This window comes from Sphingobacterium sp. MAE (assembly GCF_056711605.1).
In genome coordinates this window covers 807,402-922,744 of the sequence record NZ_CM160044.1, presented here as the reverse complement: position 1 = coordinate 922,744, position 115,343 = coordinate 807,402, and the positions used below count along the sequence as shown (strand labels likewise).

The window sequence follows — 115,343 nt, the reverse complement described above, 5'->3', positions numbered from 1 at the left end:
ACTTTTTTGGAGCATGTGAATCTTTAATCGTGTGACGATAGATAGGCCAATTACCATTTCCAACATTTACATGAGTACTTGAATCAATCACACCGTCATCAATAGCAGCAAGATAAGAAGCCAATTTAAACGTCGAACCTGGTTCAGCACTTTGTGCAATCGCAATATTCATCTTTTCACGATAGACACCATCTTTGTCTTTCGTAAAATTGGCCACCGCACGAACCTCTCCAGTCTTTACCTCCATCATCACCACACAGCCCTCATCAGCATTACTCGCTATCATCTGCTTTTCCAAGGCTCTTTGTGCCATATCTTGCATATTGATATCAATCGTCGAAATAATATCTGCACCATCAACAGGAGCCACTTCAATATCACGGTTTACTGGAATCCATACACCACCCGCAATACGCTGCATCAAACGTTTACCGCTTTTACCGTCAATATATTCACCATACGCACCTTCCAACCCGACATGAATATTCTCCTTAACATTCTTATATCCTATTGTACGAGCCGCCAAATTGACAAATGGAAGAATACGTTTATTCTGACGTTCTGTAATCAAACCTCCAGGATAACGCTCTTTCCCCACACGCACCGATTTAAACAAAGGGTAATTTTTAAGCACCTTTAAATCTTGATGCGAGACTGCTCGCTTAATCAAAACATAACGTTGCTTTTTATTTCTAGCCTGTTTCAATAATGTCAAATACTGTCTGGAAGATTTATCTTTAAAAAATCCAGACAATTTAATTGCTAAAGAATCGACCTTTAAATTGAAATAATCGTTTTCTTCCTCAGGAATAGCCATTGCATCGAATCGCAATTCATATTCAGGAACCGAAGTTGCCAATAAACTGCCATCATTAGAATAAATATTACCCCGAGCAGCTTCAACTTCACGCTCTTGAATAGACAAACTATCCGACAGTGCGCGCCATTTATCTCCATCGACATATTGTAAATGAAAAAGCTTCGCAAATACAGCAAACGCCACAAGGACGATTAAACCGAATGCGATATAAACACGAAATAGAATGGTAGTTCTGATATTCATAAACGTCTCTCCTATTTCTTTTGTTCTTTTACAATTTCAATCTTGATTGGTGGCTCCACCCGCTCTTTCAGACCTAAAGAGTCGACACGCTTCGCAATCTCCGTTTGAGTAGACATCTTCATGAGCTCTGCCGAGAGCGATTTATGATCCCAGCTCAACTCTTTAACTTCTTTACCCAACTTATCGATATTACGAATCGTACGTTCTGCAAAATGCCTATTTGTAATATAAAGCAACATCAATAAAGTAACAAAACCAATAAAAGGCAAGTAATTCACAATGGAGTAAATCGACAAATTACCAGCAGTAAGTAAAGTCCTAAGAAACTTTTGCGTTTCCTCCGCTTTTTCCTCAACTGCTTCCTGTAGTTCCTCTTGAACCTCCTCGCTTAACCCCTGCTGTTTTATTGTATTTTTACCCATATCGATACTTCGATTAAAGCATTAAGCTATATCCAACTTTTCAGCAATACGCAGTTTCGCACTGCGCGATCTATTATTATCAACCAATTCTTGATCGTCAGCAGTAATTGCCTTACGACTGATCACATGAAATGGCTTAATTTCATTTCCAAAAAAATCTTTCTCTACATCACCCCTAAACTTACCTTTAGCCAAGAAATTCTTGACCAAACGATCCTCTAAAGAATGATAAGACATCACGACCAAACGACCTTCCGCCTTCAAAACATCTACCGTTTGTAGCAAAAACTCTTGCAAAGCTTCCAATTCCTTATTAACCTCAATACGCAAAGCTTGAAAAACTTGCGCATGGTATTTATGCTCTTTACCCCTAGGAACCATCTTCTTGATAACCTCTTTCAATTCAGCTACCGTATTGATAGGCGCTGTCAAGCGAGCAGTCACAATTGTTTTAGCCAAAGTTTTGGCATTCACAATTTCTCCGTACATACCAAAAATACGATGAAGTTCCTCCTCCGAATAAGTTGACAACACCTTGCGGGCATCAACATCCGAAATCTGATCCATTCGCATATCCAAGTCTGCATCAAAACGTATAGAGAAACCACGATCAGCAGCATCAAACTGATGAGATGAAACACCCAAATCAGCCAAAATACCATCCACCTGTTTCACACCATTCAGACGAAGATTATTTTTTAAAAAACGAAAATTTTGATGAATCAACGTAAACCTCGAATCATCAATCACATTATTCAACGCATCTGGATCTTGATCAAAAGCAAACAACTTGCCTTCAGGACCCAAGTGTTTCAAAATCTCCCTCGAGTGTCCTCCTCCACCAAAAGTAACATCCACGTAAATACCATTTGGCTTAATCGCCAAAGCATCCATGCATTCTTTCAACATTACTGGTACGTGGTAAACATTATCCATTCGCTAATCCTCCTAAATCAAAACCTCCCATAACCTGTTCAGCCAAAGCAGAGAAATCCTCTCCCAAATCACCATTCATAAAATCATCATACCCATCTTTGGACCAAACTTCAATTTTATTAACCTGACAAGCCAAAACAACTTCTCCTGTGATACCCGAATAATCCAACAAACCCTTCGGCAATAAAACACGACCCGCAGCATCCAAACTCAACTCCGTTGCTCCCCTTGTAAAACTTCGAATAAACATTCTGTTTTTCTCAACGTACTGATTCAACTGAGCCAAGCGTGCCGTTATCGCATTCCATTCCTCGCGCGTATAGATCACCAAATGTTTTTCAAATCCACGATTGATTACAAGTCCCTCACGCTCAACATCAGGCAATTGCCTTTTGAGCGCAGCAGGCAACACCATTCTTCCTTTGGTGTCTAACTTGCATTCATATTCGCCAATTAAAAAACTCATTTTGTACACATTGGTTTCAAATTCAATGTAAAAGTATACACTTTCACCCACTTTTACCCACTTTTACCCACAAAAAAGTTTTCCACATAGTGGAAGCGCTACATTTAATTGACCAAAGCTTGACATAATAGCAAACAAAAAGCTATATATCAGCGGTTAAATTAGGTTTTTGAACCGATTTTCAAAATGGTTCAACACGAAATAAATCACGAGTTTAGGGTTGCTTTTTTTCTTCAAACAGGAAGATAAATACGCTAAAAAACAAATTTTTTACAAAAATATGATCAAATAGGGGAGAAAGTGGGGCGTCCACCCATCAAAAAAAGTAAGTATAAATGAAGATTAAATTTCTGGATTTATGACCAAAATTGGATCTCTAAAAAGACCTAAAATCGGCGAATATTTTGAGCAAGAATTTCAAAATTTGACCATGGGTCATCCAAAACTAATTCACATTTAAAAATTAATCGATAAGTCCATTCAAAGCAAATCCAAAAATGAGCATTCGCTTTTCTTTTAATAAAACAAAATTGCCATTCGTTATTCTCCCTAAAAACAGATAATTTTGTACAAAATTAAAATTAAGCGTATGCATAGAACAAACACGTGCGGAGAATTAACAATAGCTGACTTAGGTAAAACAGTTACACTAAGCGGTTGGGTTCAAAAATCTCGCGATTTAGGCGGAATGACTTTCATAGATGTAAGAGATCGCTATGGCATTACACAATTAACTTTTAATTCGGATGACGATGATTCTTTACGCGCTAGTGCACGTGAATTAGGTCGTGAATATGTGATTAAAGTAACTGGAACAGTAATTGAACGTTCTAGTAAAAATCTAAAAATTCCAACTGGAGAAATTGAAATCAAAGTTTCTTCTTTAGAAATATTAAATTCGGCAAATACGCCACCATTTACCATTGAAGATGAAACGGACGGTGGCGAAGATATCAGAATGAAATTCAGATATTTAGATTTACGCCGAAATCCTGTTCGTGAAAACTTAATATTACGTCACAAAACAGCACAGGAAGTGCGTCGTTTTCTAGACGAGCAAAATTTTATCGAAGTAGAAACTCCAGTATTAATCAAATCTACGCCCGAAGGTGCACGCGATTTTGTTGTTCCCTCACGTATGAATGCCGGAGAATTTTATGCATTACCACAATCACCCCAAACCTTCAAACAACTATTGATGGTATCCGGTTTCGACCGTTATTTTCAAATTGTAAAATGTTTCCGTGATGAGGATTTACGTGCAGATCGTCAACCCGAATTTACGCAGATTGACTGTGAAATGTCTTTTGTTGAACAAGAAGATGTATTGAATATATTTGAAGGTCTAGCAAAGCATATCTTCAAAAAAATCAAGAATATTGAATTGGGAGAAGTACCGCGTATGACCTACGCTGATGCGATGCGCTTATACGGATCCGACAAACCAGATATTCGTTTCGGAATGCAATTCGTAGAATTAAATGAAGTAGCTAAAGATAAAGGATTCCCGGTATTTGATGCAGCAGAATTAGTTGTTGGTATCAATGTTGAAGGTTGTGCGCATTACACCCGTAAACAATTAGATGCGTTGACCGATTTTGTAAAACGTCCTCAAGTAGGTGCCACAGGTCTTGTCTATGCACGCTATAACGAAGATGGTACAGTAAAATCTTCTGTAGATAAATTCTACACGCCAGAGCAATTATTGGACTTCGCAAAATTATTTAATGCTAAGCCCGGCGATTTATTTTTAATCATGGCTGGCCCAACAGATAAAGTACGTAAACAATTAAATGAACTTCGTCTCGAAGTAGCCAATCAATTAGGGCTACGTGACAAGAACAAGTTTGCCCCTCTTTGGGTGTTAGACTTTCCTTTATTAGAATGGGATGAAGAATCTGAACGTTACCATGCGATGCACCACCCTTTTACTTCTCCAAAACCTGAAGATATCGCATTATTGGATACAAACCCAGGTGAGGTAAGAGCAAACGCATACGATTTTGTCCTTAATGGTACTGAAGTCGGCGGAGGTTCCATCCGTATTCATGATCGTGAATTACAATCGCTCATGTTCAAACACTTAGGATTCACTCCAGAAGAAGCCCAAAAACAATTTGGCTTTTTAATGGAAGCATTCACCTATGGAGCTCCTCCACATGGCGGACTGGCATTTGGTTTTGACCGCTTAGTAGCGTTATTAGCAGGCATAGATTCCATTCGTGATGTCATCGCCTTCCCTAAAAACAATTCAGGAAGAGATGTGATGATCGATGCCCCTTCCACTATCCACCAAGATCAACTGGATGAACTAAGCTTAAATTTGAATTTAAAAGTTAAATAATTCGATCGCATCATGCGATAAATAATTTATAAGCGTTATCTTTAAAAGTTGGTAATTTATTACCAACTTTTTTTGTAAAATTAAAAGAATTAGATGTCAGTAAGCTCTGCAGATAAATTTTTAAAAGAAAGTGCGACAAAATCTTTCGACAGTAAACATCGCGATATTATCAATTATAATATCGACAAGTATACGCTTGCTTTCGAAAAAGGCAAGAGTAAATTTGTGGATCTGGAGAACTCGCGTTTAGAAGCCAATCTAACAAAATGGAGAGCTATTGAAAACTTAGATCAATATCTATTAGAATTCGAAAGCAAATTTATAGCGCGAGGCGGTAAAGTAATTTGGGCGAATGATGCTGCTGAGGCACGTCAAGAAATCTGGAAGATCATGGAACGGAATAACGCCAAGAGCGTTATCAAATCCAAATCTATGGCCACAGAAGAAATAGAGCTCAACCATTTTTTGGAAAATAAGGGAATCGAAGCATTAGAAAGTGACTTAGGCGAGTTTATTATCCAGTTATTAGATCAAAAACCGTATCACATCGTAACACCTGCGATGCATCTAAGCCTCGCAGATATCGCTCAGTTATTCAACGAGCGATTTGGCACACCCCTAGAAGCGACTGCTGAAGAGTTGACGATGAAAGCCCGTGAATTATTGCGTGAAAAATATAAAACTGCAGATATCGGCATTTCAGGAGCCAACTTTTTAATAGCTGACACCGGCAGCATTGCCATTACTGAAAATGAAGGAAATGCACGTTTAACCACAGCCTTCCCAAAAATTCATATTGCTGTCGTAGGTATTGAAAAAATCCTCCCATCGATCAATGACCTTGATCTATTTTGGCCATTACTTGCTACTCACGGAACAGGTCAAAATCTGACTGTTTACAATACATTACTCAGCGGACCAAGACAAGCCTACGAGTCTGATGGACCCGAAGAGATGTATGTCGTTTTATTAGATAATGGCCGCACCAACCTATTGGCTCAAAAAGAACAGCGCCAAGGACTTTATTGCATCCGCTGTGGAGCTTGCCTGAATGTTTGTCCTATTTATCAAAATATTGGAGGACATACTTATGAAACCACCTATCAAGGCCCCATTGGTTCCTTGATATCCCCGCACCTAAGTGGTATGAAAGAGTTCAAGCACTTAAGCTATGCCTCATCGCTCTGCGGTAAATGTACAGAAGTATGCCCTGTTGGCATAGATATTCAGCGCATGCTTTTGTTAAACAGAAGAGATGCTGTGGCAGAAGACTTAGCACCCTCAATGGAGAAAAAGGCCTGGAAAGGATTTACCTATCTCATACAAAGAAGAAAATTGATCGATTTATTCGGAGGAAAGATCAAAAACTTCTTTCTTGGAAAATTTTTCAAAAAGACTTGGGGAAGTAATCGACAATTGCCCAAACTCGCAGATAAATCATTTTCCAAACAGTGGAAAGAGCAACAAAAAAACAAAGATTAATGCAACTTTTGTCGATTCATGACATTGATACGAAGATTTAATCAAAAAAAGATGGTCCGCTTTCACAAGCGGACCACCAAAAGACCAAAAACTAAAATTAAAACTAAAACCTAAAAAACACGTTAACTATTTTTCAAAGACACTTCCTTACTCACTTCTATATTATTTTTACCATCTTTATGATTTCTATCGCTGCGATCACGACGCATTGGGCGATCATCTGATCTACGCATACGATGTTGTTTACGATTCTCAGCAAAAGATTCTTTATACAGTTTTTGTTGGTCAGGACTCAAATTTTTCATCAACTTTTCACGTTGAGCCATACGTTCTTTTTTCATACGCTCCATGGATTCCTTGCGATCCGCGGCGTGCATTTTATCTTTTTTAGCTTGATCCAATTGCAGAGCATAAATTTCCTTCCGCTGTTTATCCGTTAATTTTAATTTTTGATCCATACGATCAGTGCGCAACTGTGCAATTTCTTCTGCGGATTTTTTATCTAACTTAAATTCCTTTTTAGCAGAACGACGACCATCTCGGTTTACGCCCTCTTTAACATTTGATTTTTCTTGTGCAAAACCAGCAAACATAATTCCTGACAGCAACAAACTTAACACTAGCTTTTTCATGATATTTTTCCTTTTAGTACGATAAACATTTATTTCAGTCTGTTTCATTTTTAATATATGATTTTACAGACATTTGTTAAGTAAGATGCCAAAACCACATTAAAGTTTAAATCACCCACTGTTAAATAAAGTTAAACTATCAAGAGCGATCCAATTTATTGTGAGATTGTATTCAAACGAATAGGCAATGTATAAGCAACACGGACCGGACGGCCATTTTGAATTCCAGGTTTCCACTTTTTTGCTTTGCCGAGCAATTCTACAGCAGCCTTTCCTGTTCCATGGGAAACATCACGTTTGATATTGATATCCGTCAACGTACCATCCTTTTCTACAACAAATGAAACTTCCACTACACCGTTTACCCCCTGTTGCAATGCCGCTTCAGGATATTGATAATTTTCACCTACCCATTTCATAAAAGCCTTAATACCACCTTGTGGTTGAGGCTGTATTTCTATCGCTTCAAAATCAACTATCTCATCTGAATTTCCATGTATGGCACCCTCTTTATTAGTACCAGTAATACCACCATCACGTTTTACGGTGCCAAACTCCCCTCGAGCAACAGAAGTGCCATTTGCGTTAGCTTTCAAGCTCATCCGTCCAGCCAATTTATGCGTTTTATTAAGCTCGTCTTGCGTCACAACATCTTCAGTCACCATTTGCTTAGGAGCCACTTTAGGCTCAACAAAGCGGACCACTTCCTGCTTAGGTAAATCCAGAGCAACCTGTTGTGGCGCTTTTTCCTGAACAGGAATTGGTTCCTCAACTTTCTCTGGCTCTTGATGTTTCTTTTCTAATTCCTCTAGTACTGACATATCATATTCATTGATGTACTGAGCAACAGGAAGCTCAGCCTTTTTAAAATACCGATTATAGATCCCATTACTACCAACACCAATCGTAACCACAGCTAGGACAATCACTATAGACCAGTTGGTCGCTTTAGTAGATAAATTACGCAATTCAAAAGCGCCATAAGATTGGTTACGTCCTGCAAAAACAACCTCTAACCATTCTCTTTTGTAAATATTCAATTTGGAGTTTAGCATAGCTTTAAAAATTAAGTTTATATTTTAAAGTATGATGCACAACAATTAAAATTCCACAAAAATGAAAATTTAATTTTCACAAAATTTACCGTATTTTTAAAAAACAGATAACAAGAAAAATATGATAATAAGAATGAGAACAGCCTTTAATACAGTATTTTTAATAGGTGTAATCACCTTAATATTAACAAGTTGCACACAAGAAAAACCAAAACAAAGCAAGCAAGAAAAAAAACAAAGCAATCTCAAAATAGATACTAATCAAGCTTTCATAACTTTTGCTTTTCTCAATGAAACTAAAGATTCTTTAGTTAGTTTGCCCGTCGAAGATGAAAAAATAAAACCAGAACTAGCGACGCATGCGATTATTGAAAATAGGGTCATTCCCATTATTTTTTCGAATACAAAACTAGAAAGTCAAACATCCAATGGAAGACAAACAAGTCATAATTTCGCAAATAATGGCGGTTCATTTTTCACATTTAAAGAGCCCGTAAAACAAGGAGATTTTGCATTATTAGTCAATCATGACTTTATTGATCACAACAAAGTCATGCCTTTCATCGAGAAAGACAAAAAGACCGAGGAACCGACAATATCCATATTATCAAAAAAATATAATCGAAAAATAGCAAAAAGTGCTACTATCGCTGAATTAGAGGATCAAGCACAAATCATCTTAACATTATTTGAGGTTAAAAACGATTCAGCACTTGCTGTACTATCTTATCTACATCATGATCAGTTAATCACATTAGATTTTCCAGCGAAATATGATGAGATGAGTACTTGGCGCGTAGATGATGGTGGCATATTTGACTTCGAAAATCTGCAGGTATTATCTGTTTTTCAATCTGATAAATCCATCAAAATAGCAAAGGTATTTTGGGGAGCCGAAGGATACAACCTCAATTTGTACGAATCAACAGACGGAGTTTTTAAAAGTATTGCAGAGGCATATGGTTACAGTGCTCCATTATAAAACAGAAAAGACAAGTTAGTTAACTTGTCTTTTCTGTTTTATAGCATTTGTCCCTATTTTACATGTGCATACGCGCCAATGGACCTACATCTTGTCCAACAAAATCTTGAACCAAATATTTTTGATATCCCGCAATAGCAATCATGGCCGCATTATCGGTACAATATTCAAATTTAGGGATAAATACATTCCAACTGTAACGTTCCCCCATTGCAATCAATTCCTTACGCAAACCAGAGTTTGCAGAAACTCCACCAGCAATAGCAATATCCTTGATACCGGTTTCCTTGGCAGCTTTCTTTAACTTATTGAGCAATATAGACACAATACGTGATTGAACAGAGGCACAGACATCATCCATATTATTTTTCAAAAAATCAGGATCTGATTTCTCTTCTTTTTGCACCATGTAAAGAATTGCAGTCTTTAATCCTGAAAAACTAAAATCCAAGCCCTGAATTTGAGGTTCAGGAAGTTTATAAGCATCTGGATTACCTAACTGCGCATGTTTATCAATGAGTGGTCCACCAGGATAGGGCAAGTTCAAGATTTTTGCCGTTTTATCAAAAGCCTCTCCCGCTGCATCATCCAGAGTTTGTCCTAAAATTTCCATTTCAAAATAATCTTTGACCAATACAATCTGTGTATGACCTCCAGATACTGTAAGGCATAAAAATGGAAAACTTGGTTTTGGATCTTCAATAAAATGAGCTAAAATATGCGCTTGCATATGATTGACATCAATCAAAGGTATATTTCTGGCCATTGCAAAAGACTTGGCAAATGAAGTTCCGACCAGTAAAGCACCTAATAATCCTGGCCCACGCGTAAAAGCTACTGCATCTATTTGATTTTTATGTATTTTTGCAATGCGAATGGCTTCTTCAACTGTTGGTATAATATTTTGTTGATGTGCACGCGACGCTAGTTCTGGAACGACACCTCCATATTTAGCATGAATCGCCTGAGTAGCAATAACATTAGAAAATATTTCACCGTCGATACAAATTGAAGCAGATGTTTCATCACAAGATGATTCAATACCTAAAATAACAGCCATAGCTTTGGGGTAATTAATATTGTACAAAAGTATCAAAAAAATAATTAAAATAGCACTCATTACATTGGCTAGCATACTCGTTTTGCTAGGTGCATTGATGCTATCGTTACAATTAGAGCCTGTTCAAAATTTTATTTCCAAAAGAGTAGTTTCTTACCTCTCGAAAGAATTAAATACAAAAATTGCTTTAAAAAGAATTTATTTCAAACCTTTCCAATCATTAGTCCTAGAAGGTTTTGAATTATACGACACCAAAGGCGATACCATTCTGATTGCTGAAAAATTAAATGCAACCGTCAATCTAAATCAATATTGGGATCAAAATAAAATAGTAATCAATAAACTGAGCTTAGAAAATACAACAGCCTATTATCAGGTATATAAAGATAGCTCCAATATTAAATTTTTATTAAATTACTTTAGCTCTCCTAAAAAAAACGATCAAAAATCAAGTAAAAAACTAGATATTGATTTAAAACAATTGAAATTGGTCAATAATCAATTTCGCTATATCGATCATACCAAGAAGCATTACGCAAAAGTGGTCGATTTTGGAGATCTGGACGTTAAACAATTGCATGCTGATTTTCAAAATATAAAGCTTTCAGACAATTCGATCCAAGTTGATATTAAGCAATTACATCTACGTGAAAAAAAAGGATTACAGATTAAAGGATTAGTTGCAAACGCATTGGTAAGCAACAAGAAAATTGAATTGAACAAGCTTCTATTAATCACGAATAGATCCACTATAAAAGACTATGTAAAGTTAGAGTTTAATAGTTTCGAGGACTTTTCAGATTTTAACAATCGTGTTGATGTCAGTCTAAGGATAAAAAATTCAGTACTACATTCAGAAGATATCGCCTTCTTTTCTTCTACCATGCATCGTGTCAAGTTTAATTTAAAAATAAAGCAGGCGATCGCACAAGGAAAAGTAAATCATATTGACGCTCAAAATGTACATATTGAAACTGAAAAATCAACCCAATTAAAAGGAAATATTAAGATTTTGGGACTTCCCGATATCGATCGGACAGATTTTAAACTCACGAATCTCAAAGTACGATCTACCTTCGAGGACTTACAAAAGATTCTTCCCAATCTCAGTAATGACAGGAGCTTCAAACTTCCACCACTGGTAAAATCATTAACTACAATAGCATACCAAGGAGATTTGAATGGATTATACAACCATTTCCACATTCAAGGAGAAGTAAAAACAGATTTAGGTACCATAAACACAAAATCTACCTTAAATTTTCAAAAAGAAATTGAATTTTCAGGACTTTATCAGTCCAAATCTTTTGATTTTGGAAAATTATTGAACAATACTCTTTTAAAAACAACTGGATTTAATCTGGATTTAAAAGGCAAAGGCAGCAGCTCAAAAACACTATCATTAGCAGTCGATGGAAAACTAGAAAATTTCGATTTCCGAAATTATCGCTATCAATCCATCCCTGTTAAAGGATCAATCGTCAACGAAAAGTTTACAGGATCAGGTGCTATCAATGATCCCAATGCTAAAATTAATTTCCAAACAGATATAGACTGGTCCAACCCTGCCATTCAATATAATCTGGATGCTACTATACACGAGACAGACCTCTACGCACTACATCTGGTACAACAACAAGGCATCGTTATACACAACACAGCAGTCCAAACTAATCTAACCGGCACTTCTGTCAATAATCTGGTCGGAGATTTATATGCTAATAATCTCCAATTCAGTACCAAAAAAGGAAATTTTGATGTAAAAGAAATTATATTTAAAGCTGTGGGAGATGAGCGGGACAGAGCATTGACTTTATCCTCAGACGTTGTGGACGCCTCTCTTAATGGTCAGATCGATCTCAATACAATAGCACCTTACTTTAAAATGCTTGCCATGCGCTATGCTCCAGCAATTGGTTTTGAAACAGAATCTTACAACAATCAGAATTTTGAGCTGAACCTCAACATCAAATCTTTTCAGCCTATCGCTACCTTCTTTAAAAAAGAAATCAGTCTAGATAGCGGTGCCACCCTTCATGCCAGATTCTCCAGTGAAGAGCATCATGCGCAATTTAATTTATATAGTCCTGTATTCAAGTATAGCGGAATAAAGATTTCTAACCTGATTATAGATCAAATTTCAAATACGGAATCTATGGCAGTGTCAGCATCCGCAGACCGTATCAATCTAACCGATAGTACGTATATCAACAATATCAATATTGCAAATATACTTTCCAGCGATAGCTTACGTTTCAACGTCAAATTATCAGAACTCGATGCGAGTAATAATTTAGATCTCAATGGTGTAATTCGTTTTGCACATCAAAAACCGGCGTTCATAAACTTTGATCCATCGACCATTATTATTAATAAAAACAAATGGGCGCTCACACAAGGATCCGAGCTCAAAGTATCCAAAGGAAAATGGTTTCTTCAAAATTTAACCTTAAAACATGATGAACAAACCGTACTACTGAATGGTGTACTGTCCAATGAAGAAAGTGATCAGTTAAATATTTTATTCAAAGATTTTAATCTCAGTTCTTTAAATGGAATCACAAAACCACTTGGTATTAATATGCTTGGTGAGATGAATGGTCATCTTGAAATTAATTCGCTATTCAAATCACCGTATTTTATTGCCAACCTGCAGACTAGCCCTATTATTTACAATCAACTGCCAATAGGTCAATTGAGTTTAAAAGCTAATTATGACCAAAATGCCAATGTAGTTCATCTTGACAGTAAAATTGAAGATGGTAACAAGCAGATAACACTGGCTGGAACATATAATATCAAAGAAGAAAATGATAAAATAAATCTAAAGGCTTCTTTACAAAATACAGATCTCATTCTTTTTCAACCATTTCTCAAATCACTGGTTTCAAATTTACATGGAAAAGCGAATGCCGAACTCGAGATTAAAGGCGATATCAATAAACCTAAAATAAGCGGAAATGCCAGTTTTAATGATGCCACATTTGTCATTAATTATTTAAAAACGCCCTATCACCTCACCGATAAGGTAATTGTAGTTTCCAATGGTATTTTTCTTAAGAACCTAAAAATTCTAGATCCGAAAAACAATGAGGCGATCGTAAATGGAATGGTGGATTTAAATCAACTTTCCGATCCAAATATCGACATCAAGATTAAAGCAAATAACTTCTTAGCACTCAATACCACACTCAAAGATAACGACCTCTATTATGGTACAGCCTATGCGAGTGGTGATTTCAATTTCAAAGGATTAACATCAGCAATCAATATAGATATCAAAGCAAAATCTGAAGATAACACGATCATCAATATTCCGTTTAATAGTGCTATGACGATCACGGATAATGATTTTATCTATTTCGTTTCTCCGGATAGTTTAAACAGTTCTAAGCAAATAAAACGAAAGAGTTTCAACGGTATTACAATGAATATGGATCTTTCCTTAAGTCCAAATGCGGAGATGAATCTGTATACTTCCTTAGGCGGCGTATCTGGACGTGGAACTGGTAATATCACGATGAATATCACTTCTTTGGGCGATTTCGGAATGTTTGGAGATTACATCATTAGTTCTGGAAAATTCAATTTTAAAGCACAAGATTATTTAAACAAAATTTTTGATCTCAAAGAAGGCGGAACGATTCGATGGGCGGGAAAACCTGCTGAAGCCAACATTAATCTAACCGCGGTCTACCAACAAAGAACCTCCTTATCTCCCCTTTATAATGCTGCGGGGCAAACGGACAATCCGCAACGTATACTAGCGCAAGCAGATATGAATCTAAAAGGATTATTGAGTCAACCTGAAATAAATTTTGACCTCAATTTTCCACAAGATCCCTATGTCAAAGATGAACTTCAGGGTTATCTTTCAGATGTTAATAATATCAATCAACAAGCCCTCAGTTTAATTGTTAGACGAAGCTTTACGCCAGGCTCTCAGACCGATTTTGGAAAAGAGGTCAATAATACCCTACTATCCGCAGGTACCGAGATTGCTTTCAATCAATTGAACAATATCATTGCAGAATCTTTAAATATTAATTTTTTCGATATCAATATTAAATCTCTTAATGATGCCTCAGCATCGCTCAGACTCTTCAATGACCGTTTAATTTTGACAGGAGGTATTACAGACAATAGAAGTAATCAATTGACTGACTTAAATGTATTCTCAGATCGTGTATCTACTGATGCTGAAGCTCTGTTTTATCTTCGTAAAGATGGTAGGCTATTATTGAGAGGTTCCAACCGCTTAAATACACGAAACTTCCTTATCAATCCCAATAGTGAAGATTATGTGAGCGCAATAGGGTTGGTGTACCGTCAAGAATTCAATTCATTTTCAGAATTCTTAAAACGCATGTTCCCTTTCGGAAAAAAGAAAAAAGAGACACCATAGTACATCTTCAAAGCATCCTATATTCCGTTTAATCTAAAGCCGATCTTTCTATAGGAGCTCGGTACGTATGTAGCGTTATAAAACCATGCTACATCAAATTTAAAAGCATTTTAGGATCATTATATCGATCCAAACTGGACTTAAACAATGAAAGCCTTTCCACAAAATGGAAAGGCTTTTATATAATGATCAGAAGTTAGATAGCTTACGCTAATTTTTCGAATGCTGTGTACTCGATCTCTTCTTTATTGATTTTAATTTGACCTTTTAAGAATTCAAACACTTTAAGTGCTTTTGCTTCTTCAAACAAACGGTTACCTTGTTCTTTATCTTGCAATAATTGAATCGCATATTGTGATAATTGCTCATCACTAGGCTCTTCGTTGATATTGTACATTTTGATCTGTGCATAGATACGTTCTTTTGCTAAATTGATAACTTCATCATATTTAACTTCAAGACTATTTTCAGTAACAACACGGTTTTCAATGATTGTCCATTTCAAGTTGTTCAAGAAATCAGCAAAACCTTCATTCAACTCTTCATCAGAGATGCTTGGGTTCGTTGCTTTTAACCATCTTTTCAAAAACTCTTCAGGGAACGCTACATCAACTTTTTCCATACCGAAAGTATACATATCATTACGCAGACGTTGGTCAGAATTTTGTTTGAATAGGTTTTCAACTTCTTCTTTTACTTTTGTTCTGAATTCAGCTTCTTCAGTAACTTCTCCTTCAGCGAACAATTTATTAAAGAATTCCTGATTTAAATCAGACTCTTCCAAACGGTTAATGTTTTTTACCGTTAAATCAAATTTAGTTACATCTAGCGCTTCAACTTCCTCAGGAGTAATACCTAAAATACGAGCGATGTCTTCATCTTTGAACGCTTTTTTGATATCAATTTTAACAACATCATCTTGTTTAAGACCTACCAAAGATTTTTTAATCTTCGCATCTTCAATGATATCAGTACGTACTGAAGTGGTTTTCTCAATACCTTCTTCTTTATCTTGTTTCAATGTAGCGTATAAAACATCACCTTCTTCAGAAACTTCTGGGTTGGTCATTTTACCGTAACTACGACGTAAATTTTTGATACGAGACTCTAAAGTTTCCTCATCAGCTTTAATATCGTATTCTTTAAATTCAGCGTCCTTTGTAAATGGATTTACAAATTCTGGAGCTAAACCAATTTCATAATTAAATTGGAAGTTATCTTTATAATCCCAGTTATAAGTAGCTGTTTCTTCTATCGGAAGAGGTTGTCCTAAAACTTCTAATTTATTCTCGCCGATGTAAGCTGTAATTTTATCATTAACAATTCTGTTGACTGTATCTAACAAAATTGATTTACCATAAGTACGTCTAATGTGTGCAGCAGGCACTAAACCAGGACGGAATCCAGGTAATTTCGCTTTTTTAGCTTGATCCTTGATTTCTTTGTCTACTTGTGGGTTATAATCTTCTGGTGCTAAATCAACTTTAATTACTGCGTTGATCGCGTCAACTTTTTCGTGTGAAATGTTCATACTCTTTCTAAACCGTTACGCATTATTTTGATAAAAAAAATCCTCCCGATGATTTAAATTCGGGAGGACATTCAAGTGCGGAAGAAGGGACTCGAACCCCCACGTCTTGCGACGCCAGATCCTAAGTCTGGTGCGGCTACCAATTACGCCACTTCCGCATTAGGATTTCTTGTTGGCACAAAGATAGAAACGATATGCATACTATGCAAGTCTTTTCTCAATAAATTTTCATTATTTTTTTATTTATTTTGTTGAGCAAAAAATAAATTTGCATAATTCATTCTTATTCATTTACTTTGAAAAACAAAGTACTTTTATGAAACAAGAAGATTTAGTAAAAGAAATAGCAAGCATTCGCAGTTTGATGGAAAAATCCAGCAAATTTATCTCCATTAGCGGAATTTCAAGTGTCCTAATCGGTACCTATGCCCTGCTAGGTGCTGCCTATGCTTACTATGAAATTTATGGATTTGATAGCCAAATGGGATATCGGGATCATTATGTTAATGAACCTGTCATTATTGCCAAATTACTCGTAACCGCTATATTCGTTTTATTTGCTTCCATTTGTACAGGAGTGTTCATGGCCGTTAAGAAAGCGAAAGGAAACAGACAAAGCATCTGGAATAACACCAGTCGATCCTTATTGTATGCTATGGCCGTACCTTTATGTACTGGTGGATTATTTGCCTGTATATCCATATTTAAAGAAAACTATACCGCGGTCGCTTCCATCCTATTGATTTTTTATGGACTTGCACTCACAGCTGGCAGCAATTACACTTTTAGTGAAATAAAAGGACTCGGAATTTTAGAAATTGTGCTAGGACTGTTAGCTTTGCTTTTGCCTGGAAATGGAATTATCTTTTGGGCATTAGGATTTGGAGTTTTGCACATCATATATGGAATAATCGTTCATAAAAAATACGAATAGTGAATTTCGACTTAACACAGTATAATAAAATATTTGAAAATAAAGTCCGTCTTCAGATCATGAGCGTATTGATGGCTAATGACGAATATGATTTTAATTCATTGAAATCCATATTGGAAGTCACAGATGGTAATCTAGCATCTAATCTGAAGACATTAGAAAAAGAAAATTACATTGAAGTTTTCAAGACATTTGTAGACAGAAAACCAAATACCAGGTATAGAAGAACGATCGAAGGTGAAAAAGCTTTCGAAGAACATCTACAGGCTCTTGAAAAATTGATTAAACAACAGTACAAATAATTTTTTTATCCATTTACTTTGAATTTCAAAGTACTTTTAAAAAGAAAAGAAATGAAAATACGATTATCCATCATGCTTGTCTTGTACAACAAGAGCCAAAAAATTTATACTCAGCTCTTCAAGCAGCATAAACGAGCTTGGGGCATCAGTAAAGAAGATTTTTTGAACTTTCCTAAAGGTTCGCTAGGCCATCATCTTGGCGTATTCTATCAAGAAAAAGGTTTTGACGTTGTTCCGAAATTAGAAAATCATGATGTATTTCACCTCATTACAGAATCTGGCACCGACATACAGGATGAAGTCGCCATGCAATATTTATTATTGGGCAATGGAAAGGTCAGCCTTTATCAATTTGCGATGATCGCAATTGGTACATTCCTCTACCCCGAACACTTCAACATATACCTAAAAGCTTTATCAAAAGGTAATGCCATGCAAAAGTTTCATGATTTGGATTTCGAAACTCTATTAAACATTCCATTACAAGAAATTAAAAGTTCCTTGGCATTTGACTTAAAAAAACATCTCAATCACCATAATTTAACAACATTATAAAATCCAAAATCATGGAAACAAATAAAACACCCCTCTTAGACCGTATTGGTACATCAGTTTTCACCAAATTAATTACCATTTTAATTCTCGTCTTACTACTACTCATCCCTTTATTCTGGGTCAAAGACCTTATTGAAGAAAGAAAGAATAGGCAATCTGAAGTCAGTAATGAAATTGCTTTTAAATGGGCTGGTCAACAGGTGATCTCAGGTCCCATCATTGCCATCCCTTACCAGGTAGTAAAAGAAATTGTCACAACAGATAAAAACATCGTCTCTACCAAGAATACCTACGTCACACAATACGTATACCTATTACCAAAAGCATTAAACATCAACAGTACCATTTCACCGGAATCATTGAAAAGAGGTATTTACAACAGTGTGGTGTACAATGCGCAACTGGATCTAAAAGGATCGTTTGATGCGATCGATTTTAATAAAATAGATTTGAATGGTGTAGATCTCGAATGGAAAAATGCGAAGATATTAATTGGTTTAAGCGATCTTAAGGGATTGGGAGCTTCTCCAACTCTAGTATTCAACCAACAGCAAATTGAATTTGAGACTAATATGTCTGCATTAAATCCTTTTGAGAATAATATGATCGCAGCCATAGATCTCTCTGGCACCAAAACAACCTTAGGTGATTTCCAGATCAAATTCAATGTAAGGGGTTCTCAATCGATCAATTTTCTCCCTCTTGCAAAACAGACTACCATTAAAACCAAAGGAAATTGGGGAAATCCAAGTTTCAACGGAGCAATTTTAGCAGATGATCGAAAAATAACAGCCAATAGCTTTGAAGCAACATGGAATATCCCGAGTTTCAACCGTAAATTTTCGCAACAGTGGGCCGGTGAGGCAGAGAAGCTGTATGAAATTAAAAACAATTATGAAATCAACAATGCTATCCACGAAGGGTACAGCCAAATGACAGAGCCCGTTGCAGCTACTGATACTAATATCGCGACAGAAAAAGATATGATTCAAATCAACTTCTTGGAAGAAGTCAATAATTATCAAAAAACTACACGCGTAGCCAAATATGGAATATTGATTATTATTTTAACATTTGCAGCATTATTTTTCACCGAGATCATCAAAAAACAACGTATCCACCTGATTCAGTATCTGTTGATCGGATTTGCGATGGTACTCTTTTATTCCCTTTTATTATCCATTAGTGAGCATCTGGGCTTCAATATAGCCTATTTATTAGCTGCTATAGCCACTATTATTTTAATTGCATCATTTATTAAATCCATTACAAAAGACAGCAAGTCCGCTTTTATATTTTCAGGAATCTTAGCCGTTTTCTATAGTTTTATCTTTATCCTGATGCAATTGCGTGATTATTCGCTGCTCGTAGGTACAGTAGGTATTTTTATTATATTGGCTATACTGATGCGCGTATCCACAAAAATCAACTGGTATCAATACGATAAACGATGAGATTAGCTACAGAAGGTATCAAGATGTATTTGACATACATCTTGATACTCCTTAAGAAGAAAATGATAAGATGTGGTACGTCTTTTAAAACTTAACCGTACTTGCCGTGCCCGAAGATGAAAATAGAAAATGAATCTTGTTATAGATAACAATACTTCAGGATATCAATCAGTGGCTAGCCAACTCGCTCCCCTTTAGATAACTGCTGAATAAGCCGAGGCGTTACACCAAAATGTTTCTTAAAACTTGCGGAGAAATGCGCTGGATTATGATACCCCAAAAAACGGGAGATTTCATTGATGGGTTTTTCACCTTTTTGCAAGAAATCTCTTGCTTTTTGCATACGAATTTTGGTCAGATAACCATGAATAGTAGTCTGATAGCATAATTTAAAGTACTTTTTTAAATAATTTTCATTGGTACCCAATTCCGCGGACAATTGCGACAATGAAGGAGGATCAGACATTCGACTCTCTAAAATGGTCTTTGCTTTAGCCATGAGTTCAATCCTATCTTCACTCAGTTCAATTTCATTTTCAGGAACAGACTCTTGCAGTTTATATTGATCAAATGTACGTGCGATAAGTTCCATCAATTTTGCCGTAGAATAAAGCTGTAGCCACTCTTCACTTAGCGTTTGTTCGATCAGATCTTGTAAAAGATATTTTTGATTCATACTGATCGTCAGCGGTTGACTAAATAAAGATCCGGATTGATTTCGATCCAACATCGATCGCAATGGAGACCATAAATCATCATGTTTAGGAATCCATTTTTCCAACAGATCAATAGAAATATTGACCTCAACAAAACGTTCATCAGTTCGTTTGTGCCATAGGCCAACGATTTCTTCGGATAAGAATAAAAATGCCTGCATTTGACCGGGAAGCAATTTACCCAAAGATTTACCATTTGAATAATATTGTCGGTCACTATTCAAAGCAAAGAAAAATTGAACATATGGCGTTGCAACATCAATACAAATATAACCGTCACTTGTAGAATCCAATTGCCCATGTAGCACATGGGCCCCCAGCGGCAAAGTAATTTCACTGATCTTCATTTGAGATTGGTATTGTGTCAAAACATTTTCCTTAAATTGAAAAGGTGTGTCACAAAAAGCTCGAATATCAAAGGTATAATAAGGCGGAATTTCAGCCATCTCTTCTTTGACTTTTTCATCCAGACTCCAAGAGTCGCCAATTAACTTATTATTATCCAAAACTTTATATAATAGTGTACTATACATCAACTACGATAATATTCCTGAATTGTATATTTTTTCTCCGATAAATATAAGTTTAATCATCGAATTTTGCCCCTTTATTAAGATTAATTTTAAATAAGATGCACAGATTACCTATAATTGTCGCGTTGATATGGAGCCTACAGATGACTCAAACCTACGCACAAGAAAAACAAGCTTTCAATGGAATTGTACTTGATGAGCATAATACCCCCTTGGCAGGAGCTACCATTACCGTTTTAAAAACCAAAAACCATATCGCTGCTGATACAAATGGCCAATTTGTACTCACTTCACTTCCCGCAGGAACTTACGACATCCAGATCAAAGCGATTGGCTTCAAAACCATTAAACAAAAAATCAATGTTGATGCAAATTCTACATCGGCCACTTTATTTCATTTATCTCATGCCCAAGAATCTTTACAAACAGTAGAGATATATGGCCGTAAGGAAAAATCCTATAGAAATACACAGTCATTCATTGGCAGTAAGACCGAAACAAAATTGCGTGATCTACCCCAATCCGTCTCATACGCCACCAAAGAATTGATTTCAGATCAAGGTGCTATGCGCGTGGGAGATATTGTCAAAAACTTCAGCGGGGTAAACCAATTTTCATTCTATGATGACATCACAATAAGAGGCTTTCGTATCAACGGCGGCTCAAACACACAACTAGTCAATGGATTACGCTCAACAACAGGCTTTTGGAAACAACCTTTGGCTAATTATTTGGAACGCGTTGAGGTCCTCAAAGGACCTTCTTCTGCCCTATTTGGTAACGCTAGTCCTGGAGGCGTAGTCAATCGCGTCACAAAAAAACCATTGCAAGAGGCACGAAAATCACTTCAATTTAGCGTAGGAAGTTTCAATAATTTACGCGCACTAGCCGATTTTACAGGTCCGATGACCAGTGACAAAACCCTATTATATCGTCTCAACATCGGTTATGAAAATGCACAGAGCTTTAGAAATCTGCAATTTGATAAAAACCTAGTTCTAGCGCCTTCATTTTCTTTTATTCCATCGGACAATACACGGATCAATTTCGACATGGTTTACAATGATTCACGCTCAAGACTTGATAGAGGGCAATCCGTTTTTGCCAACGGTGATCTCTACTCGACACCGATAAGTCAATCCATGAACACAACAAATGATTTCCTCGACGAACAAACCTACATGGTCACGGCATCTTTGAACCATCGCTTTAACGATAATTTGAGCTTCAATGCTTCCTACATGAAAACAGGGTATGCAGAAGATCTATCGGAGCATCGATCTGCCAATGCTTACGCGATAGATGGTCAAGGAAAAAAAATTGAAAATATGGTTGCCCGTCAGGTTTTTATCCGCAACCGAAAAAGATTTGTCGACAACATCACGGCTTTCTTCAACTATCAGGTCGCTACCGGTCCTATCGCACATAAAATCGTTGCTGGATACGACTATGCACAAGAAGTACTGCCAGTAGGTGGGTCTCAGTTGACCGCAAGCGGTTATAGACTAAAAGAAAATTCGACCAAAAAGAACGATTATGTACTTGACAAAGAAGGAAACCCAATACCCAATGTACCGAGTTTTGATCTAAGCAATCCGCTCACAAGTCAACAATTGCAAGATATGAGTAAATACATTTTTGTATCAAAAGTAATTGATCCGACTTATTACCATCTCCATGCACTATACGTACAAGACCAGCTTACCCTCGGTCCCTTGCAATTGCTTTTAGGCTTACGCTATGAAAACTATAAGGATATCACCGGCTATAAAACAGATAAACCAGAAAATGTACATCAAAGCGTTATTTTACCACGCATTGGAGCAGTATATACCATCAACCCGCAGATCAATTTGTACGGTACCTACGTAAAAGGCTATAATCCACAAACGGCATCTGCCCTATCCAACCCGAACGCCGGAGGTCCATTTGATCCGCTGGAAAATGATATGACCGAATTTGGATTAAAGACAGAATGGTTAGATGGGAAATTACAAGCCAGTACATCCGTGTACCGCATCAATCAAAAAAATACCCTATATCCAGCACCCACAGAAACAAATGCAGACCTAATGGAACAGATCGGCAAAGAGCGATCTAAAGGGATCGAGTTTGATATCCAAGGACAGATCTTATCAAACTGGAGCATTATCGCTTCCTATGCGTACAATGATGCCCGGATAACAGAAGGAGGAAAAAATGAAGCGCTTGACAAACAAAAACCCAATGCCCCTCACAATACCGCCAATATTTGGACAAAATATACGATAGCAAGCGGTAAAGCAAAAGGTTTAGGTATCGGTGCAGGGGCTAACTATGTTGATAAACGCAATCTTTCGATCGGTAAAGACCAAACCATTCCGGGCTACAGTATCTTGAATGCCGCTCTATTTTACAACATTGGAAAAGTTCAGTTACAGGCAAACTTCAACAACATCGCCAACAAAACCCATTGGGTCGGGGGATATGATTATATCCGTCTATTCCCTGGGACACCACGCAATTTCCTAATAACTTTAGGTTATACCTTTTAATCATGAAATTAAAGAAATTGATCCTATCATTACATGGCTGGATCGGATTAATATCCGGTCTAGTCGTATTTATTGTGAGTATCACTGGAGCGATCTACGTTTTTGAAAAAGAATTATTTGCCTATTTCAACCCCAACTATTGTCAGGTAACAATACCTAAATCGACCCCTGTACTTCCGCTGTCTACTTTGATGAAAAACGCACAGGAGGCCACTGAGCACCCTATTACCACCATTCGTCTTCCAGGGAGCGACGAACAGCGACAATCTTATATATTTGAAGCACGCAAACGCAGACCTAAAAATAAAACTGTAGGCTTATTTATTGACAAAGATATCATCTACTGGGACCGCATCTTTGTCGACCCCTACAGTGGAAAGGTGCTCGGTAAGATCGATGTGAAGAAAGACTTTTTTTTAATCGTGCGTCAGATCCATCAATTTCTTTACCTGAGACGTGATGTAGGCAGTTTCATCGTTGGATCGAGCGTACTTCTATTCATGCTGACTATGATCTCGGGCCTGATCCTATGGTGGCCCAAAAACCGCAAATTAGCAGTTAAACGCATGAAGATTGATATCACCTCCAAAAAGAAACGTTTAAATTATGATCTTCATCAAGTCTTAGGTTTTTATAGTTTTTCGGTCGCTTTATTGATCGCTGCGACTGGACTGGTCTGGTCATTCAAATGGTGGGAAGGTACTATTTACTGGATGTTGGACGGAAAACGTCCCGACAAGAATATGGCAGCTCCGCCCTTAATTGATATACGTCAAAACACCAGCAAAGCTTCTCCATTAGACGCCATATGGATAGATATCCAAAGGAACTACCAACTACATCATGGTGCATACTTAAATCTGCTTCCTGACGTACAACAAGCCAACGTCACAGTTCATTACAATGGGAAGACCTGGTGGTCAGCTTCCGATACCTATGCCTACCATCTACAAGATGGTAAGCAATATTTTAAGCATCTACAGAATGAAAAGACATTAGGAATGAAATGGCGAAATTCCAATTATGATATCCACGTCGGAAAAATAGCAGGATTTCCAGGTATGTGCATCGCATTTATAGCAAGTTTAATTTGTGCTTCGCTCCCCGTCACCGGTTTTTTCATTTGGTATGGACGAAAATTTAAGAGAAAAAAGACTAAAGCGCATCTTTTTTGAATCCTCAACATTGTCCGGATCAATGTGCTATTTATACCTTTATCAATGATCCTGTTGCTATGAGGTGATTATGGATCAATCGCAAGGGCGGTATCCTTACGTTATCAGTGATGATCGTACATAGGACAATATGATCAACGGGATCAACATACAGCAAGGACAGTAGCCGATAAAATTAAAAGCAGAAGATCACCAGTTGTATTTGATATGAATCTGGAGAATCCTGGAAATAAAAAGATATCATATATTGTTTTTCTTTATACGCAACCCCCATAAACAGAGTCAGACAATCGATCATGAACGATATCATAGAAACCGACATAGATATGAATTTGCTCACCTCTACTGAACAAATTATCCTCCCATACCAATTTTCCTGCTGTGGATAATGCACCACCTTCATTCAAAGCAAAAAAATCTTCAATAACATAAGCCAATACCAGCACCGCAGATGGATGCTCTCCTTTACAGGCCTCTTTATTCCATTCAATATAAAGTTTATTGTCCTTTATAGTTACATGAATGAGTTGAGGAGGTGGCATATCCCCCCTAAAAACCATTACTTTTTCAGGATTTACATAGGGGTTATTGTCTGCATCATAATCAATCGAATTGTTGAGTAAATAGGATTGAGCGGATTGAAAAGTACCCACACGGCTACCTTTAGGGGCCATATTTTTATAACCAAAAGCTATTGGTTTCTTAATATATTTCAAAAATTGAGATACGGCCTTCAAACGTTTGCGATTGATGAGCATCAATTCGGTGGGCGGTTTTTTTACTATTGCTGGTAGAGAACGAATAACGGTTTGACCATTTAGTTCATAACCTACCACACTTCCTACTTTACCGGAAAAAGGACCATTTATACCTGCTTTTAATATTGCCATAATGGTTTATTTAAATTGGAAATTAATTAAGATGTATAAGCTGCTATGGGCGCATTTATATAGCCTTAAACTCTAATTTAATCATTATAGTGATTATATACAAATTATTAAGAGGGTTCATAGAGGTTTTCTAGTGTTTTACCTATAGAAACCCTATAGAAACCCTCTATAATAACTCTCTTATATCTGTGTAACATTATAATATTTTATCCATCTGTTTACAACCAGATATACATCATGATCTCTCCATGTGTGATGACCAAATATTTCTTTCCTTTAATCAATTTTGATCGCATGAAATGTAGTAAAAGGGAGGGCTATGATTTCTAATAAACATGGTTGATGGACCGTATAAAATGTTCCTTTAGTTTGTTTACAAGAGGCGATCATGTCAGTTTATCATGTAAAATTTGTCATTTTTTATGAAAAAATTTCAGTTTCACGAGATCGGTATTTTTTTTGTGGAATATTGAATACAGTCGGCCGACTGAAAGATTTTAATAATTAATTTTTCACTTCATAAAAGGAGGTTATTATGAAACTTGCAAAAAGAAACTTGAACAATTTTTCAATTTTTTCGCCCATGTTTAATGATTTCAACCGAGAACTTTTAAACTGGGGTAATAGTAACTATTCTTCTACGAGTACCACCGTTCCTTCCGTCAATATTAAGGAAGATGGCGATACTTTCGAAGTAGAAGTCGCTGCACCAGGAATGTCAAAAGACGATTTTAAGATCACGCTAGATGGCAACCTACTGACCATATCATCCGCAAAAGAAGAAAAAAATGAAGAAAAACGGGATAACTATACCCGACGGGAGTTTAGCTATCAGTCCTTCCAACGCAGCTTTGAACTTCACAGAGATGTAGTCGATCAGGATAATATCGAAGCTCGTTATGAAAATGGTCTGCTACGGTTAACCATACCTAAGAAAGAAGAAGCAAAACAAAAAGAGCCTCGACTTATCGAAATATCATAAGTCATAAAATAGTCCATATATAGGATAGCCTCCCAATGGAGGCTATCCTATTTTATTAAGATATTATTTTTAAAATATGGAACGATCAAATTATCATATTGAAGTTCAGATGTACTGTCATGATAGTTACATCCAGATTGCTACATTTGATTTGAGCAGTTGTGAAAAAATAGTTCAGGAACTATTTGACGAATTAAAGTGGGATAGTCAAGCATCCGGCAATAGACTTTTACGCATCGCGCTTATGCGGAACGAGAAAAATAATACAAAAACACAACTAAAGTCATTGGACTGCACAATCGATGAACTGGGAGAAAATATTAAAGCCATTATAAAAAAGACTTTTAGGGCAGTTAACTTTGATTGACCCCTAGGTACAAAGTACATTGAAAAAACTTAAGTAAACATTATTTTACAATTATTTTTTGATTTTTCTTGATTTTTTTCAAATTGATATTTAATTTGGAACCGTTTTTTTAAGGTAAGTACTACCCTAACCAACATTTTTTTAAAGCTAATATTCTATTTAAATATAAATTTTAGTTATTGGATCATGTTAAACAAACTACTAATTACACGCCTAGGTCTATCTTTTAGACCATTATTTATTTCATTTTTAATACTGGCCAACAGTCTCTACCTATCGGGGCAAACGGTCAGAGCAACAAAGTCAAGCTTTGAAGCAAGATTGCTCAATATTGAAGCGCCCAGCAATGAGCCCTTTCGATACACGACCACATTGACCAATGGGTCATCACAGACAGTTACTTACAATCTAAACGCCCAATTACCAGAGGGATGGCAGATCAGTTATCGAGTAGAGGGATCCCAGGTGACTTCTCTTCAAATGCAAGCAAACAAAGTCCAAGAAATAAACATCGAAATTAACTGCCCGCTGACTGCAAAGCCCAACACATATAAAATTCCGTTAAAGGCTATATCCCCAACAGATACACTGCATCTCGATCTAGAAGCTGTTGTAAAGGGTTCCTATGCTCTCCAACTCACCACACCTAGTGGAAGACTTAGTGATGAAGTCGTATCTGGCAGCAACAAGGAAATCCTCCTTCAAGTAAAAAATACAGGAACCCTTCCTTTAAACGCGGTAGAACTGAGCGCTCAGTTGCCCAGCAAATGGGAAGCTACTTTTTCACCTTCAACAATACAGCAGCTAGAGCCTGGCAAGTCGACAGATGTAAAAGTTGACTTGCGCGTACCCGATAAAACCATAGCTGGCGACTATGCTGCAAAATTTGATGTTAAATCACCGAACAGTACTGCTGACATTTCATTTCGTATGATAGTCAAGACCTCTTTACTTTCAGGCTGGGTCGGCATGCTGATTATCCTATTGGCTATCGGGCTGATTTATTATCTTATTCGCAAATACGGAAGACGATAGCACTATTTCATTCAATAAAAAAGATAATCATCATGAAGGATCCTATCATCCAATTGACAGGTTTGACAAAAAACTATGGAAAGGCAAAGGCTGTTGATCATTTAGATCTCAACATATATAAAGGCGAGGTATTCGGCCTTCTCGGTCCCAATGGTGCCGGCAAGACGACGACTATCTTGATGATGCTTGGACTGACCGAGCCGACCACAGGAACAGCTTATGTCTGTGGTCATAATGCCACCCGAAATCCAATAGCTGTTAAAAGAAAAGTGGGCTATCTTCCAGATAATGTGGGTTTCTATCCTGAGATGACCGCATTGGAAAACCTAACTTTCATAGCTGAATTAAACGGACTTCAAAAGTCTAAAGCTAGGTCTGGCGCGCAAGATATCTTAAATCAAGTAGGACTGGGACAGGACATCCATAAGAAAACTGGAGCCTTTTCAAGAGGTATGAAGCAGCGACTCGGTCTTGCTGAAGTCCTCATCAAGACTCCTGAAGTTGCTATTTTGGATGAGCCTACCTTAGGTATAGACCCACAGGGTGTAGATGAATTCCTAGAATTGATCAAGCGACTCAGCAGAGAACAGAATCTGACAGTTCTCCTATCTTCGCATCATCTCCATCAGGTACAGCGCGTTTGTGACAGAGTGGGTATTTTTGTTGGTGGAAAGCTACTAGCAGAAGGCTCGATTGATAGTCTTGCAAATAAGCTACAGCAAAAAGAGGGCATAACAACATGGATTTCATTTGAAAAAACACATGCAAACGTAGCGCTATTTGAAGAAGTATTAAAAAACTTGCCTGGTATCAGAAAGCTTTCTGTTGGCGATAACTCGATCGAGATCAAAACAGATGGCGATATAACTGCCATGGCAGTACGTTTACTTGTCAACAACGGTGCTGACATCCTATCTGTACAACGCCATGATTATGCACTCGACTATATCTATAATACATATTTTGAGAACAGTAAAACAAGCACCTTTGAACATGAAAAATCCCACAGTCTCCTCCACAATTAGCCACTCATCGGTTCCAATTCAGGTACTGGTAAATAAGGAAATTGCCTATCATATTCGCAGCTGGCGTTTTATCATACTGATACTACTTATTGTACTGACGTTTGGAGCCTCATTATATGTATCTTCCACCGGGTTGAAAGAGGCTGTCAACAATATGAAAGATCCTGATCAATCATTTTTATATCTCAAATTATTGACCACGACGGACAATTCGATTCCACCATTTCATGTTTTCCTGAATTTTCTAGCGCCACTACTTGGCATAGCACTCGGATTTGATGCGATCAATGCCGAATACAATGGAGGAACATTAACACGTCTGATAGCGCAACCTATCTACCGTGATAACCTCTTGTTTTCAAAATTCTTTGCTCCGCTCACTGTCGTGGGGACGATGTTTATCGCGTTAGTACTTCTAATGATTGGCGGTGGCTTATTAGGTACAGGGGTACGGATCGAGCCTCAGGAACTTTTGCGGATTATAGGTTTTACCCTTATCAGTGTTATATATGTTGCCTTTTGGTTGAGCCTATCGATACTATCATCGATACGGTTTCGCCAACCGGCGACCTCAGCTTTAACCGCAATCGGTATTTGGCTATTTTTTACTGTATTCTTCCCGATTCTTGTCAATCTAGCCATCAGGCCATTTTTACCGAATCCAAACTATATTTCGGAACAGGAATATCTAAGCTACAATGAATTGATATTAAACTTGCTTCGGTTATCACCGAGCCAACTATATATGGATGCGACTACAACCCTGCTCATGCCATCTGTACGTAGCCTCGGTCCTATTGCGATGGAACAAATGATTGGCGCCATTCCTGCACCTCTATCATTTAGGGATAGTTTCTTGATGGTCTGCCCTCAAGTCAGTGGTCTTTTAGCAGCGACGATGATCTGCTTTGCGTGGTCCTATTATATTTTTATGCGAAGAGAAATACGGAGTTAAACTGCCGTATATAGGATGAAGAATGCACGCTACTGGTACAAACATAGCGTGCATTTTTTGTATACTTCAGGAAGTTGCCCATAGCAGATTTAATAGAGATTTAAATAAGCTTCTAGTCTCAGTCATTAAAATTGGACTGCAATATCTTGTCGATCAAGGCGTATCCAAACTTTGTAAAAAGATTATATTACTTATCGCCGCTATTCTCTGTACAATAATATTATGCTATCTTTTCAAAATATTTTTCTGGACTATCATTTGAGTTACGCAATTGTAATTATAGTATTCAGTCTTTTCATACTTCAAAGATCAGTAATACTAAGTGATACCTTCGAAAATGGTGCTTATAATACATTCTTTTTCTTTAAGATTTTCCTATCGATTGCGATATAGAGAGCGGTTTGAAATATGACGGAGAACAAAATTAAAACGAGTAAGAAAGGTACATTATTAAACCAAGGAGACATTAAAAGCAGTAGTCCCCCCAGCCGGTTATCAACACAAAAGCTATATTAAATAAGGAGTAAAATCCTAAGGATTTTATATAAAAATTCTGATCAAATTTATAAAGCCATTTTAATTTTAACAATTGGAATGGTAGTAGGTTTATGAGTAAAAATATAGTTCCTAATATACCAGCTCCTTCAAAAATGAGAGAAAAATAATCACTTAAAGATGTAGTATGGATGTCATACATTTGATAATTTCCACTAATAATATTGTCCCAATAATCGTGAATATAAATAATTGGAAATAAAGTGTAGGCTATTACCACATTTATAAAAAATATTATAGTTCCTTTCATATGTTAATTATTAACAGTCGCTTCTCAACGTGGTTATTGGATCCACTCCTTTAACAACTCTTTTAATAGCTTCCCACTTAGGCCGCTCAATTTTAGGACTTACAATATTTGCAACACCACCATGTTGATTAACATAACTACTTACCTTATCTTGGAAGACTTCCATAAATTATCGGACGACTCAAATGCCACATACTCCACAAGAGCGTCAAACCCTGTGGTTAATCTATCTACCCCTCTTGTATAAAATGTATATGATCCATTCGATTCTTTTACAAAACCAAAATCTCTATTTCCTGAAACTGGATGTTGTCCATATTTTGGATCATAGATAGTTGTAAAAGTCCATTTATTATTCGAAAAATCCGATACGATTACAGATGCATTATCCGGTCCCAAAATATCTATCGCAATTACTGCACTCAATGGATTATTCGAAAGCCAAAGGTTTTTATCATTTATTCCATACCAGTTATATGGGTCAAAAGAAGCGTATGTATTGTTTACAAAATTATTAATATCTTTACGAATAACACTCAAAAATTGTTCCGGTGTCTGTCTTATTCCATTTATTACGGGCAATTGTTTAATGTTTATAGGATAATAATCCATATTCACAACAGTACTGGATGCATCATCAATCTTTTGTACACGTGCTACTATATCATAATTTAAATTTGGAACAATGTGTGGATTTGTTCTAACTTGATTTAATTTATCAATTTGTGCTTGTTTTACTTGATGTCGAGCAGTAGCTAACCACTTTTCTATAATTTCACATGGAACATCTGGCAATAATCCGAAAGGTCTATTAAGCAACTGTAGTTTAATTCTTGTATCCGTTACCCCTCCTACTTCTCCAGGAAATCCAGGGCTTCCCGGAAATCCTGGATTTCCAGGAAGCCCTGGATAGGAAGGATTTGTACCTGGAGGATAAATTTCAACTACATCTAGCATATTTTGAAAACAGAAATTTACTAAATCATTTACAGTAACAATTTTATCTATGTCAGAATCTTCAAATACAATTGAAAATTCATTTTCACAAAAAATAAACACGTCTTGTAAATCCAGATCTATAAGACCTAAATCATCATTAAATTTGGATTCTAACAGTACCTCTTCATGATTGATTCCAAATTGCTCACTAATATATCTTCTTATTTTATTAGCTACAGAAAAAAAATCTGAACCAGAACCATTTGCTTTTAGACTCTTATTTTGAATTTGCGCTATGTCCAAGTTAGTACTTTCTATAACATTATCTTTTTCACAAGATGTGACAAACACAGCAAATAGTATTAAAAAATATATTCTAAATTTTCTTTCCATATAGTATTAAGTAGGTTATTTATAATTATAAGTTATTCGTGATTATGAAAATACAAGGTGAGCAATCGTTTAAAATTTAACTTTTTATAATACAAATCTATTTATCTCTATAATTGTCTTATAAAGCATTATGATGGTTAAGTAAACAACTCAGCATCAATCAAATAAATAAAAATATCAAGATTCATTAAAGAAATAATCATAAAAAATTACCATTAAAAATTATTAACTGGTGCAATTATAGAAAATATTTTCCAAAAAAATAACAAAAATTATATTATAGCGAATTATAATTAAGTAAAAAAATAATGTAATTCATTGAATAAATTAAGGTTATAACATTCTAAGTCAAGAAGAAAGGAATGAATTGATATAACTAAAATTACATTAGAAATTCTCACTTTTTACCTATGAAAAATCCCGGTAGAAAGACATAGCATTAGCCACATTCTCAATTTGATTGTAAACAAAAAACATAGACCTATGCTAGAAAAGAATATCAGCTAATTATTTTAAAATAAATTTTGATTCAAAATAAAATCTACTAACTTTGTAGAGTATTCAGAATTGCACGATGCAATACCAACCGAGTTAAGTAACCGCGGTGGTAAATTAATATGGGTTTCGACCAAAAATATCTGGATACAGTTTATGGTTTAATCCTTTAAATTTTTAAATTGTATGTCAACACCAAATCTTTATCAACACTTACTGGAAAAATTCAGTTATTACACCATCAATGAACTGATACAACTCAACAATGATACGGTATCGGAAAAAGGCTGGGGTTCCTCCAAATCTACATTTCGCACGGCTCTCATCAGTACTTTTTCTAAAAGAGGTTTAGACCTTTCCAACATTATTTCAAGAGAAGATGGTTTTACCTCCGTCAAGTATGTAGCAGTTCGATTAGAAAAAAACACGCTTGTTCCAATTGTTCAGTAGGATAGTCAGAACGACATGATCTTTGCAATTTATCTACTAGTCTAATGAATCAGATCCACAGCTTGTTATACTCTAAATCGGTATTAAAAAGATTAGGATATCAAGCTTACAAAAAGTAGTTCAGTTATTTTACTAATAAGCTTCAGTTGTTTATTATTTTCGAACAATTGAAGCTTTTACAAAAAGCTATTCCTTAAAAGTATATTTATCGTTTATCATATCTACTTTAAACAATAGTTCTCTCCTGATTTATTTCCAATTGCGAGCACAATATTAATACTATACACAAAAGATGCATCGATAGTTTGTGCCAAGCATATCTGCATTTTTTATTTGATACTCTGCTTTAATTTCCCAAAAATACGGATATGATCACCTGATCATTACATAATATGTATCTACCTAAAATTTTCAAAGCTTTATAAAATGACTTCGTCAAAAGCCTTCCTAAATAGAAAATAGGAATTACATAAGATAAAGTAGATTTTGTATCTTGCATGCTCATAATTGTATTTTTTATGAATCGAGTGAAAAGAGCTCAATCCATGATCACACTCCTTATTAAAATAAATTATTTTGATGAAAAAAAAATCTTTAATAACGCTTTCTGTATTACTATGTGCTTCGGCAACTATAGCTCAAGAAAAGAAAGAAACGAAACTGACTGTTAATATGGAAACACCAACAAAAACTCCATTAGACCCGCAAACATTATGGAAGTTAGGACGTGTTTCTGCCGAAGGAATTTCACCTGATGGAAAAACACTGGTATATGGTGTCTCAAATTATGCTGTGGAGACCAACAGCTCAGAGAAAAACTTATACACCTTATCATTGGAAACAGGCAACGCTACTCCCCTAACTAGTGAAAAGGGCGGTGAGTCTGTGGTGCAGATAACAGAAAATGGTGATATCATTTATTTGTTCAAAGGACAGCTTTGGAAAAAGAACAGATATAAGGGTGAAGCTGTACAATTGACAAATAGCGATACTGAATTAGAAAATGTCAAGTTATCTCCAAATGGTCAATACATATTATTCAGCAAAGCTGTTTTAATCAAAAAGTATCACAGTACAGATAAATATCAGGATTTACCAAAGTCCGATGCCTATGTATTCGACAATCTGGACTACCGCCATTGGGATACTTTTAATAATGGAAAATTTAACCATCCATTCGTTGCTTCCTATAATAATGGAAAAATTGGTGAAGCAATTGATCTGTTACAAGACGAGCCATTTTACAGTCCTCAAATGCCATTTGGCGGATCGGAAGATTTTGAATGGACGCCCGATAGTAAAGCGATTTTATATGTGAGCAAGAAAAAATTTGGTACAGACTATGCCGTAAGTACCAATACGGATATCTACCGTTATGATCTTGCCACCAAGCAAACAACCAATCTAACTGAAGGAATGCTTGGATACGACACCAATCCAACTTACAGTCCGGATGGAACCAAGTTGACTTGGTTGAGCATGAAAACGGATGGTTACGAAGCGGATAAAAATGATATCATTGTGTTTGATAAAGCATCTTCTCAACGACTAAATCTAACCGCGCATTGGGATGGTACCGTAAACTCTTTTACCTGGAGTAAGGACAATCGCAAAATTTATTTTGTAGCACCTGCTAAAGGAACGGTACAACTATTTGAATTAATTGTTCCTACTAATTTTAAGAACAAATCCTTAGCGTCCATCAAACAGATCTCTGAAGGAAATTTTGATATTACAGGAATTGTTGGGCAGGTCGATAATCAGTTAATTGTAACTTCTACAAAATTTACAAGAGCTACAGAGGTGTACCGCTATGACTTGAAGAGTAAAAAGTTAACTCCATTGACTACTGTCAATGATAAGATGTATGCGCAGATCAGTGATAATAAGATTGAATCGAGAATTACAAAAGCTTCTGACGGGCAAGATCTTTTTTCTTGGGTCATATACCCTCCTGATTTTGATCCAACAAAAAAATACCCAACGATCTTGTACTGTGAAGGCGGGCCACAATCTGCTTTAACACAATTTTATTCATTCCGTTGGAATTTACAGCTTATCGCATCTCAAGGATATATTGTCATCGCTCCCAACCGTCGCGGTATGCCGGGATGGGGTGTGAAATGGAATGAGGCGATCTCCAAAGATTGGGGTGGACAACCGATTCGTGATTACTTATCTGCGATTGATGATATATCGAAAGAAAAATACGTAGATACCACGCGCCGCGCTGCTATTGGTGCTAGCTATGGCGGATATTCTGTTTATATGCTCGCTGGTGTACATGAAAATAGGTTTAAAACATTGATCGCGCATAACGGCTTGTTTGATATGAGAAGCTGGTATGGTACGACAGAGGAAATGTTTTTTGCTAACCATGAACTGGGCGGTCCATACTGGGATAAAGCAAATGAAAAATCGTACACCACATTCAATCCATCCGAATATATCGAGAAATGGAATACACCAATTTTGATCTTTCAAGGTGGTCACGACTACCGCGTGCCGATAGGACAAGGACTTGGAGCTTTCCAAGCTGCACAGTTAAAGAAAATTAAAAGTAGATTGGTTTATTTACCCGATGAAAATCATTGGGTGCTATCGGGACATAATGCCCAAGTATGGCAAAGAGAATTTTTTGGTTGGTTAAAAGAAACATTATAATAAACAAAACGGGCTCGATATAATTTCGAGCCCGTTTTTTTTATTCCTCACCCTTCTTTCCAAAGATGGAAAGTTTAATATATTTTCCAGGTTTTTCTTTAATATCTTTCATCAGATGATCTAAACTTTGCGATGCATTATTTAAATTATCATAAAGCTTATCGTCATTGATCAATAGGCCTATTGAGCCCTGTCCCTTGTTGATTTTATCAACGATCGTCTGGAAATCGCTCATAGCCATATTAGCTTTATCCATTGTTTGTTGAAAATCAAGCTTAGCGGCTTTATCAGTAACGGTATTTAAATTGGACATAATAGCTGTTATTTGACCGCTATTATTTTTAAAGGTATTGGTAATGATGTCTAAGTTCGTGATGATATTTGTTAATCTTTTACGCTCCGAGCCCACAAGTCCTTCCACATCTTTGGTAATGAGTTCCACATTTTTTAATGATGTTGAAATACTATGTACACTTTCCTTAAAATCTTTTTGAAACTGATCGTCCAGTACAGAATTGACAACTGTTAATACTGAATCTAATTTTATGGTGATGGTTTCAACTCTTTTCTGTATCGGCTCGACCTTATCCATGATATTTGCCTGGATACCCGACGCTAACATATCACCATCCTTGGCCAACTCCGCACTATTCCCCATATCAAATACGATCGCCTTTCCTCCAAGTAGATCGGTACTGGCTATTCGTGCTATGGTATTTTTGGGTACCTTATATTCGGAACTGATTTTGAATTGTGTTAAGATACTACCATCAGGCTGCAAGGTCATCTTCGACACACGTCCTATTTGATATCCATTTACCAACACCGGTTTAGAGGCTGTCAGACCATCGACAGCTTGATAAGATGTATAATATGTATTGTCACTGCTAAATACATCATTACCCTTTAAAAAGCTGTACCCAATAAACAATAATGCAACTGCAACTACAGTTAAAATTCCGACTTTAGTCTCGTTTGATATTTTCAAAATAATATTTTCTTAAGTTTTATATGAATTCAATTTATCATTTAAACAAGACAAATGCAAATAAGTTTATCGTTCGACGCTTTTTTTGAATGCACTAATGGCGGCGACTAAGTTTTGTACGATCTCTTCCTGTCCTTCGTCCGATAGCATAAAAGCCTCTTCAGTACGATTATTCATAAAACCTATTTCTGTCAAAACTGCAGGCATACCCGCCTCCGCTAAGACGGCTAATCCCTGTTCTAAAATTCCTCTACTTACACGACCTGATTTTACATATTCTTGCTGCATCAAGTTGGCCAACTTGATACTCTTCTCACGGTATTGATTTTTCATTAATGAGAAGATGATATAACTTTCTGGATCTTTGGGGTCAAATCCTTGATAATTTTCTTTATAATTTTCCTCTAACAATAGGGAGGCATTTTCACGAATTGCAGCAGTCTGCTCGCCTAAACGATGTGAGCCCGATACAATAGTCTCTGTTCCTCTAGAAGAGCCTCCTGGTGCCGAGTTACAGTGAATAGATATAAATATATCCGCTTTTGCAGCATTGGCCATACGAATACGTTTATACAAATCAATAAACTCATCTGTACGTCGAGTAAACATAACACGTACACCTGGTAGCTGTCGCTCAATTTCTTTTCCTAGTTTTAATGCCACTTCCAAAGCAATATTTTTCTCCAAAGAACGTGAACCCTTTGCTCCCGAATCTCGTCCGCCATGGCCTGGATCAATAACAATTGTTCTAATTTGATAGGACTGTGGAGGTACAGGATGTGGTTTTGGTGGAGTAGCACTGGTCAAAACCATAAATAATAAAATCGCCGGGGCTAAAAAAAATATAAATTTCCGCTTTCTAATATTCAAATCTGATTTCATGTATATTTTTTTAATTTCTGTAATTTAATAACAAAATGTAATGAGTAATATTGTGCTACAAAAATAGGAAATGTTAATCTCGTTAAAAAACGTCACTTTCTATTTGTTTTTGACTAATTTTGTCGAGCTTAGTTTAATATTTTTACAAAAATAACATTTGTCTTTAATTTTGAAGTCGTTAACACACATTTTAACCATATTCCTTATTCTTTCGCTAAGTGTTTTTTCAGCATTTTCGCAAGATAAAATTTCCGTAAAGACAACGTCAAAGAATCTAAAAGATTCTGTTTCGGTCATAGGAACCCCTGACTCCATTCGTGTGAAACGAGACTCCTCCCTAATAAACAAAGACAGTACCAAAAATAAAGGCGGATTGCAGGCGGAAGTTAGTATTATCGCTCGTGACTCGCAGCGTACTGAAGTTGATAAAAACATAAGTCACTTGTACAAAGGGGCTAAGGTTAAATACCAAGATTTTGAACTGTCAGCAGATTATATTCGATTAGATCGAAATAAAAAGCAAATATTTGCTTCGGGAGTGATCGACCATAACGGCAAATATGTGGGTCGTCCTATTGTGATGACGGGGTCCGAGAGCCCTAAGACAGTAGATTCTCTGTTATACGATTATGAAAAACAAGAGGGTAATACTTATGGAATCATGACCGATGTGGAAGGAGGATTCATTCAAGCAAAAGTAGTACGTAAAAACTTATACGATGAAATGTCCTTGTACCATGGTCTTTACAGTACCTGTAATCTACCTGAGCCCCATACACATTTTGGGATCTTCCTGAGCAAAGGAATCGTGACTAAGAATCAGATCATCGCTGGACCTTCTTACCTCGTATTGCAGAATATACCGCTAAAATTTATCGGTTTTCCATTTGCCTTTTTCCCTAAACCCGATAAAAGATCTTCCGGATTCTTATTCCCATCTTTTGGTGAAGATTACACCCGTGGTTTTGCGATGCGTGATATTGGTTGGTACTTAGCTTTCAACGATTACTGGGACAGTGAAGTACGAGGAAGTTTATATTCTAAGGGATCTTGGGAAGCATCCATCAATACGCGATATACTGTAAATTATAAATATAATGGTGGATTCAATATCCGCTATGCTTCAACAAAAGCCGGAGTAGAGGGAACGGATAATTATGGTACAAACAAAGATTTTAATGTCACGTGGAACCATACGCAACGCCAAGAAGCAAATCCAGGAACATCTTTCTCTGCTAATGTCAATTTTGGAACAGGATCTTATTTTAGAAATACGGGTGCAAACGGTACCAATACCTATAATGATATCACTAAAAACAACATGTCTTCTTCCATCAGTTATGGTAAAGTATTTGCCGATGGAAAAGTCAATTTCACGTCCAGTCTGAGTCACCGCCAAGATATGAGTACGGGTAATGTTTACTTGCAATTGCCTAATTTTAGTTTAAACGTATCTTCTTTCAATCCTTTTGATTCGAAAGACCGTGTAGATGAGCAAAAATGGTATCAGCGCATCAATGTTGGTTATAGTTTGCAAGGAACCAATACGTTGAATACAGGTGATTCAACCTTATTTACAAAACAGACTTTAAAAAAATTCACGAACGGTTTTCAACATAATATTCCGATCAGTCTATCATTAAATGCATTCAAGTATTTTCAATTTAACACAAGTGTAAATTATACTGAAAGATGGTATCTGCAAAGTACTCGTCAACGTATGGAAAATACAAAAGAGGGGTATATTGCGGTCCTTGATACAGTCCAAGGTTTCAGAAGAGCATACGATTATTCTGTATCTACTGGATTATCGACCAAAATCTATGGTATGTACCCCAAAATAGGTAAAATACAAGCCATTAGACATGTCATCACGCCATCGGTCAATATTAACTATAGACCGGATTTCTCAGACGCGATGTATGGATTTTACAAAAATTATGTCGATCAGTATGGAATGATTAATCGTTATTCCATTTTTGATAAGAATGTTTATGGCAGCCCATCGGCTGGGAAATCCATGGGAATTGGTTTCTCCGTGGATAATAATATTGAGGCAAAAATAAAGAGCAAGTCTGATACAACGGACGGCGGATTTAAAAAAGTTCCTTTACTCCAGGGATTATCCATAAGTGGGAATTATAATTTTGTCGCCGATTCGATGAAATTATCACCGCTTAACTTTTCTGGTAGAACAGCACTATTCGGCGAAAAGATAAATGTCAATTTCAATGGTACGTTAGATCCATATGCCATCGATCAAGCTGGCCAACGCTATAATAAATATGTCATAAATGAGGGTAAGCTTGCTCGTTTGACTAACTTCGGTTTATCTTTTGATTATAGTCTCAACCCTAAAGCTGCCAAAAACAGAAATAATAATATTGATTCTTTGCGTAGTCAGATCGGTAGTAACATGACACCAGAGCAGGCACAGGCACTGTCGCGTATCAGTGCTGATCCAAATGCATTTGTCAATTTTAGTATTCCGTGGAATTTAGCTGGATCATTTAGTTTCCAATATTCTAAACCAGGTCAAGTTTCAACTATTACTAGTACGGTCAATATACATGGTGATGTCAGCCTAACACCTAAGTGGAAGGTTACTTTTAATTCAGGTTTTGATTTGAAAGCAAAGGAAATCACCTTAACACAATTCAATATTTATAGGGATCTTCACTGTTGGGATATCGCGATTGGATGGACACCATTTGGAAGATATCAAAGTTACAATTTTACGATCAGGGCCAAATCTTCCATCCTACAAGATTTGAAACTTTCGAAAAGAAATAGTTCAGGAGGCAGTTATTATTAATAACTGCTTTTTTTTCTTTATTTTATTACATCAAACAAAGCTTCGAAAAAAAAATCGTAGCTTTTGCTATTTAACATAGATACGGATTTATTAGATATCCATGAAAGCACAAATCATAACTATAGGAGATGAAATCTTAATTGGTCAAATTGTCGATACCAATTCAGCTTGGATAGCGACTCAACTCCATGCCAACAACATAAGTGTTTCACAAATTATTTCGATATCGGATCAAGAGGACGCCATCTTAAATGCGTTATCCAATAGTCAAAATCAAGTAGACCTCGTGCTTATAACAGGTGGACTCGGACCAACTAGAGATGACATAACGAAACAAACTGCAGCAAAATATTTTGACACACAATTGCGACGTGATCAAACTGTGCTCCAGCATGTAACTCAATTTTTTGAATCGCGAGGCAGACCCATGTTGGAGATAAACAGGCAACAGGCAGATGTTTTGGAGGGATGCACACTTTTATTTAATCAGTATGGTACAGCGCCAGGAATGCTCATAAAAAAGGAAGACACGACCTTTGTCTTTATGCCGGGTGTTCCTTTTGAAATGAAGCATTTAATGAATACACAAATATTACCGCGACTTACTCAACAAGAAAATAGCACCTATCTTTCGCAGGAAAACATAATTGTTGGTGGAATCGGTGAGTCCTACCTTGCAGAGAAAATTGCCGATATAGAATCGGAGCTTCCCGATTCTATAAAATTGGCTTACTTGCCAACATTGACATTTGTGAGACTTCGTCTTTCGGGCAAAGGATCGGATCAAGAAGCAATAACGGCCAGTACCAAATATTATGCTGAACAGCTCATCCACAGACTTGGAGAGCATGTTATTGCGAACTATGATACGACTATAGAGGAATTTCTAATCCAAAATTTCATTGAACACAAATTAACATTGACAACTACTGAAAGTTGCACAGGGGGCAGCTTGGCAGCTATGATCACGGCTATTGCCGGTTGTAGCGCGATGTATGTGGGCGGTACTATACCTTATTCGAACAAATTAAAACAACAGCTCTTGGGTGTTAGGGAAGAAACGTTGCTTCAATACGGTGCTGTGAGTGAACAGACTGTAATAGAAATGGCAGAAGGTGCCAAAAAGAAATTTGAAACCCATTATGCCATATCTACAAGTGGTATTGCTGGTCCAGGTGGTGGTACCATAGACAAACCTGTAGGTACCGTATGGGTGGCTGTGGCAGGTGAAAGGGAAACCATAACGAAGAAGTTTCAATTTCAAAATGACAGAACAATTAATATTGAACGAACACGACAATTGGCACTTTTCATGCTTTGGCAACTTTTAGTCAAAGAACATCAGATAGGCATGAGTTTGTAAAATATTATTCCGCAAAAATTGATTTATCAAAAATTATATTTTACTTTGTAAAATATAAACCTTAAAATAACTAACTTAGTATTTAAAAGGATTGCAGTTGAATTATTATGGCATTATATAAATTATTACTTCCTAAAATGGGGGAAAGTGTATCTGAAGCTACTGTAACGAAATGGTTGAAACAACCAGGTGATACCATTAGCGAAGATGAAGCAGTTTTAGAAATCGCAACCGACAAAGTAGATTCTGATGTGCCTTCTCCGGTAAAAGGAATATTAAAAGAACAACTTTTTTCAATCGATCAAGTTGCACAGGTGGGTGATATAATCGCTATTATTGAGATCGAAGGTGAACAGAATGTAGAGGAGACTATCCCATCAAATGCGGAACAAGCTTCGGAAACCATTGTTAATCAGATCGAGGTTACGCCAACAACCATACAGATCGAGGATAAAAATGTAGAAATACCTGGTTTAAATCAGATTCAACCTACAGTAGATCATCACCAATCTAGCATTCAAAGTGGAATTAGATTTTATTCACCATTGGTCAAAAATATAGCATCCCATGAAGGTTTAAGCCAGCAGGAGTTAGATCAAGTGACGGGTAGTGGGTCGGATGGTCGTGTAACAAAAGAAGATATTTTAAAGTATGTAGCAAGTAAAAAACAACAACCTGCTTCTACTCAAACCAATACTGCTCCAACAGCAGCAACTACTCTTGTCGATAAAAAAGAGCAATATGCTACTGCACCTGTTGAGACAGCTCATACGATCAATTCCGGCGGAGACGAAATCATCGAGATGGACCGCATGCGCAAACTGATTGCGGATCATATGGTCAAAAGTGTGCAGACTTCGCCACATGTATGTTCATTTGTCGAAGCTGATGTAACCAATTTGGTTAACTGGCGCAATAGGGCAAAGGAAATCTATAAAAAGAGAGATGGTGAAAATATTACCTTCACTCCTATTTTTATTGAGGCCATTGCTAAAGCTTTGAAGGATTTTCCAATGGTCAATGTTTCCGTTGATGGAAACCATATCATCAAAAAGAAGAATATCAATATCGGAATGGCAGCAGCGCTGCCTAATGGAAATCTAATCGTTCCTGTGATTAAAAATGCCGATCAATTAAGTTTAGTGGGACTTAGCAAATCGGTCAATGATCTGGCTAATCGTTCACGCGCTAATAAATTAAAACCAGATGATACGCAAGGAGGTACCTTTACCTTTACTAATATCGGTGCTTTTGGCAATATTATGGGTACTCCTATCATCAATCAGCCTCAAGCTGCGATCTTAGCTGTAGGGACGATTAAAAAGAAACCTGCAGTTATCGAAACTGAACATGGTGACCTCATTGGTATCAGACAAATGATGTACCTGTCGCTATCGTATGATCATCGGGTTATTGATGGTGCATTGGGCGGTACATTTTTGAAAAGAGTCGCTGACTATTTAGAAAATTGGGATATCAATCGCGAAATATAACCACAACAATACGGAATAAAAAAAATCCTTCTCTATACATGCAGAGAAGGATTTTTTTATGTCTAAAATAAGCTTTTGTTAAGAATTCAAATGTTTTTGAATTACAATACGGTAACGCCAATATAGCAATATGGAAGAAGTCAGTAAGCCCATGGTCAAACCATACCAGATCCCCTCGACTCCCATTCCTAAATGTACGCCCATAAAATAGCCACTTGGTAACCCAATAATCCAGTACGCAATAAACGTGATTAAGGTCGGAATATTGACATCTCCCATACCCCTCAATACGCCCAAACCGACCACCTGAGTTCCATCAAATAGTTGAAATAATCCGGCTATGATTAATAGGTGTGAAGCAATGGTGACTACTGCCATATCCTTTGTAAAGATAAAAGGCAGATAATTATTAAAGATGGCAAAAATAGATGCTGTCAAGGTCATAAAGATCAAAACCAGTTGATAAGACGAAACTGCGAAACGCTGTAGTCGAAAGAAATTTTTGTTACCAAAGCTATTTCCTGTCTTAATTGTTGCTGCAGCAGCAATTCCACTTGCCATCATATAGGTCATCGCAGCCAGCTGAATAGCAACTTGATGTGAAGCTTGCTCTACGGCACCAATTGTACCAGCGATGAGTGAAGCGCCGGCAAATGCGCCAATTTCAAACACATATTGCATCGCCACAGGTGCCCCAATTTTCAATATTTTTCGAACACGGATAAGATCTACTGCCCAAAGTTTAAATTTACTGATGTAAGGTTGAAAATAAGAAGATTTCATGACGTAAAATAGCATCACCACCATCATCATGACACGATCGATCAACGTACTGTACCCTACTCCACTAACCCCCATAGGTTTGATACCAAACATACCTTTAACAAAAATGACGGCTAAAATAATATTAAGTACATTTCCCCAGATGGTGATGTTCATGGCTTGCTTAGTAAATCCTAATCCTTCTGCAAATTGCTTGAAGGCGCTAAAAATCATCAGAGGTAAAATCGATAAACTTAATATCAGCAAGTAAGGTTTTGCCTCTTTCACAACTGCAGGATCTTGGTCCAAGTGATCAATAGCCAACATCGACCCAAAATAAACAAGGCAAAACAACAGTACTCCCGCTATGGCATTGATCCAAATACTATTGGATAATAATTTGGCACATTCTTCTTTATTGCCACGTCCGTTTTCTTGTGCGATTAATGGTGTGATCCCATATGCAATCCCTAGTCCGATCACCATGACGATCATAAAAACAGCATTGACCAATGATACCGCAGCCAAGGGTATAGTACCGGCAAAGTGCCCTACAATAACACTATCAGCCATGTGCACCATGGTATGACCCAATTGAGAAATCACTACTGGACCAGCCAGTATAAAAGTGCTCCAATAATAAGGCTTGTAAGATTTTAATCGCTTCAACATATTTCCCGCTACTAAATTTGAAAAGATTTCAAAAGTACGAGAATTTTCCCACTCCTACATTTCTTATCTATCAATAAATGATAATGAAATTGTCAAATTAACACACTAAATTTTTACAATTGAATTGTTAATATTTCCTTAAACACTGTTTCATTTTTAAAATATTGCTGTAACTTAGCATTTATAATTTATTAAAACGATAGTATAATGTACAGTCAAATATTTGCATTTCTTAACATAGGGACATCAGAAATGATGTTAATTTTGGTCATCGCTCTTTTATTATTTGGTGGTAAAAAACTTCCTGAATTAGCAAGGGGCCTAGGTCGTGGAATTAGAGAATTTAAAGATGCTTCAGAGGGTATCAAGAGAGAGATTTCTGATCAAATTAATAATTTCGAAAAAGATATTGATTTAAAAGTTGAAGAAAATCCATTAGCAGAAGTTCAAGCTGCGGAACAAAAGGTAAAAGATGATGCAGAAGCTGAAAAGACGGATGAATCGGAGAAAAAAACTCCTCAATTTACTGCTCCTGAAGGCACTATGCAATACAGCCGCCAACCTGATTATGGCGAAGAAACTAATCATTTTCAATATGGCTACAACGATCATTTTGCAGAAAATGCACAGACCGCTGTAACAGAGGAAAATCCAACTACCTCTGTTGAAAATCCAGTAACACCTGTTGAACATCCAACTGCATCTATCGGAAAAACAACAACAGATCCTCTCAAAAATACAGAAGAACCTTCGAAAGAAGCATAAGTTTAAGCATTTTATTTTCAATAAGATATTGTCAAATAAAGCTGTTGGATTATTTCCAGCAGCTTTCTATTTTAATAAATATTACATTCTCTATTTATGACACACGAAATTATAGTTTCGAAGGAATTAGCAATTAGCGAAAAACAGGTACAGACAACAATTGGTTTATTAGATGAAGGCGCTACAGTTCCTTTCATATCTCGTTATAGAAAAGAGATGACAGGGAGTCTAGATGAAGTGCAGATAACAACCATACGTGATCGCATCCAACAATTACGTGATTTGGATAAAAGAAGGGAAGCGATCTTAAAGTCTATCGCAGAGCAGGGAAAGTTAACTCCAGAACTAGAACTCAAAATCAAGAACGTAGAGACAATGGCCAACTTGGAAGATATTTATCTTCCTTACAAACCTAAGCGTAAAACACGCGCAAGTATGGCTAGGGAAAAGGGGCTTCAACCACTGGCTGACCTCCTCCTCGCCCAAGAACGCACGGATTTCACAGCTTTAGCAACATCACTAATTGATGAAGATAAAGGGGTAAACTCGGTAGATGAAGCGTTATCGGGTGCACGTGATATTATTGCAGAAACCATTGCGGAAAATGCGGAGGTAAGAGATAAAGCACGTAAAATATTTTTAGAAAAAGGTCAGTTTGTATCTAGAGTCGTACCTGGAAAAGAAGAAGCTGCATTGAAATATAAGGATTACTACGAATGGTCCGAATCGTTAAAAAATGCTCCTTCTCACCGTGTACTAGCCATGCGCCGCGGTGAAAAAGAAGAATTGCTTTATTTAGATATAGAAGTGACAGAAGAAGAGGTCATCCCAGTCATCGAACAAATCTATGTCAAAGCAAATAATGAAGCCTCTGCTCAGGTCCGTTTGGCATTGGTGGATAGTTTTAAGCGTTTATTAAAACCATCAATGGAAACTGAAATCAGAGTTTTGACACGTCAGAAAGCTGATGAAGAAGCGATCAAGGTATTTGCAGATAATGTACGACAGTTATTATTGGCTGCTCCACTGGGACAAAAAAGAATTTTAGCGATCGATCCGGGATTTAGAACAGGTTGTAAAACGGTGGTGCTGGATCAACAAGGAGCATTATTAGAAAACACGGCCATATTCCCTCACAGTGGTGCTGGAGGTCTTGCGGAAGCAACGCGTACGATTCCGTACCTAGTGAAAAAATACGATATCGAAGCGATTGCAATTGGCAATGGAACAGCTGGAAGAGAAACCGAAGAATTTATTCGTAAACTCAACCTGGATCAGGTGACTATCGTCATGGTCAATGAAAGCGGTGCATCCATATACTCGGCTTCAGAAACAGCCCGAGAAGAATTTCCAGATCAAGATATCACTGTCCGCGGTGCTGTCTCCATCGGTAGACGATTGATGGATCCATTAGCAGAACTTGTGAAAATAGATCCCAAATCGATTGGTGTTGGCCAGTATCAACATGATGTCGATCAAAATAAATTACAGAGCTCCCTAGATGATACTGTCATGAGTTGTGTCAACAATGTTGGTGTTGAATTAAATACCGCATCGAAACAAATTCTAGCTTATGTATCTGGATTAGGGCCTGCCTTAGCACAATCGATCATCAATTATAGAAAAGAAAATGGTCCATTCAAGTCACGTCGTGAATTGAAGAAAGTACCACGTCTAGGAGATAAAGCTTTTGAACAGGCGGCAGGATTTTTGCGCATCCGTAATGCTGAAAATCCATTAGATGCCTCAGCGGTACATCCCGAACGTTATAAATTGGTTGAACAAATGGCTAAGGATCTTTCAACAAGTGTACATGACCTGTTAAAAGATGCTGAATTAAGAAAAACGATACCATTAAAAAACTACATCTCTGATGAAGTTGGTCTCCCGACTTTGAATGATATAATGGCCGAATTAGCAAAACCAGGATTAGATCCACGTGAAAAATTTGAAGCTTTCTCCTTTACAGATGGTGTAAATACGGTTTCTGATCTACGTGTAGGAATGAAATTGCCCGGTATTATTACCAATATCACTAATTTTGGTGCTTTCGTTGATATTGGTGTGCATCAAGATGGGCTTGTACATTTAAGTCAGCTCTCCAATCGTTATATAACTGATCCGCACGAGGTGGTTAAAGTGCAGCAACATGTAGAGGTGACGGTAACGGAAATTGATGAAAAGAGAAATCGCATCGGACTATCTATGAAAACTAGCGAAGTATCTTCGTCTCCAAAACCAAAAAGAGAACAGAAGACTTTTAACCAAAAAGATCGAAAGGAAAAAGAACCTGAAACAGATATGGCTTCTAAACTTGCCGCTTTAGCGAGCAGATTTAAATAATAAAAAAGGGTGATTTAAGTAAAAAATCACCCTTTTTTATTTGAATTTGGTTATTTTAGAGATATGTTAACATTTGAAAAATTTTCATCTTCCACAGCATTGGCTGTGCCTCCTATGGATCTGTCTATTTGGCTAGAGTCACTATGGTGGGATAAAAAAGGCGATTGGCAAAAAGCGCATGATTTAATAGATCATTTACAAGATGCTCAATCTGCCCATATACACGCTTACTTACACCGTAAAGAGAAAGATCTTTGGAATGCCCGATATTGGTATAATCGAGCAAAAAAAGAAGAATTTAAAGGTTCACTCGATGATGAATGGGAGGAGTTAGTAAAAATACATTTGTTTTAGTCATAGGTTAAGAACATATTTAGGTTTTAATTCCCATCGGGACAAAAAAGTTATCTGAAATATTCGATATGGCAATATAGCCTAACGAAAAACAAGAAGATATACTTACACGTCATGATAAATAAAAAATAATGATCTCCTTTTTTCATCTAGCGGATAAAAAAAGAGGTTATCTCGAATAACAAGTATGAATTTATGCAGCTGAAGCTTCATACTTTATTCCAGATAACCTCTAACCATTAACGATCTAATCGATTACGAGTGACTCGTTCAGAATTAGTATCCTGGATTTTGGATTAATTTGGTATTTCTATTCATTTCATCGCGATGGATGGATATAAAATACATTTTATCTAACCAGTTTCTATTTTCAATACCTGGTGCAATTGTATTCACTTTATAAGAGTAGGTATAATTGTCCGTATTATATTGGTAAAGACTTACGAGTTTACCCGCTTTAAGTGTTCCGAAAATATTGATTAATGTCACCTGTCTTCCTATCGTTTCCTTAGCATTCATCCAGCGTCTCGTGTCAAAGAAACGGTGCTCCTCATAAGCCAGTTCAACCCGTCTTTCATTGCGGTATCGATCTTTTAATTTTTGTCCAGATTCACTATCGGCAATAGCAGGCATACCCGACCTGAATCTAATCTTATTGAGCCACGTGCGTGCTTCGGCATCCTCTCCCAATTCGATACAAGCCTCGGCGTAATTTAATACTGCTTCTGTATATCGAAGTACAGGCCATGGCACACTTTGTCTGGTATTTTGATCAACGATTGCAGGATTGGCATCTACAAATTTTCGCATGTAATATCCCGTGTAACTACCATTCCAATCTTCCACAGGAGAATTACGTGTATCTAATCCATATTGTATAGATTTAACTCCTCCTGAATTGGTCACCTCATATTGACCCGTTTGAATTTGATTTAAAGGATCACGATTTTTAACATCATCTGTTCTAGGTTTCCAAGTAGCGCCATCATATAAAATCGAAGCGCCTAACCGAGGATCACGATTGGTATATATATTTGCTGCGTGAGCAGGATTATTCCAATCAAATTTATCGCCAGACAAAGTTTCATAGTCATCTACAAGCAACTGAGTTGGACTATTTCCAGCCCAATTGTGATAGCCATTAGGTCCATTGTTACGACCAACATATGCCCCTGCCTCATCTTTCAAATCATTGAAAAATCTTCCTAAAATTAAATCTCGTTTTGCATCGGCATCAGCAATTTTTGAACTTCCGCCCATGGCTAAAGCAATATAATTAGCACGTCCATCAGCTGGCGTTTCTTTCGTAGATAAATCTAACTTATATGCAAATTCTGCTTTATCCAGCACAGCCTTTGCTGCTGCTTTAGCTTTTTGCCATCTCTCTGTTCTATTTCCAGAAACATAGCCTAAGTATTCGGGATTACCATAGGCTGAAATCGTATTTGATTTGGCCTTTGCCGTTGGGATATCGTGTAAGTCTGAAGCTGCATATAGCAACACACGAGCTTTTAATGCCAAAGCAGCAGCTTCATTGGTACGTCCATCTACTTTTGCCGCCCCATTCAATAAAGTCGCTGCCTGTTCACAATCTTTGACAATGAAATTGACGCATTCTTCGTACGTATTTCGAGCTGCAGTATAGTCGGTATCTTCGAGCGTATAAACCTTAGTAATCAATGGAACCGCACCATAAAAGCGTAACAGTTGCTGATAGTAATAGGCACGTAAGAAATAGGCTTCACCTAACATCTGTTTAGCCTGCGATTCATTATTGAATTTTGGTTCAATAAGATTTTCGATCGCAATATTAGTGGCACGTATGCGCTTATACATATTGCTATACTCATAGGTATCAACGATCCATCCCTGATCGGCAGGATTGGATCTACTCTCCGTGATGGTATTGATACCTCTACCCGGATGAGTAAACATAGACTCATCTGTCAGCGAGGCCAACATCTGTTCGTTAAAGCCTCCTTGTCCAAACCCATTGTACAGATCATTTACAAATGCCTGAGCAAGTCCAGCATCTGTCCATACGAGTTCTTTTGGAACCTCCGAAAGTGGCTTTGTATTGACAAAATCATCATTACAGCTGGCAAATAACCCTGTAAATAATAAGGCAGAAATCGGTATATAAAATAATTTTATTGTTTTCATAATGATAGCGATTTAAAAAGATAAAAGTATACCTGTATTGATTAATCGAGCTTGAGGGTAGTAATGCCCTAAGGTATTAGTCGATTCAGGATCGTACATTTTCAATTTGGACCAAGTAACTAAGTTCATACCACTCGCATAAACTCTAAAGCTTGAAATCCCTAAGCGCTCCACAAGTTTTGCACTTAAATTATATCCTATTTCCACATTTTTTAAGCGCAGATAATTATTGGAATGTAACCAATAGGTATTGCCGCTGGAATAATACTGATCGGAGCGGTCTGTGATACGTGGATGTTCGGAACTGGGGTTGTCAATCGTCCACCTATTTTCATAGAATTCATGCAAGTAGTTACCGATTGCACCAGATTCGTCTGTTGCGATCCGCACTTCACCCCCCGTAGCACCTTGGAATAAGATCGATAGATCAAAATTCTTGTAACGCAGGCCCAGATTTAAGCCTCCTTGAAAGGTTGGATTAGTGTTTTTATCTGTACGGACACGATCTTCAGGTGTAATCTTTCCATCACCATCATAATCCTTGTACTTCATATCACCAGGTCTGAGATTATTCGTGATAGCCGAATAATCGAGCGTATTTGCACTGATCTCTTCTTGGTTTTTAAACACCCCATCATACTGATAGTATAATCCCGAATTGATTACTCGACCAGTCGTTTGCTGCCATGCCGGTGCTCCAGCTGCTTCATCCCAAAAAACAATTTTATTTTTAGCATATCCACCATTTATAGAAGCACTATATCCCCAATCACCTTTCTGATCACGGTACCCTAAATTAAATTCCCATCCTTTGTTATCTACCTTACCAATATTTTCGGCAGGCAGGGTCATTCCTGTACTTTGTGGAATTGATGCATTGCGTCGCCAAAGAATTGAATTTCGTCTATTTTTAAAAACATCAAATTCAAAATTAATCTTGCCGCCTAAAAATTGTGCATCAATACCTAAGTTATAGTTATTTGCGACCTCCCACGTGATGAAATTATTTGGAACACGGCTTTCATACAAGGTCTTGATCATTTCATCCCCTATGATATAGGTTCCGAATTTATACGTGGAGAAGAATTGATATTCTTGCAGTAGATCATCATAAAAGACATTATCATTTCCCATCTGACCATAAGATGCCCGTATCTTAAAATAATTAATGGCTTTTATATTATCCTTCCAAAACCCTTCTTCTGAAGCGACCCAACCCAACATCGCTCCTGGAAAAAATCCATAACGCGTTTTTTGAGGAAACATATAAGACCCATCATAACGCCATAGCAACTCCGCAATGTACTTCGATTTATAATTGTAATTGACCCTTCCAAAATAATTCAATCTTGCACGCTCCCATGCGCTACCGTCATTATTTTTCTCGGCATCACCACCCGCAAACAGATAATCGATCTTATCCGATAAGAAATAGCGTCGATAAGCAGAGAAACTGTCATTTTGGATGGTCTCTCTATTGACACCTGCCAATATGTTAAACGTATGATCGCCAATCACTTTGTCATACGTCAGTACACCGCCTAACAAAATATTCAATTGATCTTCATCGGACTGGTTTAATCTTGGATCTGCAGGGCCTCTTTTACCCGCGACCAATTGTGGTGTCACCCCATCAGCTTCATAAGCCCCTTGCCAAGTATACAGGTACCAAGGAGTTTCCCAACGTTTGATTTTTTTAATATACTTATCGACTGCTGCATTTCCAGAAAATTTCAATCCTTCTATCCAAGGAATCGTGATATCAATCTGCCCATTGGTCTGAAAGTAATATCTTTTATCTCGTTCATAACCGGTATCATTAGTCGTGATGACCACAGGATTTTCACCATTTTCAATATCAGGTCCAGGCATTCCATTTGGCCAATAAGCCGGTTGAGTAGGATTGCCGCGCATCAGCATTCTAAAAATTGTACCTGCACTCTTAGTCGGAAAATTTCTATTTTCTTGACGACCTAAAACGCCGAATTTAGTGGTGATGTATTGACTAATTTTAGCATCCAGATTAATCCTCAAATCATACTGCTTATAGCCAGTAGCAGAATTTTTATAATACGCATCTTGATTTTGATATCCTATGGAAGTGAGGTACTTTACGGCATCATTACCTCCCACAATCTGAACATTATGCTTTTCCTGTGGAGACCAATTTTTTAAAGTCTCTCCATACCAATCTGTGTTTGGATGCCCCCAAGGGTCGCTTCCATCTTTAAATAATTGTACATCTTCAGGTGTAAAAGGAGCCGAAACAGTGGTACTATTGGGTCTTATATAGTTACCTGTAGTTCTAAAGGCATTTTGTGCCGCGCTCCATTCCGCTACTGGCAGTTTATAAATTTCCAGTTCATTTCTCAACTCTGAATATTCAACCGCATCTGTTAATTTGGGAATAACGGTTGGTTGGGAAAATCCTTTATTAAAATTGTACGAAAATTTTGGCTTTCCAGTGGTTCCTCTTTTTGTAGTTACTAATATAACACCGTTAGCGGCACGAGCTCCATAAATGGCGGCCGAAGCATCCTTCAATACAGAAATATTATCAATATCAGCAGGATTTAATCGTTCAAAACCACCTTGACGAGCCGGAATTCCATCAATAACAATTAATGGACTGGAGTTACCCAAGGTGTTTGTCCCTCTAATACTAATGGTCGAACCATCATAACCTGGTTCTGCCGAGCCATTTGTTGCGATTACTCCCGGTACACGTCCAGCTAGTGCATTGGAGACATTAAGTGCTGGAGATTTGGCCAAATCAGTACCTTTTACAGCAACAACAGATCCAGTAACCGTTTCTTTCTTTTGTACACCATAACCGACCACCACGACTTCATCTAGATTGGCATTGGAACTCGCAAGACTAACCATAATACTGGTTCTACCTTTGATATCTTCGTCCGTGGAAGTCATTCCAACCATTCGAAAACTTATTTTTCCATTACTAGGCACATTGGCCAGAGCATATTCTCCATTTTGATTTGTTTTGGTCGCTAGGTTAGTACCTACAACAAGTACCGTAACACCTGCTATTGGCGTTCCGTCATCAGCACTGGTTACAATTCCGCTGACAGAAATCTTTTCTTGCGCCAAGTTCATAAGAGTAGGGCTTTTTGTGCTTGCAAGCACGGGAGATTGGCAGATTGTCGATAAGGAGAGTATTGCTCCCATCCAAAAAGCCTTTTTCCATTGGTTTTGACTTAAATTAAGATTGCTCATAATTTTTTCTGTTTTGGTTTAATTAGTTTGTACGAATTAAATCAAGAGTACGTCTTGCTTTTATTGGCTCAGAAATCCAATATGCTATCAAACAAAACAATTTACTTGATTTAATGGGTTTAAATTGGTGCTGTATACGCAACACTAAGGTTGTATTTTGTACACAATCTAAGATAATAGAAATTATTCATATCGTAAAAGAAAATCTAATATACTTTTAAAATATATATATAAAATTCTCGTAATGAGTAATTTAAATGTAAGTGTGACGTTTAACCGTCATCGTAAATACATAAACGATAAGTTATTCACACTTCAGTGTTAATAACCTACCACAATTGTTCATAACGGTGAAGGACCGGTGTCTAGAGTAGTCACTTATACACATAATATAGAGTAAATTACCGTCTTTATTCACATCTATATCATATCTGACATAGGAAAATTGAAATGTTAACTACTTATTTTCCATGATCACAAGAAATGAATAAATCACCCCATAATATGCCTTTAATTGGAATAAACGCATAAATCAGGTTCAAATCACTTATTAACAAATGAAATAATAATTGTGGAAAAACCATTAAGCAATCCAAACAGTTATCCACAATCTCAATTCACAATGTGGATAACTAAAAAACACACTCTCGACACGGGTATGAATATCAGCCTTTGTAAAAATCATCGCGCTTAGCACTATTGCTATGATTCTCAAAACTGGGCTGCAATAAAAAAGGGTTATCCTAATGGATAACCCTTTTTTATTATTTCGACATAAAATAATCTATGCAAATAGATCTGAACTTAAATAGCGATCACCTCGGTCACATGCAATAAAAACAAGGACTCCTTCTTCAATTTCATTTGCGACTTTTAACGCCGCCGCTAATGCTCCACCTGTACTCATGCCTGCAAAAACACCTTCTTTACTAACCAACTCGCGGGCCATAGCTGTAGATTCCTTCTGTGAGATATCAATAATACGATCTACGCGTGAAGGATCAAATATTTTTGGCAAATACTCTTGTGGCCAACGACGAATACCAGGAATCGAAGATTCTTCTGTAGGTTGGCATCCTACGATCTGAATGGCTGGATTTTGTTCTTTTAAATAAATGGAGTTTCCCATGATTGTACCGGTAGTTCCCATAGCACTTACAAAATGGGTAATCTTTCCAGCTGTGTCGCGCCAAATTTCGGGCCCGGTGGTTTTGATATGAGCTTTATAGTTATCTGGATTGGCAAATTGATTCAAAATAAAATAATCTCCTGATGCAGCTTTCTCTTCTGCATAGTCACGACAAATTTCCATGGTTTCCAACAACGTCACTTTTGCCCCAAAGGCTTCCATTGTTAGTGTACGTTCACGCGTAGATGTAACAGGCATGACGAGTTCTAAGCTGAGACCATAGATACCCGCAATCATCGCGAGTGCGATCCCGGTATTACCGCTAGTGGCTTCAATCAATTTACTGTCTTTTGTAATTTCCCCTCTTTCCATGGCAGATCGAATCATGTTCAGTGCAGCACGGTCCTTTACACTTCCTGCAGGGTTATTACCCTCCATTTTCGCGTAAATCTTCACCTTTCTATTGGTATGAAATTTTGTAATTTCTACTAAAGGTGTATTTCCAATTGTATCGATGATATTTCCCATATTTAAATTAAAGGTTTGGAATCTATAAACTTAGTATTTGCTTGATGGTATACGGTTGTGTAGGGTTCAACGGAATTGGTCAGCCAAACATTTCCTCCTATTACAGAATGATGTCCTATCACGGTCTCACCACCCAATATTGTTGCACCTGAATAAATAATTGTATGATCTCCAATCGTAGGGTGTCGCTTGACATCTGACAAAATTTTATCTACGCTCAAGGCTCCTAAAGTGACCCCTTGATACAGTTTTACATAATTGCCAATTACACAGGTCTCACCTACGACTAAACCCGTTCCGTGATCAATATACAGATGGTGTCCAATCGTAGCAGCAGGATGAATATCGATACCTGTCTTAGAGTGTGCATGTTCGGTTAAAATACGAGGTATCAACGGCACATCGAGCTGATGTAGTTTATTTGCAATTCTAAATATGCTAATCGCAAAAAAACCGGGATAGGTTCGAATAACTTCTCGTTGATTTTTGGCCGCAGGATCTCCAGCGATCAAAGCATCAGCGTCTGAACACATCAATTCATATAACTGAGGTAGCGATTGAAAAAAATCATGTGCAACACGAAAGTGATCGCAGACCTCACAGGCTTTTGATTTGCTCAATAACTGCTCTAATTCGATTTCAGCTTGCTCAAAAGCACGCTGTACCTCTGCAACAGATTTTATACCTCCTGCATTGCGCTCTGGAAATAAGAGATCAAGGATACCGACAGCCCAACCTGATATTTTTTTATTGGACGGCATTTCAAACACCTCCAACTGTTTTTGATAAATATGTTCGTAAAAGTTATTCATGGGTTTAATCCCTATTTTATATGGTAACACAAATGTACTATACTTATATGATAGATAAAATATAGTAGCTATAAAACTAACTTATCAAAAAGGAGCCTTAATGTTTCGGCAGGATCCACACAAAGTCCTGGGTGTACCGCCGAACATTGGATGACAGTACTTCTATTTGCGGTCAACCATCGGAATCGTTCCGTTTGGTCTAATGTGGCTAATTTGCCACCATCTTGAGCACCAGTACAGATTTTCACAAAAGATTGCAGATGTGCCCGAATCATATCCATATCTATATCTGGATATAAAGATCGTACTCTTGTTTCATCAATCTCAAACAAGACATTGGCAAACCGGTATTTTCGACAATAAAGTGCTACACCAACATTAATAAATTCTTCTCTTTCCACACGCGGTACCAAACGCACCACAGCATATTCATATAATGTTTTTTCTGGCATCTTTAATCTGATTTAAAAAATGGTCGGCATGTGCTAAACGTTTCATAAAAAATGACACATATACTTCACGAGCATCTGCAGCAGTTAAATCTCGGGACTCATCAATCAGCCATTCGCTTGGGACAATATCGACAATATTTCGGATCACTTCTTCTGACAGCAATGATCGATACTGCTTATCGACCAACTCGACCTCACTTGCATTTTTCAACAGCACATGATCTTTAATCTGGATAAACGGTTTTAGAGCTTGTTCCTCCCAGTTATCCCAACTATGATGAAAGTATAAAGACGCACCATGATCGATCAACCACAATTCTTTGTGCCAGATGAGCATATTGGTATTTCGTACTGTCCGATCAACATTCATCAACAAAGCATCTAACCATACAATACGGGACGCTTCACCAGCTGTGATCTGATCCACATTGGCGTCAAAAGTAATGGCACCATTGAGAAAATGAACACCTAGATTTTTACCAACACTAAATTTCAATAAATCTTGAATTTCTTCGTCAGGCTCTGTACGTGCAAAAGATTCATCTAAATCTGCAAAGACAAGTTCCGGCATTCTGAGATCGAGAATACGCGCCAATTCGCCACCGATCAATTCAGCGATGAGCGCCTTTCTTCCTTGTCCGGCTCCTCTAAATTTTATAACATAATTGAACCCATCATCAGCATCCACCAATGCAGGTAAAGATCCGCCTTCACGAAAAGGTTGAATATACCGTGTGATGGTTACTTCTCTTATTTCAGGTTTTTTGATAGTCATCTGTAATACTTTTATAATTTACCGATACACAAGCGATAAATCTTTAAATCAAATATCAACATTTTTATTTTTTAATAGACCTATTCATCCAAATTGGACATAATTGTGACGTATAAAAATGGTTAATTCTAATTATATTTGTAACAATAGTTCAATCACTTTCTCGTGAAATACGCAAACAATATATGAATACGACTCAAGAATACAATAAAGTTATCGAGCACTGCCAAGATTTATTTATCAAAAAAACGAAAGATTATGGAACAGCTTGGCGCATTATGCGTCTCTCTTCTATAACCGATCAGATCTACATAAAAGCACAGCGTATCCGCACTTTGGAAGTTAAAAAAGTATCCAAAGTAGGAGAAGGTATTCTAGAAGAATATATCGGTATTATCAACTATTGTATTATGGGTATGATCCAACTCGAGTTGGGCGAAGATGGTGAAGAAAATTTAAGTCCTGATTTTGTCAATCAAAAATACAACGAAAAGGTAACTGAAACACGTGATCTCATGTTTGCAAAAAACCATGATTACGGCGAAGCATGGCGAGAAATGCGCATTACTTCATTGACCGATCTAATTCTCATGAAGATTCACCGTGTCAAACAAATTGAAGACAATAATGGCGCTACAATAGCCTCAGAGGGTATCCATGCCAACTATCAAGATATGTTAAATTATGCCGTTTTTGCGCTTATAAAAATGGGATTAGCTCAAACAAACTAAAGTTATGTCAGAACTCTTCAACGCTAAAAAGCAAAAAACAAATTACCTACTTGGATTTGCACGCCTATTGACAGGCCTATTATTTATTTTCTCTGGATTTATCAAAGCCAATGATCCAACTGGATTTGGTTATAAACTGGAGGAATATTTCCATGTTTTTCATACCGACTTTTTAATGGATTATGCGGCCACAATAGCCATTATTGTCTGTGCCTTTGAAATTATATTGGGTGTATGGCTGTTACTCGGTTTATACAGACGACTGGTAGCTTGGGGGCTATTGCTGCTGATTATCTTTTTTACATTCCTGACCTTCTACTCTGCTTTTTTTGAGGTGGTCACTTCATGTGGATGTTTTGGTGATGCTATCCCCTTAACTCCATGGCAATCCTTTGGTAAAGATCTAGTGCTGCTTGCATTGATCTTAATTATCTTTATCTATCGGAATCAAATTAAACCCCTTATCAAAGATTCATTTACACAAGGTTTGGTAGCGACGCTGACGGCAATTATATCATTCGGAATCGGGATTTACACCGTGATGTACTTACCCTTTATTGACTTTCTTCCGTATAAGATCGGTAATAACATCCCTTCACTTATGGTATTGCCAGAAGGAAAAGAAGGAGATGTCTACGAACAGGTCTACAACATGAAAAATATTAAAACCGGCGAGACAAAAACCATCACTGATAAAATTTACATGTCAGAAAAAGTATGGGAAGATACTAATTGGGAAATCGTAGGTGAACCCAAAAGTACTTTGGTTAAAAAAGGATATCAGATCCCCATAACCGACCTATTGATTACCGATGCAGAAGGTAATGACCATACGCAAGAAATCATCAATAATCCTTACTATAATTTAATTATTGTAGCCAAGGATTTATCTAAAGCAAATCTAGATGCGTTAGATAACATCAATAAAATCGCTACAAAATTAACCGAAGATTATAACCTGCGCATCGTGCTGTTGACAGCTAGTTCATCTGAAGAATCAGATTATTTAAGTGATAAACTGCACTTAATTTCGGAAATATTTTATGCAGATCTGATACCACTAAAAAGTATGGTACGTGCCAATCCAGGAATTCTGCTATTAAAATCAGGAACAGTCATCAACAAATGGCATTATAATAATATCCCTGATGCGAAAGAAATAGAGGACCAATACTTAAGTCTAGATAAATAACAACATGCCAAAACCAATATTTTTAATTGGCTATATGGGAAGTGGAAAAACTACTTTAGCCAAAAAATTAGCGAATAAATTAGAACTACCTTTTATCGATACAGACGATGAAATCGTCAAGGAAGTCGGGATGTCCATTACGGAATATTTTCAGCTTCATGGAGAAGAAAAGTTTAGAGCACTCGAACGTGAACACTTACAAAAAATAGCGCAGCACGAAGCGATTGTTTCTACAGGCGGTGGTTCACCTTGCTTTTTTGACAATATGCAATGGATGAATGAAAATGGTATTTCGGTGTATTTGCAAATGACACCTAAGGCGTTATTTGATCGACTGTCACAGTCAAAGCCCAACAAAAGACCGATCTTAATAGGAAAAACTGATGAAGAATTATTTAACTTTATCAGTGAAAAATTAGTAGAACGAGAGCCGTTTTATAAACAAGCCCACTTGATCATCGATCAGATCAATACACCTGTTGAAGATCTTGTCGTACTCTTGAAAAACCACATATAACCATATTACTCTATGCTTAAAAGAATAAATCTCTTTCTTTTTTTAACATTTATTACTGTATTTCTAACAGCTTGCTTTAGAAATGGGACATCCACGGATGTCTTAGCCAACAATAAAAATCTAAATTTAAAGACAGTAGAAGAGCTTTATCAATTTTTAACATATGATGAAAACCGATACCCGCTGATCAGTCTGCATCGAGGTGGCCCTACAAATGGTTATCCAGAAAATGCAATCGAAACCTTTGCTTTTAATGCGAGTTACAGACCCGTCATCGTTGAATGTGATGTCCAACTAACAAAGGATTCTGCTTTAGTACTGATACATGACCGCAACTTAGAACGAACAACTAATGGTACAGGCCAAGTTGATACAAAAACAAAGGATGAACTGAAAAATTTAAGACTGAAAGATCCAAATGGAAAATTAACTCCTTACCGAATTCCCACGCTGGAAGAAGCACTTGCATGGGGTAAAGGAAAAGTTATTTTCACGCTCGATGTGAAGCAAGGAGTTCCTTATGATTTAGTGATTCGCGCTATTCGTAATCAAAAATCGGAAAGCCATACTGTTATCATTACTTATTCGGCAAACCAAGCTGCTGCTGTGCACAACTTAGCACCAGATCTAATGCTTTCGGCACCTATAAAAAATGTCTCTGACTTAGTTCGATTGAATGATAGGGATATTCCCGATAATCGCTTGATTGCTTTTATAGGTACCAGAGAGGCTGAAAAAAGTTTAATAGATCTGATTCATGGCCATGGTATCATGTGTATATTGGGCACGCTAGGCAATTTAGATAGACAGGCCAAACAAAAAGGTGATCAATTATATGCACGTTTTATAGAAAATGGTGCCGATATATTAAGTACAGATCGACCGATCGAAGCTGGACGAATTTTAGATTTTTATATCAAAAAAAGAAATATTACGTCCAAGTTCATTCAATAATCACAGCATTAGAAAGCGCACAGCAACAAATCGTAGCCCCACATCAAGATGCTACTAAGATAGGTTCTTATAGAAGATCATCTAAATACTTACAATCCAAAGATTCTGGTAAGTACTCCCATAAGCAGCAAAGCAGCTATTAATTAAAATAGCTGCTTTGCTGTTTACCGGAATACCGTATCATTATTTTTTCATGGTTCCTTGATCGCGCAAATTGATATGCCAACTAAACGCCTCCTCTAGGATATGTGGAGTATGACCACCACGCTCAGAGGCACGATCATAGTAGCTCTGTAGCTGTTCTTTATAATCTGGGTGCACACAGTTGTTAATGATAACTTGGGCACGCTCACGAGGTGCCAAGCCTCTTAAATCCGCCAGTCCAATATCGGTTACTAAAATATCAACATCATGTTCGGTATGATCCACATGCGACACCATAGGCAATACGTGTGAAATACGATCGTCCTTAGATGCGGCTTGGGTGACGAAAATACTTAAGTAAGCATTTCTTGCAAAATCACCTGAACCACCGATACCATTCATAATATTAGTGCCCGATATATGCGTCGAATTGACGTTACCATAGATATCAAACTCAATCGCCGTATTGATGGCGATAACACCCAAACGACGGATCAGACCTGGTGTATTGGATATATTTTGTGGTCGCAATACCATTTTATCACGATACTTATCTAGATTACCAAATACACGATCATAGCAAGGTTTTGAAACCGTAATAGAAGAAGCCGAGGCAAAATCCATAACACCTGCATCAATCAGATCAAAGGTACTATCTTGTAGCACTTCTGAAAACATCGTTAAATTTCGGAAATTGCTATCTTTAAATCCCATCAAAACAGCATTGGCAACCTTGCCGATACCGGCTTGAAGAGGTAACAAACTCGAAGATAGATGTCCCATTTCTACTTCTTTTTCAAAGAAGTTTAAAATATGACTCGCTATAGCGGTTGTCTTAGCATCTGGTTCGGCAATATCTGCAGGACTATCTTCGATATCTGTAAATACAATACCCACGACTTTTGATGGATCTAATGCAATTGTTTTACGACCAATTTTATTTTCAGGAGCAACAATAGGGATGACGTTTCTTCTTGGATAATCTTCAGCTTGATAGATATCATGAATACCACGTATCTCCATCGGTACGGCTGTATTTATCTCCAAGATGACCTGCTTTGCTAAAGCAGCAAAAGTAGCCGAGTTGCCCACAGAAGTCGTTGGAATAATACTACCATCGGCTTCAATAGCTGCTACTTCTAATACGGCAATATCAACTGCCGCCAAATTTTTATTGTGCAATAACTCTGCTGTCTCACTGAGATGTTGATCAATAAACAGCACCTCACCAGCATTAATTTTATTTCTCAATATACGGTCCACCTGAAAGGGCATACGCTTAGCAAGTACACCTGCTTCAGCCAATTTGCCATCAGTGCCATGACCCAATGAGGCACCTGTAATTAACGTAATCTTTAAAGGATCGGTTTTCGCTCGGTCCGCCAATGCTGGTAATACAACTTTACTATCGCCAGCTTTTGTAAATCCACTAGAGCCAACGATCATACCATTTTTAATGAGTAGTGCAGCTTGCTCAGCTGTAATTACTTTGTCATGTAAACTTTTAAGTTTAATTCTATCGTACGACATATCCCTTTAACTTATTTCTCAAATTCTCTAATATTTAGCAAACAGATTTATTAATAATTGTTTAAATATTAGACCAAACAATATTAACGTATTTTTTCTGTGTCAATTTATTGCAATTAGTCACAAAATTATCCAATAAAGACGATATATTTGTAATTATTTATAAATCAGCATCTCATATTTTTAATCATACAAAATAAGATATAAAATAAATTTCAAAAATATAACTAAAACATTAGTAATCAGCAAATTAATTATTTTGTGTATTAAAAAAAATTAGTACACACTTACCTACAAGTCTTATTTCACAAACAATATAGGTGAGTATCAACTTACAATCATAAAGTATTGTACAGCTTTGGTATAAAAATTTTAACTTTGCAACGGAAACGGGAAGAAATCATGAATAAAAAAAGCGATATCAAAGATCCAAAATATGTCAATCGTTATTACGTAACAGAAGTGGACTCTTTTGAGGATAGTATCTACTGTCACCATGCCATAATTGGCGAAAGTTTCATTACCGAACATGCTCATAACAAAGATCAATTTTTATATACGGAAGGTGGGGTTGTTTTTTTAAAGACAGCCGAAAAATCTTATTTTCTTCCAGCAAGGCATTACATCTGGATACCAGCAGGGATCCGTCACAGTATCCATCCGAGCACCCCTGATGTCGTGATGCGCAATCTATATTTTCCAAAATATGATACCGATCAAGAATTTTACAAAAAAATAAATATCTACCCGGTCGATGATCTGCTCAATGAGTTGATCATGTTTACCAATCGATGGAATGGTAATATTTTTCCAGTTGAAGAGCCAAAATATTCGTTAGCAAAAGCCTTCAAACTCTTGTTGCCCGAAATATCACAACATGAGTTGCCCTTGGCACTTCCCTATCCAAGTAATCAAAAATTAAAGGACATCGTCACATTCCTAGAGAGTCGGATCGAAGAGAATGTCAGTTTTAAAACGCTTTCGCAGAAATTCAATATCAGTGAACGCACTTTGGCTAGGCTCTTTCAAAAAGAATTAAACATGTCTTTTATTCAATACTATACCATATTGAGAATGTTGACAGCGCTGAAACTTCTTTTAGATGAAAAATTAAGTGTCAATGAGGTTGCACTCAAGGTTGGATACAGCAGCCTACCTACTTTTAGTAACACATTCAATAAAGTAATTGGGGTCAGACCAAGCGAATATGTTAAGCAAAAACAATTGTTAATCTAATTTTTTTAAGTATTTTAGGTCTCTAATACCTAAAATCTTAATCATGAATTATAAAAAACTATTTTTTAGTTTAGCAGGAGTAGCCCTATGCATTTCAATTAGTGCTAGTTCATTAAACAAAAAACCCAAAGCAATACAACTGTTCAACGGGAAAGATCTAAAAAATTGGACGCCAAAAATCAGCAAACATGAGGTTGGCGATAATTACGCAAATACTTTTCGTGTAGAAGATGGTCTATTGAAAGTCAGATACGATGGCTATGACCAATTTGATCAACAATATGGTCATTTATTTTACAATAAAGAATTTTCTGCCTATATCCTACGTGTTCAATACCGATTTGTGGGTGAGCAGGCAAAAGGAGGAGAAGGCTGGGCACTCCGCAATAGTGGAGCTATGCTGCATGGTCAAGATCCAAAAACAATGCTTAAAGATCAAGATTTCCCAATTTCAATTGAAGGTCAATTGTTAGGCGGTGATGGCACGAACGAACGTACGACAAGCAATCTTTGTACTCCGGGTACGAATGTCGTGATGAAAGAAAAATTATTTACCCCACACTGTGTCAGCTCAACATCTAAAACCTATCATGGTGATCAGTGGGTAACAGCAGATTTTTTGGTATTAGGTGATTCTATTATTCAACATTACGTGAATGGGGATTTGGTTTTGGAGTACCAAAAACCACAATATGGTGGTGGAAATGTCAGCAACTTTGACCCAAAACAAAAGAAAGATGGTCAATTAATTAGTAAAGGTACCATTTCACTGCAAAGTGAAAGCCATCCTATCGATTTCAAAAAAGTGGAGATCTATAATCTGGAACCTTATATGAAAAACTCTGTAGAGCTAAAAAAGGCTATTGCAGCAGTTATGCAAAAATAAAAGCATAAAAAAAGTGTCGAGAAACTCGACACTTTTTTTTACATTCATTCGCTTGGAAAAGAGAAAATCCAGGGTAAAGTAAAAACATAAAGAAAAGGGATACAGAGAACTGTATCCCTTTATATATTATACTGATAGCTTAAACTAATCCGTTAACAAATTTTGTTAACTTAGATTTGTTGTTTGAAGCTTTTTTCTTGTGGATTACATTTTTCTTAGCCAAACGATCAAGCATAGAAATCACACGAGGCAATAATGTTTTAGCTTCTTCTGCTGAAGCAGTAGTGCGTAATTTTTTAATTGCGTTACGAGTAGTTTTTGCTTGGTAACGGTTTCTTAAGCGCTTTGTAGCGTTTGCTCTAATTCTTTTGATCGCTGATTTATGATTTGCCATTTTTTAGCTAATTTTTATTCGTTCTTTACTTAAAATTCGGAATGCAAAAATAACATCTTATTTCTAATATTCAAAATCTATTTTAAAGTTTTCTATACTTATCTTTGCATCATGCAAAAATTATCCATGGATCAGCTGCAACGTGCTGATGTTGAAACGTTCAAAAACCAAGAGAAAACAGCCATCACACTAGTGCTAGACAATGTGAGGAGTATGCACAACGTCGGATCAGCTTTTAGAACGGCTGACGGATTTGCTATAGAAAAAATATTCTTGTGTGGGATCACAGCTACACCTCCACACCGTGAAATTGAAAAAACGGCTTTAGGTGCAACACAATCTATTCCATGGGAACATGTCAAGGAAACGACCGAAGCGATTAGCACATTGAAAGAACAAGGATATACCATTATTGCAATCGAACAGGCGGAGAATAGTATCCTTTTGCAGGACTTTGTTCCCGCTAAAGATACCAAGTATGCTTTGGTATTTGGCAATGAAGTAAATGGGGTTGATGAAGAGGTGATGGAACAAATAGATCATTGCATCGAAATTCCACAATTTGGAACGAAACATTCCTTCAATGTTTCTGTCACAATTGGCATCGTAACTTGGGATTTTATTCAAAAAAGTAAGTTCTGCTAATTTTTTATCAATTAAGGACATATAAGTATGCAGATTACTTCCTATTTCCAATGCAAAATAGTAGATTTGTGATGCAAAATTTTAAGAAGAAATGAGTGTATTAGTTAATAAAGATTCAAAAGTAGTTGTTCAAGGTTTCACTGGAACAGAAGGTACTTATCATGCAAGTCAAATGATCGAGTACGGAACAAACGTAGTTGGTGGTGTTACGCCAGGAAAAGGTGGTCAAACACATTTAGACCGTCCCGTATTCAATACTGTTAAAGATGCTGTAGAAAAAGCTGGTGCTAACGTTTCTATTATTTTCGTACCTCCTGCATTTGCAGCTGATGCGATTATGGAAGCTGCAGAAGCAGGTATCGAAGTAATCGTATGTATTACTGAGGGTATACCTACTAAAGATATGATTCAAGTAAAATCTTACTTGACTGACAAAAATTCTCGTTTAATCGGACCTAACTGCCCGGGTATCATTACTGCTGATGAAGCTAAAATCGGTATCATGCCAGGTTTCATCTTCAAAAAAGGTAATGTTGGTGTTGTTTCTAAATCAGGGACTTTAACTTACGAAGCTGTTGATCAAACTGTAAAAGCTGGTCTAGGTATTACTACTGCTATCGGTATTGGTGGTGACCCTATCATTGGTACTACAACTAAAGAAGCGGTAGAATTATTAATGAATGATCCAGAAACAGAAGCAATCATCATGATCGGTGAAATCGGTGGTGGTATGGAAGCTGAAGCTGCTCTTTGGATCAAAGAACATGGTACTAAACCTGTAGTAGGTTTTATCGCAGGTCAAACAGCGCCTCCAGGACGTCGTATGGGTCACGCTGGTGCTATTGTTGGTGGCGCAGACGATACTGCTGCTGCTAAGATGAAAATCATGGCTGAGTGCGGTATCCGTGTAGTACAATCTCCTGCTGAGATTGGAAAAGCAATCGCTGAAGAATTAGCTAAAAAAGCATAAGCTATATAACATATAAAAAATGCCTTGAAACTTTAATTTCAAGGCATTTTTTATAGCCTTATTTTTTTAATCCAGACTTATCAGAGATCTAATGGAAGATTGCCCTTTAAGATCACTGTAACTCGAGAATAATCCTCAGACTTAACATCGATAAGTAAATCCTGAGCACTATTGTTCTCAAAATTTGATGCTAAAACCTGAATTAACATCCCTTCGTTCTCCATAGCGTAGATCGTTTTCAGATCGGCTTTCTTGATCGCACTCTCCAGAGATTTTGATTCCTTGACTTGCTTTGACCCCAGTTGGCAGATGGTAATATCCTGAATATCTTTTAATAAAGAATCTGGCAAAAACTGTTTGACATCAATTAATAAATTTTCTTTCTTAAGATTGGATACATCATTTATATTAGAGGCATTGAATCTAAAAATTTGTATCCCTTCTTGATTTTTGGGTAATGAATTGACAAATTCATTAACTTTTGATAATTGCGCTTGAGCGTTGAATACACTAAAGACAAGTATGATGGCAGCTATTAATTTTTCCATAACTAGTTTATAATTTTAGATTTTTCCTTCTTATTTTCATAATACTCAATCATCCTAGACAGCTCATTTAGATCCAAATCTGCTTTAATATCGACAAATACATAGTCCTCCTCATCAGCTATCCCCAATAGCACACGTTTCACATGATCTTTCTTCATCTCTGTATTAATCGTAATTTTTGATCCATCACTGTATAGACTCATTAGCTCTTCAAAATTATTCTTAGCCAGATAGGCATGATACTTAGTCATCAGATTATCTTTTTTATTTCCAGAAATCGTCATAACTTTCAACTTCTTGATTTTCCGTAAAGCCAATGCAGCCACGGCATCATCTTCATCCAATTCTTTAATCTTACTTTTAAGAAATGTTCTCGTCAAAAACATAGGTACCCTTACTGAAGCAACCTCTGTATCACTTGACAAATCGCGCTTACTTATAAAAGACATATTTGGACTGGTTTTCACAAAACAGCTTTGCAATGTCAGACAGAACATGAGCAGTGCCCCGATAGTTAGTATTTGTTTCATAGTACCGTTATTTATTGTTAACCAATTTATTCACATCATCATAACTGACCTTACCATCGAGAATCATAAAAATGGTACTGCCATCGGACTGTATACTGAGCAATAGATTTTTTATTACATCTGTGGCTGTATCCTCTGCCAAAAACTTAATTTTATTACCCTCAGAATTGATCGTGATCAACTCTTCATATTTCAACTTATTAATGGCTTTTGAAACATCAGATTGCAGTCCTAGATCGGCTTCTTCTAAGATCAGCATCTTAATGCTGTTAATTTTAGAAAGCAGCGGCTTGATGCTATTAACCTCATTATCGGACAGCTTCATTTTATTGAGCATACTGAACATGGGTTTTCCAATTTTGATAGAAGTTACACCCTTTCCTTCTTTATACTGTTCAAAAATCTCATCCAATTTTGATAGTTGAGCGTGTGCTAAACTCGAGCACAACAGTGCAATTACTAATAATATCGTTTTCATAATTTCTATAATTCAATACTTAAACATTTTATATTTTCGACTTCTTTCATTCCCTTTTTTAAATTTGAGGAAGCAAATAGTAAGGCATTTTCTGTAATTTTTAATGCCTCTTCCTCATTTGTAATCTTAACACCATTTACTTCAACATAAAACTCCTCTTCAGCAACTTGATTTGCAGCGGTATCAACAGCTACTTCCAATATGGATGATCGATGTTTGACGACCCTATGCCTTACTGCTGCTGTCTGAGTCACCATTTTTTCGGAGTTTTGTCTATTCTCTACCAATGAATCTACTTTAATGCGATCTGGCTCGGACGCCTTTTTCAACGGCTTATTCAGATTTGCAGTCTGCTCAATAGGCAACATAACTTGCTGACTAGGCAAATACCAAATCCCCAAACAAATCAGCAAAATTGCAGCTGCTATTGAAGAGAACATCGTCCAGATCTTTCTTTTAGGTAGCCTATGGACTGTTTTCGGAGCTTCATTAGTACGAGCTAAAAAAGAATCAAAATCCATTAACATCTCATCTGTATTTTTTTCAGCCAATAGCGAAAAATATCCATCCTCACTATGCTCCTTCAGCAACCTTTCTTCTGCAAGAGTGGTCTCGCCGGCTAAATATTTAGCTTCTAATTGCTTTAATTCTTCTTTCTTCATAATCAAATACTTTTGTCAAATTGACTTTTACTACATTTCGAGCACGGGACAAATTTACACGGACTGCATTTTCATCGATCCCAACTAAATTTACAATATCAGCAATTTCATACTCCTCGATATCTCTCAGATACATAACCAACCGCTGCTTTTCTGGCAGACGATCGATTAACTTTAAGATCAGCTCCCTGGTCAATGACGGATAGCTTTCTTTTTGAATATCCTGATCCAGCTGAGCCATATATTTTGTTTTTACTCCTTCACGATTCAAGCGATTCAATGCTAAGTTTTTTGTCATTCGCATAGCATACGCCTCTATATTCGCTACTTTTAAAAGTTCAGTTCTCGCTTCCCACAATTTTAGCAATACTTCCTGAACCAAATCAAAGGCATCATCTTGATCAAGTAAAAACCTATTTGCAAAACGAAATAACCGATCCTTATGGATGAAGACTGTCGTTTTAAAGGTTTCCTGGTTCATAAATTTTAATCGCTTTTATATAGAAGACACGCAAGGGTATCGAAGTATTACATACTTTTTTTAAAAAAAATAATTGGTGTTGTTAACAGATATTGGAAATTTATTCCTTTTACGAAGGAACATAAAAAAACCGAAGCTTTTGACTTCGGTTTAAAATTAATTTACTCATCTGCCGATGGACCATACAATCCTGGTACAGGAATATTCAGCAACCTCAAATAAACAGTCAACTGCCCCCTATGATGTATAATATGATTGGTAATGATGTGGCGTATCGCTCCTCCTTTAGGCAATCGGGCGATCTCCCAATCTCCAGCTTTTAAAACCCATTCTTTTAACCAATCATCATCCGGTAATTGCGCTATTGTTTCCTTATTATCAATTAATCCCTTGGTCAAGATAACTTTAAGTTCTGATACGGAATCAATTTTCAATGGCTGAAAATCTGTTTTTAAGTCAAAGACATCCTTAGGAATGGCTTTAGAAATCCAACTGTGCAGCTCAACGATGTGAGCGGACAATTCTCTTACGCTCATCGACTTCTCATGGGGACGCCAATCAAGGTGATCATCAGTTATCCGATCTAAAATACGGCCTGTATTATTCGTTTCTCTTTCTAACTCAATTAAAAAACTTTTCTTAACATTCATAATCTTTTTTTATAAAAATGCTTTACTGATATGGGTTGAAATTAATATTCTACTCCCTCATGAAGGTCATGTAAAATCCAACGCTTATTTCTAATGTTTTTTTGTTCACTATTTAACAACTGAATAAAATCCTGGACTCCTACTTCTTCATTACCATTGGCGTGAATCAGTACAATACTCCCATCCTGAGCATGCTGCCCTTTTGCTAGCCATGCATCTGAGCCAATCGGTATCAATCCAAAACCCAATACTTCCTCCATAATTTCATGACTGGAGACAAGACCAGGAAATCTAAAGAAAACGGAAGGAACAATGCCCTTTTTAAGCATGAGCATTTCGTTGTCTAGAATTTCGGCATTAACATGAGTTCCTGCAGCCAGTAAAAAATTATGATCAAGAGGATCTTTATTTACCCGATGGTTATAGGTATGATTAATCCATGTAATCGTTAACAGTCCTTTATTTTTGAGATTGATCAGCCATTGCAGGTCGGCTTCGTGATTTAAAATCCATTTTCCAGACAATGAAATAGCAATAGGAAGTGAACTTTCTATACCTCTAAAAGCTGAAAATAAAGATTCAAAAACTACTTTGTCCAATGGTTTATGTGATGGGCACAAATCGATGGTCAGATTGATCCCCCTCTCCTTTGGAAAGGCATAGTCAATGCCAGCATCTTGAAGGGCATATTCATGATCACGAACATGTTGAAAGCTCTTAGCATAGGTAGATCCAGAAAAATGAGCAATATTTTGAATATGACTTACCTCAGTACTGTTGCAATCTGCACTTTTTATCACAGACGTCTCCAAAGTATTGGGATCAACGGTTAAAATATAATCAAGATTTTGATTACGAAAAGTCCTAATACCTATGTATGGTCGTCCTTGGTACGATACGTTTGCAAAATATACCCGATAATTGACAATATGTGGATAACCCTGTGAAAAAACGAGCTCAGGTTTAATCAACAAAAATAAAATGCTACACACCATATACTGATACGTAACGGATACACATCGACATTTCATCGGAAAAATATGATCAATAACTCCAAATACTATAACGAGATAAAGTAGTTACACGGTAAGGGCTTTTAACCGCTAAATGTGCCGCTTCCTTTGCAATTTTACTTTCTACATAACTTATTGATAAAGGTACGTAAGCGTTGGTTTGTACATTTTCATGAAATAAAGATTCATACCATACGCATGCTGCTATAAACCGACCATAATTCAAATTAAGATGGTATCCGTCCCTTGTAAAATGATCGCCTATATAAGAAGTTCTTGCATTTTGTATGGCCGTACCAACAGGTACTAAAATGGAAAAATTGCCCCAACTGTATACTTTTTCAGATGTAGATACGATAGCATGATACATCGCAGTTTGGTCACGTCCATATAAACTAAAACCGCTGTGATCAGAGTCATGCTGATAAGCCCATGTTTGATGCAAAATATACTTGGTGTCGGGGTATTTTACATGTTGCGTGACATATGCGTATAGAAGAGGTAGATCTTTCGCATAAGTATCATACTTACCCGATAGTGGGCTCGCTTGCTGAAAACTGATATAATCCCATGGCTCATCGGTAAGAGCTGTCGATATTTTTATCTTTTCCAGCACCTTTTTTTCACCGGACTCATTTATCTTGCGGTAACTGTAGGCGCTGCTATCTCCAATTGCATTTTTAACATGCAAATCCAAGGGAGCGCCTCCAATATAGAGATTTCCAATCACGATTTTTTTCCCACGCGCATTTGCCAATTCATATAGATTGTTTTCAATAGCATCTTCAGAAAAACTATTTCCAATAGCTAATATTCGTATAACCCCATCATCTAAAGCTTGGTCTTGGCTTTGCGCATATGATGAAGATGAAAAGATGAAGGAAAGAAAAAATAGAATAGAAGTAATTTGAATGCTATACATAAAATCGAATTTTTTAACAGATAATCTCTAAATTAAAAAATATCTTTCACTTTGAACAAACAAAAGAAGCTTCTCATAGAGAAGCTCCTTGATCAAGCGCTGTTTATCTTAAATTTTGTCCTTGATCCGCAGCACAGCTAAGGCGCCCAACAACATAAAAACGCCCGCTAATAAAATACCATAAACAGAATTGCTATCAAAGAAAATTTTAATCATATATCCTCCAAAAAAACCACATACGATTTGAGGAAAGGTGATAAAAAAGTTAAAAATACCCATATAAACCCCCATTTTTTTAGCGGGCAAACTATCACTTAAAATAGCATAAGGCATCGCTAAAATACTTCCCCATGCTAGACCAATGCCAATCATAGGGATAATCAGTAGATTGGGGTCCTTAATGATAAATATCGAGATCAATCCAAGACCTCCCATTATCAATGAAAAAGCATGAGTCTGTTTACGCCCGAACTTAGCTGCTATTTTGGCTAAAAACAAAGCATAAATCGCTGAAACGGCGTTATAGATCCCAAACAATACGCCTACCCAATTGGCAGCATCCATATAGAGTTTAGATTTATCACCATCTTTTAGATAAAAGATATGTTCTGCTATAGCTGGCGTAGTATATACCCACATCATAAAAAGTGCAAACCAGGAAAAGAACTGCACCAAGCCCAATTGTTTCATTGTTTTTGGCATGGTCCTAAAATCATCAACAATGGCAAATAATCCTGACCGATGTTTGGCAATCGTCTCTACTTCAAGTGCCGTATCCTCAAAAGAAGCCAATTGTTCGGGACTATATTCTTTTGTAGATAAAACAGTCCACAAGATGGATAACAACAATATGCCTGCTCCGCAATAAAAAGAATATATCACATTTGGAGGAATTACTCCCTCTGCTGCTGTACCATCAACTCCCAAGTAATGGGTGAGCACATAAGGTAACCAAGAACCAATAACTGCTCCAGAGCCGATAATAAAAGTCTGAATAGAAAAGCCTAGGCTACGTTGTGAACTCGGCAAATTGTCCGCGACCAAAGCCCGAAATGGCTCCATCGTGACATTGATCGATGCATCCATAATCGTTAGCATACCAGCACCTATTAATAAAGGTGGCAAAATAGCCGTAAATAATGCAGCATTGGGCATTAATATCAGTGCTATCGCTGTTAAAATGGCGCCAATCAAAAAATATGGCTTACGACGCCCAATTTTATTCCAAGTACGATCACTGTAATAACCTATAATTGGTTGTACAATCATCCCGGTAATGGGAGCTGCTAACCAAAAAAGCGATAAATGCTCGACATCAGCTCCAAAAGTTTGGAGAATGCGCGATGCATTGCCGTTTTGAAGAGCAAATCCTGTTTGGATACCCAAAAAGCCTATGCTCATATTGATAATCTGAACGGTTGACAGTTTTGGCTTATGCAGTTTTGAAATCATAATTTTATTACTTAGGTGGTTATGCACGTGGCTTAACAGAGATTTCCTCTCCGTTAAAAATAATATTAATTTCTTGATTAGACTTATTTATCAGTTCAAAATCATGCTGTTTTATTCTTACAAATAATTTAACTCCCCTAAACTGCACATGGAAAGCATAGCTATCCCATGTTTTAGGAATGAAAGTTTGAAAACTTAATGTATTGTTTTTCACACGCATGCCCGCAAAACCTTCTACAATAGACATCCAGGTTCCGGCCATAGATGTGATATGTAATCCATCTTCGGTATCGTTGTTATAATCATCTAGATCCAACCGAGCAGTTCTGAGATAAAACTCGTATGCCTTAGCTTCATTACCAAGTTTTGATGCTAAAATAGCATGAACACAAGGCGACAAAGAACTTTCATGAACCGTTCTGGGTTCATAAAAATCATAATTTCTTCTTATCGTATCCAGATCGTATTGATCTTCAAAAAAGTATAAACCCTGAAGTACATCTGCTTGTTTTATAAAACATGATCTTAAAATACGATCCCAACTCCACTTTTGATTAATAGGCCGCTCCTTGTCCAGTAGATCGGAAACCAATACCTGTTCTTTATCCAGATAACCGTCCTGTTGTAAAAATATGCCCTGCTCGCTATCTATCGGATAATATAAATGATCGATGATATGTTGCCATGAAACGGCTTCTTCTTCCTTGAAATTCACTTTTTCAAACAAGCTTATTTGTTTACTAGGATCACTCTCTTTTAAGGTTTCTATCGATTCCAGCGTATATTTCAAACACCAGCCCGCAACTGTATTGGTATACCAGTTGTTATTGACATTATTTTCATATTCATTCGGACCAGTGACTCCCAATATGACATATTTCTCCTTTTCAGCACTCCAATTCACACGCTGTGCCCAAAAACGACTGATCGCAATCAATACTTCAAGACCATAATTTTCAACATATGACCGATCACCCGTATAGCGCTGATAATTATAGATGGCAAAAGCAATTGCGCCATTACGGTGGATCTCTTCAAAAGTAATCTCCCATTCATTATGACACTCTTCTCCATTCATCGTGACCATAGGATATAAAGCAGCGCCATTTGAAAAACCAAAGTTTCTCTGCATTCTCAATGGCCTTATCCAGATGTTGATAGCGATAAAGTAATAAATTGCGAGCGACATCAGCAGGCTGCGTGGCAAGATAAAAAGGAACACAGTAAGCCTCCGTATCCCAATACGTCACACCGCCATATTTTTCTCCGGTAAATCCTTTTGGACCAATATTAAGTCTAGAGTCTTCGCCGGTATACGTTTGATATAATTGAAAGATATTAAATCGGATCGCTTGCTGTGAGGCAACATCTGCAGTGATTTCAATATCACTTTCATTCCAGAAATTTCCCCAAGCTAAAGCTTGTTTAGTTTTCAGCTCATCAAATGATAAAGCTGAAACCTGTTCTATATTTGCTCGTCCAGCGGCGACCAATTCAGCTTCATTATGATTTTGAGAAGTAACCATTGAAACACGTTTTTCGATGGAAAATACATCTTCAGGTGTTAACGAAATTGCTATAGTTTCAGAAACATATGCCCCATCTGTTGATTGTTTGGGCGCTAGGGTTTCAGTATTTAAGATAAAGCTATTGACCAAATCAGCCCGTACTATGAAATCGGTCTTCTTCGTTTTCATAGTCACATTTAACTGAGAATCTAATGCACCACTTGAAATGAAATTCCAAAAATGCTCATCATAGTTACTGTCCCTATTGACAACATCTCCTTCCAAGTAGGACGCTACCTGTAAAGAAGCCTCCCCATTCAACACTTGAATGGTATATTTTAAAGAAGCGGTTTCGGATTGAAATAGATGAAATATCCTTGTACTTTTCACACGAATCTCCACACCATTTTGAAGTTTGACATCAAAAGATCGCATTAACAATCCGTGCTTCATGTCTAACTTCCGTTGAAAACGCTGTACTTTACATGTTGCAAGATCCAAGATCTCGCCATTCACGTGGATATGAAGACCGATCCAGTTAATGGAGTTAATAATCTTTGCAAAATATTCGGGATAACCATTTTTCCACCAGCCTACACGAGTTTTGTCAGGATAGTAAACTCCTGCTAAATATGATCCAGACAATGATTTGCCACTATAATCTTCTTCAAAATTTGCTCTTTGTCCCATTCTACCATTTCCGATAGAAAATAAACTCTCCGAGACTTCATTATACGCAGGGTGAAACCCCTCTTCTATGATATTCCACTCATCGTGGACGATATAATTCTTCATTGCAAAATCAACTAATTAATTTAAAACTTTCTCCAAACTGTTGATGGACAAATCTGTTCCATTCAAATTGGAACCGATGCCAATCACACCCATCCCTGCTGCCCTAGCAGCATCTACACCTGCCTGCGCATCTTCAAATACCAGACATGATTCAGGAAGCAATTGTAGGTCTCTTGCAGCTTTTAAGAAAACCTCTGGATGTGGCTTAGAAAGACTGACACTATTACCATCTATAAGAACATCAAAAAAGGAAATCATACCCGTTTTCTCCAAGATAAGCGGTGCATTCTTGCTGGCAGATCCTAATGCTATGCGATAATCATTTTGCTTTAACCAATGCAGCAATTCCATTGATCCTGGTAAAACTTCATCTGCTCGCATCTCTCGAACTAATTCCAAATACCAGCGATTTTTACGTTCTGCCATGTCTATTTTTTCACGATAAGCAGCATCGACGCCAGCCCATTTTAAAATTTTTTCCAGCGAAGCGATCCGACTTACGCCCTTTAATTGTTCATTTTCAATCTCTGTAAAGTCAAATCCCAATTCATGGGCAAGCCTTTTCCAAGCTTGAAAATGGAATACCGCAGTATCAACCAAAACACCGTCGAGATCAAAAATTACTCCTTTTACACGCTTCAAAAGATCCAATGCACTTTTCATTTTTCTATTTTTTTAATTCAAACACGACCGTTTGATGAGGTTTTAATGTGATTTCTAGTGGTATATCTTGCTCTACCCCTTTTAAGATATTGTTCATTCGTGTTGCACCTCTCAGACTCTCTCTAAATCGAGCTAAAGGCAACTTGACTTCCTTATCATTGCAATTCATAAAAATGGAGACAACTTGAGTTTCATTAGACCTGAAATACGCATATACGTTATGCTCAGGTACATAATGCTGAGTAGCTCCATACTGCAATACGGCATTATTCTTACGATAATTCGCTAACTTTTTAATATGATCGAACAGTTCATTTTCTGCATCAGATCGGCCTGAAGCATTAAATTTATTAACAGTATCCCCCACAAATCCACCTTTAAAATCTTCCCGAAGCAATCCATCTGGCTTATTGAAATTCTTCATCAATACTTCTGCACCATAATACATCTGTGGTATACCACGAGATGTCAGCAACCAAGAGAATGCAGATTTGTACTTCTCTATGTCCTCTCCAACCACAGAGAAAAAACGATCCTTATCATGATTATCCAAGAAAATCACATTAGCTAATGGATTAGGATATTGATAATCCGATCCTAAGGTTGCGTACAATCTATTGGCACCATCTTTTTCATTATTCAAAGCCTCTCCAATAGCATAATTCATTTGAAAATCAGTGACACCATCAAGCTTCGTATCGATCGATTGTCCCACACGCTGACCACCTAAAAAATAAGCTTGGTTAGGTACGGATTGTACCCATGTTTCACCAAAGAATGAAAACTGAGGATATTCCTTTTGAATAGCTGTTGTCCATTTTGCCATAAAAGCCAAATCATTGTATGGATAGGTGTCTATTCGAAACCCATCGATACCCGCATATTCAATCCACCAAATATGGCTCTGCAAAATGTACTTTTGAACATATTCATTTTCTTGATTCATGTCGGGCATAGTCTCTACAAACCATCCTTTTTCCATTCGGTCTCGATCTGCAACAGCAGCATAGGGATCGAAAATAGTCTGATCCTTATAAGTGGTTTGTGTAAAACTTGGCCACTCATGCAGCCATTCTTTAAAAGGTTTGTCGATTACAGTCCAGTGGTAAAGTCCAACATGATTCGGAACGACATCATGAACCAATTTCATTTTTCGTTTATGCAATTCCTCACCAAGTTTACGATAGGTCTCATTGGTTCCCAATCTTGGATCAATCTGATAATTTTCGGTATTTGCATATCCATGATAAGAAGCCTGAGGCATATCATTGGTCAATACAGGTGTCAACCAAACAGAAGTAACCCCTAGATCGGCCAAATAATCCAAATGCTGAATAACACCATCGATGTCACCGCCATGACGGGCATACATCGAATCACGGTTGACTTGCATCTCCCGCAAACCTTTTACCTCATCATTTTCTTTGTTCCCATTTGCAAAGCGATCCGGCATGATTAAGTAAATCAGATCTTCCGCCTGGACACCTTGAGCTTTCACGATAGAAGCATCTCTATTTTTTAACTCATAATCATATCGTCCTACTAACCTATTATTTTCATAAAATTCAATCGGATACAAACCCGCAGTAGCACCAGACTCAACGACCAGATCTAGAAATAAATAATTAGCATTTTCAACCAGATTAGTTTTGATCAAGGTTAAGCCTTTCTTCTGGATTTTAACCTTGCTCTTTCCAATATTTTTACCATAAATAATCAACTGTAAATCAGAAGATTTCATACCGACCCACCAATGCAAAGGTTCGACTCTTTGAATAGAAAAATCACCTTGAGCAAAGGCATAAGAAAGCTGAAGTAGTATAAAAACACTACTTAACAATAGACGTATCATCATTCAATAAAAGTTTATAGAAATGGGGAGCCATATGCTCCCCATAGTATTAGTTTTTAGAAATTTTTGCTGAATAGCCCGAAGCTGTTCGTGACAGTTCAATATCATATTTGCCAGCTGTAGCAATAGCTATATTGGCACCATCTTGTTGCAAAGAAGAGAGTTCCCCACCGATATTAATGATCCAATCATCATTCATTCGGAATTTCAATTCACCGACAGTTAGGTTTACGGTCAATTTCCATGTATAGATGCCTTTACTCCCCACAAACTTCATGTCGGTATCACTATCCCAACCATTTGGGGTTGCACTACCAATAACACCCCATGTTGATTTTAACAATTCATAGGTTTTAGCTTCGGCATCCATTCGGATTCTATAAAAATCATCCGATGCAACCGTAATATTACCCGCATCAGCACTTTGTAATAAAGTACCATCAGATGTTCCTTTTCCAAATGCATCTGTCCAATCCACATTAGTCGGTAAAAATTTGAATCCAGAACCATCGACAGTGACATACTCATAGACTTCAAACTTTGATTTACTGTCCTTATCGTATAGCGTCATCGGAATCGAAAGTGTTGGCTCCCATCCTGAAGCAATAGACCCCCCAACAACAAACATTTGCGGATTACTTTCTGTAAAAGTAATTGGTTTTGTTTTTTCGATGACTTGACCCTCCGAAGTATATGAAATCTTCAATAGGGCATCACCGATCCAAGATACTTGATTGGGAATATCAAATTCTTTTGAAACAATAAAGGTGTTCGGATCAACAGTAATATTTTCAGTCATTAAAGCTTCACCGGCCGCTACCGGCACAATCGAGAATGTAAAATCCGTAACCTGATTAGCGATAAAACCAACTTTCAACTTTTTACCGACTTGAATGGTCGAAACCGTATTTTCATTGATCGACACGATTGGCACATCAGTACCGTGTTCTACTTTTTTACAAGAGTATAAAAGAGAAGAAGTACCCATAACTAAAACTAATAGCAATCGAAATATAGTAGACATTTTCATAATTTCTATTCATTTAAAAATTAATAACCAGGATTTTGATCCAATTTATTATTATTGGCTCTTGCTCTTGCTGGAATAGGAAACAGTCGTTTATAAGTTTCGCCAGGATTAGCGGGTTTAAACAACTGAGCATCTTCCCATCTTCCAAACCGAATCATATCTGTTCTTCTAGTCAATTCAAAAGTAAACTCCAAGGCACGTTCTTTATAAATAGCATCCAAAGTCAATGTACTAGCCGTAAAATGTTTCTCCGGATTAACTGGGAAAGCACGTTTGCGAACTTGATTGGCCGCATCGACAGCTTGAGCAACACTTGCTGCTGTAGCTCCTCTCAAAACAGCTTCCGCTTTCATCAGCAGCACATCTGCAAGACGAAATACCACCACATCATTGCCTGCATTATTACTAATTTGGTTCTTATCTGGATAATATTTGATACAACGTGCTCCTGCCAATCTACCTACATCGTCTGCTCCGCCAATATCAAAATCAGAACCCGGTAATAAGGTATACGCATAGGGATCTAACACCACATTCAATCCATTATAATTCAACGGTTGTCCAGTAGAGTTATATTGTTGGCCATATAGCCATTGCTTTTTACGATTATCAGCTTGATCAAACAAATCAAAATATGCAGGTTGTGCACTCCATCCATTCCAAGGATTTATACTCAACTCAAAGGTTTGGCGATGAGCATAATGTAGTACACGGTTAAATAAAGTGTTTCCTGTCGCGCGAGAAGCATCATAAGGAATAGAAAAAATCGGTTCAGGATTTGATGCTCCATTATCGGGTTTAAACTGTGTCAGAAAATCATTTTCCAAAGCATACTTGCCAGAATTAATAACAGCATTGCTATGTTCCACCACCTTATTCCAATTAGCAGTACCACTATAAACCTGCGCATTTAAATACAGTTTTGCTAATAAGGTATGTGCAAACCATTTGGTCGGTCGACCATAAGTCGCTTCCGTCTTTTCTTCACTCAAGTTGGCCAAGTTTTCTTCTAGGTCCTGTACAATAAATTGGTAAACTTCTGCCCGAGGTTTAGTCGCTGGCAATTCTGTACCAGTATCAAAACTGGTTACTAAAGGAATATTTCCATAAGCATCCATCATCAAGAAATAATACCAGGCACGCATGGCTTTTATTTCAGAAACAGTCTGTGCCTTTGTACTCGATTCTGGAGATTGTTCCAAAATACTGAGTACACGATTACAAGTACCAATAGCATTAAAACCCCAATCCCAATTATTTTGAACAACTTCATGCGATGCTGACCAAGTGTGATAGTGCATATCACGCCATTTACCACCGTCAAACCAATCCCCACCCCTTGTTGGGATAATCACTTCGTCCGAACCCGCTGTCTGCAGACTAAAGTAATTGTCAAAATATCCTCTTGCGCTTGTATATACAGGACCTGTTACAGCAATAAATTGTTCTGGAGTTTTAGGAAATGTATCTTCTGTATATGCTGAATACATCTTATCGTCAAATTTGGTACAAGATTGTCCTGCTACCAATAGTCCGGCAAATAAGAATAAATTAATTTTATTGAATCTCTTTTTCATAACTAACTGTGATTAAAAGTTAAAAAGCTAATTTTACACCTAACAAGAACGATCTTGTTTTTGGATAATAATTTCTATTATCAACGCCAGGCGCTAAACCACTTAAACTTACCTCAGGATCTACACCCGAATATTTGGTTATCGTGAACAGATTTTGTCCTGACACATACAATCGTGCATTTTTAAAATATTTAGATTCCTTCACATTAAACGAATAACCCAATGTGGCGTTATCTAATCTTAAGAATGAACCATCTTCGATAAATCTGCTAGAAGCAATTAATGGTGTTTCAAATATGCCTTCTTCAACTGCATCTTTAGAGATATTGGTCACATTAGCCTGTTGTAGACGGCTTAGATCAGCACGTGTAGCATTAAAAATTTGATTGCCATACATACCACGTAAGAAGAAGTTCAAATCCCAGTTTTTATATTGAAAACTATTATTCCAACCATAGGTAAATTTAGGAAGTGCGTGTCCCATCACCATATAATCATCAGGTGCCGAAATCTGATCTTGTGTTACAAGTTCACCCGATGGTTTTTGATAAATTGTTTTCTTGGCAGTTGCATCATAACCGATGTAATTAGCCACATAAAATGTTCCCAAAGCCTGACCTGGTAAAACAATTGCTGCCGTTTGACCTGTCCAGCCATCAAGACCAATACTTCCTTCATAACGCTCTGATACACCAATATTTTCAATATTAGAAGATAATGATCCAACCTTATTCACATTACGGGCAAAGTTGACTGTTGTATTGTATGAAAAATTACTATTGCGATAAACCATCGCATTTAAAGTGATCTCCACACCTTTATTGCTCATACTTGCTCCATTAGCCAATAAACGATTGAACTGATAAGGTGGCGATGGTACATCATACTCATACAATAAGTCTTTCGTTTCTTTATTGTAATACTCAATGCTACCACCCAAACGACCTCTCCAGAGTTCAAAATCCAATCCTGCATTAAACATGGATGTACTTTCCCATTTTAAATCCGGATTTTCATTTTGGTTCACACCATAAGCATTCATCCAATTACCGTTATAGAGAAATTGACCATTTTGAGGACCGAAAATAATAATCTGACGATATGGATCTATATTCTGATTTCCCGAGATACCGTACCCAGCACGTAACTTTAATTCGCTGAATAAATCTTGGTCTTGCATAAAGCTTTCTCTGCTAATTCTCCAAGCTCCAGAAACCGAAGGAAATGTCGCCCATCTATTATTCTTTCCAAATTTTGATGAACCATCACGGCGTACAGAAGCACTTAATAAGTATTTTTCATCATAATTGTATCCCACACGACCATAAACTGAAATCAATAAAGACTCCAAAATATATGGATAGGTACTATAAGGATTATAACCATCTGGCAATGTGCCTAAATTTAGATTGTTACCCCCTAGATCGTCAGACATAAATCCTACAGAAGAAGCAACAACTCCATCATTATTTTTTGTTTTCTGATAAGAATAACCAGCCATCGCATCGAAAGAATGAAGATTCTTGGTCACATTGTAATTAACATAAGATTCGAAAATTTTATCGATATTTTTCAGATTTGAACGCTCCGCAAAACCCCTGCCCAATGCTTTCGAATCAAAGTCAGTCCGATGCATATAATATTTCTTATCAAATTGATTTTGCTGATAAGAGATGACATTAGTCCAGGTCAATCCCTTGAAAATAGTAAGGTCAGCTTTCAAACTGGCGAGTAAAGTGTTGTTATTTCGTTCTTCATCACGCTGGTTCAACATCGCTACCGGATTGAAATAATTTGTTCTTCCTGGTACCTGAAAATACCCGTCATAAGCGGCGTAAGCGGCATCATCTGAACGTACTGGTGAAGTTGGTAGATAACGAGCTGCTCCATTAAAAATGCCGTAGTCCACATGGTTAGATTTGTTCATGCTATTAGCAACATTAAGCGCTAGTTTTAAGCGATCATCAAATGCATTTTGATCGATACCAACACGAGCAACCACTCTTTCCAGATCGCTTCTTTTCACAATACCTTGATTATTAAAATAATTAACAGAAGCATTGTATCGTGTACCTTCAGAACCTCCTGTTAGCGATAAATTGTGATTATGAGAAACTCCCGTGCGTGTTATCTCATCCTGCCAATCGGTATCAAACCCCGTCTCAGAAGCAGCGACTGTTAATCCATTGTCTGCTACAAATTGCTTATGCTCAGCAGCACTTAGCACATTCACACGATTTGCAACACGTTCAATAGCAGCATATCCACTATAAGCCAAAACAGGTTTACCGGCCTTACCCCGTTTTGTCGTCACGAAAATAACGCCATTTGCGGCACGTGATCCATAAATTGCAGTGGAAGAAGCATCCTTCATCACATCCATCGATACAATATCATCCGGTGCTACCAATTCAATATTAGCACCTACAACTCCATCGATGACATACAAGGGAGCAGAACTCGCAGTCAATGAAGATGGGCCACGCAGTTGAATTGTTGATGCTGCCGTAGGATCTCCACCCGATCTATTCACTGTTAAACCTGCTACTTTACCGGCCAATAACTGATCCGGAGAACTGACCACACCTGTATTAAATTCTTTAGGACCTACACTAGAGATAGAACCTGTAATTTGTTTTTTCTTGGCCACACCGTAACCAATCACAACAACTTCTTCTAAATCACTTGTGCTCGAACTCAATGTAAAATTCAAGACATTTGCACCGCTAACAATCTGAATGGGTAAATCCATGGAATTATAACCAATCATGTTGACAGTGACAGTCGTCTTACCTAAAGGTACTTGACTAATCTTATACTCCCCGTTTTGATTTGTTGCTGTCGAAATTGGACTTCCTTTGATGATAATAGTTGCTCCAAGCAGTACTTCCCCTTTATTATCTACCACCTTACCTGAAAGTGAAGAGTTTTGAGAAAAAGCATTCACCCAAAGCATCATCAAAAGACCAAAGGTCATTACAGCTCGTAATGTAAATTTGCTCATAATGTAATTGATTTTTATTGTTTAGTTTATTAATTTAGTTTTACTTAAAAGATAATAATTACCAGGCTTAATTATAATATGATCATTTTGAACCCAATTTAGATTTGATTGAGCCATATTATCATACCAATTCCCCGCTAAGCCTGCTGTTATTTGAAATTGTCTATTCATGGTATCAAAATTTCCGACAACAAATATGGTCTGATGACCATCAGTCATCAGATAATATTTTAATCCCTCTTGCAGTGAAGACGATAATAATCTTGCTTTTCTAAAAATTGGATTTGCTCTTTTCAACTGGATCAATTTTGCATAATGATCAAATAACCGTTTACGTGAGACATTTGCTAAATAATCCCATTTCAGTGGTTTTTCACCTGTCCGACCATTTTCATCAATCGATACATCATAACCAAACTCACCAAATTGCCAGATCATTTTAGGTCCAGGACTAGCTAGCAAAAATGTTGCAGCCACTTGGGTTCGCTCTAATGCCGTTGTAAGATCCTTTACAGAATAGGATCCATCCACATAACCATATTGCGCATTCTTAAACTGAATACGTTCCTCATCATGTGATTCCATATAAGTCACCATATTAGGTGTTTGAAAACCATGAGATTCAGCAAATAATCTACTTAGATCCGATTTTGAACCATTATTATAGCCCATTGTTGCTTCATTAAAAGTTCCATTTAAATTATTCCACAACAACATCCCCTCCGCAGCCAGTTCTTGCTCCTCTTGATCAGAACCAAAATGTTCCAATATGACGTAGCAACTTGGATCAAGAGTTTTAAGATAATCATGATAATTTTTCCAAATCAAAACCCGACTAGCATCATAGGCAGACCAAGAGCCGACGTTACTATCTGAAGTACCCGTATTTTGCTGTGTAAATCCCTTTGATAAATCAAAACGAAAACCATCAATCTTAAATTCTTGGATCCAATATTTCAAGACATCCTTCACAAACGTCTGTGTATAGGAACTTTCATGATTAAAATCATACCCCACATTAAAAGGATGGGTCGGCGTCCTATTAAACCAGATATTATTTGAATTTGATATTTGCCCTTGAAAATACAGCTGAGCCAATGGTGATTGTCCAAAAGCATGATTAAGCACCACATCTAGGATTACCGCGATACCTGCCTGATGAAGATGATCTACGAGACTCTTCAGTTCATCCGCACGACCATAATACTTATCCAATGCCAAATGATAAGAAGGATTGTAACCCCAACTTGAATTCCCCTCACTTTCCTGAACAGGCATCAATTCGACAGCATTAATACCCAGTCGTTTCAAATAAGGAATTGAATCGCGAATAGCATTAAAATTATGTGGTTTTGAAAAATCACGCGTGAGCAACTCATAGATGACTAGATCATAAGGATTTGGTTTATTAAAATGCTCTACTTTCCAAGGATACTCCGCACGATTCAATTCTAATATACTGACCTGACCTGTCGTCTGCTGTATTGGATATGACGGTAAGTCAGCAATTGAACTTCCTAGACTACTGTCATATAGGGGATCTAAAACCAGATTGCTGTATGGATCAGCTATTCTTAATTGACCGTCAATTAAGAATTGATAAGCATACTTTTTTGAAAAATCGAGATCATTTAAGGTCAACCACCACGTATTTCCATCAGGTGTCTGTTTCAATACGTAGGTTGATTCCGGTTGAAAATTATTAAAACTGCCTAATAAAAATATAGTTGATTTACCTGGAGCTGTTACAGCAAAACTCACTGTCTTTTTTTGCTTGTCGATCGTTACACCATTCTTATTGATCCCAGCTGGTAATGCTGCAATTTCAGCTTTATCATTAACAAATACCTGTAATTGTCTTACGAATTTCTTTCCATTGACTTCAATACGAGCAGTTATCAGATGCAAACCTACAGTAGCAAATTTACATTTAAATGTATGATGCAATGCACCATTTATACTTTCTTGCTCAACCTCATCAATACTCATAGAAAGTTTACCCGCTACTGTGGACAACACCTCAATAGCGAGCTCTTCATTTATTAAATAAGCATCTTTTTCCGCTTTTAACAAATATGTAGGTTGCGTGTAAGGTTTTAAAAATCGAATATTCGTTTCACCTTTTGTGGCTATGTCAACATACATATCCGAACCATCCTTATTTCTTTGAACTTTAGTCCCATCAGCATTTCGTAGCAATAACGCGATTTTAATAACCTGACTACTGCTAATTCCTTTAAAGACCTGACTCGGATTGATCGTAATGCTATACCTACCATCTGTTTGACGAGTCAGTTTATAGGCATCTTCATTTTTTGACCAATCTGTTGCAACTTCCTTCCAATCATGCTGATCTTTACTATTGGATGTGATAAGACCGATATGTAGATACAGCGGACCATCAGTGGAGACCAATGCGCTATTACCCTTATTGACATCAAAAAAGAAAGTAATTGATTCATCCCAATAATTAAATAGTTTATTGGTTGTTAGTAAGCCGACCTCACTTGGAGCTATTCCTTCATCTACGACTATAGCACTAGGATTATTTTTTTTACATCCAAAAAAAATAATCGATATACTGAAAAATACATAAATAAAGTAATGTTTCATAACTCCTTATAATTGGTACACTTAAAAATGGGAACGTTCCCAATACTTGGTATAAAAAGATAGCCTATTCGAAAAATATACTATAAATTAAAAGCAAAAATCCCTTTACAATTGGTAATCTTATATTGGGAACGTTCCCAATATTTATCTAAGATAGAAAGCTAAAGAGTTAAATCCAAACTTTTTAGTGATTTTTTTTACTAGATTTTTGAAAAATTAATGAAGACTCAAGATAAGTGACTTCTTGGTTAGAGAAGATAATCGGTTTAGCAATCAATTGGCAAAGATATTCTGTCGCCATCTTACCCATTTCATAAGCTGGCTGTTTCACGACACTTAATGCTGGTTCTAACAGATCCGCAATATCTAAACAAGAAAAACAGATCAATTTCAATTCTGAAGGAATACATATTCCTTCGTTTTTGGCCACACGCATAGCCGAAATGGCCAAGCGTTCCACCGATGCAAATAGTCCATCAGGTTGCTGTATACGATACAGATTTTTGATGTCTTCCATATTACCATCAGACTCATTAACGGTATCCAGAATCAAGTTTTTATCAAAAGGAATTTGATATTTTTCTAAGGCAGCTCGATATCCTGCCAGACGTACTTTTCCAATGGAAACATTTTGATTAATCACTAAATAGGCTATACGTTTACAATCATTTTCGATTAAATGAGACGTCGCCGCAAAACTAGCTTCAAAATCATTACCTGTTACATAAGATGTATTGACATCATCGTAAGTTCTATCGAAAAACACAATGGGGATATTGTTATCTTTTAAAACTTGAAGATGACTATGATCATGACCTTCACCCGAAGCAGACATAATGACCCCATCCACACGACCATTGATTAGCGATCTGATTATTAATGCTTCCTTATCTACCCGATGATCCGTCACATAAATTAAAGTATGATAATTTTTAGATCGAGCTACCAGTTCAATACCTTTAATCGCTTGGCTAAAAAATTTATTACCAAATTCAGGAATAATGATCGCAATCGTATTGCTTTTATTAGCTCTTAGGTTGCTGGCATACATATTGGGTGAAAATCCCAATTCATCCGCCATTTTTAAAATACGTTCTTTTGTATTGGGGTTAATATCATTACCATCCCGAAAAGCTCGTGATACCGTTGACTTGGATAAACCTAAACGTTCTGCTAATTCTATAATCGTTATTTGTGACATCAGTGCTGAAATAAAAGCATTTCAAATATATAATAAATTTAGGAGTTTAAGTTAGCATATATAAGAAGAATCGATATAATAACAATTAATCGAAAAAGTTTAGCGCACAAAAAAGCCCCTGCTGCTTAGCAAGGGCTTCTGTATAAAAAAAGGCACCGACCTACTCTCCCACCTGTTACGGCAATACCATCGGCTCTGGCGGGCTTGACTGCTCTGTTCGGAATGGGAAGAGGTAGACACCGCCGATATAGGCACCTAAAATGTTTTTATTAGTCATAAAAATGAAATATACAATATCCCATCCAACACACTAATCTATAGACAATTGAAAGAAAAACTAAAAGAGGAAGACAACAGTGTCTGCGTTGCTTGAGAAAGCTTCGGGTGATTAGTATTGCTCAGCTATGATATCTCTACCTTTACACCTGCAACCTATCAACGTAGTAGTCTACTACGGCCCTATAAGGAAGTCTCATCTCGTGGCTAGTTTCGCACTTAGATGCTTTCAGCGCTTATCTATTCCCGACGTAGCTACCCAGCCGTACACCTGGCGGCATAACTGGTTTACCAGCGGTCAGTCCATCCCGGTCCTCTCGTACTAAGGACAGATCCACTCAAACTTCCAACGCCCACAACAGATAGGGACCGAACTGTCTCGCGACGTTCTGAACCCAGCTCGCGTGCCACTTTAATGGGCGAACAGCCCAACCCTTGGGACCTTCTCCAGCCCCAGGATGTGACGAGCCGACATCGAGGTGCCAAACCTCCCCGTCGATATGAGCTCTTGGGGGAGATCAGCCTGTTATCCCCAGCGTACCTTTTATCCTTTGAGCGATGGCCCTTCCATACAGAACCACCGGATCACTATGTCCGTCTTTCGACCCTGTTCGACTTGTTGGTCTCACAGTCAAGCAAGCTTATGCCATTGCACTCCGCGTACGGTTACCAAGCGTACTGAGCTTACCTTTGAAAGCCTCCGTTACCTTTTTGGAGGCGACCACCCCAGTCAAACTACCCACCAAACAATGTCCTCGGCATGACCGAGTTAGAAACCGAATACAGAAAGGGCGGTATTTCAAGGTTGATTCCATGACTCCTGGCGAAGCCACTTCAACATCTCCCGCCTATCCTACACATCCTGTACCCAATTCCAATGTTAAGCTATAGTGAAGGTGCATGGGGTCTTTCCGTCCCGTTGCGGGTAATCGGCGTCTTCACCGATACCACAATTTCACCGAGCTCATGGCTGAGACAGCGCCCAGATCGTTACACCATTCGTGCAGGTCGGAACTTACCCGACAAGGAATTTCGCTACCTTAGGACCGTTATAGTTACGGCCGCCGTTTACTGGGGCTTCGATTCAATGCTTCTCTTGCGATGACATCCCCTCTTAACCTTCCAGCACCGGGCAGGTGTCAGGCCTTATACCTCATCTTTCGATTTTGCAAAGCCATATGTTTTTGTTAAACAGTCGCCTGGGCCTTTTCACTGCGGCTTCTCCATTGCTGGAGGAAGCGCCCCTTCTCCCGAAGTTACAGGGCCATTTTGCCGAGTTCCTTAGCCATGATTCACTCGAGCACCTTAGGATTCTCTCCTCGACTACCTGTGTCGGTTTACGGTACGGGTTTTTATAACCTGAAGCTTAGCGGGTTTTCTTGGAAGTCTGTTTACCTGCTCTATCAGCGCCGCCGAAGCTTTGCTGTACTATTGGGTTTCAGCAGGGTCGGCGGATTTGCCTACCGTCCCTATACCTACGCCTTTTAACGAACTATTCCGTCAGTTCGCGGCAGTGTCACTACTCCGTCACCACATCGCAGTTATAAAAAGTACTGGAATATTAACCAGTTGTCCATCGGCTTGCTCCCTTCGGATGCGCCTTAGGCCCCGACTAACCCTGATCCGATTAGCGTTGATCAGGAAACCTTAGTCTTTCGGTGGGCGGGTTTCTCACCCGCCTTATCGTTACTTATGCCTACATTTGCTTTTCTATCCACTCCACGGCCCATTACCAGACCGCTTCGCCGTAAATAGAATGCTCCCCTACCAGACATACATATTTCAGTATGAATCCATAGCTTCGGTAATACACTTGATGCCCGTTTATTATCCACGCCCGATCGCTCGACTAGTGAGCTGTTACGCACTCTTTAAATGAATGGCTGCTTCCAAGCCAACATCCTAGCTGTCTAGGCAATCGGACCTCGTTAGTTCAACTTAGCGTATATTTAGGGACCTTAGCTGATGGTCTGGGTTCTTTCCCTCTCGGCCTTGGACCTTAGCACCCAAAGCCTCACTGCCGGCCATATCTTATAGCATTCGGAGTTCGTCTGGATTTGGTAGGATTTGACTCCCCGCACCCAATCGGTAGCTCTACCTCTATAAGACTCCATGCCGACGCTGTTCCTAAAAACATTTCGGGGAGTACGAGCTATTTCCCAGTTTGATTAGCCTTTCACCCCTACCCTCAGGTCATCCGGAAACTTTTCAACGTTTATCGGTTCGGTCCTCCATTACATGTTACTGCAACTTCAACCTGCCCAAGGGTAGATCACAAGGTTTCGCGTCTACCTCATCTGACTATGCGCCCTATTAAGACTCGCTTTCGCTTCGGATACGTGGCTGAACCACTTAACCTTGCCAGACAAGAGTAACTCGTAGGCTCATTATGCAAAAGGCACGCCGTCACTGGACCTGCCAGCTCCGACCGCTTGTAAGCACACGGTTTCAGGTTCTTTTCACTCCTCTGTTCGAGGTTCTTTTCACCTTTCCCTCACGGTACTAGTTCACTATCGGTCTCTCAGGAGTATTTAGCCTTATCAGATGGTGCTGACAGATTCCCACAGGGCGTCTCCGACCCCGCGGTACTCAGGGTACTGCTAGGCTAGCATTCTATACGTGTACAGGGCTATCACCGTGTATCGCTGGGCTTCCCATCCCATTCCACTTCTGTTTGCTAATGCCACATTGCAGCCCTACAACCCCAACCATGCCGTAACAAAGTTGGTTTGGGCTCTTTCCCGTTCGCTCGCCACTACTTGGGAAATCATTATTATTTTCTTCTCCTACGCCTACTTAGATGTTTCAGTTCAGCGCGTTCGCGTATTTTACAGCATACCTTCAGTATGCTAGGTTGCCCCATTCGGAAATCTTCGGATCAAACTCACATTTGCTAATCCCCGAAGCTTATCGCAGCTTATCACGTCCTTCATCGCCTCTGAGAGCCTAGGCATCCCCCGTGTGCCCTTATTTACTTTCTTCACCTCATAGCCCTTTTGCTACTATGGGTTGCGTTTTGATATATATAACCATGGTGCTACGCATTAATCCGTTCGGCCTTGACCGAGGGTCTTCATAATACATCAAGCACACCACAGTATTGTCTCTACTGTTGTCTTCTCTTGTAATTTTTTTTCTTTCAATATGTCAAAGAACTCTTTGTTTCCGCTTTATGTGCCGTAAATATCTTATACGGCGCGGATACCTGTGGAGAATATCGGAGTCGAACCGATGACCCCCTGCGTGCAAGGCAGGTGCTCTAGCCAGCTGAGCTAATTCCCCGTGTATTTTTGGTAGTCCCGAGCAGATTTGAACTGCTGACCCCTACATTATCAGTGTAGTGCTCTAACCAACTGAGCTACGGGACTAGCTTATCTTTCTATCTCTCTGGACCATCCAATCAGGGATGGGCACATTTCTTCAAATGTTTTGTCTCTTGTTTGTTTCTTATATAAACCATGTGTGTACGTAACGAGCTTCAATCCTGAATGCTCTAGAAAGGAGGTATTCCAGCCGCACCTTCCGGTACGGCTACCTTGTTACGACTTAGCCCCAATTATCGGTTTTACCCTAACACGCTCCTTGCGGTTACATGCTTTAGGTACCCCCAACTTTCATGGCTTGACGGGCGGTGTGTACAAGGCCCGGGAACGTATTCACCGCGTCATTGCTGATACGCGATTACTAGCGAATCCAACTTCATGAGGTCGAGTTGCAGACCTCAATCCGAACTGTGAATGGCTTTTAGAGATTAGCACCATATTGCTATGTAGCTGCCCGCTGTACCATCCATTGTAGCACGTGTGTAGCCCCGGACGTAAGGGCCATGATGACTTGACGTCGTCCCCACCTTCCTCACAGCTTACGCTGGCAGTCTGTTTAGAGTCCCCACCTTAATGTGCTGGCAACTAAACATAGGGGTTGCGCTCGTTGCGGGACTTAACCCAACACCTCACGGCACGAGCTGACGACAGCCATGCAGCACCTAGTTTCGTGTCCCGAAGGACTGATCCGTCTCTGGATCATTCACTAACTTTCAAGCCCGGGTAAGGTTCCTCGCGTATCATCGAATTAAACCACATGCTCCTCCGCTTGTGCGGGCCCCCGTCAATTCCTTTGAGTTTCAATCTTGCGACCGTACTCCCCAGGTGGATAACTTAACGCTTTCGCTTGGACGCTTACTGTGTATCGCAAACATCGAGTTATCATCGTTTAGGGCGTGGACTACCAGGGTATCTAATCCTGTTTGATCCCCACGCTTTCGTGCATCAGCGTCAATACTAACTTAGTGAGCTGCCTTCGCAATCGGAGTTCTAAGACATATCTATGCATTTCACCGCTACTTGTCTTATTCCGCCCACTTCAAATAGATTCAAGTCCTACAGTATCAAAGGCACTGCGACAGTTAAGCTGCCGTCTTTCACCACTGACTTATAGGACCGCCTACGCACCCTTTAAACCCAATAAATCCGGATAACGCTTGGATCCTCCGTATTACCGCGGCTGCTGGCACGGAGTTAGCCGATCCTTATTCTTCAGGTACATTCAGCTTCCCACACGTGGAAAGGTTTATTCCCTGACAAAAGCAGTTTACAACCCATAGGGCAGTCATCCTGCACGCGGCATGGCTGGTTCAGAGTTCCCTCCATTGACCAATATTCCTTACTGCTGCCTCCCGTAGGAGTCTGGTCCGTGTCTCAGTACCAGTGTGGGGGATTCTCCTCTAGAGCCCCTAGACATCGTAGCCTTGGTGGGCCGTTACCCCTCCAACTAGCTAATGTCACGCGAGCCCATCCATATCCTATAAATATTTGATCATAATCCGATGCCGGTAAATGATGTTATGCGGTGTTAATCTCTCTTTCGAGAGGCTATCCCCCTGATATGGGTAGGTTGCTCACGCGTTACGCACCCGTGCGCCACTCTCATGAAATTAAAGCAAGCTTTAATTTCAATCCCGTCCGACTTGCATGTATTAGGCCTGCCGCTAGCGTTCATCCTGAGCCAGGATCAAACTCTCCATTGTAAAATGAAGTGTAAGATCAAGACTATTTATAATAAATAGAATTGTCTTGTATTTTATTTCTAATTCTAAAATTGAACAGGTTGATTTTTTTAACTTTCGTTGTTTCTCAACACTACTCGTTACGTTACATGATTATATTTTTAAAGAACTTTCTTCGCCCCCGCATCTCGCTTCGGCTTTATATGATGTCGGCATTGCGCCGGTATCGGTCTTGTTTGTTTTCCCTTCGTTTCCGTTGGGACTGCAAAGGTAGAAATCTTTTTGGTATCTCCAAAATAAATGTGAAAATTTATTTTTTTGTTTTCCTTAAGTTTCTGCGTTTAAACTAAATTAAACCCTTCTTTTTTCAGTGCTTCCCCTCTCGGATCAGCCGTTCCTCCCTTGCGGAGTGGTGCAAAGATAGGAACTTTTATCCTTCACTTCCTAATGTTTTCTGTCTTATTTGCTCATATTATCTTTAACTTGCTGTAACATTGTGTGATTGATTTGCAAGCAGCGTTCCGATAGTGTGCCTTATCCGGGAATATCGGGAGGTTAATAGCTGATCGGAGATGTTTTTGGCAACTGTTCTTTGGGGCTTATTTGTTGTGCAATTTTTTTGATTTTACTGTATCTGCCTATTTGGTACTGCAAAAAAAAGACTGTGTCCGACAGAAATAATAAAGATATCGGACTTTTTTTCGAACTTTCCTGTGATCGGCGGAGTATAATCTTTTCAGGTTATCGGGCTGTTAAGCTGAAAAATGTTCCTATACGGCCTTGCTCCTACTTGTTCCTTTCAACGATATACCATCATGATTGGGAATAGCAGCAGAAGGAATCTACTCTTATTAAACAGATGTCCATAGACAGGTTGAGCAAATACTGCTGATATTGGTCTTAGAGTGTTACGTCAAGAATCATTTTGCAACAAAAACCAACAATAAGATCTGATACCACATAGATACCTATACACGGCAATAGAGCAGCAATTGATAACATCCTACATCATAAAAAAAGGGTTGCAGACAAAATCTGCAACCCTTTCAAGTATGATTAAAAAATTATTAATCTTCTTCTTTCGAAGCTAATAATTGATCGTATTCTTCACGTGAACCTACGATAATGTTACCATATTGACGAAGACCTGTACCTGAAGGAATTAAGTGACCCACAATTACATTCTCTTTCAAACCTAATAAATTATCACGTTTACCTGCTATAGCTGCTTCGTTCAAGACTTTTGTAGTCTCTTGGAAAGATGCTGCAGAGATAAATGATTTCGTACCTAATGAAGCTCTAGTGATACCTTGTAATAAAGGACTTGAAGTCGCAGGAATTGCGTCACGGACCTCTACTAATTTTAAATCACGACGTCTCAAGCTTGAGTTTTCTTCACGCAACTTACGTAAAGAAACAATTTGACCTGGACGTAAATCATTAGAATCACCAGCCTCTACCACAACTTTTTTGTCGTAAAGCGAATCATTTTCTTCCATGAAGTCCCATTTGTTAACAGCCTCTTTCTCTAAGAAACGTGTATCTCCTGGATCTTCAATATTCACTTTTTGCATCATTTGGTGAACAATTGTTTCAAAATGTTTATCATTGATTTTTACACCCTGAAGACGGTAAACCTCTTGAATACCATTTACGATATAATGCTGTACTGCTGATGGACCTTTGATTGATAAGATATCTGCTGGAGAGATCGAACCATCTGATAAAGGCATACCAGCTTTAATAAAGTCATTGTCCTGTACTAAGATATGTTTCGAAAGTGGAACAAGGTACTTTTTAATTTGGCCATCGCGTGATTCGATAGAAATCTCACGGTTACCACGTTTAACACCACCTAAAGTTACAACACCATCAATTTCAGTTACTACAGCTGGATTAGAAGGGTTACGTGCTTCGAATAATTCCGTTACACGAGGTAGACCCCCCGTAATATCGCGAGTTTTACCTGTAGAACGAGGAATCTTAACTAAGATACCACCTTCTTTTACAGTTACACCATCCGCTACAGAAACGTGAGCTCCTACTGGAATGTTGTACGTACGAATTACTTCACCTTTTTTGTCTAAGATCTTGATCGCAGGGTTTTTCGTTTTATCACGAGTTTCAATGATTACTTTCTCTTTGTGACCAGTTTGCTCATCTGACTCTTCGCGGAAAGTTACACCTTCTACAATCGCATCAAACTCCACTTTACCAGCAAACTCCGAGATAATAACAGCATTATATGGATCCCATGATACTAACTTATCACCTTTAGCAACCTTATTTCCTTCTTCAACGAACAATTGAGAACCGTAAGGGATATTTTGTTGGAATAATACTTTTCTAGTTTCATCCAAAATTTTGATCTCACCAGAACGACCCAATACTACTTGATGCGTACCATCTTCACCTTCTTGAGATACCGTACGTAAGTTTTCAAACTCAACTGTACCGGCATATTTAGAAGAAATCTGGGACTCAGCAGCAATGTTAGAAGCCGTACCACCGACGTGGAACGTACGAAGTGTCAACTGTGTACCTGGCTCACCAATTGATTGTGCTGCAATTACACCTACAGCTTCACCCAATTGAACACGTTTACCAGACGCCAAGTTACGACCGTAACAGCTAGCACATACACCACGTTTACATTCACATGTTAACACGGTACGAATCTCAACACCTTCAATACCTGAAGATTCAATGCGTTCAGCAATATCTTCTTCGATGTCTTGATTAGCCTCTACTAACAACTCACCTGTTTCTGGATCATATACATTGTACAACGATACACGACCTAAAATACGATCGTATAATGGTTCTACAACATCATCATTATCTTTTAATGCCGTTGTATAAATACCTCTTAAACCTCCACAGTCTTGATCAATAACGATCATATCTTGTGCAACGTCATGTAAACGACGAGTTAAGTAACCCGCATCCGCCGTTTTTAATGCCGTATCGGCAAGACCTTTACGTGCACCGTGGGTAGAGATAAAGTATTCTAATACTGAAAGACCTTCTTTAAAGTTTGATAAAATCGGGTTTTCAATAATTTCACCACCTGCTGAACCTGATTTTTGAGGTTTAGCCATCAAACCACGCATACCACACAACTGACGAATTTGCTCTTTCGAACCACGTGCACCAGAATCAAGCATCATATATACAGAGTTGAATCCTTGGTTGTCATTCGATAAGATATCCATTACGTGTGATGTCAACTTATTGTTGATACGTGTCCAAATATCGATGATTTGATTATAACGTTCGTTGTTGGTAATGAAACCCATGTTATAGTTATTCATTACTTCTTCAACTTCGTTTGTCGCTTGTTGAATTAAATCAGCTTTAGCATCAGGAATGTTCAAATCTTGCAAGTTGAACGATAGACCACCTTTAAAAGCTGTCTGGAAACCTAATTCTTTCATATCATCCAAAAACTGTGCAGCACGAGCCATACCCGTAGTTTTCACAATTTCTCCAATGATATTACGTAAAGATTTTTTCGTTAATAATTCGTTGATAAATCCCACTTCATGAGGAACAACTTGGTTGAATATAACACGACCAACTGTTGTATCTAATAAAGTATCAACGATACTACCATCTTTAGTTCTGATTTTAGTTTTTACCTTAATAAAAGCATGCAAATCAATTTTCTTCTCATTCAAAGCGATAATAACCTCTTCTGCAGAATAGAAAATCATATCTTCACCATGAACGATTTGTTCTGGAGTACTTTTTCGGCCTTTTGTGATATAATAAAGACCCAAAACCATATCCTGAGAAGGTACTGTTACAGGAGAACCATTTGCAGGGTTTAAAATATTGTGCGCTGCCAACATTAAAACTTGAGCTTCCAAAACTGCAGCATTACCTAAAGGTAAGTGGACTGCCATCTGGTCACCATCAAAATCGGCGTTGAATGCGGTACACACTAATGGGTGTAATTGAATAGCTTTACCCTCTACTAAAGTAGGTTGGAAAGCCTGAATACCCAATCTGTGTAACGTAGGTGCACGGTTTAATAATACCGGATGACCTTTCAACACGTTTTCTAATATATCCCAAACAACTGGATCTTTACGATCTACAATTTTCTTAGCTGATTTTACAGTTTTCACGATACCACGCTCGATCATCTTACGAATGATAAACGGTTTGTAAAGTTCTGCTGCCATATCCTTAGGTAAACCACACTCATGTAATTTCAAGTGAGGTCCAACGACGATTACCGAACGAGCCGAATAATCCACACGCTTACCTAATAAGTTTTGACGGAAACGACCTTGTTTACCTTTTAAGATATCAGATAATGATTTCAACGCACGGTTACCTTCAGTTTTCACTGCATTAACTTTACGTGAGTTATCGAATAATGAATCGACAGCCTCTTGTAACATACGTTTTTCATTACGTAAAATTACTTCTGGAGCTTTAATTTCAATTAAACGTTTCAAACGGTTATTACGAATAATAACACGACGATATAAATCATTTAAATCTGAAGTCGCAAAACGACCACCATCTAAAGGAACTAATGGACGTAATTCTGGTGGAATAATAGGAACGATTTTTACGATCATCCATTCAGGACGATTTTCAATACGATCTCTTGAACCACGGAATGCTTCTACAACATGAAGACGTTTTAAAGCCTCATTTTTACGTTGCTGAGAAGTTTCGTTAGCCGCTTGGTGACGTAAATCATAAGATAATTTATCTAAATCAATACGTTTCAATAATTCTTCTAATGCCTCAGCACCCATTTTAGCAACGAACTTTTGAGGATCGTTGTCATCTAAATATTGGTTTTCTTTAGGTAATGTATCTAAAATATCTAAATATTCCTCTTCAGTCAAGAAGTCCATATAGTTGATACCATCATCCTCTTTAATACCAGCTTGAATAACTACATATCTTTCGTAGTAGATAATCATGTCCAGTTTTTTAGTAGGAAGACCTAATAAATAACCAATTTTATTTGGAAGAGAGCGGAAATACCAGATGTGTGCAACAGGAACCACTAAGGAAATGTGTCCCATACGCTCACGACGTACTTTTTTCTCCGTAACTTCAACACCACAACGGTCACATACAATACCTTTATAACGGATACGTTTGTATTTACCACAGTGACATTCATAATCCTTTACAGGACCAAAGATACGCTCACAGAATAAACCATCACGTTCTGGTTTGTAGGTACGATAGTTAATCGTTTCCGGTTTTACAACTTCACCACTTGAACGCTCTAAGATTGTTTCTGGAGACGCCAAGCTTACAGTAATTGATGTAAAGTTGCTTTTAATTTTATTATCTTTTTTGTAAGACATACTTATTCAAAAGTTAAAGCTTTATGAAAAAGTTTTAGTGATCATAGCGATCACTAAAACTTCCTTTTTGCTTAATTAATCCAATGTGATATCTAAACCTAAACCACGTAACTCATGTACCAATACGTTAAACGATTCTGGTACCGATGGAGTTGGTAAATTGTTTCCTTTTACGATAGCCTCGTAAGTTTTCGCACGACCAACAACATCATCCGATTTCACAGTCAAGATTTCTTGTAAGATATTAGATGCACCGAATGCCTCTAATGCCCAAACCTCCATCTCACCAAAACGCTGACCACCGAATTGAGCTTTACCACCCAATGGTTGTTGTGTAATCAATGAGTATGGTCCGATAGAACGAGCGTGCATCTTATCATCAACCATGTGACCTAATTTCAACATATAGATCACACCAACTGTAGTTGGTTGGTCAAAACGCTCACCTGTTAAACCGTTGTAAAGGTAAGTTCTACCTGAAGCAGGTAAACCAGCTTTAGCAACCCAGTCCTCTACCTCTTCTTTTTCGGCACCATCGAAAATAGGAGTTGCAAATTTAACACCTAATTTTTGACCAGCCCAACCTAAAACAGTTTCGTAAATCTGTCCTAAGTTCATACGAGAAGGTACACCCAGTGGGTTTAACACGATATCTACTGGTGTTCCATCATCTAAGAAAGGCATATCTTCATCACGTACAATACGTGCAACAATACCTTTATTACCGTGACGACCTGCCATCTTATCCCCTACTTTCAATTTACGTTTTTTAGCAACATAAACTTTAGCCATTTGAACAATACCTGATGGTAACTCATCACCGACAGAAACTGCGAATTTATCACGTTTGAAAGCACCTAACTCTTCATTTAACTTGATGTTATAGAAGTGTAAAGAAGCTTTAATCATTTCATTCTTATCTTCGTCAGTTGTCCAACCTGTAGGGTTGATATTATTATAGTCTAATTCTGCTAAGATTTTTTGAGTAAACTTAGCCCCTTTAGCTACTAACAATTCTTTATAAACATTATAGATCCCTTGAGCAGTTTTACCATTCACAATTGTAAATAATTTCTCTACCAAACGTTCTTTCAAAATCTTAACAGCTCTTTCATGTGCTGTTTCCAATTTCTCTAATGTTTTACGCTCAACTTCTTTAGACATTTTCTTAGCGCGTGCAAATAACTTCGTATCAATTACAACACCTTTCAATGAAGGAGAAGCTTTTAATGAAGCATCTTTAACGTCACCAGCTTTGTCACCAAAGATTGCACGTAATAATTTCTCTTCTGGAGAAGGATCTGACTCACCTTTAGGAGTGATTTTTCCGATCAAGATATCACCACCATTAACTTCAGCACCGATACGGATAATACCGTTTTCATCTAAGTCTTTGGTCGCTTCTTCCGAAACGTTAGGAATATCTGCCGTTAATTCTTCTTCACCACGTTTTGTATCACGAACTTCCAATTCAAACTCTTCAATATGAAGAGAAGTAAACCAGTCTTCTTTTGCTACACGCTCAGAAATAACGATCGCATCCTCAAAGTTATATCCTTGCCAAGGCATGAATGCAACTTTTAAGTTACGACCTAATGCTAATTCACCATTTTCAGTTGCATAACCTTCACATAATACCTGACCCTTAGTCACACGTTGACCTTTACCTACAATAGGTTTTAAGTTCATACACGTATTCTGATTGGTTTTCTTGAATTTGATCAATCTATATGTTTTGACATCATCATCAAATGACACTAAACGGTCATCATCAGTGCGGTCATAACGAATTTTAATTTCATCTGCATCTACATACTCAACCACACCATTACCCTCTGCATTAATTAATGTACGGGAATCTTTCGCAACACGTGCTTCTAGACCAGTACCAACGATAGGAGCTTGTGGACGCAAAATTGGAACAGCTTGACGCTGCATGTTTGATCCCATCAATGCACGGTTGGCATCATCATGTTCCAAGAAAGGAATCAATGAGGCCGCAATAGATGTAATCTGGTTCGGAGCAACGTCCATATAATCCAAACGTGTAGGTTCGATTACCGGGAAGTCACCAAAATATCTTGCTTTTACTTTAGCATCGATAAAATTACCATTATCATCATACTGCGCATTGGCTTGACCGATTGTTTTCTCATCTTCGTCCTCAGCAGATAAATAATGAACAGGCTCTTCTACCACAACACGACCATCTTCAACACGACGGTAAGGAGTTTCGATAAAACCTAAATTATTAATCTTAGCGTGAACTGCTAATGAAGAAATCAAACCAATATTTGGTCCCTCAGGAGTCTCGATTGTACACAAACGACCGTAGTGCGTATAGTGAACGTCACGAACCTCGAAACCTGCACGCTCACGAGAAAGACCACCTGGACCTAAAGCTGAAAGACGACGCTTGTGCGTGATCTCCGCAAGAGGGTTGGTTTGATCCATGAACTGTGATAACTGGTTAGTACCAAAGAAAGAATTAATCACAGACGATAACGTACGTGCATTAATTAAGTCAGTAGGTGTGAAAACCTCATTATCACGAATATTCATACGCTCACGAATGGTACGAGCCATACGAGAAAGACCTACTCCAAACTGTGCGTACAACTGCTCACCTACTGTACGTACACGACGGTTAGATAAGTGGTCAATATCATCCACCTCAGCTTTAGAGTTGATTAAGTTAATCAAATACTTCACGATTGCGATGATATCCTCACGAGTCAGTACCTTCGTTTCATCAGGAGTATTTAATTTCAATTTACGGTTAATGCGGTAGCGACCTACATCACCCAAATCATAACGTTTGTCCGAGAAGAATAAACGATCGATGATACCACGAGCAGTTTCCTCATCAGGTGGTTCAGCGTTACGCAATTGACGGTAGATATGCTCTACTGCCTCTTTCTCAGAGTTAGACGTATCTTTTTGTAATGTGTTATATATAATTGAATAGTCAGCATTGTTTGAAGCATCTTCTTTTGCTAAAATAATTGATTTTACTCCAGCATCGATGATCAAATCAATGTGATCTTCTTCTAAAACAGTCTCACGTTCAAGGATAATTTCATTACGATCGATTGATACCACTTCACCAGTATCCTCATCAACGAAATCTTCAATCCATTTTTTCAATACCCTTGCCGCCAAACGACGACCCACGTATTTTTTTAGACCAGACTTACTTACTTTAATTTCATCGGCAAGATCAAATAATTCTAAGATATCCTTATCAGAATCATAACCGATAGCACGTAATAAAGTAGTAACTGGGAATTTTTTCTTACGGTCGATATAAGCATACATGACGTTGTTTACATCAGTTGCAAATTCAATCCAAGATCCTTTAAAAGGAATTACCCTTGCAGAATAAAGTTTAGTACCATTTGTGTGTCTACTTTGACCAAAGAAAACGCCAGGTGAACGGTGTAATTGAGATACGATTACGCGCTCCGCACCATTGATCACGAAAGTACCTTTCGGTGTCATATATGGGATAGTTCCCAAATATACGTCCTGCACAATAGTCTCGAAATCTTCGTGTTCTTCATCATTACATGATAACTTTAACTTTGCCTTTAAAGGAACGCTATAAGTTAACCCACGTTCGATACATTCTTGTATATCATAGCGAGGAGGATCAATGAAATAATCCAAAAACTCGAGAACAAAAATGTTTCTAGAATCAGAAATAGGGAAGTTTTCCGAGAATACCTTGAACAGCCCTTCCTGATGGCGGTTGTCAGAAGTAGTTTCTAGTTGAAAAAACTCCTTGAAAGATTGCAATTGCACATCTAAGAAATCTGGATATTCCAGAACTTTCCTGCTTGTCGCAAAATTTACTCTTTCTTGTTGAATATTATTGTTTGCCAAGGGGATATGAATTTTAGTTTTAAAAAAACTGAGCTTAACTATGCTGTTATTACTACATTTGGACTATGTTCAGCACACACATAGACTAGTAGTGAAATATCATAAATAGGAATAGACTCTAACGAAAATACGTCAGAGTCTAAACCTTTTGAGGGCTTGTTATGTAAGATTATTTAATCTCAACAACAGCTCCAGCTTCTTCTAATTGTTGTTTCAAAGCTTCTGCTTCATCTTTAGAAACACCAGTTTTGATTTCTTTAGGAGCGCCATCAACTAAATCTTTAGCTTCTTTCAAGCCTAATCCAGCTAAATCTTTTACTAATTTAACTACAGCTAATTTAGCACCACCAGCTTCTTTCAAGATAACATCGAAAGATGTTTTCTCTTCAGCAGCAGCAGCACCTTCAGCTGGAGCAGCAGCAACTGCAACAGCAGCAGCAGCAGGCTCGATACCATACTCGTCTTTTAAGATATCAGCTAATTCTTTAACTTCTTTTACTGTTAAGTTTACTAACTGTTCAGCAAGTTGTTTTAAATCTGCCATTTTATTTTGAATTTTTGAATGTCGTTATGAAAAATTGTTATTAATAATAGAACGAATGTTTTATTTAAAAAGAGTATTCGTTAACCTCTTTGTTCTAAAGCTTTTACTAAACCTGAAATTGTATTTCCACCCGATTGAAGAGCTGAAATAACATTCTTAGCAGGAGATTCCAATGCAGCGATAACGTCAGCGATGAGTTCATTTTTAGATTTAAGACTCACTAATGCTTTCAACTGATTGTCACCTACAAATGCAGTTTCTTGGATATAAGCAGCTTTTAACAAAGGTTTGTCACCTTCTTTACGTAAAGCTTGAATTAATTTCGCTGGAGCATTTGCGATTTCAGAAAACATCATTGTAGACGCACCTTTCAATGTACCTACGATCTCATCTGAATCGATACCAGCTTCGATTAATGCTTTTTTGATTAAAGTGTTTTTAACAGCTTTAATTTCAATATCACTTTCGAAACATTTGCGACGAATGCCATTCACTTTTTCTACCGATAAATTAGAAGTGTCAGTAATATAGAAATTACCGTAAGATTTAATCTGCTCGGCCAAAGCTTGAACAATTTCTTGTTTTTCTTCTTTTCTCATGATTAAATACCCGCTACTGATTTAGTTTCAATATGAATACCAGGACTCATAGTTGATGAAATGTGAATGCTTTTAAAGTATGTTCCTTTAGCTGCAGACGGTTTCAAACGAGAGATAGTTTGTAATACCTCTAATGCGTTTTCATAAATTTTGTCTGCATCGAACGACGCTTTACCAACTGAAGTATGGATGATACCAGTTTTATCAACTTTGAAATCAATCTTACCGCCTTTTACATCTGTTACTGCTTTACCTACTTCTGTAGTTACAGTACCAGTTTTAGGATTTGGCATTAAGTTTCTTGGACCTAAAATACGACCCAATTTACCTACTTTAGCCATCACACTAGGCATTGTAATAATGATATCAACGTCAGTCCAACCGCCTTCAATTTTACTGATATACTCATCTAAACCTACGAAATCAGCACCTGCTGCTTTAGCTTCTTCTTCCTTATCAGGAGTACATAAAACTAAAACACGTACAGTTTTACCAGTTCCGTGAGGTAAAGTTGCAATACCACGAACCATTTGATTTGCTTTACGAGGATCTACGCCTAAACGAACGTCGATATCCACAGAAGCATCGAATTTGGTCAATGAAATTTCTTTAACTAAAGCCGAAGCTTCTTTTAAAGAGTATGCTTTACCAGCTTCAATTTTGGATAGTGCCGCTTTTTGATTTTTTGTTAATCTAGCCACTTTTCTTAAATTGATTTCTTAATTAATTGTTCCAAGGAGCATTACCTGATACAGTAATACCCATACTACGTGCTGTCCCAGCTACCATTCTCATAGCAGCATCTAAAGTAAACGCGTTTAAATCTACCATTTTATCTTTAGCAATAACTTCTACTTGTTCCCAAGTAACTGAAGCTACTTTTTTACGGTTAGGCTCACCTGAACCGCTTTTTAAACCAGCAGTTTCTTTCAATTGAATAGCAACTGGTGGAGTTTTAATGATAAAATCAAAAGATTTATCGGCGTAAACTGTAATGACAACAGGCAATACTTTTCCTGGTTTGTCTTGCGTACGAGCATTGAACTGTTTACAGAAATCCATAATGTTCACACCCTTAGCACCTAAAGCAGGTCCTACTGGTGGAGATGGATTCGCAGCTCCGCCCTTAACTTGTAATTTTACTAACGCACTGACTTCTTTTGCCATCTTGTTTTGAATTAAATTATTAAATGTTTGTTAGTAAGTTGGAAGCAAATAACGTAACATTTATTATTTCACTTGGCTATTAACTTGCGTTTAACCACCAAATGAGGTGCAAAGATATGTATAATAAAAACTAAATACAAATATTTTTCAACATAAAAAGAGCAAAGGTTAAACTTTGCTCTTTTTATTATTCTTTTTCTACTTGCATGTAGTTTAATTCCAATGGTGTTTTTCTTCCAAAAACTTTCACCATCACGATTAATTTCTTCTTGTCTTCGTGAACTTCTTCGATTTCACCAGTAAAACCGTTAAATGGACCATCATTCACTTTCACTGTTTCACCAACGTAGTATGGTACATTAATGGTCTCACCTTGCTCAGCCATCTCATCTACTTTACCTAAGATACGATTAACTTCCGCTTGGCGTAAAGGAATAGCATTACCTGCTTTATCTCCTAAAAATCCAATAACACTATTAACTCCTTTAATGATATGCTCTAACTCACCATCCAAAGCAGCCTCTAACAAAACGTATCCAGGATAATAGTTACGCTCCTTAGCCACTTTTTTTCCATCACGCATCAAATAGTACTTCTCCATAGGAATCAACACCTGAGTAACCAAATGCTCAATCCCTAAACGGCTCACTTCGGCATCAATATATTGCTTTACCTTCTTCTCCTTACCACTCACTGCACGAACTACGTACCATTTTAAACTTTGATCTGCCATAAATAATGTTTGATGAAATTAAGAAGCAATACCGTACAACAACTCCAATACGTTGCTTGAAGCTTTATCCATTATAAAAACCAATAATGCTATGATAACAGAAGCAACAAGTACGATCACAGCGGAGTTTTGTAACTGACCCCAAGTAGGCCAAGTGACCTTCTCTGTAATCTCGACATAAGAGTCTTTAAAAAAATCAAGTACTTTTGCCATTTTCAGTTTATTTATTAAGCACGGGAACAAGGATTCGAACCCTGATCAAAGGTTTTGGAGACCTCTATTCTACCGTTGAACTATTCCCGTGTATTTCTTATTTTGATGATGCAAATATAGTGTTTTAAACTATCTCCTGCAAATATTTTTAATCTTTTTTTATTGTTTTTTAATCAATATTTCAGATTGAAAAAATAAGCTAATCAGTATGAACTGATTAGCTTACTATATGGTGATTTTAGAATCTTTTCAGATTATAAAATTTCAGTTACCTGACCAGCACCTACAGTTCTACCACCTTCACGGATAGCGAAACGTAGACCTTTTTCCATAGCGATAGGAGAGATCAATTTAACAGTGATCGTAACGTTATCACCTGGCATAACCATTTCAGTACCTTCAGCTAATGAAATCTCACCAGTTACATCTGTTGTACGGAAATAGAATTGAGGACGGTATTTGTTAAAGAATGGTGTGTGACGACCACCTTCAGCTTTTGATAAAACGTAAACCTCAGCTTTGAAATAATCGTGAGGAGTTACTGATCCTGGTTTACAGATAACCATACCACGTTTGATATCAGTTTTCTCAATACCACGTAACAATAAACCTACGTTATCACCAGCTTCACCGTAATCTAAAATTTTACGGAACATCTCAACACCAGTTACTGTAGATTTTAAGTTCTCAGCACCCATACCTAAGATTTCAACTGGATCTCCAGAGTTGATTACACCTCTTTCAATACGACCTGTAGCAACAGTACCACGACCTGTGATCGAGAATACATCCTCTACTGGCATTAAGAAAGGTAATTCAGTTAAACGTGGAGGGATTGGAATGTAGTTATCAACAGCATCCATTAATTCCATAATTTTAGCAACCCACTCAGGCTCACCGTTAAGAGCTCCTAAAGCAGAACCTTTAATTACTGGAACATCATCTCCTGGATAATCGTAGAATGATAATAATTCACGAACTTCCATTTCAACTAAGTCTAATAATTCTTCATCATCTACTAAGTCAGTTTTGTTTAAGAAAACAACTAAAGCAGGGATACCTACTTGACGACCTAATAAGATGTGCTCACGCGTTTGAGGCATAGGACCATCAGTAGCAGCAACTACGATGATAGCGCCATCCATTTGAGCAGCACCAGTAACCATGTTTTTCACGTAATCGGCGTGACCTGGACAGTCAACGTGCGCATAGTGACGGTTAGCTGTTGAGTACTCAACGTGTGCAGTATTAATAGTGATACCACGCTCTTTTTCTTCAGGAGCAGAGTCAATTGAATCAAATGAACGAGCTTCTGATAAACCTGCGTCTGCTAATACTTTAGTAATAGCTGCAGTTGTAGTAGTTTTACCGTGGTCAACGTGACCGATTGTACCAATGTTTAAGTGTGGTTTACTACGGTCAAATTTCTCTTTTGCCATGTTTATGCGAATTAGTAATTATAAATATTTCTCTATTTGTTATACAATGTTGTACGAGCCAAAGATGGGATTTGAACCCACGACCTCTTCCTTACCAAGGAAGTGCTCTACCCCTGAGCTACTTCGGCTTTTCGAAAATTCCTTCTACAGATTAATGCCTCCACCTTTAGATATAATATTATCAAAGAAGACAGAGACTAAAAATCAATACTTAAAAATTTGAGCGGAAGACGAGGTTCGAACTCGCGACCTATAGCTTGGAAGGCTATCGCTCTACCAACTGAGCTACTTCCGCTTTGTTTGCGATTTTACTTTAGACTTTCATCTACTAACAGCTCGCAAACTGTTTGGTGTGGGGGGAGAAGGATTCGAACCTTCGAAACCGAAGTAACGGATTTACAGTCCGTCCCATTTGACCGCTCTGGAACCCCCCCATAACTATAAAGTTATGTTTGAGCCTCTTATCGGAATCGAACCAATGACCTACTGATTACAAGTCAGTTGCTCTACCAGCTGAGCTAAAGAGGCGTTTCTATTTAAAAGCATTTAATCTCTAAACTTTATTTCTTTTGTTTAGCGAGTGCAAATATCTATTTTAATTTCGACATGTGCAAGCTTTTTTTTATTTTTTTTCACTCTTAAAAGAACTATCAAACTTTCTGAAGTAGCATCGCTATTTCCCCGTTTGCTGATGCAAAGATATACACTAAACCCACATTACAAAAATATTTTTTTAAAAAAAACACGTCTTTTTCACAACACTACTGATACGCAGATAAATAAATTTCAATGAAAATATGACATTTTAGAATGTTGGCTCAAAATTTCATAGATCTATTATAAAATTAGGATTATTGACAGGCACCATACCCATAATGGTATCACCATCATAAGTCTAAAAAATCGATACCAATGAATAAATTTGTTTCCTATATGACGCAATTAAAATTGTAAATAAAAAAAATTATCTAAGTTTGGCCATGCAAAATCCAGATCAAAATAAAGTGATCAAAATATTAGTATCGATACTATTCATTGTTTTTATCACCATTACGAACACTTTAAAAGCTCAAAATCTACTAGAAAAAGTAACTAAAAAAGTCTTTTCCACCTCCAAAGATTCGACCAGATCTGGAGTTTTTATGATTTTGCCAGCATTAGGTTATGCACAAGAGACAGGTGCCGAATATGGAATTGCCAGCAATTACAACTTCTATTTTAATAAAAAAGATAGCAGTATCAGATCATCAAACATTCTATTGATGGGTACATATACAACCAAAAAACAGTCAAATATCAAATTACAAGCCGACATTTGGACGGACAACAACGATTACCATATTATTTCAGAACTCCGTTATCGCAATTGGCCATCTAATTTTTATGGTATAGGCATGGATACTAAAAAGGTAGATGAAGACTTAATCAGTCAAAAATTATTCCGAGCAAAATTAGAAGTAGAAAAAAGAATGGCTTCTAATTACTATGCGGGAGTAAATATACAATATGATTATGTCCAGTTTCATGATCGAGAACCCGGTGGTATATTTGATCAAACTGCTATCATTGGGAAAAATGGAGGTCAGCAATTACTTTTGGGAATTTCTCAATTGTATGACAACCGAAACCATGTATCTTATACAACTCATGGTTATTATGCTAGAGCAAAATTAGCCTATGCGCCCAAATTATGGACGAAAGAAGATTTTGAAGGAGCTAATGTTGATGTCGACCTTCGCGGTTTTTTTCCTTTACACAAAAAAGTAACACTAGCGGCACAGGCTATTTATAGAACAACATTTGGGAAAACGATTCCATACTATGCATATCGAGATCTTGGTGGTGACATGATGATGCGTGGTTATTATATCGGTCGTTATAAGGATAAAAATTATCTCGCCTCGCAAGCCGAATTACGTTACCGTTTTCATCCTAGATTTGCTGTTGCAGGATTTACAGGAATAGGTTCCGTCTTTTCTAAAGAATATCAGGCGCGTTTTGTTCCTTCCTATGGAGGTGGGCTACGCTACTTCTTCAGTCTAGAGCATAATAGCAATATCCGTCTTGATTATGCTTATGGTGAACAGCGGCCTGGTGAAAAACGACAGTCTGGATTTTATCTCTCCCTGAGTGAAGCATTTTAAAGGTATATTTAATGATACTTTGATCACCTTTTATAAATAAAAGGTGATCAATCTTAATTTCACAACTGCCTTTCCTTTTAAAAACGAATGATAAAGTCTTCTTTCCTTTGCCCTTTTCTAAAAAAAACCAATCCAAGATGGAAAAGATCGATAGTCACGACAACCTTTGAATGCTGCTTTAAAAATCTCCAAGACTTTTCTTGATCTTTTGAAAGATGAGGGCTATCAACAATGATTATATCATCTTCTTGCATCTCAAATAGTATTTTTTGATAATCATCGACCGTATTGATATAATAAATTGCTCGCTGGGCCAAGATCGTACAGTTACTTTCAAATAACTTGACCAGATCGGGATCATTTGATTTATCGGATATTTTATAGGTGCCAAATGGAAACGTTCTTAGCAAACGCTCTACAAATAAATAGTTCTTCTCTTCCCTCTTCCCTGCCCTTTTATAGCATAACGGCACAGCATTCACCTCATCAACCGTAGGCTTTCGATAAAGAACTTGATCGACCAATTGATATACAAAAGGTGAATGAGTTCCATGGCGACTATGAGAAACTAAATAATGACGTAAAGATTTTAGATAATACTGCATGTAGAGGACAAATTTACATAGAGTAATACAAATTCCTATTAAATGAATATCAAATTCGGTATTAACATAGATTTAACTATCCCATTGTTTAGGGATAATAGGGGGTTAATAGGGTTTTACCCCTATTAACCCCCTATTATCCCCCTATTAACCCCCTATTATATCTCTGTTAAAGTAGAATTTGATACAAAGTTAGTAGGATGTTGATCAAGAAAATAACTAATGAAATTTTTTGCTTAAGCAGGTAAAATATAACATACTCATGTATTCCTATTTCACATGGAACATTTTAGGATGGCCGATTAGAAAATGCAGAAGCACAAAGGCTAACCAGTGGAGAACTGTTAGCGATTAAGATAATATATTGTAAGGATGATCTAAAATTGCAAAATAAAGACACTTCCTTTTCCTTCTTCACTATTTACAAAGATCGTCCCTTTATGCAAAAGCATAATTTGCTTACTTAATGTTAATCCAACTCCTGTTCCAGTTTTTTTTGTTGTAAAGAAAGGTGTGAAAATCTGTTCTTGTAAATCCGCAGCTATACCAATACCATTATCCTCTATCCGTATCTGTATTTTACCATCCATCTCTATGGCAGAAAGACTGATATAGGCATCATCTTTTGATTTCACAGCATCGATCGCATTAAGCATCAAATTGATGATAACCTGTTCGATCAAATTAACATCTGCGTGCAACACTAATCTGGTATTCTTAAGTATAATATCAACATCTACATTCTTCTGAATGATGGTCGGTTCCAATAATTGATAGATATGTTCAAAAAGCTGAGCAACAGCAATAGGTGTAAGCAAAGGCTCATCTACCTTATTGATCATCCGATAGCTTTTCGCAAAATGTAACAGCCCTTGACTTCTTCTTTGAATTGTAGAAATACCGACTTTCAAATCTTCAATATCTTCCACACCTCTGAAGTGATTTAGTCTTCCATTTAGCGTTTCAGCGAGTGAACTTATGGGAGCAATCGAGTTCATGATTTCATGTGTCAATACCCTTAAAAGCTTTTGCCATGCTTTTGTTTCAGTTTCATCCATTGCTTCATTGATATTTTGATAAACGACAATTCGAAATACCGCATCTTGTGTTTCGAAGCTAGAACTTTGAATAAGCAACTTTATTTTTCCTTTATTCGATTGAACAGATTCCATCTGTTGCTGCCCAACATCCAAGCGCATCGTTTTTTCATAAAGTTCTTCATGCTTTTTTTTAAGGGCAGAGATATTACCTAAATGCGGCATATGAAACAATTGTTTGAAAGCATCATTTACCCACATTACTTTACCCGTATCCAATTGATAAAAGATAATAGCAGAATTCAGCATATTGATCACCCGATCCAGATATTGATGCTGGATCTCCTTATCTATACTAATCTCTTTATATGTATCATTGATCTGATTAAAAGCAGTAAAAAGCTTTCCTTCTGTTGATTTTGGATTTTTAACGACAAATCTGCGGGTAAAGTCGTGGTATTTTACCGCTTCAGAAAACTCGACGAGTTGCTTTGATAGATAATGTATCTGTTGATAAAAGCGATAGGCGAAACCAGAAATGAACAAAAAAAGGAATACAGCGTACGTATACCATCCCTTAAATACGAAGTAGGACGCTACAGTACATCCGACTAATAAAAAAAGAAGTTTAATTACATTAATAAATCGATTACCTTTCATAGGTTAGATATCATATTTCTCCAATCTTCTATAAAGAGCTGCCCGAGTCAGTCCCAGTTCTTTTGCTGCCTTACTTATATTTCCATTAAATCGTTCAATAGCTGATTTGATGGCTTTTCGTTCTAATTCTTCTAAATTTGTACCTGCAATATTTGTTTCAAAAGGACTTTCTTCGACTTGTTGCTCTATAGGAGAAAAAAAGATATCATTACCTCTGATGCTCGACTGATCAGCCATAATTACCGCTCGTTCGATACTATATTGCAATTCACGAACGTTACCAGGAAAATGATAAGAGAATAATTTTTTTAAGGCATCAGACTCAAATCCGTCGATACGTTTATTATATTTTTTAGCATAAACGGCTAAAAAATGCTCTGCCAAGAGTTGAATATCATCTCCCCTTTGTCTTAAAGGAGGAACCTGAATTTCCACCGTATTGATACGGTAAATCAAATCTTTTCTAAATCTATTTTCATCGGCAAGCACTTTCAAAGCTACATTTGTAGCTGTGATCAGACGGATATCAACAGGTATCATCTGATGTGATCCTAGCGGTGTCACATAACGATTCTGGAGTACAGTCAATAACTTGGATTGTTGATGCAAAGAAATATTACCGATTTCGTCCAAAAATAAGGTTCCGCCATTAGCTGTTTCAAACCTGCCCTGACGATCTTCTCGTGCATCAGTAAAAGCTCCTTTTTTATATCCGAACAATTCACTTTCAAATAGGCTTTCTGTCAATGAGCCTACATCAACCTTTACATACACATCATTGCAACGGAGGGAACGCTTTTGGATGGCTTGCGCTATCAGATCCTTTCCAGTACCATTTTCTCCTAAAATAAGAATATTAGCGTCAGTTGGTGCAATTTTCTCTAGCTTATATTGCAACTCGTCCATGACGACCGACCTTCCGATCAAGTCTGGAGTACCATCGTTGGTGAGTAGGGAATTTTTAACCTTTTTATCTCGATTTTTATTTTCTGTCAGTGTATTTTCTATGGTTGCCAATAATTGTTCATTGATCCAGGGCTTTACGACAAAATCTGAGGCGCCCTGCTTAAGTGATTTGACTGCTAAATCAACGGCTCCGTAAGCGGTGATCATGATGACTCGAATTGCTGGATATTTTTCCTTGATCTTGGACAACCAAAATAAACCCTCATTACCAGTATTAATGGTACTCTTAAAATTCATGTCCAACAAAACCACATCATAAGACATTTTATCTAAATGACTCATCAGATTTTTCTGGATTGGATTCTACCTGCACATGGCTCACCTTAGGTTTGAGTAAAATCCGTGCGGCTGTTAATAAATCATGGTCATCATCGACGACTAAAACTGCTGCTTTTTTCATTAAAATAATTTGTTCTTTATGGGCAATGAGACTATCATGAGCAAATTATGATCATACTTTTATGAGGAATGCCCATACAGGTTTCATTTAGACACTAAGGTAACTATAAATTTAACGCACCTGCATAATAATCATTGATATATTTTTGCAACAGCCATTCATACTGTTTGACCAGGAGTTGGATCTGACTGCTATCCAGTTTGTTTTTTGCGGTTAAAAATAATACCGAATTACTATTCCCTGCTTCAAAGTGTACTTGTGCGATACGAAATGATTCGGAATAACTCTGCTGTTGTTCTTGCAGCTGCACAATATTATTGCTGACGTTTTTTAAATTAAAAACTGCTTTAGCTGTTTCCTGACGCAAGTCATTTAAAGCTATATCTTTTTGAAATTTGGCCGTTTCCAAATCAAGCCTAGCCAATTTAACCTGATTATAAACTGCCAAATGATTAAAAATTGGGATGTTTAGATTTAAAGAAATTGATTTTCCAAGGTTATTATTAAATTGTTTCAAATATCCAAAATCGGCTGCATTCGAATAATTCGTTGATAAACCTGCATTTAATGACAGTGAAGGCCAATAACTTGCTTTCACTACTTTGATATTACGCTCAGCAGCTTTGATACGCCAATCCAATGCTGGAATGTTAGGCAAATTTTCACTTGCAGTATTAAATAATTGAGCAGCTGTTCGTAGTTCGGCATCCTGTTTAAATTCTAATGGCCTCAACTCACCCAAACTTGTTTCATCCAAATTTAGCAGATTTGCCAACTTTAGCCTGTTGAGATATAAGACCTGTTTATTATTGTCAATGGCGTTAATATCATTTGCCAATTGACCCTTCAAATCAAAATAGTCTCCAGGATTAATTGCTCCTTCTTTATGTAAAACCTCTGCTCTCCGCACTTGCTCCCTCGTTACATCAGTTTGCAGTTCTGATTGTTTCAGCACATCTTGTGCGGTTAATATTTGGATAAATGCTTCGATTACGTCCAATTTAAGAGTATTGATCTGCGAATCGAATTCCAATTTACTCGCTACTTTGGCGTCGGCTTTCATCCGAACATCATGCAAAATTCGAAATCCATTAAATACGGGAATACTAACTCCAAGAGATGAACCTCCGGATGAATTATTTGTTGTTGTGTATTGATTAACAGCCTTATCCAGAATACGTCCAGTACTAAAGGCATGATTTAAATTTGCGTTGACATCTGGCAATCGATTAGCTTTTGCCTGCTTTAAATTAATATCCGCCCGTTTTACATCTAATTCATTTTGCATTAAAGTAGGATTTGCTTTTACAGCTAATTGTATGCACTCGTTCAACGACCGTTGTTGAACTTGTGCATGCAGAAAAGTCAAGCTACAAAGAAGACACAAACTGTATATCAAGATTTGTTTCATATATCATATTTTCCAAATCTTTACCCACAGCCCATGCCAAACCAATAACACATTAATTATCAATCAAATAACAATAAACATGAAGTATATATGTTCATCTTCGTACATTCAGGTGTTCGCTTTCGAACACCTGAATACGGATGTCAATCTCTTTATTAAAAAATTATTTTCAACAGCATAATTTACAAGTTGTACGTTGACGAACAATTAGTGTTCGATTACGAACAGTAGATAAACCGACAAAACCAAATAACAAAATGAATATCAACACATTACATTTATGGCACATCTTTCATAGATAATAAGAAAATTGAAAAGCATTATGGATAGAGCTTTAGAAAAGAAGAAATGGAATAACAAACGTATATTAACCTTAGTTGGAATTACAGGTCTGGTCGGCCTTATCGCTGCAAGCTTTTATTTTACAAGTGGCAAAAGTAAGCTTAATGTAGAAGCAGACCGTATTTCCATCGTTGAGATTAAAAAAGACAATTTTCAAGAATTTATTCCAATTAATGGATCAGTTCTTCCTATTAGCAGTATTTATTTGGATGCTTCTGTTGGAGGCCGTGTGGAGGAAAAATATGTAGAAGATGGCACAATATTAAAAAAAGGGGATCCAATCATGCGGTTGTCCAATACGGATCAGGAACTTAGTCTTATTCAATATGAAACACAGGTATTAAACCTCTTGACACAATCGCAGATTGCTCAAACCAATGCACAACAGGTTTCGATCAATAACCGCAATCAGATGGCGGATGTGGAACAGGCTTATAAAGAAGCTGAACGTATTTATCGATTAAATCAAAAGCTACTAAATGAAAAAGCGATTGGATCACAAGAATTTGAAAAATCAAAAAATGATTATAACTATCAAAAAGAACGTGTTAATTTAACGAAACAAATCCTAAGACAGGATGAGGTATCGACCAATCAAAAAGCACATCAAGATAAAGAGACTTATCAACGTACACAAAGTGCTTTGGAATTAATGAAGCGAAAAATTGGAGATTTGATTGTACGTTCTCCAGTAGACGGTCAATTAACATCATTTGATGCAGAGATAGGACAGAATAAAAATGCAGGTGAACGTCTGGGACAGATTGACGTACTGACAGGATTTAAAGTTCGTGCTGATATTGACGAACATTACATCAATCGCATATTTCCGGATCTACAAGGCGAGTTCACCATTGGTGATAAAGCATATAAATTAAAAATCAAAAAAGTATATACGCAAGTAACTAATGGTCGTTTTCAAGTCGATATGGAATTTGTCAATGAAGTACCTAAAGGTATTCGTAGAGGGCAGACTTTACAGATCAGATTAGCTTTGAGCGACGAAACGAAAGCGGTATTGCTTGCAAAAGGAGGTTTTTATCAGCAGACTGGTGGTAACTGGATCTTCAAATTGGATAAAAATGGAACTACCGCTTACCGTGTTGACATTCAATTGGGAAGGCAAAATCCGGAATACTATGAAGTCATCAAAGGTTTACAACCTGGAGATAAAGTAATCGTTTCCAGCTATGAGACTTATGATAAAGTACAAGAATTGAATATAAAAAAATAGGGACATTAGATCCAGGGAACATTTAAAATCCCATAAATCAATGATTAAA

The 115,343-nt window shown here is 37.4% G+C and carries 87 protein-coding genes, 8 tRNA genes, 3 rRNA genes and 1 riboswitch (1 of these 99 only partly in view); of the genes, 33 read left to right on the top strand and 65 right to left on the bottom strand.

Annotated elements, in window-relative coordinates:
• The 4 genes in view from AC06G9_RS03960 to mraZ are tightly spaced (at most 21 nt apart) and all read right to left on the bottom strand, a layout consistent with a single transcriptional unit that may run on beyond the window.
• On the bottom strand, nucleotides 1-1,063 hold the 5' portion of the coding sequence (locus AC06G9_RS03960; protein ID WP_293924551.1) for a penicillin-binding protein. It extends 1,061 nt beyond the left edge of the window; only the first 1,063 of its 2,124 coding nucleotides appear in the window; it begins with the start codon at nucleotides 1,061-1,063; its stop codon lies off the left edge, out of view.
• A gap of 11 nt (nucleotides 1,064-1,074) precedes the next feature.
• Nucleotides 1,075-1,485, bottom strand: a complete 411-nt coding sequence (locus AC06G9_RS03955; RefSeq protein ID WP_045753156.1) for an FtsL-like putative cell division protein — start codon at nucleotides 1,483-1,485, stop codon at nucleotides 1,075-1,077.
• Between the two features lie 21 nt (nucleotides 1,486-1,506).
• Nucleotides 1,507-2,421, bottom strand: a complete 915-nt coding sequence (gene rsmH / locus AC06G9_RS03950) for a 16S rRNA (cytosine(1402)-N(4))-methyltransferase RsmH (RefSeq protein ID WP_094773043.1) — start codon at nucleotides 2,419-2,421, stop codon at nucleotides 1,507-1,509.
• Nucleotides 2,414-2,887, bottom strand: coding sequence for a division/cell wall cluster transcriptional repressor MraZ (gene mraZ, locus AC06G9_RS03945; RefSeq protein WP_045755345.1), 474 nt, complete (start codon nucleotides 2,885-2,887; stop codon nucleotides 2,414-2,416). The genes rsmH and mraZ overlap by 8 nt, the downstream gene beginning before the upstream one ends.
• 589 nt (nucleotides 2,888-3,476) lie before the next feature.
• On the opposite strand from mraZ, the gene aspS reads away from it, so the two are divergent.
• A complete protein-coding gene (gene aspS / locus AC06G9_RS03940; protein WP_248754702.1) occupies nucleotides 3,477-5,231 on the top strand; it encodes an aspartate--tRNA ligase in 1,755 nt (584 codons plus the stop codon).
• 93 nt (nucleotides 5,232-5,324) lie between these two features.
• A complete protein-coding gene (locus AC06G9_RS03935) occupies nucleotides 5,325-6,713 on the top strand; it encodes a LutB/LldF family L-lactate oxidation iron-sulfur protein (protein ID WP_045752739.1) in 1,389 nt (462 codons plus the stop codon).
• 122 nt (nucleotides 6,714-6,835) lie between these two features.
• On the opposite strand, the gene AC06G9_RS03930 is transcribed toward AC06G9_RS03935, so the two are convergent.
• Both AC06G9_RS03930 and AC06G9_RS03925 read right to left on the bottom strand, forming a co-directional pair.
• Nucleotides 6,836-7,393, bottom strand: a complete 558-nt coding sequence (locus AC06G9_RS03930; protein WP_480957551.1) for a hypothetical protein — start codon at nucleotides 7,391-7,393, stop codon at nucleotides 6,836-6,838.
• Between the two features lie 107 nt (nucleotides 7,394-7,500).
• A complete protein-coding gene (locus tag AC06G9_RS03925) occupies nucleotides 7,501-8,400 on the bottom strand; it encodes an energy transducer TonB (RefSeq protein ID WP_480957550.1) in 900 nt (299 codons plus the stop codon).
• 121 nt (nucleotides 8,401-8,521) lie between these two features.
• Between AC06G9_RS03925 and AC06G9_RS03920 the strand changes: the two genes are divergently transcribed.
• Entirely contained in the window at nucleotides 8,522-9,382 is an 861-nt protein-coding gene (locus tag AC06G9_RS03920) for a hypothetical protein (protein WP_480957549.1), read from the top strand.
• 58 nt (nucleotides 9,383-9,440) lie between these two features.
• Here AC06G9_RS03920 and tsaD read toward each other — a convergent pair whose 3' ends face one another.
• Nucleotides 9,441-10,442: a tRNA (adenosine(37)-N6)-threonylcarbamoyltransferase complex transferase subunit TsaD gene (gene tsaD / locus AC06G9_RS03915; protein ID WP_045755270.1), complete on the bottom strand. Its 1,002-nt coding sequence runs from the start codon at nucleotides 10,440-10,442 to the stop codon at nucleotides 9,441-9,443.
• A gap of 64 nt (nucleotides 10,443-10,506) precedes the next feature.
• On the opposite strand from tsaD, the gene AC06G9_RS03910 reads away from it, so the two are divergent.
• On the top strand, nucleotides 10,507-14,847 hold the full coding sequence (locus tag AC06G9_RS03910; protein ID WP_480957548.1) for a translocation/assembly module TamB domain-containing protein: 4,341 nt from the start codon (nucleotides 10,507-10,509) through the stop codon (nucleotides 14,845-14,847).
• Nucleotides 14,848-15,052: 205 nt separating this feature from the next.
• On the opposite strand, the gene AC06G9_RS03905 is transcribed toward AC06G9_RS03910, so the two are convergent.
• Together AC06G9_RS03905 and AC06G9_RS03900 are read right to left on the bottom strand one after the other, a co-directional pair.
• The gene (locus tag AC06G9_RS03905; RefSeq protein ID WP_094773046.1) at nucleotides 15,053-16,378 is read right to left on the bottom strand and encodes a trigger factor; all 1,326 of its coding nucleotides are present in this window, start codon (nucleotides 16,376-16,378) and stop codon (nucleotides 15,053-15,055) included.
• Between the two features lie 76 nt (nucleotides 16,379-16,454).
• A tRNA-Leu gene (locus AC06G9_RS03900) sits at nucleotides 16,455-16,536 on the bottom strand.
• A 158-nt stretch (nucleotides 16,537-16,694) separates the two neighbouring features.
• Here AC06G9_RS03900 and AC06G9_RS03895 point away from each other — a divergent pair.
• From AC06G9_RS03895 to creD, 4 genes are read left to right on the top strand one after another with little or no spacing between them, the layout of a single operon-like run.
• The gene (locus tag AC06G9_RS03895) at nucleotides 16,695-17,312 is read left to right on the top strand and encodes a hypothetical protein (RefSeq protein WP_480957547.1); all 618 of its coding nucleotides are present in this window, start codon (nucleotides 16,695-16,697) and stop codon (nucleotides 17,310-17,312) included.
• Nucleotides 17,312-17,614 (top strand): winged helix-turn-helix domain-containing protein, encoded by a 303-nt coding sequence (locus AC06G9_RS03890; protein WP_045752733.1) that lies wholly within the window; start codon nucleotides 17,312-17,314, stop codon nucleotides 17,612-17,614. The genes AC06G9_RS03895 and AC06G9_RS03890 overlap by 1 nt, the downstream gene beginning before the upstream one ends.
• A 51-nt stretch (nucleotides 17,615-17,665) precedes the next feature.
• Entirely contained in the window at nucleotides 17,666-18,169 is a 504-nt protein-coding gene (locus AC06G9_RS03885) for a Coq4 family protein (protein WP_480957546.1), read from the top strand.
• Between the two features lie 11 nt (nucleotides 18,170-18,180).
• Nucleotides 18,181-19,623, top strand: a complete 1,443-nt coding sequence (gene creD, locus AC06G9_RS03880) for a cell envelope integrity protein CreD (protein ID WP_480957545.1) — start codon at nucleotides 18,181-18,183, stop codon at nucleotides 19,621-19,623.
• A 175-nt stretch (nucleotides 19,624-19,798) separates the two neighbouring features.
• Here the strand turns inward: creD and AC06G9_RS03875 are convergent, their stop codons facing one another.
• A complete protein-coding gene (locus tag AC06G9_RS03875) occupies nucleotides 19,799-20,872 on the bottom strand; it encodes a helix-turn-helix domain-containing protein (RefSeq protein ID WP_480957544.1) in 1,074 nt (357 codons plus the stop codon).
• Between the two features lie 98 nt (nucleotides 20,873-20,970).
• Here AC06G9_RS03875 and AC06G9_RS03870 point away from each other — a divergent pair, with 98 nt between their 5' ends.
• Nucleotides 20,971-23,406, top strand: coding sequence for a TonB-dependent receptor (locus AC06G9_RS03870; protein ID WP_346570570.1), 2,436 nt, complete (start codon nucleotides 20,971-20,973; stop codon nucleotides 23,404-23,406).
• Between the two features lie 2 nt (nucleotides 23,407-23,408).
• Nucleotides 23,409-24,581: a PepSY-associated TM helix domain-containing protein gene (locus tag AC06G9_RS03865; protein WP_480957543.1), complete on the top strand. Its 1,173-nt coding sequence runs from the start codon at nucleotides 23,409-23,411 to the stop codon at nucleotides 24,579-24,581.
• 257 nt (nucleotides 24,582-24,838) lie between these two features.
• Here AC06G9_RS03865 and AC06G9_RS03860 read toward each other — a convergent pair whose 3' ends face one another.
• Complete coding sequence (locus tag AC06G9_RS03860; RefSeq protein WP_045752727.1) at nucleotides 24,839-25,471, bottom strand: DUF6266 family protein; 633 nt, start codon at nucleotides 25,469-25,471, stop codon at nucleotides 24,839-24,841.
• Between the two features lie 535 nt (nucleotides 25,472-26,006).
• Here AC06G9_RS03860 and AC06G9_RS03855 point away from each other — a divergent pair.
• The 5 genes from AC06G9_RS03855 to AC06G9_RS03835 all read left to right on the top strand — a co-directional run bounded on the left by AC06G9_RS03855 (nucleotide 26,007) and on the right by AC06G9_RS03835 (nucleotide 29,835).
• On the top strand, nucleotides 26,007-26,453 hold the full coding sequence (locus AC06G9_RS03855; RefSeq protein WP_045752726.1) for an Hsp20/alpha crystallin family protein: 447 nt from the start codon (nucleotides 26,007-26,009) through the stop codon (nucleotides 26,451-26,453).
• A 76-nt stretch (nucleotides 26,454-26,529) separates the two neighbouring features.
• Entirely contained in the window at nucleotides 26,530-26,820 is a 291-nt protein-coding gene (locus tag AC06G9_RS03850; RefSeq protein ID WP_045752725.1) for a hypothetical protein, read from the top strand.
• A gap of 186 nt (nucleotides 26,821-27,006) precedes the next feature.
• Nucleotides 27,007-27,855 carry a COG1470 family protein gene (locus AC06G9_RS03845; protein ID WP_094772963.1) on the top strand — a complete coding sequence of 283 codons (849 nt, stop codon included), beginning with the start codon at nucleotides 27,007-27,009 and terminating at the stop codon, nucleotides 27,853-27,855.
• A gap of 32 nt (nucleotides 27,856-27,887) precedes the next feature.
• The gene (locus tag AC06G9_RS03840) at nucleotides 27,888-28,880 is read left to right on the top strand and encodes an ABC transporter ATP-binding protein (protein WP_480957542.1); all 993 of its coding nucleotides are present in this window, start codon (nucleotides 27,888-27,890) and stop codon (nucleotides 28,878-28,880) included.
• Nucleotides 28,849-29,835, top strand: a complete 987-nt coding sequence (locus AC06G9_RS03835; RefSeq protein ID WP_480957541.1) for an ABC transporter permease — start codon at nucleotides 28,849-28,851, stop codon at nucleotides 29,833-29,835. The genes AC06G9_RS03840 and AC06G9_RS03835 overlap by 32 nt, the downstream gene beginning before the upstream one ends.
• 946 nt (nucleotides 29,836-30,781) lie before the next feature.
• On the opposite strand, the gene AC06G9_RS03830 is transcribed toward AC06G9_RS03835, so the two are convergent.
• Nucleotides 30,782-31,972 (bottom strand): hypothetical protein, encoded by a 1,191-nt coding sequence (locus AC06G9_RS03830; RefSeq protein ID WP_480957540.1) that lies wholly within the window; start codon nucleotides 31,970-31,972, stop codon nucleotides 30,782-30,784.
• Between the two features lie 552 nt (nucleotides 31,973-32,524).
• A riboswitch (SAM-I-IV-variant riboswitch) is annotated at nucleotides 32,525-32,618 on the top strand.
• 35 nt (nucleotides 32,619-32,653) lie between these two features.
• Between AC06G9_RS03830 and AC06G9_RS03825 the strand changes: the two genes are divergently transcribed.
• Together AC06G9_RS03825 and AC06G9_RS03820 are read left to right on the top strand one after the other, a co-directional pair.
• Nucleotides 32,654-32,917, top strand: a complete 264-nt coding sequence (locus AC06G9_RS03825) for a 5-oxoprolinase (RefSeq protein ID WP_248754719.1) — start codon at nucleotides 32,654-32,656, stop codon at nucleotides 32,915-32,917.
• 579 nt (nucleotides 32,918-33,496) lie between these two features.
• Entirely contained in the window at nucleotides 33,497-35,581 is a 2,085-nt protein-coding gene (locus AC06G9_RS03820; RefSeq protein WP_480957539.1) for a S9 family peptidase, read from the top strand.
• A gap of 40 nt (nucleotides 35,582-35,621) precedes the next feature.
• Here the strand turns inward: AC06G9_RS03820 and AC06G9_RS03815 are convergent, their stop codons facing one another.
• Both AC06G9_RS03815 and AC06G9_RS03810 read right to left on the bottom strand, forming a co-directional pair.
• Nucleotides 35,622-36,569, bottom strand: a complete 948-nt coding sequence (locus AC06G9_RS03815) for an MlaD family protein (RefSeq protein WP_045755749.1) — start codon at nucleotides 36,567-36,569, stop codon at nucleotides 35,622-35,624.
• Nucleotides 36,570-36,635: 66 nt separating this feature from the next.
• Entirely contained in the window at nucleotides 36,636-37,451 is an 816-nt protein-coding gene (locus tag AC06G9_RS03810; RefSeq protein WP_052627765.1) for an N-acetylmuramoyl-L-alanine amidase family protein, read from the bottom strand.
• Nucleotides 37,452-37,620: 169 nt separating this feature from the next.
• Here AC06G9_RS03810 and AC06G9_RS03805 point away from each other — a divergent pair, with 169 nt between their 5' ends.
• From AC06G9_RS03805 to AC06G9_RS03795, 3 genes are all read left to right on the top strand, one after another.
• Entirely contained in the window at nucleotides 37,621-40,266 is a 2,646-nt protein-coding gene (locus AC06G9_RS03805) for a putative LPS assembly protein LptD (protein WP_248754721.1), read from the top strand.
• A gap of 100 nt (nucleotides 40,267-40,366) precedes the next feature.
• Nucleotides 40,367-41,629: a competence/damage-inducible protein A gene (locus tag AC06G9_RS03800; RefSeq protein WP_480957538.1), complete on the top strand. Its 1,263-nt coding sequence runs from the start codon at nucleotides 40,367-40,369 to the stop codon at nucleotides 41,627-41,629.
• Nucleotides 41,630-41,736: 107 nt separating this feature from the next.
• Nucleotides 41,737-43,122 (top strand): dihydrolipoamide acetyltransferase family protein, encoded by a 1,386-nt coding sequence (locus AC06G9_RS03795; RefSeq protein ID WP_480957537.1) that lies wholly within the window; start codon nucleotides 41,737-41,739, stop codon nucleotides 43,120-43,122.
• Nucleotides 43,123-43,200: 78 nt separating this feature from the next.
• Here AC06G9_RS03795 and AC06G9_RS03790 read toward each other — a convergent pair whose 3' ends face one another.
• Nucleotides 43,201-44,556, bottom strand: coding sequence for an MATE family efflux transporter (locus AC06G9_RS03790; RefSeq protein WP_045753343.1), 1,356 nt, complete (start codon nucleotides 44,554-44,556; stop codon nucleotides 43,201-43,203).
• A 207-nt stretch (nucleotides 44,557-44,763) separates the two neighbouring features.
• Here AC06G9_RS03790 and tatA point away from each other — a divergent pair, with 207 nt between their 5' ends.
• From tatA to AC06G9_RS03775, 3 genes are all read left to right on the top strand, one after another.
• Entirely contained in the window at nucleotides 44,764-45,321 is a 558-nt protein-coding gene (gene tatA / locus AC06G9_RS03785; protein WP_480957536.1) for a twin-arginine translocase TatA/TatE family subunit, read from the top strand.
• A gap of 96 nt (nucleotides 45,322-45,417) precedes the next feature.
• Entirely contained in the window at nucleotides 45,418-47,664 is a 2,247-nt protein-coding gene (locus tag AC06G9_RS03780) for a Tex family protein (protein WP_434441659.1), read from the top strand.
• A gap of 63 nt (nucleotides 47,665-47,727) precedes the next feature.
• On the top strand, nucleotides 47,728-48,018 hold the full coding sequence (locus AC06G9_RS03775) for a hypothetical protein (RefSeq protein ID WP_045753341.1): 291 nt from the start codon (nucleotides 47,728-47,730) through the stop codon (nucleotides 48,016-48,018).
• A gap of 276 nt (nucleotides 48,019-48,294) precedes the next feature.
• On the opposite strand, the gene AC06G9_RS03770 is transcribed toward AC06G9_RS03775, so the two are convergent.
• The 6 genes from AC06G9_RS03770 to AC06G9_RS03745 form a co-directional block, all read right to left on the bottom strand.
• A complete protein-coding gene (locus tag AC06G9_RS03770) occupies nucleotides 48,295-50,181 on the bottom strand; it encodes a RagB/SusD family nutrient uptake outer membrane protein (protein ID WP_346574630.1) in 1,887 nt (628 codons plus the stop codon).
• Nucleotides 50,182-50,193: 12 nt separating this feature from the next.
• A complete protein-coding gene (locus AC06G9_RS03765; RefSeq protein WP_480957535.1) occupies nucleotides 50,194-53,415 on the bottom strand; it encodes a SusC/RagA family TonB-linked outer membrane protein in 3,222 nt (1,073 codons plus the stop codon).
• A 784-nt stretch (nucleotides 53,416-54,199) separates the two neighbouring features.
• A complete protein-coding gene (gene cysM / locus AC06G9_RS03760) occupies nucleotides 54,200-55,072 on the bottom strand; it encodes a cysteine synthase CysM (protein WP_248754728.1) in 873 nt (290 codons plus the stop codon).
• 2 nt (nucleotides 55,073-55,074) lie between these two features.
• A complete protein-coding gene (locus AC06G9_RS03755; RefSeq protein WP_293924597.1) occupies nucleotides 55,075-55,884 on the bottom strand; it encodes a serine O-acetyltransferase in 810 nt (269 codons plus the stop codon).
• Nucleotides 55,885-55,952: 68 nt separating this feature from the next.
• Complete coding sequence (locus AC06G9_RS03750) at nucleotides 55,953-56,336, bottom strand: DUF3037 domain-containing protein (RefSeq protein WP_045753337.1); 384 nt, start codon at nucleotides 56,334-56,336, stop codon at nucleotides 55,953-55,955.
• Nucleotides 56,314-57,111 (bottom strand): HipA family kinase, encoded by a 798-nt coding sequence (locus AC06G9_RS03745; protein WP_293924598.1) that lies wholly within the window; start codon nucleotides 57,109-57,111, stop codon nucleotides 56,314-56,316. The genes AC06G9_RS03750 and AC06G9_RS03745 overlap by 23 nt, the downstream gene beginning before the upstream one ends.
• Nucleotides 57,112-57,296: 185 nt before the next feature.
• Between AC06G9_RS03745 and AC06G9_RS03740 the strand changes: the two genes are divergently transcribed.
• Genes AC06G9_RS03740 through AC06G9_RS03725 form a run of 4 tightly spaced genes read left to right on the top strand, consistent with a single transcriptional unit; the run spans nucleotide 57,297 to nucleotide 60,505 of the window.
• The gene (locus AC06G9_RS03740) at nucleotides 57,297-57,842 is read left to right on the top strand and encodes a DUF1599 domain-containing protein (RefSeq protein WP_045753335.1); all 546 of its coding nucleotides are present in this window, start codon (nucleotides 57,297-57,299) and stop codon (nucleotides 57,840-57,842) included.
• 4 nt (nucleotides 57,843-57,846) lie between these two features.
• Nucleotides 57,847-59,034, top strand: a complete 1,188-nt coding sequence (locus AC06G9_RS03735; RefSeq protein WP_480957534.1) for a BT_3928 family protein — start codon at nucleotides 57,847-57,849, stop codon at nucleotides 59,032-59,034.
• A 4-nt stretch (nucleotides 59,035-59,038) separates the two neighbouring features.
• Nucleotides 59,039-59,551 (top strand): shikimate kinase, encoded by a 513-nt coding sequence (locus tag AC06G9_RS03730; RefSeq protein WP_045753333.1) that lies wholly within the window; start codon nucleotides 59,039-59,041, stop codon nucleotides 59,549-59,551.
• A 12-nt stretch (nucleotides 59,552-59,563) separates the two neighbouring features.
• A complete protein-coding gene (locus tag AC06G9_RS03725) occupies nucleotides 59,564-60,505 on the top strand; it encodes a glycerophosphodiester phosphodiesterase family protein (protein ID WP_045753332.1) in 942 nt (313 codons plus the stop codon).
• Nucleotides 60,506-60,688: 183 nt separating this feature from the next.
• Here AC06G9_RS03725 and AC06G9_RS03720 read toward each other — a convergent pair whose 3' ends face one another.
• A complete protein-coding gene (locus tag AC06G9_RS03720; RefSeq protein ID WP_045753331.1) occupies nucleotides 60,689-62,179 on the bottom strand; it encodes a succinate CoA transferase in 1,491 nt (496 codons plus the stop codon).
• 402 nt (nucleotides 62,180-62,581) lie between these two features.
• Here AC06G9_RS03720 and AC06G9_RS03715 point away from each other — a divergent pair, with 402 nt between their 5' ends.
• Nucleotides 62,582-63,415 carry a helix-turn-helix transcriptional regulator gene (locus AC06G9_RS03715; protein ID WP_045753330.1) on the top strand — a complete coding sequence of 278 codons (834 nt, stop codon included), beginning with the start codon at nucleotides 62,582-62,584 and terminating at the stop codon, nucleotides 63,413-63,415.
• A gap of 43 nt (nucleotides 63,416-63,458) precedes the next feature.
• Nucleotides 63,459-64,301, top strand: a complete 843-nt coding sequence (locus AC06G9_RS03710) for a 3-keto-disaccharide hydrolase (RefSeq protein ID WP_248754732.1) — start codon at nucleotides 63,459-63,461, stop codon at nucleotides 64,299-64,301.
• A 139-nt stretch (nucleotides 64,302-64,440) separates the two neighbouring features.
• Here the strand turns inward: AC06G9_RS03710 and rpsT are convergent, their stop codons facing one another.
• On the bottom strand, nucleotides 64,441-64,695 hold the full coding sequence (gene rpsT / locus AC06G9_RS03705) for a 30S ribosomal protein S20 (RefSeq protein ID WP_045753328.1): 255 nt from the start codon (nucleotides 64,693-64,695) through the stop codon (nucleotides 64,441-64,443).
• A gap of 111 nt (nucleotides 64,696-64,806) precedes the next feature.
• Here rpsT and AC06G9_RS03700 point away from each other — a divergent pair, with 111 nt between their 5' ends.
• Together AC06G9_RS03700 and sucD are read left to right on the top strand one after the other, a co-directional pair.
• The gene (locus tag AC06G9_RS03700; protein ID WP_045753327.1) at nucleotides 64,807-65,340 is read left to right on the top strand and encodes an RNA methyltransferase; all 534 of its coding nucleotides are present in this window, start codon (nucleotides 64,807-64,809) and stop codon (nucleotides 65,338-65,340) included.
• Nucleotides 65,341-65,431: 91 nt separating this feature from the next.
• The gene (sucD, locus tag AC06G9_RS03695; protein ID WP_045753326.1) at nucleotides 65,432-66,310 is read left to right on the top strand and encodes a succinate--CoA ligase subunit alpha; all 879 of its coding nucleotides are present in this window, start codon (nucleotides 65,432-65,434) and stop codon (nucleotides 66,308-66,310) included.
• An 80-nt stretch (nucleotides 66,311-66,390) separates the two neighbouring features.
• Here sucD and AC06G9_RS03690 read toward each other — a convergent pair whose 3' ends face one another.
• The 37 genes from AC06G9_RS03690 to AC06G9_RS03510 all read right to left on the bottom strand — a co-directional run bounded on the left by AC06G9_RS03690 (nucleotide 66,391) and on the right by AC06G9_RS03510 (nucleotide 107,023).
• Entirely contained in the window at nucleotides 66,391-66,858 is a 468-nt protein-coding gene (locus tag AC06G9_RS03690) for a hypothetical protein (protein WP_045753325.1), read from the bottom strand.
• A 2-nt stretch (nucleotides 66,859-66,860) separates the two neighbouring features.
• Entirely contained in the window at nucleotides 66,861-67,388 is a 528-nt protein-coding gene (locus tag AC06G9_RS03685) for a DUF4252 domain-containing protein (RefSeq protein ID WP_248754734.1), read from the bottom strand.
• A gap of 7 nt (nucleotides 67,389-67,395) precedes the next feature.
• Entirely contained in the window at nucleotides 67,396-67,866 is a 471-nt protein-coding gene (locus AC06G9_RS03680; protein WP_045753323.1) for a DUF4252 domain-containing protein, read from the bottom strand.
• A gap of 5 nt (nucleotides 67,867-67,871) precedes the next feature.
• Nucleotides 67,872-68,528: a hypothetical protein gene (locus AC06G9_RS03675; RefSeq protein WP_480957533.1), complete on the bottom strand. Its 657-nt coding sequence runs from the start codon at nucleotides 68,526-68,528 to the stop codon at nucleotides 67,872-67,874.
• On the bottom strand, nucleotides 68,494-69,009 hold the full coding sequence (locus AC06G9_RS03670; RefSeq protein ID WP_045753321.1) for an RNA polymerase sigma factor: 516 nt from the start codon (nucleotides 69,007-69,009) through the stop codon (nucleotides 68,494-68,496). The genes AC06G9_RS03675 and AC06G9_RS03670 overlap by 35 nt, the downstream gene beginning before the upstream one ends.
• Nucleotides 69,010-69,170: 161 nt before the next feature.
• Nucleotides 69,171-69,659: a DinB family protein gene (locus tag AC06G9_RS03665; RefSeq protein WP_248754736.1), complete on the bottom strand. Its 489-nt coding sequence runs from the start codon at nucleotides 69,657-69,659 to the stop codon at nucleotides 69,171-69,173.
• Nucleotides 69,660-69,700: 41 nt separating this feature from the next.
• A complete protein-coding gene (locus AC06G9_RS03660; RefSeq protein ID WP_260946870.1) occupies nucleotides 69,701-70,633 on the bottom strand; it encodes a polysaccharide deacetylase family protein in 933 nt (310 codons plus the stop codon).
• A 70-nt stretch (nucleotides 70,634-70,703) separates the two neighbouring features.
• The gene (locus AC06G9_RS03655) at nucleotides 70,704-71,594 is read right to left on the bottom strand and encodes a DUF4886 domain-containing protein (protein ID WP_052627528.1); all 891 of its coding nucleotides are present in this window, start codon (nucleotides 71,592-71,594) and stop codon (nucleotides 70,704-70,706) included.
• Nucleotides 71,595-71,702: 108 nt separating this feature from the next.
• Nucleotides 71,703-73,046 carry an MFS transporter gene (locus AC06G9_RS03650; RefSeq protein WP_045753318.1) on the bottom strand — a complete coding sequence of 448 codons (1,344 nt, stop codon included), beginning with the start codon at nucleotides 73,044-73,046 and terminating at the stop codon, nucleotides 71,703-71,705.
• Nucleotides 73,047-73,065: 19 nt separating this feature from the next.
• Nucleotides 73,066-74,178, bottom strand: a complete 1,113-nt coding sequence (locus tag AC06G9_RS03645; RefSeq protein ID WP_480957532.1) for a glycosyl hydrolase family 65 domain-containing protein — start codon at nucleotides 74,176-74,178, stop codon at nucleotides 73,066-73,068.
• Nucleotides 74,102-75,349: a hypothetical protein gene (locus tag AC06G9_RS03640; protein ID WP_480957531.1), complete on the bottom strand. Its 1,248-nt coding sequence runs from the start codon at nucleotides 75,347-75,349 to the stop codon at nucleotides 74,102-74,104. The genes AC06G9_RS03645 and AC06G9_RS03640 overlap by 77 nt, the downstream gene beginning before the upstream one ends.
• Before the next feature lie 15 nt (nucleotides 75,350-75,364).
• Nucleotides 75,365-76,012 carry a beta-phosphoglucomutase gene (gene pgmB / locus AC06G9_RS03635; RefSeq protein ID WP_480957530.1) on the bottom strand — a complete coding sequence of 216 codons (648 nt, stop codon included), beginning with the start codon at nucleotides 76,010-76,012 and terminating at the stop codon, nucleotides 75,365-75,367.
• Nucleotides 76,013-76,016: 4 nt separating this feature from the next.
• Nucleotides 76,017-77,867 carry a glycoside hydrolase family 13 protein gene (locus AC06G9_RS03630; RefSeq protein WP_480957529.1) on the bottom strand — a complete coding sequence of 617 codons (1,851 nt, stop codon included), beginning with the start codon at nucleotides 77,865-77,867 and terminating at the stop codon, nucleotides 76,017-76,019.
• Between the two features lie 46 nt (nucleotides 77,868-77,913).
• Entirely contained in the window at nucleotides 77,914-78,888 is a 975-nt protein-coding gene (locus tag AC06G9_RS03625; RefSeq protein WP_248754741.1) for a cadherin repeat domain-containing protein, read from the bottom strand.
• Between the two features lie 26 nt (nucleotides 78,889-78,914).
• Nucleotides 78,915-80,471 carry a RagB/SusD family nutrient uptake outer membrane protein gene (locus AC06G9_RS03620; RefSeq protein WP_045753315.1) on the bottom strand — a complete coding sequence of 519 codons (1,557 nt, stop codon included), beginning with the start codon at nucleotides 80,469-80,471 and terminating at the stop codon, nucleotides 78,915-78,917.
• A gap of 19 nt (nucleotides 80,472-80,490) precedes the next feature.
• Nucleotides 80,491-83,475, bottom strand: a complete 2,985-nt coding sequence (locus AC06G9_RS03615) for a SusC/RagA family TonB-linked outer membrane protein (protein ID WP_052627526.1) — start codon at nucleotides 83,473-83,475, stop codon at nucleotides 80,491-80,493.
• Between the two features lie 21 nt (nucleotides 83,476-83,496).
• A complete protein-coding gene (locus AC06G9_RS03610) occupies nucleotides 83,497-86,088 on the bottom strand; it encodes an alpha-amylase family glycosyl hydrolase (RefSeq protein WP_480957528.1) in 2,592 nt (863 codons plus the stop codon).
• A 184-nt stretch (nucleotides 86,089-86,272) separates the two neighbouring features.
• The gene (locus AC06G9_RS03605; protein ID WP_248754744.1) at nucleotides 86,273-87,289 is read right to left on the bottom strand and encodes a LacI family DNA-binding transcriptional regulator; all 1,017 of its coding nucleotides are present in this window, start codon (nucleotides 87,287-87,289) and stop codon (nucleotides 86,273-86,275) included.
• Nucleotides 87,290-87,436: 147 nt separating this feature from the next.
• Nucleotides 87,437-87,548, bottom strand: a 5S ribosomal RNA gene (gene rrf, locus AC06G9_RS03600).
• Between the two features lie 110 nt (nucleotides 87,549-87,658).
• Nucleotides 87,659-90,546, bottom strand: a 23S ribosomal RNA gene (locus AC06G9_RS03595).
• 227 nt (nucleotides 90,547-90,773) lie between these two features.
• Nucleotides 90,774-90,847, bottom strand: a tRNA-Ala gene (locus AC06G9_RS03590).
• A gap of 9 nt (nucleotides 90,848-90,856) precedes the next feature.
• Nucleotides 90,857-90,933: transfer RNA gene (locus tag AC06G9_RS03585), tRNA-Ile, on the bottom strand.
• A 129-nt stretch (nucleotides 90,934-91,062) separates the two neighbouring features.
• Nucleotides 91,063-92,591, bottom strand: a 16S ribosomal RNA gene (locus AC06G9_RS03580).
• Together the 16S, 23S and 5S rRNA genes with 2 tRNA genes alongside form the textbook arrangement of a ribosomal RNA operon.
• Before the next feature lie 1,046 nt (nucleotides 92,592-93,637).
• On the bottom strand, nucleotides 93,638-97,915 hold the full coding sequence (gene rpoC / locus AC06G9_RS03575; RefSeq protein ID WP_045752386.1) for a DNA-directed RNA polymerase subunit beta': 4,278 nt from the start codon (nucleotides 97,913-97,915) through the stop codon (nucleotides 93,638-93,640).
• A 75-nt stretch (nucleotides 97,916-97,990) separates the two neighbouring features.
• Nucleotides 97,991-101,800 carry a DNA-directed RNA polymerase subunit beta gene (rpoB, locus tag AC06G9_RS03570; RefSeq protein ID WP_045752387.1) on the bottom strand — a complete coding sequence of 1,270 codons (3,810 nt, stop codon included), beginning with the start codon at nucleotides 101,798-101,800 and terminating at the stop codon, nucleotides 97,991-97,993.
• A 169-nt stretch (nucleotides 101,801-101,969) separates the two neighbouring features.
• Nucleotides 101,970-102,344 carry a 50S ribosomal protein L7/L12 gene (gene rplL, locus AC06G9_RS03565; protein ID WP_045752388.1) on the bottom strand — a complete coding sequence of 125 codons (375 nt, stop codon included), beginning with the start codon at nucleotides 102,342-102,344 and terminating at the stop codon, nucleotides 101,970-101,972.
• 80 nt (nucleotides 102,345-102,424) lie between these two features.
• Nucleotides 102,425-102,943, bottom strand: a complete 519-nt coding sequence (gene rplJ / locus AC06G9_RS03560; RefSeq protein ID WP_045752389.1) for a 50S ribosomal protein L10 — start codon at nucleotides 102,941-102,943, stop codon at nucleotides 102,425-102,427.
• 2 nt (nucleotides 102,944-102,945) lie between these two features.
• Nucleotides 102,946-103,644, bottom strand: coding sequence for a 50S ribosomal protein L1 (rplA, locus tag AC06G9_RS03555; RefSeq protein WP_045752390.1), 699 nt, complete (start codon nucleotides 103,642-103,644; stop codon nucleotides 102,946-102,948).
• Between the two features lie 22 nt (nucleotides 103,645-103,666).
• Nucleotides 103,667-104,110, bottom strand: coding sequence for a 50S ribosomal protein L11 (rplK, locus tag AC06G9_RS03550; RefSeq protein WP_045752391.1), 444 nt, complete (start codon nucleotides 104,108-104,110; stop codon nucleotides 103,667-103,669).
• Nucleotides 104,111-104,297: 187 nt separating this feature from the next.
• Nucleotides 104,298-104,843, bottom strand: a complete 546-nt coding sequence (gene nusG / locus AC06G9_RS03545) for a transcription termination/antitermination protein NusG (RefSeq protein ID WP_045752392.1) — start codon at nucleotides 104,841-104,843, stop codon at nucleotides 104,298-104,300.
• A gap of 18 nt (nucleotides 104,844-104,861) precedes the next feature.
• On the bottom strand, nucleotides 104,862-105,056 hold the full coding sequence (gene secE / locus AC06G9_RS03540) for a preprotein translocase subunit SecE (protein ID WP_045752393.1): 195 nt from the start codon (nucleotides 105,054-105,056) through the stop codon (nucleotides 104,862-104,864).
• A gap of 19 nt (nucleotides 105,057-105,075) precedes the next feature.
• Nucleotides 105,076-105,146: transfer RNA gene (locus AC06G9_RS03535), tRNA-Trp, on the bottom strand.
• A gap of 164 nt (nucleotides 105,147-105,310) precedes the next feature.
• Complete coding sequence (gene tuf / locus AC06G9_RS03530) at nucleotides 105,311-106,495, bottom strand: elongation factor Tu (protein WP_045752394.1); 1,185 nt, start codon at nucleotides 106,493-106,495, stop codon at nucleotides 105,311-105,313.
• A gap of 56 nt (nucleotides 106,496-106,551) precedes the next feature.
• Nucleotides 106,552-106,623: transfer RNA gene (locus AC06G9_RS03525), tRNA-Thr, on the bottom strand.
• A 94-nt stretch (nucleotides 106,624-106,717) separates the two neighbouring features.
• Nucleotides 106,718-106,790: transfer RNA gene (locus tag AC06G9_RS03520), tRNA-Gly, on the bottom strand.
• A gap of 58 nt (nucleotides 106,791-106,848) precedes the next feature.
• A tRNA-Tyr gene (locus AC06G9_RS03515) sits at nucleotides 106,849-106,929 on the bottom strand.
• Between the two features lie 21 nt (nucleotides 106,930-106,950).
• Nucleotides 106,951-107,023 (bottom strand) — tRNA-Thr (locus AC06G9_RS03510).
• Nucleotides 107,024-107,475: 452 nt separating this feature from the next.
• Between AC06G9_RS03510 and AC06G9_RS03505 the strand changes: the two genes are divergently transcribed.
• Nucleotides 107,476-108,639 (top strand): BamA/TamA family outer membrane protein, encoded by a 1,164-nt coding sequence (locus AC06G9_RS03505; protein ID WP_480957527.1) that lies wholly within the window; start codon nucleotides 107,476-107,478, stop codon nucleotides 108,637-108,639.
• A gap of 77 nt (nucleotides 108,640-108,716) precedes the next feature.
• On the opposite strand, the gene AC06G9_RS03500 is transcribed toward AC06G9_RS03505, so the two are convergent.
• The 5 genes from AC06G9_RS03500 to AC06G9_RS03480 all read right to left on the bottom strand — a co-directional run bounded on the left by AC06G9_RS03500 (nucleotide 108,717) and on the right by AC06G9_RS03480 (nucleotide 113,718).
• Nucleotides 108,717-109,244: a hypothetical protein gene (locus AC06G9_RS03500; protein WP_480957526.1), complete on the bottom strand. Its 528-nt coding sequence runs from the start codon at nucleotides 109,242-109,244 to the stop codon at nucleotides 108,717-108,719.
• Between the two features lie 377 nt (nucleotides 109,245-109,621).
• Nucleotides 109,622-110,941, bottom strand: a complete 1,320-nt coding sequence (locus AC06G9_RS03495; protein WP_346570268.1) for a sensor histidine kinase — start codon at nucleotides 110,939-110,941, stop codon at nucleotides 109,622-109,624.
• 3 nt (nucleotides 110,942-110,944) lie between these two features.
• Entirely contained in the window at nucleotides 110,945-112,189 is a 1,245-nt protein-coding gene (locus tag AC06G9_RS03490) for a sigma-54-dependent transcriptional regulator (protein WP_480957525.1), read from the bottom strand.
• The gene (locus AC06G9_RS03485) at nucleotides 112,173-112,307 is read right to left on the bottom strand and encodes a hypothetical protein (RefSeq protein ID WP_480957524.1); all 135 of its coding nucleotides are present in this window, start codon (nucleotides 112,305-112,307) and stop codon (nucleotides 112,173-112,175) included. Before AC06G9_RS03485 ends, AC06G9_RS03490 begins: the two co-directional genes overlap by 17 nt.
• 103 nt (nucleotides 112,308-112,410) lie before the next feature.
• Nucleotides 112,411-113,718 carry a TolC family protein gene (locus tag AC06G9_RS03480; RefSeq protein WP_346570266.1) on the bottom strand — a complete coding sequence of 436 codons (1,308 nt, stop codon included), beginning with the start codon at nucleotides 113,716-113,718 and terminating at the stop codon, nucleotides 112,411-112,413.
• A gap of 322 nt (nucleotides 113,719-114,040) precedes the next feature.
• Here AC06G9_RS03480 and AC06G9_RS03475 point away from each other — a divergent pair, with 322 nt between their 5' ends.
• On the top strand, nucleotides 114,041-115,294 hold the full coding sequence (locus AC06G9_RS03475) for an efflux RND transporter periplasmic adaptor subunit (protein WP_346570265.1): 1,254 nt from the start codon (nucleotides 114,041-114,043) through the stop codon (nucleotides 115,292-115,294).
• Nucleotides 115,295-115,343 lie beyond the last annotated feature (49 nt).

What these genes read in the sequence shown, in the direction of transcription:
- AC06G9_RS03955 (WP_045753156.1), bottom strand. Translation starts at nt 1,485, where the DNA reads ATGGGTAAAAATACAATAAAACAGCAGGGGTTAAGCGAGGAGGTTCAA.
- rsmH (WP_094773043.1), bottom strand. Translation starts at nt 2,421, where the DNA reads ATGGATAATGTTTACCACGTACCAGTAATGTTGAAAGAATGCATGGAT.
- mraZ (WP_045755345.1), bottom strand. Translation starts at nt 2,887, where the DNA reads ATGAGTTTTTTAATTGGCGAATATGAATGCAAGTTAGACACCAAAGGA.
- aspS (WP_248754702.1), top strand. Translation starts at nt 3,477, where the DNA reads ATGCATAGAACAAACACGTGCGGAGAATTAACAATAGCTGACTTAGGT.
- AC06G9_RS03935 (WP_045752739.1), top strand. Translation starts at nt 5,325, where the DNA reads ATGTCAGTAAGCTCTGCAGATAAATTTTTAAAAGAAAGTGCGACAAAA.
- AC06G9_RS03930 (WP_480957551.1), bottom strand. Translation starts at nt 7,393, where the DNA reads ATGAAACAGACTGAAATAAATGTTTATCGTACTAAAAGGAAAAATATC.
- AC06G9_RS03925 (WP_480957550.1), bottom strand. Translation starts at nt 8,400, where the DNA reads ATGCTAAACTCCAAATTGAATATTTACAAAAGAGAATGGTTAGAGGTT.
- AC06G9_RS03920 (WP_480957549.1), top strand. Translation starts at nt 8,522, where the DNA reads ATGATAATAAGAATGAGAACAGCCTTTAATACAGTATTTTTAATAGGT.
- tsaD (WP_045755270.1), bottom strand. Translation starts at nt 10,442, where the DNA reads ATGGCTGTTATTTTAGGTATTGAATCATCTTGTGATGAAACATCTGCT.
- AC06G9_RS03905 (WP_094773046.1), bottom strand. Translation starts at nt 16,378, where the DNA reads ATGAACATTTCACACGAAAAAGTTGACGCGATCAACGCAGTAATTAAA.
- AC06G9_RS03895 (WP_480957547.1), top strand. Translation starts at nt 16,695, where the DNA reads ATGAAACAAGAAGATTTAGTAAAAGAAATAGCAAGCATTCGCAGTTTG.
- AC06G9_RS03885 (WP_480957546.1), top strand. Translation starts at nt 17,666, where the DNA reads ATGAAAATACGATTATCCATCATGCTTGTCTTGTACAACAAGAGCCAA.
- creD (WP_480957545.1), top strand. Translation starts at nt 18,181, where the DNA reads ATGGAAACAAATAAAACACCCCTCTTAGACCGTATTGGTACATCAGTT.
- AC06G9_RS03875 (WP_480957544.1), bottom strand. Translation starts at nt 20,872, where the DNA reads ATGTATAGTACACTATTATATAAAGTTTTGGATAATAATAAGTTAATT.
- AC06G9_RS03870 (WP_346570570.1), top strand. Translation starts at nt 20,971, where the DNA reads ATGCACAGATTACCTATAATTGTCGCGTTGATATGGAGCCTACAGATG.
- AC06G9_RS03865 (WP_480957543.1), top strand. Translation starts at nt 23,409, where the DNA reads ATGAAATTAAAGAAATTGATCCTATCATTACATGGCTGGATCGGATTA.
- AC06G9_RS03860 (WP_045752727.1), bottom strand. Translation starts at nt 25,471, where the DNA reads ATGGCAATATTAAAAGCAGGTATAAATGGTCCTTTTTCCGGTAAAGTA.
- AC06G9_RS03855 (WP_045752726.1), top strand. Translation starts at nt 26,007, where the DNA reads ATGAAACTTGCAAAAAGAAACTTGAACAATTTTTCAATTTTTTCGCCC.
- AC06G9_RS03850 (WP_045752725.1), top strand. Translation starts at nt 26,530, where the DNA reads ATGGAACGATCAAATTATCATATTGAAGTTCAGATGTACTGTCATGAT.
- AC06G9_RS03845 (WP_094772963.1), top strand. Translation starts at nt 27,007, where the DNA reads ATGTTAAACAAACTACTAATTACACGCCTAGGTCTATCTTTTAGACCA.
- AC06G9_RS03840 (WP_480957542.1), top strand. Translation starts at nt 27,888, where the DNA reads ATGAAGGATCCTATCATCCAATTGACAGGTTTGACAAAAAACTATGGA.
- AC06G9_RS03835 (WP_480957541.1), top strand. Translation starts at nt 28,849, where the DNA reads ATGAAAAATCCCACAGTCTCCTCCACAATTAGCCACTCATCGGTTCCA.
- AC06G9_RS03830 (WP_480957540.1), bottom strand. Translation starts at nt 31,972, where the DNA reads ATGGAAAGAAAATTTAGAATATATTTTTTAATACTATTTGCTGTGTTT.
- AC06G9_RS03825 (WP_248754719.1), top strand. Translation starts at nt 32,654, where the DNA reads ATGTCAACACCAAATCTTTATCAACACTTACTGGAAAAATTCAGTTAT.
- AC06G9_RS03820 (WP_480957539.1), top strand. Translation starts at nt 33,497, where the DNA reads ATGAAAAAAAAATCTTTAATAACGCTTTCTGTATTACTATGTGCTTCG.
- AC06G9_RS03810 (WP_052627765.1), bottom strand. Translation starts at nt 37,451, where the DNA reads ATGAAATCAGATTTGAATATTAGAAAGCGGAAATTTATATTTTTTTTA.
- AC06G9_RS03800 (WP_480957538.1), top strand. Translation starts at nt 40,367, where the DNA reads ATGAAAGCACAAATCATAACTATAGGAGATGAAATCTTAATTGGTCAA.
- AC06G9_RS03795 (WP_480957537.1), top strand. Translation starts at nt 41,737, where the DNA reads ATGGCATTATATAAATTATTACTTCCTAAAATGGGGGAAAGTGTATCT.
- AC06G9_RS03790 (WP_045753343.1), bottom strand. Translation starts at nt 44,556, where the DNA reads ATGTTGAAGCGATTAAAATCTTACAAGCCTTATTATTGGAGCACTTTT.
- tatA (WP_480957536.1), top strand. Translation starts at nt 44,764, where the DNA reads ATGTACAGTCAAATATTTGCATTTCTTAACATAGGGACATCAGAAATG.
- AC06G9_RS03780 (WP_434441659.1), top strand. Translation starts at nt 45,418, where the DNA reads ATGACACACGAAATTATAGTTTCGAAGGAATTAGCAATTAGCGAAAAA.
- AC06G9_RS03775 (WP_045753341.1), top strand. Translation starts at nt 47,728, where the DNA reads ATGTTAACATTTGAAAAATTTTCATCTTCCACAGCATTGGCTGTGCCT.
- AC06G9_RS03770 (WP_346574630.1), bottom strand. Translation starts at nt 50,181, where the DNA reads ATGAAAACAATAAAATTATTTTATATACCGATTTCTGCCTTATTATTT.
- AC06G9_RS03765 (WP_480957535.1), bottom strand. Translation starts at nt 53,415, where the DNA reads ATGAGCAATCTTAATTTAAGTCAAAACCAATGGAAAAAGGCTTTTTGG.
- cysM (WP_248754728.1), bottom strand. Translation starts at nt 55,072, where the DNA reads ATGGGAAATATCATCGATACAATTGGAAATACACCTTTAGTAGAAATT.
- AC06G9_RS03755 (WP_293924597.1), bottom strand. Translation starts at nt 55,884, where the DNA reads ATGAATAACTTTTACGAACATATTTATCAAAAACAGTTGGAGGTGTTT.
- AC06G9_RS03750 (WP_045753337.1), bottom strand. Translation starts at nt 56,336, where the DNA reads ATGCCAGAAAAAACATTATATGAATATGCTGTGGTGCGTTTGGTACCG.
- AC06G9_RS03745 (WP_293924598.1), bottom strand. Translation starts at nt 57,111, where the DNA reads ATGACTATCAAAAAACCTGAAATAAGAGAAGTAACCATCACACGGTAT.
- AC06G9_RS03740 (WP_045753335.1), top strand. Translation starts at nt 57,297, where the DNA reads ATGAATACGACTCAAGAATACAATAAAGTTATCGAGCACTGCCAAGAT.
- AC06G9_RS03735 (WP_480957534.1), top strand. Translation starts at nt 57,847, where the DNA reads ATGTCAGAACTCTTCAACGCTAAAAAGCAAAAAACAAATTACCTACTT.
- AC06G9_RS03730 (WP_045753333.1), top strand. Translation starts at nt 59,039, where the DNA reads ATGCCAAAACCAATATTTTTAATTGGCTATATGGGAAGTGGAAAAACT.
- AC06G9_RS03725 (WP_045753332.1), top strand. Translation starts at nt 59,564, where the DNA reads ATGCTTAAAAGAATAAATCTCTTTCTTTTTTTAACATTTATTACTGTA.
- AC06G9_RS03720 (WP_045753331.1), bottom strand. Translation starts at nt 62,179, where the DNA reads ATGTCGTACGATAGAATTAAACTTAAAAGTTTACATGACAAAGTAATT.
- AC06G9_RS03715 (WP_045753330.1), top strand. Translation starts at nt 62,582, where the DNA reads ATGAATAAAAAAAGCGATATCAAAGATCCAAAATATGTCAATCGTTAT.
- AC06G9_RS03710 (WP_248754732.1), top strand. Translation starts at nt 63,459, where the DNA reads ATGAATTATAAAAAACTATTTTTTAGTTTAGCAGGAGTAGCCCTATGC.
- rpsT (WP_045753328.1), bottom strand. Translation starts at nt 64,695, where the DNA reads ATGGCAAATCATAAATCAGCGATCAAAAGAATTAGAGCAAACGCTACA.
- AC06G9_RS03700 (WP_045753327.1), top strand. Translation starts at nt 64,807, where the DNA reads ATGCAAAAATTATCCATGGATCAGCTGCAACGTGCTGATGTTGAAACG.
- sucD (WP_045753326.1), top strand. Translation starts at nt 65,432, where the DNA reads ATGAGTGTATTAGTTAATAAAGATTCAAAAGTAGTTGTTCAAGGTTTC.
- AC06G9_RS03690 (WP_045753325.1), bottom strand. Translation starts at nt 66,858, where the DNA reads ATGGAAAAATTAATAGCTGCCATCATACTTGTCTTTAGTGTATTCAAC.
- AC06G9_RS03685 (WP_248754734.1), bottom strand. Translation starts at nt 67,388, where the DNA reads ATGAAACAAATACTAACTATCGGGGCACTGCTCATGTTCTGTCTGACA.
- AC06G9_RS03680 (WP_045753323.1), bottom strand. Translation starts at nt 67,866, where the DNA reads ATGAAAACGATATTATTAGTAATTGCACTGTTGTGCTCGAGTTTAGCA.
- AC06G9_RS03675 (WP_480957533.1), bottom strand. Translation starts at nt 68,528, where the DNA reads ATGAAGAAAGAAGAATTAAAGCAATTAGAAGCTAAATATTTAGCCGGC.
- AC06G9_RS03670 (WP_045753321.1), bottom strand. Translation starts at nt 69,009, where the DNA reads ATGAACCAGGAAACCTTTAAAACGACAGTCTTCATCCATAAGGATCGG.
- AC06G9_RS03665 (WP_248754736.1), bottom strand. Translation starts at nt 69,659, where the DNA reads ATGAATGTTAAGAAAAGTTTTTTAATTGAGTTAGAAAGAGAAACGAAT.
- AC06G9_RS03655 (WP_052627528.1), bottom strand. Translation starts at nt 71,594, where the DNA reads ATGTATAGCATTCAAATTACTTCTATTCTATTTTTTCTTTCCTTCATC.
- AC06G9_RS03650 (WP_045753318.1), bottom strand. Translation starts at nt 73,046, where the DNA reads ATGATTTCAAAACTGCATAAGCCAAAACTGTCAACCGTTCAGATTATC.
- AC06G9_RS03645 (WP_480957532.1), bottom strand. Translation starts at nt 74,178, where the DNA reads ATGCAGAGAAACTTTGGTTTTTCAAATGGCGCTGCTTTATATCCTATG.
- AC06G9_RS03640 (WP_480957531.1), bottom strand. Translation starts at nt 75,349, where the DNA reads ATGAAGAATTATATCGTCCACGATGAGTGGAATATCATAGAAGAGGGG.
- pgmB (WP_480957530.1), bottom strand. Translation starts at nt 76,012, where the DNA reads ATGAAAAGTGCATTGGATCTTTTGAAGCGTGTAAAAGGAGTAATTTTT.
- AC06G9_RS03630 (WP_480957529.1), bottom strand. Translation starts at nt 77,867, where the DNA reads ATGATGATACGTCTATTGTTAAGTAGTGTTTTTATACTACTTCAGCTT.
- AC06G9_RS03625 (WP_248754741.1), bottom strand. Translation starts at nt 78,888, where the DNA reads ATGTCTACTATATTTCGATTGCTATTAGTTTTAGTTATGGGTACTTCT.
- AC06G9_RS03620 (WP_045753315.1), bottom strand. Translation starts at nt 80,471, where the DNA reads ATGAAAAAGAGATTCAATAAAATTAATTTATTCTTATTTGCCGGACTA.
- AC06G9_RS03615 (WP_052627526.1), bottom strand. Translation starts at nt 83,475, where the DNA reads ATGAGCAAATTTACATTACGAGCTGTAATGACCTTTGGTCTTTTGATG.
- AC06G9_RS03610 (WP_480957528.1), bottom strand. Translation starts at nt 86,088, where the DNA reads ATGAAACATTACTTTATTTATGTATTTTTCAGTATATCGATTATTTTT.
- AC06G9_RS03605 (WP_248754744.1), bottom strand. Translation starts at nt 87,289, where the DNA reads ATGTCACAAATAACGATTATAGAATTAGCAGAACGTTTAGGTTTATCC.
- rpoC (WP_045752386.1), bottom strand. Translation starts at nt 97,915, where the DNA reads ATGTCTTACAAAAAAGATAATAAAATTAAAAGCAACTTTACATCAATT.
- rplL (WP_045752388.1), bottom strand. Translation starts at nt 102,344, where the DNA reads ATGGCAGATTTAAAACAACTTGCTGAACAGTTAGTAAACTTAACAGTA.
- rplJ (WP_045752389.1), bottom strand. Translation starts at nt 102,943, where the DNA reads ATGAGAAAAGAAGAAAAACAAGAAATTGTTCAAGCTTTGGCCGAGCAG.
- rplK (WP_045752391.1), bottom strand. Translation starts at nt 104,110, where the DNA reads ATGGCAAAAGAAGTCAGTGCGTTAGTAAAATTACAAGTTAAGGGCGGA.
- nusG (WP_045752392.1), bottom strand. Translation starts at nt 104,843, where the DNA reads ATGGCAGATCAAAGTTTAAAATGGTACGTAGTTCGTGCAGTGAGTGGT.
- secE (WP_045752393.1), bottom strand. Translation starts at nt 105,056, where the DNA reads ATGGCAAAAGTACTTGATTTTTTTAAAGACTCTTATGTCGAGATTACA.
- tuf (WP_045752394.1), bottom strand. Translation starts at nt 106,495, where the DNA reads ATGGCAAAAGAGAAATTTGACCGTAGTAAACCACACTTAAACATTGGT.
- AC06G9_RS03505 (WP_480957527.1), top strand. Translation starts at nt 107,476, where the DNA reads ATGCAAAATCCAGATCAAAATAAAGTGATCAAAATATTAGTATCGATA.
- AC06G9_RS03500 (WP_480957526.1), bottom strand. Translation starts at nt 109,244, where the DNA reads ATGCAGTATTATCTAAAATCTTTACGTCATTATTTAGTTTCTCATAGT.
- AC06G9_RS03495 (WP_346570268.1), bottom strand. Translation starts at nt 110,941, where the DNA reads ATGAAAGGTAATCGATTTATTAATGTAATTAAACTTCTTTTTTTATTA.
- AC06G9_RS03490 (WP_480957525.1), bottom strand. Translation starts at nt 112,189, where the DNA reads ATGAGTCATTTAGATAAAATGTCTTATGATGTGGTTTTGTTGGACATG.
- AC06G9_RS03485 (WP_480957524.1), bottom strand. Translation starts at nt 112,307, where the DNA reads ATGAAAAAAGCAGCAGTTTTAGTCGTCGATGATGACCATGATTTATTA.
- AC06G9_RS03480 (WP_346570266.1), bottom strand. Translation starts at nt 113,718, where the DNA reads ATGAAACAAATCTTGATATACAGTTTGTGTCTTCTTTGTAGCTTGACT.
- AC06G9_RS03475 (WP_346570265.1), top strand. Translation starts at nt 114,041, where the DNA reads ATGGATAGAGCTTTAGAAAAGAAGAAATGGAATAACAAACGTATATTA.